A 103724-nucleotide genomic window follows, 5' to 3' on the forward strand; every position below is an offset into this window, starting at 1 on the left:
CGCCCGCCGCCCGCCGCCCGCCGCCCGCCGCCCGCAAGGATTGTTGAACGATCCGCGTGTCGGATTGTTCAACAATCCCACGATTCCCCGTAACATGTACCCATGCTTCTGCGGCGTTGCGGAACCGACGCGCTCCTGGTCGAGGTCGACTCCCTGAGCGAGGTCGCGGCCGTCCGCGCAGCCCTCGAACACCTGGACGGCATCGAGGAACTGGTTCCCGCGGCCAGAACAGTCCTGGTCAAGGGCGCACTGACCCACGTCAGACAGGCCCTCGAGACAGTCGACCTGACCAAGGCCCCCACCCAGCACTCCCGCCAGATCACCATCCCGGTCAGCTACGACGGCCCAGACCTGGACCTGGTCGCCGAAACAGCCGGCATCACCGCGAGCGAAGTCGTCGAGCTCCACACCAACGCCACCTACGAGGTCGCGTTCTGCGGCTTCGCCCCCGGCTTCGGCTACCTCACCGGCCTCCCCGAAGTCCTCCAGCAACCCAGGCTCGACTCGCCGCGCACGAAGGTCCCGCAGGGCTCCGTCGGCATCGCGGGCGAGTTCACCGCCGCCTACCCCAGGCCGACGCCGGGCGGCTGGCGGCTCATCGGGCGCACCGAGATCACGCTGTTCGACGCCAAGGCCGAGACCCCCGCGCTGCTGCAGCCGGGCGACCAGGTCAGGTTCGTGGTCGCATGAGCCGCAGGATCACGATCATCAGGACCGGCCCGCAGGCGCTGGTCCAGGACCTCGGCCGCCCCGGCAACGCCCACCTGGGCGTGCCGCCGTCGGGGGCGCTGGACCAGCACTCCCTCAGGCTCGCCAATCGGCTCGTGGGCAACGACGAGAGTGCGGCCGGGCTGGAACTGCTACTCGGCGGCCTCGTGATCAGCGCCGGCACGAGTTGCACGGTCGCCGTCACCGGGCCGGCCGTCGAGGTCCGCGTCAACGGCAGGCTCGCCGACTCGCACCACCCGATTCACCTCGAACAGGGCGCGAAGCTGGAGGTCGGCACCCCGAACACCGGGCTGCGCAACTACCTCGCGATCTCCGGCGGCGTCGACGTGCCACCGGAACTCGGCAGCCGCTCCACGGATCTGCTCTCCGGAATCGGTCCAGACCCGTTGCGGGACAACGACGTCCTGCACCTCGGGACGCCGGGGTTGCCCGAAGGTGCCGATGTCGTGCCGCCGCACGAGGCGCTGCAAACGTTGGTCATCCCGATCCGGCTCGGGCCGCGCGACGACTGGTTCGACGAGGCGGAAACCCAGTTGCGGCAAGGCAGGTGGACGGTGTCGGACCGGAGCAACCGGGTCGGCGCGAGGCTGCAGGGGACGAAGCTGAATCGTCGTGACGGGGAGATTCCCAGCGAAGGAATGATCACCGGCGCGGTCCAGGTGCCGCCGGACGGGCAGCCCGTGGTGTTCCTCAACGACCATCCGACCACCGGCGGTTACCCCGTGATCGGTGTGGTGGACAACGATTTCCTCGGTGCGATCGGGCAGGCGCGGCCTGGCACGGAGGTCAGGTTTCGGACGATCGACTGAAGAACAGCACCGTTGACGGAAGTGGTCCAGACCAAATACCGTAACTCGCAGCCGCCGCGGAATCTCTACCAAACTGGAGTTCCGCATGCGCCGGATCCCTGCCCTGTTAACAAGTCTGGTAGCACTCCTAGCTCTGGCGGTCCCTGCACAGGCCGCCACGGGCATCACTGCGACCTTCTCCCGCACCGGGACGACCGGCAAGTTCGTCGTCGCCAACGCGAGCACCGCCGCGCTCAACGGGTGGTCGGTCAAGTTCGACCTCCCGGCCGGCGTCACGGCGAGCAGTCCGCAGAACGCGACGATCACCCAGAACGGCACGCGGGTGACGCTCACCCCGGCCTTCTACATCAACAACCTTCCGCCGGGACGCAACACCGAGCCCTACAGCCCGACGTTCACGTTGAGCGCCGCGGCCGACCCCACCGGCTGCAAGATCAACGGCATGGAGTGCGACGGCAGCGGCACAGCACCACCGGCGCCGACCGGACTGACCGCCGACTACTCGGTCTCGAGCGGCACGGCGAAGTTCGTCGTGCGCAACCACGGGACCGCCGCCGTCAGCGACTGGTCGATCTCCTTCACGCTGCCCAGCGGCGTGACGGTCAGCAACGGCCAGAACGGCACGGTCAGCCAGAGCGGCAACCAGGTCACCGTCACCCCGATCCACTACAACAAGACCATCAACGCGGGCGCCAGCACCGAGCCCTACAGCCCGACCTTCTCCATCAGTTCGAACGTCGACCCGGTGACGTGTCGCGTCAACAACGCCAACTGCGACGGCAGCGCTGACACTCCACCAAGTGTCCCAACGGGTCTCACGAGTCCGAGCAAGACCACGCGCACGGTGAGCCTGCAGTGGAACGCGTCCACGCCGGGTTCACTGCCGGTCGCGAGCTACGACGTCTACAACGGCTCCAGCGTCGTCGGCACCTCCACCACGACGTCCACGATCATCACCGGCCTGAACCCGAACACCGCGTACTCGTTCACGGTGCGGGCAAAGGACACCAAGGGCGCACAAAGCGGACCCAGCGCCGCCCTCAACGTCACCACCAACAACCCCGCCAACGACACCACGCCGCCGACCGCGCCGGGCAACCTGCGTGCGACGGCCAAGGACGCGGGCAGCATCACGCTGGCGTGGAACGCCTCCACGGACAACAGCGGGATCGCGAACTACGACGTCTACGTGGGCTCGACCGTGAAGACGACGGTCGCGGGCACCACGGCCGTGGTCAGCGGCCTCTCGCCGTCCACCAACTACACGTTCACCGTCCGGGCGCGGGACATCTACGACAACCTCTCGACCCCGAGCAACGCGCTGAACGAGCGCACCGGTGACATCGTCGGCGGATACGCCCGTGTCGGGTACTTCGTGCAGTGGGGCATCTACGGACGCCAGTACTTCGTGAAGGACATGGACGCCGCGAAGATGACGCACGTCAACTACGCGTTCGGCAACATCGACCCCGTCAACCTGACGTGTCTGCATGGCGTCACGAAGGGCACGAGCCCGAACCCGCAGGACCCGAACCAGGGCGATGGCGCGGGCGACGCGGAAGCCGACTACAGCAGGCCGATGAGCGCGGCCCAGTCCGTCGACGGCGTCGCGGACAGCGGCTGGGAACCGTTGCGCGGCAACTACAACCAGCTCAAGAAGCTCAAGGCGAAGCACCCGAACCTCAAGGTGCTGATCTCGCTCGGCGGTTGGACGTACTCCAAGTACTTCTCCGACGTCGCGGCGACGGACGCGGCGCGCAAGAAGTTCGTGTCGTCCTGCATCGACGTCTACATCAAGGGCAACCTGCCCGTGTACAACGGAGCCGGCGGCCCGGGGTCAGCAGCGGGGATCTTCGACGGCATCGACCTCGACTGGGAGTGGCCGGGCGCCGAAGGCCACGCGGGCAACCACTTCGGACCGCAGGACAAGGTCAACAACACCCTGCTGATCGAGGAGTTCCGCCGGCAGTTCGACGCGCTGAGCACCACCACCGGCAAGCGCTACCAGCTCACGGCGTTCACCCCGGCCGACCCCGCCAAGATCGAGGCTGGCTGGGAACTCGGGCGGGTCGCGCAGTCGATGGACATCTTCAACGTCCAGGGCTACGACTTCCACGGCTCCGGCAGCGACAACTCGTGGGAGCCCAACCGCACCGGCCACCAGGGCAACCTCTACCCGGACCCGGACGACCCGTACACGACCAAGTTCAGCGTCGAGAGCACCGTGCAGGCCTACCTCGACGCGGGCGTGCCGTCACGCAAGATCACGCTCGGGCTCGCGTTCTACGGCCGCGGCTGGCAGAACGTGGTCAACGGCGGCAAGAACGGTGAGTGGCAGACCGCGGGAGGTGCGGCTCCGGGGCAGTTCCCGGAGGAGTCGGGCACGCGCGGATACGCCAACCTCATCGCTTCGGTGCCGAACTGCACCGTCCACCACGACGAGGTCGCCGTGGCGACGTCCTGCTACACCGGCAACCAGTGGTGGACCTTCGACGACGTGTGGTCGATCCAGAAGAAGACCGCGTGGTTGAAGTCGAAGAACCTGCTGGGCGCGATGTTCTGGGAGATGTCCGGTGACCGCGGCCCGTTGATGGCCGCGGTCGACGCGGGTCTCAAATAAAGATCAGTACTCGGACTCGTACAGGCCCTGCAGCTCGGTCAGCAGGGCCGCCGAGTCGGGCAGCTGCTTGCCGTCCAGCACGGTCACCCGCGTGATCTTGCGGACGCTCGAGCAGAGGAACACGCCCTCGGCGTCGTAGAGCTCGCCGGTCTGGATCGGCTCCACGAGCACGGTCCAGCCGGCGCGCTCGGCGGCGCGGAACAACGCGTACTGCGTGGTGCCGGGCAGGATGCCGAGCTTCGACGGCGGCGTCACCAGGGTCTTGCCGCGCACCAGGACCAGCGTCGAGGTCGGGCCTTCGAGCACGAAGCCGTCCGACGTCGTGAAGACGACCTCGTTGGCACCGCGGCGCTCGGCCTCGCGCAGCGCGGCCATGTTGATCGCGTACGACAGCGACTTGGCGCCCAGCAGCAGCCACGGCGCGCGGTCGGCGAGGTCCGCGTCGATGCCGCGGTCGAGCGTCACCGCGGACAGGCCCTCGGCACGCTGCTTGAGCACCTTCGCGCCGATCTCCATGCCCAGCGCGAAGCCGGTCGGCGTGCCGTCGCCGCCCTCGACACCGCGGGTGTAGATCAGCTTGAGGGCGAACTCCGAACCGCCGGTCCAGTTGCCGACGACGAGCTCGACCGCGCGCTCGAACTCCGCGCGGGGAGGGGGCTCCATGTCGAGCATGGCCGCGGACCGGTCGAGCCGGTCGAGGTGGGGCGTGAGTTCACGGGGCTTCCCGCCGACCACGAGGATCGTTTCGAACACGCCGTCACCGCGCATGAGTCCCAGGTCCTCGACGCGGATCTGCGGCGAGTCGGGGTCAGCGAGGGTTCCGTCGAGCAGTGCCAGCACGCGCATGGGACGAGCCTACTAACATCACTGGCGTGGAGACCGCAAGAGGCCTGCGCAAAACGCTGCACGACCGCGGCATGAGGATGACGCCGCAGCGTCAGCTCGTGCTGGACGCGGTCCGGTCGCTGGAACACGCGACACCCGAGCAGATCTGTCAGCGCGTCCAGGAGACGGCGCCGACGGTCAACATCACCACGATCTACCGGACGCTCGATCTCCTCGACCGGCTCGGACTGGTTCGGCACACGCACCTTGGCCACGGTGCGCCGAGCTACTCGGTCGACGATCACCAGCACGTGCACCTCGTGTGCCACGTGTGCGGCTCGATCCAGGAAATCCCGTGTGAGCTTCTCGACCCGTTGGTCGGAACATTGCGGGAGCGCGACGGGTTCGAACTTGATGCAAGCCATCTCGCGCTGTCCGGCACGTGCCGAGACTGTTTGAAGCAGGAGCAGGAGACCGAGTGAGCCTCCCCGGAGCCGTCCCGCCGCCCGACGATTCCACCGACGCAGGCGTGGCCTGGCACTACGGCGACCCGTTCGCCGAACAGCGCTCGGCCGTCCGTTCGGTGGTCGTGGTCGACCGCTCGAACCGGGGTGTCATCGCGATCCCGGGCGAGGACCGGCTCAAGTGGCTGCACCAGCTCACGAGCCAGCACTTCGAGCAGCTGGGCGAGGGCGCGTCCACCGAGGCGCTGATCCTCGACGCCCAGGGCCGCCTGGAGCACCACATGGTCGTCGCGAACGTCGGCGGCACGGTGTTCCTCGACGTCGAGAAGGTCGACGACCTGCTGGCGTACCTGAAGAAGATGGTCTTCTGGTCCAAGGTGGAGCCGCGCGACGCCTCGGCGGAGTTCGCGCTGCTGACGATCACCGGGCCGGACGCGCCCGCGTTGCTCGACAAGCTCGGCATCCCGCAGCCGTCGCACGTGGGCGCGCTCGGCGAGGGCTTCGTGCGCCGCACCTCGTGGCCCGGCCAGAACTCGTACGACCTGCTGGTCCCGCGCGCCGAGAAAGCGGCGTGGTGGGAGCGCATCACGGACGCCGGCGCACGCCCTGCGGGCAGCTACGCGTTCGAGGCGCTGCGGGTCGAGTCGCTGCGCGCACGGCAGGGCATCGACACCGACGAACGCACGATCCCGCACGAGGTCGGCCTGATCGACCCGGCCGTGCACCTGAACAAGGGCTGCTACCGCGGCCAGGAGACGGTCGCCAAGGTCCACAACGTGGGACGCCCGCCCAGGCGAATGCTCCTACTCCACCTGGATGGTTCTGCCGACGCCCAGCCGGAGACCGGCGACCCGGTCACGCTGGACGGCAGGGCCGTGGGCCGGGTGGGCAGCGTGGTGCTGCACCACGAGCTGGGCCCGATCGCGTTGGCGCTGGTCAAGCGGTCCGTGCCGATCGAGTCGGAACTCGTCGCGGGGGCTCCCGAACGGGAGGTCCAGGCACGGATCGACCCCGATTCGGTGCCGCCGGACACCCCCGGCCTGGGCCGGGAAGCGGTGCGCAACCTGAGGGCGTAGCAGCGCCGGACCGCTACAGTCCCGGTACATGTCCCTGGGCACGCTCATCACTGTCGCTCCTACCGGAGCGGAGCACGCGAAAGCCGACGTCCCGCAGCTTCCGGTGACCCTGGAAGAGCTCGTTTCCACGGCGCAGAGCTGCGAGCAGGTCGGCGCCGCGATGATCCACGTCCACATCCGCGGCGAGGACGCGAAGCCGTCGCTCGACCTCGGCCGGTTGAAGGCCACCGTCGAGGCGTTGCGCTCCGAGACGAACCTCGTCGTGCAGCTGTCGACCGGCGGGTCGGTGCACGACCCGGAGGAGCACCGGCTGCGCGTGCTCGACGCGATGCCGGACTCGGCGTCCTGCACGATGGGCACGGTCAACTTCGGTGACGACGTGTTCATGAACCGCTGGGAGTTCATCGTCTCCCTGCACAAGGGCATGCAGGAACGCTCGATCCTCCCGGAGTACGAGATCTTCGACATCGGGCAGCTCGCGTCGCTCAAGCGCCTGCTCGACCAGCACGGCCTGCCCGCGGGCGGCCACGTGCACGTCGACTTCGTGATGGGCGTGCCCGGCGGCATGCCCGGTGACGCCGCGACCCTGGTCGCCGCAGTGAACGCTCTGCCGGACGGGGCAACGTTCTCCGCCACCGGGATCGGCCGGACCACCCTCCCAGTGATGTTCACCGCTTTGGGTGCGGGTGGCCACCTCCGAGTGGGTATGGAAGACACGGTGAGCTACTCGCGGGGGGTGCCGGTGCGGGACAACGCACAGCTCGTGGCACGTGCCGCAGGTCTCTCCAAGATCGCCCAGCGACCCGCTCTGACCCCGGACGAGGCGCGAAAGCTGCTGGGCGTGCACATTTGAGACAAGTTTGGTGCATGGGATGTGTTGGCGGGTAGGGAGGAACTACCGCAGGATGGACACGTGATCGAGGTGCGTCCTGGCGGGCGCCGCCGAATCGACAGGGTGCTCGCCCCCGACTACACGGAGGGCGTCGAGCAGCGCCCGCTCGTCGAGGTGCGCGAACTCCGCGACGAAGCTGCGCAGGAAGAGACAGATCTGTCCTACCTGCGGCGGTTGTTGCACGCGCGCATCGACATCGTGCGTGCGGAACAAGAGCGTCGTAGCTCTGGTGGCTCGGCCGTGGTCGACCAACTGGCGACCATCCTCTCCACGAACGCCGTGGGTCCCGCGACCGGTCTAGGCCGGTACCAGACCCATGAGCCGTCACGTGCTGATGCTCATCAACGGCACGTCGAGGCGCTCATCTCCGACGTGGACCTCTCCGACGTGAGCTCCCTGGACGACTCGAAGCTCGTCGAGGTCCTGGAGACGTTCATCTCGGAAGAGGCGTCCGTGTCGGTGCGGCGACGCGAGGTGCAGGTGGTGGTCGACCGGCTCAACGCCGAGATCGCCGCCCGCTACCAGCGCGGGAGTGCGTCGGTGGACGAGCTGCTGGCCGCTGAGCGCGGCCACCATCGTCCCAAGAGGTAAGACGTCCTTTCCACTTTCTGAGCAGCCGACCTAGCGTGCCCTCATGGGGTATCGCTGGGTCGTGCTGTCCGTGGGTGCGGTGGCTCAGGGCACGAACGCGGCCGTCTTCCTCGGCCTGCCGGCCATCAGCCCGCAGCTCCAGCAGCACTTCTCACTGACGTTGCCCCAGGTCGGGCTCCTTCTCGGCGCGGTCAACCTCGGCACGATGATCGCTCTCGTGCCGTGGGGAGTCGTCGCGGACCGACGCGGCGAACGGCTCGTGATGACCATCGGCGGCGTGGGTGCCGCAGCTTGCTTGTTGTCCGTCGCCCTCGGCAACGCCTGGATCGCCGGGCTCGCGCTACTGGGCGCCGGGCTCTTCGGGGCCAGCGTCAACGCGGCCAGCGGCCGGGCGGTCATGTCGTGGTTCAGCAAGGAGTCGCGCGGGCTCGCGATGGGCGTCCGGCAGACCGCGACCCCGCTCGGCGCCGCCCTCACGGCGGCTGTCCTGCCCGGCATCGCCCTCTCCTCCGGGGTGCCCACGGCGTTCGTCGTGCTGGCGGGCGTGACGGCGTTCGTGGCGCTCGCGGTGGCGTTGTTGGTCAGGGAACCACCCGGTGCGATCCGGGCGAACTCGGAGCACGGCCTGGTGCTCAAGGACCCCCGGTTGCTGCGGTTGTCGCTGGCCAGCGGGCTGCTCGTGGTGCCGCAGTTCACCGCCACGGCGTTGATGGTGCCGCTTTTGCACGACCACCGCGGCATGAGCGTCACGGCGGCCGCGGCCGTCTTCGCCGTCGCGCAGGTGCTCGGTGGCGCCGGACGGCTGGCGGTCGGGGTCTGGTCGGACCGGGCACGCAGCCGGATCGGGCCCTTGAAGATCGTCTCCGTGCTCACGGCGGCCGGGTTCGTGCTGGTCGCGTCGCTGGACCAGGCACCCTTGCCGCTGCTGATCGCGGTGCTCGTGCCGACCTCGCTGTGCGCGCTGTGCTGGAACGGGCTGGCGGTCACCGAAGCCGGGGAGCTCGCGCCGGACGGACGCAGCGCCACGGCGATCGCGATGCAGAACTCGGCGAACTACCTGAGTGCGGCGGTGACCCCGTTCGTCGCGAGCTTCGTCGCGGTGTCGGTGGGGTGGCCCGCGGCGATGGTGCTGGCGGCGGTGGCCGCCGTGGTCGCGCGGGTGCTGCTTCAGCCGTGGCGTTCCCTGCGGGCCAGCTCGCCCCAGAACTCGCGCAGCGCCTCGTAGCGCAACGCGACCTCCTCGGCGTCGTCCGCCTCGAGGGCGTCGAGGATGGCGTTCACGTCGGCCGCCGACGTGTCCTCCAGGAGGTCCTTGTCCTCCAGCAGCTGCACCAGGCCGCCGTAGTCGAGCTCGACGGCGGAGTGCGGGTGGAAGTGCTCGAGCCAGTGGCCCGTGTCGGAGAGGACCTTGGCCGGCCCGTCCTCACCCAGTGAGCGCTTCACGGTCTTGAGCGCCCGCGCGACCCGTCGGCGTGCGTCGGCCATGGCCACCCGCCACGACACCTGCCGTTCGGGGTCGTCCTGGGCGCTGGCGAGCACCACGCGGCGCTGGGCGGGGTCGACGAGGGCGAACCAGGGCAGCGGGATCGTCCAGGTCGTGGAGATCACGTGAACCGCGCCCGCGGAGAGTTCGGTCATCACGGCGGACGCGCGCGCTCGGACCGTTTCCGGTGAAAGGTCGAGGGCGGCGTCCTGGAGGATCGCCGGCGCGGTGGCCAGGAAGCCCACCAGAGCGGCGGCGGAACGGGCCCTGAGGTCCAGCGGGCACACGAGCGGCCCCGGTCCGACGCGGGCGGCCTCGGAGGTCGGAACCTCGGCCGGACTGATCGTCATCACGTCGAAGGACTCGCCCGGGAGGAGCTTTTGTCCCAACTGTGATCGCAACCACAGCTCTCGTTCCCTCTCGCCCACCTCCGCGCGGGGGACAGGGCCCGCTTCCAGGGCTTTTTCGACCTTGGAAGCTAGCGTTGCGTCCAAGACCGATAACGGTTCGTACACCCGTAGGTAGGCGACGAACGGTCTGGGCACGTGTGCATCCTTCCACGCGAGGGGGGCCATGAGATTTGGCGGCACGTGTCACGCCTACCGCGTCGCGAGGAACCCCATCGGCACGGTACGGTAGTTACCAGGAATCAGTTGTCGAGACGAGTGGGGCCGCCGTTCCCCCGGCCGCCCCCGTCCCTGTGCGAGGGGGTCGAGCCATGGGGCGCGGCCGAGCTAAGGCCAAGCAGACGAAGGTCGCCAGGGAGCTCAAATACAGCTCTCATGAGACCGACTTCGCTGCGTTGCAGCGCGAGCTGTCGACTGATGAAAGGTCGGCGAACGGGAGTAGTGGTGGCGACGAGCCACACGACGACCCGTACGACGACTACGACGATTACCGTCGCTGAATTCAGCCTTCGGAGTTCAAGGGTTGGGCAACCGGTGACCCCGGTGCCCAGCCCTTGAACTCTGAGGGCTCTTTCAGAACGCCCTGGCGTACTGCTTCGGCGCCCTGACCTCCACACCCAGCCGGCCTGCCGCGTGCAACGGCCAGTACGGGTCGCGGAGCAGTTCGCGCGCGAGCAGGACCAGGTCGGCGGAACCGTCCGTCAAGATCTGTTCGGCCTGCTTCGCCTCGGTGATCAGGCCGACCGCACCCGTGGGCACGTCTGCCTTGCGTCGCACAGCTTCGGCGAGCGGCACCTGGTAGCCGGGCCCGATCGGGATGTCCGCCTGCGCGGTGTTGCCGCCGCTGGACACGTCGATCAGGTCCGCACCCGCGGCCTTGAGCGCCTGTGCCAGCACGACGCTGTCGTCGGCCGTCCAGCCGCCCTCGACCCAGTCGGTGCCCGAGATCCGCACGAACACGGGCACGTCCGGGCCGACCGCTGCCCGCACGGCCGCGGTGACCTCGACGGGCAGGGCGATGCGTTCCTCGATGCTGCCCTCGTTCGTGAGCGGCGAGTAGAACTCGTGCAGCAGGTAGCCGTGCGCGGCGTGGACCTCGAGGACCTCGAACCCGGCCTCGATCGCCCGCAGCGCGCCGTCGACGAACGCCTTCACGATCTGCGTGGTGTTCGTCAGCTTCTCCGGCTGGTTGCCGCCGGGGAACGGCTCGGTCGTGGGCGCCACCGGCACCCAGTCGCCGATCGCCTTGCGCCCGGCGTGCGCGAGCTGGATCGCGGGCACCGCGCCGTGCTCCTTGATGAACGCCGTGACGGGCTTCCAGGCCTCGACCTGCTCGTCGTTCCAGATGCCGGTGTCCTGCGGCGAGATGCGGCCACGCGCCTCGACGGCCGTCGCCTCGGCCATGACGAGGCCGGCGCCACCCACCGCGCGGGAGCCCAGGTGGACGAGGTGCCAGCTGGTGGGCACGCCGTCCTCCTTGTCGACCGAGTACTGGCACATCGGGCTGACCGCGATGCGGTTCGGCAGCGTGACCGAGCGCAGGGTCAGCGGGGAGAACAACAGGCTCACGGGAGCTCCCTCGAACGTTCGTAGACCTAACTAAATGTTCAAGGGGTGGGCTCAGCGAGTTGTTCCCCGCGATGGGGTCGTCTCAGTCACTGAACAGCGACGCGGAGACACGGGCCGGCGTGAAGCCAGGAGGCCAGATCGTCCTCCGGTCGACGCGGGCTCCGGTGAGGGCCGCTTTGTCCAGGTTGGCGGCTCGCATGTCGGCACCGCGCAGGTCCGCGTTCGTGAGGTCGGCGGCGCGGAGATCGGCACCTTCGAGGCAGGCGCCGCGCAGGGACGCCTCGCGCAGGGAGACTCCTCGCAGGTCAGCGCCGCGCAGGTCGACGTGGGACAGGTCCAGCGCCGCGCGGGGCTCTCGGGTGAGGATCGCCAAGGCCGTCTCGACGTCCAGTTCCGGGCTCCCGCCAGCGGGCAGCGCCGGGTGCTCCGCAGCCGTCCAGGGAGATCGTTCGCGCAGGAAGTCCCCGACGGTGACGTCCACGAGCAGGCGGCTCTTCGCGGACTCCTCCGCGATCTCTTCGAGCAGGTGCAGCCCGCTGACCCTGAGCTCGGCCTCGTCGCTCTCCAGCAGCTTGACGGCGCGGCGGTACCCGTCGACGAGCTGGCCGTCCCTGACCTGGAGCCAGGCCAGGGCACCGGCCGCGACGATCAGCAGCGCTCCGGAGAACGACGGCAGCACCGAGCGAGGAGCGGTCGGCGGCACCAACAGGGCGACACCCAGCGCGAGCAGGGCGACCGCCCCGAGCCTGACCATCCGCTTGCTCACGGAGAGTCATCTTCGCGACCCCAACCGCCCGGCGGTATCCGCTGTTGGAGTTCACAATCCGGCTGCAGAGAGTGGTCTGGGTGCACAGGCCGCGCAACGTGTGATCAAGAAGGTCGCGGACGCCTACACGGCGCTACACGCGAGCATTCGAGTCGGGAACCTCGGCAAGCCTCGTTCGAAGCGCCGGGTGAAGGCCGAGTCGAAACCGATCGCGTTCCGGCTGGATGCGGCGCAGCCGTTCGACGACCGGTGCCTGTCGTGGAACCAGGACGCGGGCAGCGTGTCGATCTGGACCACGGCGGGCCGGATGAAGGACGTGCGGTTCGCAGGTTCTCCTCACCGGCTCAAGACCTGCGCGAGTACCGCAAGGGCGAGAGTGATCTGCTGCACCGCGACGGCATGTGGTTCCTGATGGCGACCTGCGAGGTGCCCGAGGAGTCGCTGTTCGAGCCGGTCGACTGGCTCGGCGTGGACCGGGGCATCGTGAACCTCGCGACTACCAGCGACGCGGACAACTTCCAAGGCCGCGGGCTGAATCGCTACCGACGCTGGCACGCCCGCGTCCGCTCCGAGTTGCAAGCCAGAAGGACGAAGTCAGCGACCCGACGACTGAAGAGACGAGCGCGTCGTGAGCGACGGCACGCGGCACACGTCAACCACAAGATCGCCAAGCAGTTGGTGGCTGTTGCCGAACGCACCGGTCGCGGGATCGCGTTCGAGGACTCGAGCGGCATCCGCGACCGGGTCACGGTTCCCCGGCACCAGCGAGCCACCCACAGCTCTTGGCCGTTCCACCAGGGACACCTTCTGTTGTCGCTGGTGCGGTCTCGCTGGACCCGCCGACGTCGTCGCCGCCGTGAACGTCCGAAACCGGGCACGGTCGGCGTGGGTGCACGTCAACGCACCCGAACCCGCCGCCGCATCAGCGGCGGGTTGATGCGGCCCGCACGCCACACCCAGTGGCGCACGGAGAACGCGACCCGGCTTGAAGGTTCGAGCATCACGCTCGTCCTTCAGAACTGAGAAGTTGACCTGAGGTAGCGGACCTGCTTGGCCTTGCCTTCCTGCACCTCGTCACGGGCTCGGGAGATCTCCGACCGGTGCGACACCTCCGGCACGCCGACCTCCCACCACGCCCCGGCCTCCGTCCACGACGAAGGATGCGTGCGGATCACGACCACGGCCGGCCGCTTCTCGGCGACGGTCACCTCGCGGGCCTTGCGGTAGGCGCCTTCGAGGTCGCCCAACGAGTCCACGGTGAACACCGCGCAGCCCATCGCGGAGGCGTGGGCGGCGAAGTCGGTGCGCGGGGGTTCGGGGTGCGCCGAGGTGCAGTCGGCGTAGAGGTTGTTGAAGCCCGCGCCGCCTTGGCCCGTCTGCAGGCGGTGGATCACGGCGTAGCCGTCGTTGTCGCAGACGACCGCGACGAAGCCGTGGCCCGCGAAGGCGGCGGAGAAGAGTTCGGAGTTCAGCATCAGGTAGCTGCCGTCGCCGAGCAGGGTGGTGACGACGCCCTGGGTGTGGGCGATCGCGGCTCCCCAGGCGCCGGCCAGTTCGTAGCCCATGCAGGAGAAGCCGTACTCGACGTCCATCGTGGACTCGCCGGTGGCGCGCCAGCCGCCGATCAGTTCGCCGGGGAGGCCGCCGGACGCGGTCATGACGTAGTCGGTGGGCTCGCTGACATCGTTCACGACGCCGACCACCTGGGCGTAGGTCGGGAGACCCTCGCCCGGGGTGCGCAGCTTCGTGATGTGCGCGTCCCACCTCGTGCGTTCTGCCAGCGCCTTCGAGGCCCACTCCGGCGACGCCTGCCAGGAGCCGAGGACGTCGGTGAGTTCGCGCAGGCCCTCGTCGGCGTCGGCGACCAGGGCGAACGCGCCGTGCTTCACGGCGTCGAAGCGGGCGGCGTTCAGGGACACGAGGTGCGCGTCCGGGGAGAAGACGGTCCAGGAGGCGGTCGTGAAGTCCTGCAGGCGGGTGCCCACGGCGATGACCAGGTCCGCTTCGCCGGCGAGGACGTTGGCCGAGGTCGAGCCGGTGATGCCGAGCGGACCGGCGTGCAGCGGGTGCTCGTGCGGGATCAGGGTGCGGCCGGCGGTGGTCTCGACGACCGGGATGGTGTGCTGCTCGGCGAAGCGCAGGGCTCGACCTGCCGCGCCCGAGTAGCGGACGCCGCCGCCCAGGACCAGGAGCGGGCGGGAGGCGTTGCGGATCGCCGACGCGGCCTCGGCCAGTGCGACGAGGTCGGGGCGTTGGCGCAACGGGCGGTGGACGATCGGGGCGAACAACGCGTCGGGGAAGTCGTAGGACTCCGCCTGGACGTCCTGCGGCAGCGCCAGGGTGACCGGGCCGCAGTCGGCCGGGTCGGTGAGGACACGGGCCACCTGCGGCAACGTCGAGAGCAGCTGTTCGGGACGGGTGATGCGGTCGAAGTAGCGGCTGACCGCGCGGAACGCGTCGTTGACCGTGGCGGTCGGGTCGTGGAAGTGCTCGACCTGCTGGAGAACGGGGTCCGGGGCCCGGCCGGTGAAGGTGTCGCCCGGCAGGAGCAGCAACGGCAGGCGGTTGGCGTGCGCGACGCCCGCCGCGGTGACCATGTTCAGCGCGCCGGGGCCGATCGACGACGTGGCGACGCCGACCTGGCGGCGGTGGGTGGCCTTGCTGATGCCGACGGCGGCGAGGGCCATGCCCTGTTCGTTGTGCCCGCGCCACACCGGGATCCGGTCGCGGACCTCCTCCAGCGCGTTGCCGAGGCCGAGGACGTTGCCGTGGCCGAAGATCGCGAACACGCCGGGGAACAGCGGCGCCTGGGAGCCGTCGAGGAGTTCGGTGCGCTGGGCCAGCATCCAGCGGACCAGTGCCTGCGCGGTCGTCAGCTTCACTTCACTCGCCCCTCAGCGGTCGTGACCGGGCAACGGGGATCCAGTTCCTGGGTGGCCCAGCTGTCGCGGATCCAGGTGTGTGCCGGGTCGTCGCAGAACGCCATCGAACGTTCAGGGCCCGGACCTGCGAGAACATTCAGGTAGTACATGGGATATCCCGGCGCCGCGACGCACGGGCCGTGGTAGCCGCGCGGGATCAGGAAGACGTCGCCGTCCCGCACGGTCACGTCCTCGTCGATCGTGCCGTCGTCGGTGTACGTGCGGTGGAAGCCGAAACCGGTGCGGGACGGGGTGACGCCGTCGCGGTCGGCGATGCGGAAGTAGTAGATCTCCTCGTTGTTCACCTCGCACGGTTCGGACTCGTCGTGCTTGTGCGGCGGGTACGAGGACCAGTTGCCGTCCGGGGTGATGAGCTCGCACGCGTTGAGCTTGTCCGCGTGATCCCAGACGCCGGGGACGCCGAAATTCGTGACCTGGCGGGTGGCGTTGCCGGAGCCGCGCACCTCGACCGGGACGCCTTCGGCCGGACCGTACTTGGGGGTCAACCGGTTCTCGCAGCGCGCCATGGGAAGAGCGACCACGCATCCGTCCTCTGAGGACAGTCGGACGGAGGCGTCGCGCGGCACGTAGGCGAAGTCCGTGACGCGGGTGAAGACCGACTCACGGCCCTGCAGCTCGTACCGCTCGTCGTCGACCTCGACCACCAGCGAGCCGGCGAGCGGCAGCACGAACGCCTCGAACTCGCCGGTCTCGATCGTGCGCACCCACCCTGCCTCGATCTCCAGCACGCGCAGGCCCGTGTAGGTCCAGCCCGCGTCCTCGGGGGATAGCGAGATCACGTCGGTCGAGGTCGAGAGCGTCCCGTGTGGACGGTGCAGGGTCATTCCGTGATCCCCTTCGCGGTACGGAGGATTTCGGCGGCGGCGGCAACGGCGGCGGCGACATCGCCGTCCGGCGGGTAGAGCAACGCGCGTCCGACGACGAGGCCGCGCACGGTCGGGTGCTGCAGCGAACGGCCCCACGACGCGAGGTCGTCTGCGGGATTCGCGGACGGCACACCGCCGAGCACCAGCGCGGGCAACGCGGTGGTGTCCAGCACGATCTCCGGCTCCTCCGGCGCGGGCAGCTTCAGCCAGGTGTAGGCCGAGGTGGCACCAAGTCCCGCAGCGACAGCGGAAGCCCGCGAGAGAGCCGCGGCATCCTTCTGCAGCACCAGCTTGTCGTTGTGATCACGCTTGTACGGCAACGGTTCGACCATCGCCATCAGGCCGTGCTCGGCGAGTTCGGTGACGGCCCGCGCGCAGCCTTCGAGCGTCGGGATCGTGCCGGGGTCCGAGTCGACCAGGCGCAGCAGCATCTTGCCGCCGTCGAGCCCGAACGTGGCGATGGACGACGCGTCGTACGCGGTGAACCTGTCGTCGATCTCCCAGTCCGCACCGGCCAGGCCGCCGCGGTTCATCGAGCCGATGACCACGCGATCGTTCAGGCCGTCCAGCAGCAGCAGGTCCTCGATCACGTCGGGCGTGCCGAGCACCCCGTCGACGTCGGGGTTCGCCAGCGCCGTCAGCAGACGGGCCAGCAACGAGCGGCGGTCGGCCATCGCCATCGGGTCGCCGCCGACGCCGAGCGCACCGCGTGCCGGGTGGTCCGCCGCGACCAGGAACAGCGTGGACTTGCCGTTCAGCAACGAGTGGCGCCGCTTGCGCGACTGGTAAGCCCGCCGGATCGAGCCAGGGTCCTCCGCCCGCCGCCACAACAGTTCACGCCACTGGCCGTCGGTGATCACAGCAGTTCCTCGATCTCTTCCTGGTCGGGCATCGCGTCGGCACAGGCCAGCCGGGACGCCACGATCGCGCCCGCCGCGTTGGCGTAGCGGGCGATCTTCACCGGGTCCCAGCCGGACAGCAGGCCGTGCACGACCGAACCGCCGAACGCGTCGCCGGCGCCCAGGCCGCAGACGACCTCGACGGGGTTCGGCTCGACGGTCCACCGGCCCTCGGGCGTGGCGACGAGAACACCCTCGGCGCCCTTTTTGACCAGTGCCAACGAGATCCCGCGGTCCAGCAGCCGGGACGCGGCCTCGTCGGGGTCGGACGTGCCGACCGCGATCTCGCACTCGGTCCGGTTGCCGACGGCGACCGTCACGTGGTCGAGCATCCAGCTGATCTCGGCTCGCGCGGTCTCGACGTCCGGCCAGAACATCGGCCGGTAATCCAAGTCCAGCACCGTGTGGCCGCTGCGGGCCCGTGAAGCCAGCATCATCCGTTGCGAACCTCGGGACGGCTCGGCGGAAACGCCCGTGCCCGTCACCCACAACAGCGGGACGTCACGCACCAGCGACCACGGCACGTCGTCCTCGCCGATCGTGAGGTCCGGCGCGGTCGGCAGGCGGTAGAACAGCAACGGCGGGTCCGCGGGCGGGTTGAGCTCGCAGAACACCACCGGTGTCAGCAGGTCCGGCGAGGTGCCGACGTACTTCGACGACACGCCGAAGCCCTCCAGCGCCTCGCGGACGTAGGTGCCGAAGCCGTCCGGGCCGACCTTCGTCAGCACCCCGGCACGACGGCCGAGCCGCGCGGCGGCGACCGCGACGTTGGTCGCGGTCCCGCCGAGCGACTTGGCGAAGGTGCTGACCTGGGCCAGCGGCACCCCGGACTGCTCCGGGTACAGGTCCACCCCGACCCGGCCCACGGTCAGCACTTCCAGTGAGGTCACGCCTCGACACCTCGCAGCTCGTGCTCCAGCGCTTCGAGTTCGGCACCGCCGGCCATCTGCTTGGTCAGCTCGTTGATGTCGATCTCGGACTTCTCGTAGCTGCCCAGCGCGCGGCCTCGCTTGAGCAGCAGGAACCGGTTGCCGACCGGGTAGGCGTGGTGCGGGTTGTGGGTGATCAGCACGACGCCGAGGCCACGATCACGTGCCTGGGCCACGTACTTCAGCACCACTCCGGCCTGCTTCACGCCCAGCGCCGCCGTCGGTTCGTCGAGGATCAGCACCTTGGCGCCGAAGTGCACGGCGCGGGCGATGGCGACGCACTGCCGTTCACCACCGGACAGCGTGCCGACCGGCTGTTCGACGTCGCGGAGGTCGATGCCCATGTCGGACAACGCCTTCTTGGTGATCTCCTTGCCCTTCTTGCGGTCCAGGAAGCCGAGCTTCGTCGTCGGTTCCGAACCCAGGAAGAAGTTGCGCCACACCGACATCAGCGGCACCACCGCGAGGTCCTGGTACACGGTCGCGATGCCGCGGTCCAGGGCCTCGCGGGGGGACGAGAAGCGGATCTCCTCGCCCTCGACCCTGAACGAGCCCTGGTCGTGCTGATGGACACCGGCCAGGATCTTGATCAGGGTCGACTTCCCGGCGCCGTTGTCGCCGAGCACGCAGGTGACCTCACCCGCGTTGACCACGGTGGACACCTCGCTCAGCGCGATGACGCTGCCGTAGGTCTTGCCGATGTTCTCGGTCTCGATCAGTGACGTCATCGCCTGACCCTCTCCGCCCGGCGGCGCAGCATGTTGTTGACCAGCACGGCGGCCAGCAGCATCACGCCGAGGAACAGCTGGAACCAGTCGCTGTTCCAGCCGGCGTAGACGATGCCCTGCCGGGCCATGCCGAAGATCAGCGCGCCGATCGCCGCGCCCACCGCGGAACCGAAGCCGCCGGTGAGCAGGCATCCGCCGATCACGGCCGCGATGATGTACTGGAACTCGAGGCCGATGCCCTGGTTCGCCTGGACGCTCGCGTACCGCAGGATGTTGATCGAGCCGACGAGCCACGCGGCGAACGCCGTCGTCATGAACAGCAGGATCTTCGACCGCACGACCGGCACGCCGACCGCGCGCGAGCTCTGCGAGGCGCCGCCGATCGCGAAGATCCAGTTGCCGAACTTGGTGCGCATCAACACGGTCGAGGCCACCACGGTGAACAGGACCCACCAGATGATCGACACGTAGAAGCTCGTGCCGCCGATCTGGAACGTCGAGGCGAACAGGAACCCGGCCGATTCGTAGCCCGCCGCGTCCCGCATGCCCGACACCTGCACGCTGCCCGTGACCAGGCGCGTGATGCCGAGGTTGAGGCCCTGCAACGCGAGGAAGCTGCCCAGCGTCACGATGAAGCTCGGCAGGCCCGTGCGCATCACGAGCCAGCCGTTCAACGCGCCCACCGCCAGTGCGAAGGCGAGCGACACCAGCAACGACAGCCAGACGTTGAGTCCCAGCTGGGTGGCGAGGAGAGCCGTGACGAGCGCGGTGGACGCGGTCATGACGCCGGCGGACAGGTCGAACTCGCCGCCGATCATGAGCATCGCCACCGCGACCGCCATGATCCCGAGCATGGAGGCGTCGTCCAGCCAGGTGGCCGCGCCCCCGATGCTCAGGAACTGCTCGGTGACCACGGAGAAGAACAGGAACACCAGCAGTGCGCCGAGCATCGCGCCGATCTCAGGGCGCTTGATCAGTTGATCCATCGCCTTGGGCTTGCCCAGCCGTTCGTCGGCAGCCGGTGGAGCTGTGGCTGTCACGGTCATCTCCCCGCCTCCTCCTTACCTCTTGCCGTTCTTGGCGTACTCCGCGACCTTGTCCACGTTGGACTTGTCGACGAAGCCGGGTCCGGTGAGGACGGGCTTGCCGCCACCGAGCGTGTTCGCGTTGTCCTTGAAGAGCTTCAGCATCACGATCGGCAGGTAGCCCTGCTGGTACTGCTGCTGGTCGACGGCGAAGAGCACGTCGCCGGCCTTGATGGAGCTGACCACGTCGGCGTTCAGGTCGAACGTCGCGACCTGCGCCTTCGAGCTCGCGCCCTTGATGGCCGACGCCGCGTTCACGGCGACCTGCGGGTTGAGCGCCAGCACGCCGTCGACCGCGGTGTCGGACTGCAGCTTGGCCTTGATGCGGGCCTCGATGTCGGTCGGGTTGGAGATGTCGACCTGGAGGTTCTCCACCGCGCCGCCGAAGCCGGAGCGGGCGCCGTCGCAGCGCTGGTTGAGGCCCGAGTTGCCGGCCTCGTGGATCACGCAGAGCAGCTTGGTCTTGCCGGCGGCCTTGAGCTTCTTGCCGGCTTCCTCACCGGCGATCGACTCCTCCTGGCCGACGTGCGCCATGGCACCGAACTCCGCGCTCTTCGCGCTGCCGGAGTTGATCGTGATGACCGGGATGCCCGCCTTCACCGCGTTCTCGATGGACGTCTTCAGCGCGTCCGGGTTCGCCATCGACACCACGATGCCGCCGACCTTCTGCGACACGGCGTTGTCGATCAGCTTGGCCTGGGCGCCAGGATCGCCGTCGGAGTTGTAGGTGACGCCGGCGCCGAGCTGCTTGGCCGCGTCCTCGGCGCCGACCTTCACGACGCTCCAGAACGCGTCACCCGCGGTGCCGTGCGTGATGACGGAGACCTTCAGGTCACCCGACGCGGCCGGTGCACTGTTGTTGCCCGTGTTCTGCGACTGAGTACCGGTGGGACCGCTGCACGCGGCGAGTAGAGCAACACCCGCGAGCGCGATGCCCGCACGGATGACCAGACGAGACTTCATCGTCTCCAGTCCCTTCAGAGGATCTTGCTGAGGTGCGCAAGACTGCGCGCGGTGTCCTGAAGTGGCTTGTCCACCGGACTTCCGTCCTTGAGCTGGGTGTCCTGCTCAAGCACGAACCAACCGGTGTAGCCCGCCTCCTGGACGAGCTCCACCAGCGCTTCCACGTCCACGTCGCCGTCCCCGAGCGGCACGTAGATGCCCTGTTCCACGGCATCGGTGTAGCTGAGCTCGCCGCTGCGCACCTTCGCCGCGATCTCGCCACGCACGTCCTTGAGGTGCACGTGACCGATCCGGTCCGGGTAGCGGCGCGCCAGCTCGACCGGGTCCGTGCCACCGATGAGGAGGTGGCCGGTGTCCAGGCAGAGCTGGAGATCGGAGTCCGCGAGGAACCTGTCGACCTCCGCCTCCCGCTCGACGTGGGTGCCCACGTGCGGGTGCAGCACGGTTTTCAGGCCGTGCGCCGCAGCGATCTCACGGATCTTCGCGCAGGTGTCGACGAGCGTGTTCCACTCGTCGTCGGTGAGCTTCGGCGTCTCGTCGTAGCCGTCGATGCCGGTCGCGGCGGCGAGCACCAGGACCTCGGCGCCACCAGCCCTGAGGATCGCGGCGACGCGGTCAGCTTCGTCCAAAGTGGACTGGACGTCGGTGTGCAGCGTGACGGCGAGGAAGCCGCCGACGAGGCTCAGGTCGTGACCTCGCAGGAGCGTCCTGAGCTGTGCGGGGTCGGCCGGGAGGTAGTCCGGCGGGCCGAGTTCGGTGGCGGTGAGGCCCAGGGAGTGCATCTCGCTCAGCACGGTCTCTGACGGGAGCACGGTGCCCCAGCCCGGTACCTCGCACACGCCCCAGGAGATCGGTGCCCCAGCGATCTTCGCCATGCCTAGTTCCCCTCGATCCTCACCGGTGCGCCGCTGCGGCGCGACTGCTCACAAGCTTCTGCCAGGCGGAGGCTGATCAAACTCTCTCGCGCCGGGGACGGGTTCGCGACCTCGCCCTTGATGACCTGCGTGAACAGGTTCATCTCGTTCACGTACGCACGGTGGAAGCGCTCCGGGAAGCCGGGGTAGGCGTCCGCTCCGGCCACGTGACCGCCGGGCTCCAGCGAGTTCAGCGGGGTCTTCGGGTCGACGCCCGCGACCAGCGAGTCCTTGCTGCCCAGCACCTCGATGCGGTGGTCGTAGCCGACCGGATCGTGTCGTCCGCCGGCCAGCGTGGCGTGCGCGCCGCCCGCGAACTTCAGCACCACGACGGCGTTGTCGACGTCGTCGGCGTCCGCGAAAGCCTGGTGCACCAGCACGGAACCGCTCGCGTAGACCTCCACGACCGGCTCGCCGACGAGCCACGGCACGCAGTCGAGGTCGTGGATCAGCAGGTCGCGGAAGATGCCACCGGAGGCGGGCAGGTAGGAGAAGTCCGGCGGGTTCGCGTCGTTGCCGACGGCCCTGACCAGGTAGATGTCGCCGACCTCGCCTGCCCTGATGCGGCGGTTCAGCTCGTAGATCGCCGGGTCGAACCGGCGCTGGAAGCCCACGAGGACCTCGACACCCGACCTGTCGACGTCCGCGATCAGCGCGGCCATCTCGGCGACGTCGCTCGCGATCGGCTTCTCGCACAACGTGGGAACGCCCTTGCCGATCGCCGCGCGCAGCATCTCGGGGTGCGTGTTCGTCGGGGTGGCCAGCAGCACCCCGTCGACGTTGCCCAGCAACGTGTCGAGGTCGTCCACGGCCTTGGTCCCGGCGAGTTCCGCAGAAGCCTGCGCTGCCCTGCCGGGCACCGGGTCGAAGAGGAGCACCTCGTCGACCCGATCCAGTGCGGCGAGGTTGGTCGCATGCATGGTGCCGATCCTGCCGACACCCGCTACTCCGATCCGCATCGCAGGTTTCCCCTGTTCATCGCGTTGATCTGTTAGAGCGCTCTATTGGTTGGAGCGCTCCAATGCTGTAACTTCGGCCACAGGGTGTCAAGAGGGGAGGTGGTTGCGAAGTGGTCAGGCCGACGATGGAGGACGTCGCTCTGCGGGCCGGCGTGTCCCGCGCACTGGTGTCGCTGGTGATGCGCGGTTCACCCAAGGTGAGCGAGCTGCGACGCAGCGCTGTGCTGAAGGCCGCGGAGGAGCTGGGGTACTCCCCGCACGCCATGGCGCGATCACTGGCCTCGCGCACGTCGACCGTTCTCGGCGTGATGGTGTCCGACCTGCACAACGCGTTCTTCGCGGAGGTCGTGGACGGCATCGACGAGGTCGCGCGCGAGCAGGGCTTCGACATCATCATCAACACCGGCGGCCGTTCTCCCGCCCGTGAACGCCGGGCCCTGGAATCGCTGCTCTCCTTCCGTCCCGCCGGACTCGTCCTGCTGTCGCCGGTCGTTCCCGCTACCGCGATCGGCAAGGCAGCCGAACAACTTCCCGTGGTTCTGGTCGCGCGCTCGTCCCGTGTCTCCACAGTGGACACCGTGAACGACGACGGCGAGGTCGGCGCGCGGCTGGCCGTCGACCACCTTGTTTCGCTGGGACACAAGCGCATCGCCCATTTGGACGGCGGTGAGGGCACTCAAGCCGGGCCTCGTCGGCGTGGCTATGTTGCCGCCATGGAAGCGCACGGGCTTGCGCCGCAGGTCGTGTCGTCCGAGTACACCGATGCGGCCGGGGCACGGGCGATTCGCTCGTTGATCGCCGACGACGCTCTGCCCACGGCCATCCTGTCCTGCAACGACTTCAACGCCGTCGGCGCGATCTCCGCCTTGGAGGACGCCGGGCTGTGCGTGCCTCAGGACGTGTCGGTCGTGGGGTACGACAACACCTCGCTGGCCGCGTTGCGCCACGTCTCGCTGACCACGATCGACCAGCCCCGTGCCGAGTTCGGCCGGTTGGCCGCGGACGCGCTTCTGCAGCGCGTTCGTGAAGAGCGCACCGAACCCGTGCGCCATCTCCTCAATCCCTCTCTCGTAGTCCGCACCACGACAGCTCCCCCAGGAGGACCGCGTTGAGCACCATCCCCCACTGGATCGACGGCGCCCGCACCACCGGGGTGTCGTCCCGGACCTCGGACGTCTTCAACCCGGCCACCGGTTCGGTGGCCGCACAGGTCGTGCTGGCCGAGCAGGCCGACGTCGACCTCGCGGTCTCCTCGTCGCTGAAGGCCGCGCAGTCTTGGTCGGAGTCCTCGCTGTCGACGCGGTCGCGGATCCTGTTCGCCTACCGCCACCTGCTGCACACCCACCGCGACGAGCTGGCCGCGATCATCACGTCCGAGCACGGCAAGGTGCTCTCGGACGCCGCCGGCGAGGTGCAGCGAGGCCTGGAGGTCGTCGAGTTCGCGTGCGGCATCCCGCAGCTGCTGAAGGGCGAGCACTCCGAGCAGGTCTCGCGCGGCGTCGACGCGTACTCGTTCCGGCAGCCGTTGGGTGTCGTCGCGGGCATCACGCCGTTCAACTTCCCCGTGATGGTCCCGATGTGGATGTTCCCCATCGCGATCGCCTGCGGGAACACGTTCGTTCTCAAGCCTTCCGAGCGCGATCCGTCGGCTTCCCTGCGGCTGGCCGAGCTGTTCCAGGAAGCCGGACTGCCCGACGGCGTGCTGAACGTCCTGCAGGGCGACGCCTTCGCGGTCAACGCACTGCTCGATCACGCGGATGTGGCTGCGGCGTCGTTCGTCGGCTCCACCCCGATCGCCCGGCACGTGTACTCGCGCGGCACGGCGGCAGGCAAGCGCGTGCAGGCTCTGGGCGGCGCGAAGAACCACATGGTGGTGCTGCCCGACGCCGACCTCGACGTGGCCGCCGACGCCGCGGTCTCCGCCGGCTACGGCTCCGCGGGCGAGCGGTGCATGGCGATCTCGGTGGTCGTGGCTGTCGGAGAGACCGGCGACGAACTGGTCTCGAAGATCGCGTCGCGCACCCGTGAGCTGCACCCGTCCGTGTTGCCCGGCACCGACCCCGCCGCGCAGATGGGGCCGTTGGTGACCGGCGTGCACCGGGATCGCGTCCGGTCCTATGTGGATGCCGGAGAGGCAGCGGGCGCGTCACTGGTGGTGGACGGCCGTGACTACGCACCTGAAGGACACCCGGACGGCTTCTGGCTCGCGCCGACGTTGTTCGACCACGTCACCCGCGACATGTCCATCTACACCGACGAGATCTTCGGGCCGGTGCTCGCGGTCGTGCGCGCCGAGACGTTCGAAGACGCGCTGGAGCTGGTGAACGCCAACCAGTACGGCAACGGCACGGCGATCTACACGGGTGACGGGCTTGCTGCTCGTGAGTACCAGCGGCGGGTGCACGTCGGGATGGTCGGCATCAACGTGCCGATTCCCGTGCCGATGGCCTACTACTCGTTCGGCGGGTGGAAGGACTCGCTGTTCGGGGACACGCACGTGCACGGGGCTGAGGGCGTGAAGTTCTACACGCGCGCCAAGGCTGTGACGTCTCGGTGGCCGCAGCAGCACGGCGTGAACCTGGGCTTCCCCACGCACGGCTGACCCGTTCAGAGCAACGGCCGCCCTGTCCGCATCAAGCGAACAGGGCGGCCGTTTCCATTTGGTACGAACCACTTTCAGCCGGAACAGCTCGCTGATCTGGACAGATGAACTAAGCGAACGATTGTCCTGCTGAAATCGTGGCCAATTTCGCTGATCTTGGAATATCCGCGCGCGATGGATCGACTCGACAAAGGTGCTGGACACGGAGGTAAGATCCGCGTTCACACCGCCGAACATCCCTTCCTTTCTCGCGGACGCCGCAACGTTCGTTACACCCTGAAAGGAAGAAGAACGCCCTCAGCAGGAGGACCGAACACGATGTCGCCCACTGAGGACGACAGTCCTTTCGCGACGGCCTGCCGCGCCGGCACCCGTGAGGAGCTCATCTGCGCATTGGACCGACTGCGCCAGTCGCGAGGCCTTTCGTACCGGGAGGTCTCGATCAACGCGGGTGAGTTCGCGCTGGCCAAGAGCAGCGCGCACGCCATGTGCACCGACCGGCCGCCCAAACAGGAGGACAAGCTCAGAGCGTTCCTGACCGGCTGCGGAGAGCCGGAGGAGGCGCTCGACGGCTGGGTGGAGCAGTGGAGGCGCGTGACGGCCTCCCGCGCCAACAGGAGGCCGCACCCCGCTGCTCAGCTGGTCCAAAGCTCGGCCAGGGGTTCATCACCACCGGAATGACGCTCCGGCGCGTGCGCGAGCCTAACGTTCCGGCAGAACGCCGACCACGGTTGGACACAATTAGACGCGGTCAATACGACCAATTGGCGACAGCGTGGTCAGCGACTTCGGCGGAGTGGTCAGCAACTGGACACTTGGACCCCACCAGACGGGCTTGGACCACGTTGTACCGAGGACATGAAAAACCTGGACGGCGATTCAGTTGGCAATCACCCGTGTGAGTGACATCCTCGTGGTCAAGCCGTTATGCCGCCGAGTTCCGCAGCAACGCCAATTGCCTGCGGACGCATTCCGCGCATCCGGTTCGTAGCTGTTCCCGCACCAGCTGGTCCCCCGGCGCACGGTGACGCGCCGAGCCCTTTCCAGGAGTTCTGATGACCACCCCTACGCCCTACAACGGGGTTCCGCACCCCCGCAGGCGCTGTGCCACCTCCGGCACCAGCACGGTCCTGCTGGCGGCGGCCTCCTTCGTCTTCACCGCGTGGATGCTCGCGCACGACCACTCGCCGGTCGTCTCCGTGTCGACGACCGCCGCCGTGCTCGCGGTGACCATCACGCTGAGCCGCAGCCGGCCGTTCACCGCGAGGTTCGGACCGCTGCCGCCGGCGGGCTCGATGGTGGTCTGGGAGGACGACCAGCGATGACGGGCACCGAGGGCGACACGCTGGACCGGTTGAACCGCCTCTGGCCGCAGCTGCTGCTCGGTCTGTCGAGACCGGGCGGGCGTGCGGAGGCGATCGCCGCGTACCGCGAGGTCCACGCGATCCTCGAGGCGGAGCTCGGCACCGGTGCCGAACAGGTCCGGCCACTGATCCCGACGTCGACCACCGAGCTGCGGGCCGCGACCGAGGCCGAGTTCGTGGCGCTGTTGCGGAAGATCCACGCGCGGTCCGGGCTGACGCTGCCGGAACTTTCACGACGGGCGGGTGCGGTGACGTTGCCGCGCAGCCAGGCCTACTCGTTGCTCAAGCGCGACAAGCTGCCGACGAAGCCCGACCAGGTGCGGGCGTTCGTGGGCACGTGCGGGCTGTCCGAACCGCAGGTGGCCCGCGTGATGGAGCTGTGGGCGACGTTGCGCGAGCAGACCGAGCTCGCGGTGCGCGGGCCGGAGGACGACAAGCCGTTCGCCATTCTGATCGTGCGCAGCGCATGAGAAAGCCCCCGCCGGGAGAGCGGGGGCTTTCGCGTGCGATCAGGCGTCGACCTTCTCGCGTTCCTCGGCAGGAGCCACGGGAGGCTTCGGCAGGAACCTCTTGAGCAGCGGGAAGAACAGGATCACCACGATGACCACGTAGACGACGATCGCCATCGGGCTGTTGACCAGCCCGGTGAGCGAGCCGTCCGAGAGCTGCAGCGAGCGGCGCATCTGCTGTTCCGCGGCTGGGCCGAGGATCACGCCGATGATCGCGGGCAGCACCGGCAGGCCGTAGCGGCGCATGCCGAAGCCCAGCAGGCCGATCACGAACATCAGCAGCAGGTCGAAGATGTCCGCGTTCACCGCGTAGGCGCCGACCGAGGCGAAGAACAGGATGCCCGCGTACAGGTACGGGCGTGGGATGCGCAGCAGCTTCGCCCACAGCGGGGCCAGTGGCAGGTTCAGCACCAGCAGCAGGGTCAGGCCGATGAACAGCGACGCGATCAGCGCCCACACCAGGCCGGACTCGCGCTGGAAGAGCAACGGGCCCGGCTGGATGCCGTACTGCTGGAACGCGGCGAGCATGACGGCCGCGACCGCCGTGGTGGGCAGGCCCAGCGTCAGCATCGTGACGAGGGTGCCCGCTGCGGAGGCGGAGGCGGTGGACTCCGGGCCCGCCACGCCTTCGATGGCGCCCTTGCCGAACTCGTCCTTGTGCTTGGAGAGGCGCTTCTCCGTCACGTAGGACAGGAAGGTCGGGATCTCCGCGCCGCCGGCCGGGATCGCGCCGAACGGGAACCCGATCACCGGGCCGCGCAGCCACGGCTTCCAGGTGCGCTTGAGGTCCGCGCGGGACAGCCACGGGCGGCCTACCGGGATCGGTTCGAACGGCTTGCGGCGCAGGTGGGCCGCGACCCACAGGGCCTCGCCGACCGCGAACAGGGCGACCGCGACCACGACGATGTCGATGCCGTCGGCCAGGTGCAGCGATCCGAACGTGAGGCGTTGCTGGCCGGTCATCTCGTCGAGGCCGACCAGGCCGAGGGCCAGGCCGATGAGCAGCGACGCGAAGCCGCGGATCCGGGAGGCGCCGAGCACCGAGGTGACGGCGATGAACGCCAGCACCATCACCGCGAACAGGTCGGGGGCGCCGATGTCGACGGCGTGCTTGGCGACGAACGGGGCCAGCAGGACGATCAGGATCGTGCCGATGATGCCGCCGGTGAAGTGGCCGATGGCGGCGGCGGCAAGCGCTTGCGCTCCCCGTCCCTTGCGGGCCATGGGATTGCCTTCGAACGCGGCCACGACCGCGGCGCTCTCGCCTGGTGTGTTCAGCAGGATCGACGTGGTCGAGCCGCCGAACATGCCGCCGTAGTAGATGCCCGCGAACATGATGAACGCGCCGGTCGGCTCCATGCCGTAGGTGACGGGCAGCAGCAGGGCCACCGCCATGGCCGGGCCGATGCCCGGCAGGACACCGATCGCGGTGCCCAGCAGCACGCCGATCGCGGCGAGCAGCAGGTGTGTCGGCGTCAGCGCCGTGGCGAAGCCGTCGAGCAGTTGTTCCACCTAGAACACCTCCATCAACGGGCCACCGGGCAGGGGGACGCCGAGCAGGTTGTTGAACACCACGAAGGTGAAGATCGACAGGCCGGCCGCGAGCAACGGGTCGCGCACCAGGTTGCGGCTGCCCAGGGCGTAGGCCGCTCCCCAGAACAGGATCGCGCCGGAGATCGGGAACCCGACCACGCCGATCAGCACGGCGTTCGCGAGGAAAGCACCGCACAGCAGCAGAACCGTGCGCCAGTCGGCGGGGGCGGACAGGTCGACGTCCTCGCCGGCCTCCGCCTCGCCCTTGCCGCCGCGCAGCACGTCGCGGGCCAGCAGGGCGGCGACGACGAGCAGCAGCGAGCCGACCAGGACCGGCACCGCCTTCGGGCCGACCGGGCCGCGCTGGGCGAAGTCGGTGGGGATGCGCAGCGCGTCGGTGAGCACCAGCACGCCGAGCACGACCAGCAGAGCGCAGATGCCCAGCTCGGAGTGGTCGCGGAGCCAGCTCCTGCGCTCCGGTTTCGTCACGGTCGTCATGCCAGCCCCAAGTCCTTGAGCACCGTTGCCACCCGCTTGTTCTCGCTTTCCAGGAAGGTCCCGAACTCGTCTCCCGGCGCGAAGGCGTTCGTCCATCCGTTGCGCTGCAGGGCTTCCCTCCACTGCGGCGTCTTCTGGAGGTTCTGGAACACCTCGACCAGCTTCGCCTTGTCGGTCGGGGAGATGCCGGGAGGAGCGACGATGCCGCGCCAGTTCGTGAACTCGACGTCCACACCGGACTGCTGCAACGTCGGCGCGTCGATGCCGTTGATGCGGTCCTTGCTCGTCACCGCGAGCACCCGCAGCGTGCCGGCCTGGATCTGGTCGCGGTACTCGCCGACGCCCGAGACGCCGAACGCGACCTTGCCGCCCAGCACCGACGCCAGCAGCTCGCCGCCGCCGTCGAACGGGATGTAGTTGACCGTCTTGGGCGGCAGGCCCACGGCCTTGGCGATCAGCATCGGCGCCAGGTGGTCGGGGCCGCCGGGAGCAGAGCCGCCGCCGACCGTCACGGTGCCGGGGTTCGCCTTCCACGCGTCGACGAGTTGTTGCATCGACGTGTACGGCGAGTCCTTCGCGACCACGACGATGTCCGGCTCCTCGATCAGCTTCGCGATCGGGGTGGTGTCGAGCAGCGAGTTCGGCGACTTGTTCGTGTACACCGCGCCCACGACGCCCAGGCCCATCGACATGATCAGCTTGCCGTTGCCGCGCTCACCCACCGTGCGGCCCAGTCCGACCGTGCCGCCGGCGCCGGGGAGGTTGAACACCTCGGCGTTGCGCAGCAGGTCAGCGTCTTCCATGGCCTTCGCCGCCGTGCGCGCCGTGATGTCGTAACCGCCGCCAGGCGAGTTCGGCACCAGCACTCGCAACGCCCGCACCTGGTTGCTCTCGCCGCTGTCCGCACCCGGCGTCAGCAGCGGTGGCACGAGCAGGACGGCGAGCAACGCCGCCGCCACCGCCACCCACACCTTCACCGACACTGTGATCCCCGCCTCTCGTCCGCGTGGTTGGACATGTTGCTCTGGTGTAAACCTTGATGTCGCTCTTGCGCTTCTAAGGTTTCTTTCGGTCTTTCTGGTCACGGGAGGTCAGATGCGTCGCCGCCGTTCCCTGGCCAGTCAACTTCTCGCATGGCAACTCGTAGTCGTCACGCTGCTACTGGGTGCGGTGGGCGCGCTGACTGTCGTCCAGACGGGCAGCAACTTTCGCTCCAACGAGGAACGCCGGATGCTGTCGGTCGCCGAGACCGTCGCCGCGAACTCGCTGGTCCAGGAGCGGATGGGCAACTGGCGCGAGCTGTCGGCGCCCGCAGAGACGGCCCGCAGCCTGTCCGGTGCCTCCTACGTGTTGATCCTGAACGACCGGCGGCTCGTGATCGCCTCGCCGGACCCGTCGCAGATCGGGTCCACTCTGGACACCCGCACCACCGCGCTGGAGGGCCGCTCCTGGACGGGCACGGTCCGCGACTCGATCGAGGCGCACGTGCCGGTGTTCGACCCGCTGAGCCGCCGGGTCAACGGCATGGTGGTCGCGGGCGCGGAGGATCCCGGGGTCTTCGCCGGCGCGCTGGAGCAGCCCGTGGACGTGCTGCGCTACCTGGCGATCGCGCTGATCATCGGCGTGACCGGGTCGTTGCTGCTGGCCCGCCGGGTGAAGAACCAGACGCTCGGGCTGGAGCCGCACGAGATCACCGCGCTGGTCGAGAACCGCGAGGCGTTGCTGCACGGCATCCGCGAGGGCGTCGTCGGGCTCGACGGGCAGAACCGGATCACGCTGGTCAACGACCACGCGAGCGCCCTGCTGGCGTTGCCGGAGGACGCGGTCGGCCGCTCGGTCGAGGAGCTGGAGCTCAACGACCGGCTGCGGGACGTGCTGACCGGCCGCGCGACCGGTGTCGACCAGCTGGTGCTGCGCCAGGGCGTCGTGCTGACGTTGAACCGCATGCCGATCGACGGCGGCGAGGGCGCGGTCGTGACGTTGCGAGACCGCACGGAACTCCTTGCGCTGCAACACGAACTCGACGCCTCCCAGCACGCGACCGACACGCTGCGGGCGCAGGCGCACGAGTTCGCGAACCGGCTGCACACCATCGCCGGACTGATCTCGTTGAAGGAGTACGACGAGGTCACCCACTACATTCACCAGATCAGTTCAGCGCAGGACCAGTGGCGGACCGAGGTCGGTTCGTCGATCGGCGATCCCGCCGTGGCCGCGCTGCTGATCGCCAAGGCGTCGCTCGCGGCCGAACGCGGCACGGCGCTGCGGCTGGGCCCGGACAGCGTGCTGGGCAGGGTCGACGAGGCCCTGTCCGCGGATCTGGTGATGGTGCTGGGAAATCTCGTCGACAACGCGTTGGACGCGCTGAGTTCGCCGAGCGGCAACGGAGCTGGGAAGTGGATCGAGGTGGGTGTGGTGCAGTTGGACGACGAGGTCCAGGTCGTGGTGCGCGACTCCGGTCCCGGGGTGGCGCCGGAACTCGCGGAAGAGGTGTTCCGGCACGGGTTCACGACCAAGGCGGCATCGCACGGTGAACGCGGCATCGGCCTCGCGCTGATCAGGCGGGCCTGCCTGCGGCGCGGTGGTTCGGTGACCGTGTCCGGCTCGGTCTTCACGGCAAGGCTGCCCTGGTGATCCGGGTGCTGGTCGTCGACGACGACTTCATGGTGGCCAAGGTGCACAGCGGGTACGTCGCGCGCACCGGCGGGTTCGAGGTCGTCGGGGTCGCGCACACCGGCGGGGACGCGTTGCGGCTGGTGCGGGAGTTGAAGCCCGACCTCGTGCTGCTCGACGTCTACCTACCGGACGTCAACGGGCTCGAAGTGCTGAAGTCGTTGCGCGCCAACGAGGACGTCGACGTCATCGTGATCACGGCGGCGACCGACGTCGACACCGTGCGCAGTGCGATGCGCGGAGGCGTGCTGCACTACCTGATCAAGCCGTTCGACTACCCGGCTCTGCGCGACCAGCTCGCGCACTTCGCGTCGTTGCGCGAGAAGCTGCACCGGCTCGACTCGGCCGGACAGGCGGACGTGGACCAGGTGTTCGGTGCCCGGCCGACCTCGAAACCGTTGCTGCCCAAGGGGTTGACGCCGGAGACCGCGCGGCTCGTGGAGAACGCCCTGAGGGCACACCCGGAAGGGCAGTCGGCGTCGGAGTGCGCTTCGTCGACCGGGGTGGCCCGGGTGAGCGCGCGCCGGTACCTGGAGCACTTCGTGTCGGTGGGACGGGCCGAGGTTCGCCTGCGGTACGGCGGAACCGGCCGGCCCGAACGGATCTACGCGCTAGTCCCAGGAGCCTGAACGACCGCGGCCGCGCTTGGTGTCCGCACGGCGCTTCTTCGAGGCGATGCGGCGTTCCTGCGAACCCCTGGTGGGCTTGGTCGCCCTGCGCACCGGAGGCGGCGGCGCGGCGGCCTCGCGCAGGATCACGGCGAGGCGTTCCCGAGCCGCGGCGCGGTTCTGCAGCTGGGCCCGGTGCTCGGAGGCGGCGATCGTGATCACGCCGTCGACGAGCCGCCCGGCCAGCCGGTCGAGCATCCGCGCCTTGAGGTGCTCGGGGACCGACGGCGAGGCAGCCAGGTCGAACGAGAGCTCGACGCGGCTGTCCGCCGTGTTCACTCCCTGCCCGCCCGGCCCACCTGACCTGGAAAAACGTTCGCGCAACTCGGACGCCGGCAGCACCAGCGTCCTCGTCACGGTCACGTCGTTCATGCCTTCAGGTTAGAACGTCAGGCCCGGCAGTGTCGCGATCTTTATCAGCTCCTCGGCGTCGAGCACAGGCGCGGACCGCTGGACCGTCCCACCGGGGTTCGGCTCGCCCCGGACGTCGTCGCTGAAGCTGCCCAGGTTGTCGCCGGTGACCGTGACGGTCGAGCCGTCCAGGCGGAAGGCGGTGACGTAGACGAGCTGAGCGGCCGGATTGCCGGGGATCGGGAACTGGGTGATGCGCAGCTTGATGCCGTCGCGTTCCTCTGTGCGGCAGACGGGCGCTTCGCAGAGACCGAAGTTCTGGGACGTGCGGTCGATCTTGATCGTCACACCACCGACGCCCTGGGCGTCACGCAGCCTCGCGACCGCGCGGAGGAAACCGTCCGGGGTGTTGGTGGTCGCGTCGCGGGTGAAGAACACGAACGCCTGCGCGTTGATCTCGGGGACGTCCTCGGCGGTGACACCGGCAGGCAGTGCGTACTGCCTGCGCAGCATCTTGGTCAGCTCGGCGCTGCGGTCGACCACACCCCCGGCGTCCTGGGACGTCGCCGGTGCCGACGCCTTGTGCGGTGTCGCCGCCAGGTATCCGGTCACGCCGACCCCGGCGAGCAGCGTGAACACCATCGCCCCCGCGATCGCCGTGCGCCGGCGGACGAGCTTGGTCTTGCCCCTGCGGATCACCTCTGAGGTGTAGATCCGCGACACCGGCTCGTTCTCCAGCAGGTCGCGCAACGCGGCGAGTCCCTTGGCGGCCTGGCTCTTCACCGTGCCCTCCGTCCTGCCGAGGATGCGGGCGGTCTCGGTGATGCTCAGGTCCTCCCAGTACCGCAGCACGACGACAGCGCGTTGCCCCGGCGGCAACGCGTCGAGGGCCCTGCGGAGGTCCACGTCGGAGGCGGCGTCCGTGACCGCGCTCTCGGGCACGGCGTCGACGATGCGTTCGCGCTGGAAGAACCCGCGCCGGGTCTCGTCGATCGCGGTGCGCACCAGCACTTTGCGGGCGTAGGCGTCGACGCTGTCCTTGCGCACGCGCGCCCAGGCCACGTACATCTTGATCAGCGACTGCTGGACTATGTCCTCCGCGCGGTGCCAGTCGCCGCACAGCAAGTAGGCCGTGCGGCGCATGACGAGAGCGCGTGCGTCGACGAACTCCCCGAACTCGCGGTCGCGGTCCAAGTGCCCCTCCTCGGTCGCCGCTTAGTACGCGACGACCGGTTCAGGAGGTTGCCTCAGAAACGCGGGTGATCGCCAACGAGCTTGGCGCCGCCCTCTTCGGACTTGGTGATCTCGCCGAGCACCCACGCCGGCACGTGGCGGGCGGTGAGGACGGCCAGCGCGCGGTCGACGTCCTCGGGCGCGACGACGGCGACCATGCCGACGCCCATGTTGAACGCCTTCTCCATCTCCTCGCGCTCCACGCGGCCGCGCTGGGCGATGAGCTGGAACACCGGCGCGGGCGTCCAGGTGCCGCGGTCGAGCGTCGCGTGCAGGCCCTGGGGCAGCACGCGGGCCAGGTTCGCGGCCAGGCCACCACCGGTGACGTGGGAGAAGCAGCGGACCTCTGTCTCGGCGATCAGCGCCAGGCAGTCCTTGGCGTAGATCTTGGTCGGCTCCAGCATCTCCTCGCCGAGGGTGCGGCCGAACTCCTCGACGTGGCCCTCCAGCGGCATCCGCGCGATCTCCAGCAGCACGTGCCTCGCGAGCGAGTACCCGTTGGAGTGCAGGCCGGACGAGCCCATCGCGATCACGACGTCGCCGTCGCGGACGCGCTCGGGACCGAGCAGCTTGGAGTGCTCGACCACGCCGACGCCGGTGCCGGAGATGTCGTAGTCGTCGTCGCCCATCAGGCCGGGGTGCTCGGCGGTCTCGCCGCCGAGCAGCGCGCAACCGGCCTGGACACAGCCTTCGGCGATGCCCTTGACCAGCGACGCGATCCGGTCGGGGACGACCTTGCCGACCGCGATGTAGTCCTGCACGAACAACGGCTCGGCACCGCAGACGACCAGGTCGTCCACGATCATGGCGACGAGGTCGATGCCGACGGTGTCGTGCTTGTCGAGCGCCTGCGCGATCGCGATCTTGGTGCCGACGCCGTCCGTGGACGAGGCGAGGATCGGCTCCTTCCAGCGGTCGAGCTTGAGCTGGAACAGGCCGGCGAAGCCACCGATCCCACCGAGCACCTCGGGCCGGTGCGCCTTGGCCGCCCACGGCTTGAGCTTCTCCACCGCCTCGTCACCTGCGGCGATACTGACTCCGGCGGCGGCGTAGGTGGCCTTGGCGCTGTCGGTCACGTCAACTTCTTCCACTTGGATCTGAGATGCCTAAGGACGACGCAGGGCGTCTTCGGCACCATAGCCGCTCGCCAGAACGGGAGCGGCTGAGCCCGACACGCCCTTGAGGCCCTCGAGCAGGTGCTTGCCGATGAGCGCGTCCTGCGGCAGTTCGATCGGGTACTCGCCGTCGAAGCAGGCCGAGCACAGCCGCGTCTTGGGCTGCTCCGTGGCCGCGATGAGCTGGTCCAGCGACACGTACCCGAGCGAGTCGGCGCCGACCGAGCGACGGATGCCGTCGTCGTCCAGGCCGTTCGCGATGAGCTCCGCGCGCGAGGCGAAGTCGATGCCGTAGAAGCAGGGCCACTTGACGGGCGGCGACGCGATCCGCACGTGCACCTCGAGCGCACCGGCCTCGCGCAGCATGCGCACGAGCGCGCGCTGGGTGTTGCCGCGCACGATCGAGTCGTCCACGACGACCAGGCGCTTGCCCCGGATGACGTCGCGCAGCGGGTTCAGCTTCAGCCGGATGCCGAGCTGGCGGATGGTCTGCGACGGCTGGATGAACGTCCGGCCGACGTAGGCGTTCTTGACCAGGCCCGACCCGTACGGGATGCCGCTGGCCTGCGCGTAGCCGATGGCCGCCGGCGTGCCGGACTCCGGCACCGGGATCACCAGGTCGGCCTCGACCGGGTGCTCCTTGGCGAGGCGGCGGCCGATCTCGACGCGGGTGGCGTGCACGCCACGTCCGGAGATCGTCGTGTCCGGCCGCGCCAGGTAGACGTACTCGAAGATGCAGCCCTTGGGTTCGGGCGTCGCGAACCGGGTCGACCGCAGGCCGTCCTCGTCGATCGCGATCAGCTCGCCGGGCTCGACCTCGCGCACGAAGCTCGCGCCGACGATGTCGAGCGCCGCCGTCTCGCTCGCCACGACCCAGCCGCGCTCCAACCGGCCGAGCACCAGCGGGCGCACGCCGTGCGGGTCACGCGCCGCGTAGAGGGTGGACTCGTCGGAGAAGGTCAGGCAGTACGCGCCCTTGACCGTGGGCAGCAGCTCCAGCGCGGCCTGCTCGATGCCCTTGTCGGCCGCCGCGTGGGCGAGCAGGCCGCAGAGGATGTCCGAGTCGGTGGTGGCGCCGTTGCGCTCGATGATGCCGAGACCCTTGGCCTTCTCCAGCAGCTCGGCGGTGTTCACCAGGTTGCCGTTGTGGCCGAGGCTCAGCGCACTGCCGGTGGCCGTCGTCCGGAACGTCGGCTGGGCGTTCTCCCAGGTCGTGGACCCGGTGGTGGAGTAACGGCAGTGCCCGACGGCCACGTGGCCCTTGAGGCTCTGCAGGACCTGCTCGTCGAACACCTGGCTGACGAGACCGAGATCCTTGAAGACGACGACCTGAGTCCCGTCGCCGACCGAGATGCCGGCCGCCTCCTGCCCGCGGTGCTGCAGGGCGTAGAGGCCGTAGTAGGTCATCTTGGAGACGTCTTCACCCGGAGCCCAGACGCCGAAGACGCCACACTCCTCACGGGGTTCCTGTTCGGACTGGGAATGGTCGTCGACCACCGAATTGGCTCCCTCACGAATGGGGCTGGCTGCACCCCGAGTGTATGTGGAGCACCACGTGGTAGACCCCCCTCGAACCCCTGGTGAGGTGATGAAACTCATGCCTTCCGGCACTGTTCGAGGGTCAGCGGTAGGCCGTTCAGGTACTCGAAGCCGTCGGACACTTCCCGCGCCGCACAGATGATCTCGTCGCCCGTGGTCGCGGTCACACCGTCGCTCGCGAAGTCGTCCGGCTCGACGAAGGCGTCCTTGAAGGCGTCGGGCTCGGGGGCGCCGGACGGCAGCTCGCCGACCGGTGCCAGGTACAGGCGGGTGGTGCAGAGGGTGTCGCTGTAGCCGTCGTAGCAGGGGTTGATGCGGGTGACCTCGAAGCGGATCTCGTTCTCCCAGCGGCCGCAGGCGGTGAGGGCGAGGCAGGCGGCGAGTGCCGCGATGATCTTGCGCATCAAGCCTTCCTGCACCGGAGCAGATCGGTCTGAACGGTGTTGGTTTGCAGCGCACCGATCGTGCGCTGCTTCGCGATGCAGACGACCTCGTCGCCGACTTCGACATCACCGTCGACCTCTTCGGCTTCGACGATCCTGCCGGTGAAGTTCTCCCGGTCGAACGCATCGTCGGGCAGTTCGCCGACCAGGTCGAGCCACACCTCCGTGCGGCCGGCGTAGGTCGGCTGGGCCGGCTGTTCCTCGACCTTGGACACCTTCAGCCTGACCTCGGACTGCCAGTCGCCCGCGCACCCGGTGAGCACGAGACACGTCACGAGAACTGCCGCGATCCTGCGCATCAGGCCTTCTCACACGAGGACACGTCGGTCCTGATCGTCGACGTTCGGGTGTAGCCCCCGGACTTCTGCTCGGCCCAGCAGAGGAACTGGTCGCCCACCTCGAAGTCACCGCGAAACGTCCGATAGCTGACGACCGCGGGCGTCAGCGTCAGAGGCTCGAAGACGTCGTCCGGTGGTTCGCCGACCAGTTCGAGCCGCACCTCGGCGTTCTGCGGGTTTTCCGGAAAGGGCCGATCGAAGATCTTGGTGACCTCGTAGCGGACCTGCTGCCGCCACTCCGAGGCGCCGCAACCCGCCAGGACGAGACCAGCCGCGAGCACGGCGGCGATCTTGCGCATCACGCCTTCTTGCAGCTGTTCAGGTGCGTGACGACGTTCGAGTTCCCGAACGCGTTCCCCTTCTCCTGCTCGACCTGGCAGACCACCTCGTCGCCGACTCGGGCACCATCGATCCGGGACGTCTGCATGGGCCACTTCTTCAAGTTCTCGGGTTCCAACGCCCCCTTGGGCGCATCCCCCACCAGTTCGAGGTCGAAGAATTCAGTCGGGCCGGTGGCGTGCGTTGAGACGATCTTGTACTGGAGCTCCTGTTGCCAGGACGCCGAACACCCGGTCAGCAACAGGCAACCGAGCAACACCGCGGAGAACTTTCGCATCAGTGCCCCCGTCCGACCTGGAGGACGTCCAGGACGCGCCGGTCGCCGGTCATCTCCTTGAAGTTCATGCGGTTCCAGAGCCAGAAGTAGACGACCTCGGCCTCGCCGGTCACCTGCGCGTCGCCCTCCTCCCCGGGAGCGGCGGCGCGGATCTCCGGCACCTCCTCCGGTGCCAGGGAGATCAACCACGACTCTGGGACGTCGGTCGGTCGGACAGTGGCGGTGGCGGCCACCATGTTCGGCACGTCACCGTCGAGCTTGGCCGCGACGATCGTCGTCAGCACCTCGTCGATGCCGTCCACGCAAAGATCGGCATCCGTGGCCACGACCTCGCGGACGACCGTCTGCGCGTCGAACCTGCGAAGCACGGTCTCGTGCGCGATCCGGCGGTGCCACACCCACGCGAGGTCGGGCGCGGCCGGCGAGAAGGTCCACACGGGGCGATTTCCCGGCACGGCCGTCAGGATCTCCGCAGCCGTGGTCAGCTGCAGGTCGAGGTATTCGAGCGGAGACAGCCCGGCCTGCGGAGGCGCCGGCCGCATCGCCGTGCGGCTGCCGGTGCGCAGGTACGCGGTGGAGGTCTCCAGGAAGCGGCCGAGGTGGATCACCAGGTCCTGCACGGTCCATCCCGGCCGCGTCGGCACCGGGGTGGCCGGATCCACGTCTGCCACTGCCTTGCGGAACATCTCCGCCTGCTCGATGAACACAGCGGTCCACCGCTGGGCCGTCCACCCTGTCTGCACCATGAACGACATCGTGCCCGAAACGGTCTACGGGTGAGTGTGGAACCGGCCATGATGTATTTGCGTCGCAGTGATCGACGACCAACAGGGGGTGGCGATGTTCGGCGTTGAGCCAGAGCTGCTGCGCAACGCGTCCAAGGAGTTCGGCAACGGCTCCGACGCGGTGCGCGAGGCAGCGGAGATGATCTCGATGCTCAGGCTCGACACGGGCGCGCTCGGCGAGGTCGACGCCGCCGCGGAGTTCGCGGACGCGTTGTCGAAGTTCGCCGGAACCCACTCCCAGGACCTGCAGCGCGGTTCTGCCTGGATCACCGATGCGGCAGAGGGTCTGGTGTCGAACGCCGAGGCCTACCAGCGCACGGACGACGACCACGCCACCGCGTTGAAGAAGATCCTCCAGGGTTTCGGGGGCGGCAAGTGAGCTACACCGATCCCGAAAGCCTTTACGGCAGGCTCGCGTCCGGCGATGTCGGCCGCATCGCTGCCGCCGCAGACCCGATCACCGGCGCGATCAGCGCGGTCGGTCGCGCGGGCGAGTCCGTCGCCAACGGCGGCAAGACCGCTGTCAGCAACTGGACAGGTGACGCCGCCTCCAAGTTCACCGCTCGTGCTCAGCTGTCCGCCACGGCCGCCAAGGCCGCAGCCGAACGACTCGGCGCGGGTGTCGACATCGTTCAGGCCGCTTCACGTGCCTACGGCCAGATGCGAGGCGCCGCGGATCAGGCGATCGGCGTGTGGCGCGGGCGCCCACCGGGCATGGACGAGGAACAGACCCGGCAGCTCGCGAACCAGGTCAACGACTCCCTGAACAAGGTGAAGTCCGGCTACGACAACGTCCTGCGTTCATACGCGGGAGCGCTCACCAAGATTCCGCCGGGCTTCGAGGAGTCCGCGCGCACGGACGGCGGCTGGGGCCGAGCCGCCCAGCGCGGCGGTGCGGGCGGCGCGCTGCCGCCGGTTCCCCCTCCCGGTTCCGACCCGAAGGCCGTCGCCGACTGGTGGAAGTCGCTCAGCAAGGACCAGCAGGAAGCGCTCAAGAACACCAAGTACCAGGAGCTCGGCCAGCTCCGCGGTCTGCCCGCCGACGTGCTCGACCACGCGAACCGCAAGCGGATCCCCGAGGACGTGGCGCGGTTCAACGCGGAGAAGGACCAGCTCAAACAGCAGTTGGCCGATCGTGCACGCGAACTCGGCGTCGACCCGAACTCGTCCGAGGGCCAGCGCGCGCTGCGCAACGACGCCCAGGGTTCGCAGCTGATGTCGCAGTACGACGAAGCGGCACGTCGCGCGAAGAACGCGGAAGACGCGGGCCAGGCGTTGGTCACAGCGGAGAAGTTGAGCCTGGAGACCGGCAAGCAGGCGTACGTGCTGGCGTGGAGTCCTGACGGGGCCGGTGCCAAGGAAGGTGCGATCGCCGTCGCGTTCGGCAACCCGGACACGGCGAAGAACGTGGCGGTGTGCGTGCCGGGCACCACGTCGACGCTCAGCAGCTTCGGCCTGGACCAGGCCTCGAACCTCAGCGCGAAGATGGGCCCGGACGGCGCCGCCGTCCAGTGGCTCGGCTACGACGCGCCGGAGTTCCTGCCCGGCCAGGTGAACGACCCCGCGCAGGCGATCGAGGGCGGCCAGGTCCTGGCGAAGGACGTCGAGGGCTACCGCACCACCAACCCCAACGCGCACGTCACGGTGATCGGCCACAGCTACGGCAGCACGGTCGTCGGCTACTCCGCGATGGACAACGGGCTGAAGGCGGACGACATCGTGTTCGTCGGCTCGCCGGGTGTCGGGGCGTCCAACGTCGACCAGCTGTCGGCGGGCGGCGGGCACGTCTACGTCGGAGGCACCGAGCACGACCCGGTCATCCAGGCGACGAGTGGCGACTGGTTCACGAAGGACGGGTCGTCGACCGGCCCCTACGACTCCTCGTTCGGCGCGAAGACGTTCGGCACGTCCGGCGAGTCGTGGATCGGGCACGCCCACTCGTCGTACTACGACAAGGACTCCGAGTCGCTCGACAACCTCGCCAAGATCGCCAACGGGGACGGCGGCAGCGTCACCGAGCAGCGCTGGCAGGACGCTCCCACCCCGCGTGAGGTGCCCGGTTCGGACATCCCCGGGGTCGGGCCGGTCATCGACTGGGGGGTCAACACCGGCAAGGAGGTCGTCGACATGGGCGAGGACGTCTGGCGCGGTGGTGGTCAGGTCGTCGACGACATCTCGAACGGGCGCTGGGGTGACGCGGCCGGGCACGCGGTGGACACCGTCGGCGAGGTCGCGAGTGACGCCGGTGACGTCGTGGTCGACACCGTGGGCAACGTGGTGGAGCTCGGGCGCGACGCCGTCGAGGGTGTCGGTGGCGCGATCAAGACGATCGGGTCGTGGTTCTAGCGCCGCGACTGGCGGAGGTGCCGGTCGCGGCGCTAGAACTTCACGACCGGCAGCAGTGGTGAGAGGTCGGCTCGGGTCCCGGAGGCGGTGACCCGGGCACCGTCGAGGGCTTCGGTCCAGGCGAGGGTGCCGGTGGCCAGTTCGAGCCACGTGCGCGGGTCGGTCTCGACCACGTTCGGGGGCGTGCCGCGGGTGTGCCGGGGCCCTTCGACGCACTGCACTGCCGCGAACGGGGGAACGCGCACCTCGACGCTGCGACCGGGCGCGATCTGTTCGAGGGTGCGCAGGCTCAGCCGGACGGCGGCGGCGAGCGCGGGACGTTCTGGCTGGTCAGCCTCGCCTCGCAGCCACGGGAGCACGGCTGCCACGGCGGCTCGCATCTCGGCTGGGTCGACGGCTTTGGCTGGCACGTCCCCCACATTAGCGAAGGGGCAGCGGCGCTCCCGGCGCTGTTGGTATACCTCTGGGCTGTGATCAGGAACTTCGCCGTCGTCGGTCCCGGGCAGGCGACCAGGGAACGGCTGACGGCGGCTCTGGCGGCGGCACCGGACATCTCGGTGTACCGGATCGGGCGCGGCGCGGACCCGTTGCCCGTGTCCGCGACCTTCGACCCGGCGGACGAGCCGGGGTGCCGCAGCCTGCTGGACTGGTTCGAACGCGGTGCGCCGTCGGGCGCGGTGCTGCTGATGGACGACTGGGAGCTGTGCTCCGGCCTCGACCCTGCGCTGGACCGGACCGTCGAGTGGATCGCCGCGTTCGGGCCGGCGCGCGGCGTGCAGGTCGTCGTCACGGCGCGGAGGTGGTCGGAGGTGCCCGACCGGCTGCGCAGGCACCTGCACGGCGAGGCCACGGACTTCCTGGCGCTGCACGAGATCGAACCCGACCTGAGCAACAAGTACCAGCGCCACGACCTCCGGGCGGCCATCGGCGCCGACACCCGCGGCTGGCCGGTGTACGTGGACGTCAACGGGACCCTAGCCGCCTGCCTGGCCCCGCCCGCGGAACGCGAGCAGAAGCTGTTGAGCGCGTTGCTGGGCCTCATGGTCACGCACTCGTCGACGGACCTGAACTTCGCTCTCTTCGACATGAAGAGCGTCGGGTTGTTCGACGGTCTGGAGGCGGCGCCGCACGTGGCGTGCGCGTTCACGGGCGAGGACGACGACGAGGTGCTCCAGCAGTTCCACACCGGCCTGTCCGGCGAGCTCGACCGCCGACGCCGGCTCAAGCAGACCGGTGAGCCCTTCCCCGCCCTCATGGTCTGCGTGGACAGCCCCGAGGCGCTGGTGGAACGGCACCCCGGTTACCGCGGCCTCCTGCAGTCCCTCAGCGGGGCGGGTCAGGAGCTCGGCGTCCACCTGCTCTACTCCGGTGACCGGCTGGCGGCGGCCCCGCCGGCGCAGATCCCCGCCTGGCCGGCCGCGGTCGCGCCGTACGACCTCGAGGAGTGGGCCGAGGTCCTGCCACCGGCGCTGGCCGGCACCTGTCCGCCCGCGCACGTGCTCGCCCTGCCTCCGCCCGGCGCCTTCCAGTCCACCCAGAAGCTCACCCTGCCGCCACGACCGTCCACTTCGGACCTGAGGCTGGCCGCGCTGCCGCCGGGCGCCATCGGCCTGGTGGGCCTGCCCTTCGAACAACACCGCGACGTCCTGGTGCCCGACTTCACCCGGGAACTGCGCCACGGCGCCATCGTCGGCAAGCCGGGCACGGGCAAGAGCACGACGCTGCGCACACTCAGGGCGGTGCTCCGCGATCCGGAGCGCTACCAGCTCCTCGACGGCCCCGGCGAGCCGCTCGACCCGCAGCGCCACATCGTCGTGACCGCTCGCACGTGGGACCAGGTGCCGCCGTTCATCCGCAACAGCCTGGCGTTCGCCGTCGAGTTCCGCCTGGACGACCCGGCCACGTCGCTGGTCGACCCCGACCAGGCCGCCCGCGTGCCGGACCGGCCCGGCTTCGGCCTCTCCCTGCCCGGCCGCCTCCCCGCGCAGATCGCGCTGCCGTGAACCACCTCGCGCTCATCGGACCGCCCGGCCTCGTCGCCCGGCGAATCGCCGCGCTGCAAGGGGTCTACCGCATCGGCAGGGGAGACGCGGCCGGTGTCGCGGTGAGCTTCGAGCCCGGTGACGAGCGGCGGCGGCAGAACCTGCTGGCGTGGTTCGAACGTGGGGCCGAGCCCGGTGCGACACTGCTGATCGACGACTGGAAGTACTGCGCCGCAGAGGATCCCGGGCTGACCGACGTGGTCCGGTGGATCGCGGCGGCCTCGTGGAACGTGCGGGTGATCGTCACCGCGCGGGCGGTGGACGAGCTGCCGGAGCGGGTGCCGCTGCGGGTCGAGGTGCTGGACTTCCTTGCGCTGCAAGGGTTGCGGCGGTTCACCAAGGCCCTCGCGTGGAAGGGGCGGTGGTGGAAGGTCCCGGCCGGTGTCGACTCGAACGGCGTGCCGGTGGTCGTGGAGCTGACGCACTTCGCGGACGGGAAGTGGCGCACGGGAACGCACCTGAGCGTCACGTCGCCGGACGCGTTCCGCAGTGTGGTGCTGGGCCTGATGACCACGCACTCGCCCAAGTTGTTCCAGGCGGTCTTCATCGACGCGCACGACTCGGACGTGTTCGACGGACTCGACCAGGCACCGCACGTGCTGGCCCGCCATCGGCACGCGGCACGTGATCCGCAGCAGATCGCGGACCTGCTGGTCGCGGAGTCGGAGCGGCGGCTCGAAGTCGTCGGCAACACGTGGACCGTCTTCGACCACCGCGGCTTCGACCAGGTGTTGCCGCAGCTCCTGGTGTGCGTCAGCGGGTTCTCCGAAATCGGGGAGGCGGCGTTCGCCACCATCGCGGCGGACGTCGGGAAGTCCGGGATGCAGCTCCTGCTCGACGGCCCGAGCGGCTTGGCGGACCTGGTGGTCGACGACTGTGCGGCGCCCGCGAACCTCGACGAGATGGCGAGCTCGTTGCCGCTGCTGATGCACGCAGAGGAACCCGCACCGGACTTCTTCGCCCTGCACGAGATGCCGAACAGGCATGTGTGGAAGCCACGCCCGGTCAGGTTGCAGTACCGGGTTCCGGTGGGTGTGGACGAGTTCGGGCAGCCGGTCGAGATCGACCTGAAGTCCAAGCACCTGCAAGACGGGATGGGGCCGCACGGCGAGGTCGTAGCGCCGGACGACCGACGGGCGGAAGGCATCCGCGCGCTGGTTCTCGGGCAGCTGGCACGGCATTCACCGGACGAGCTGGAAGTGGTTCTCATCGACTTCCACGGCAACGGGGTGTTCGCGGGCATCGACGGCGCACCGCACGTGCGGCACGGCATCGTGGACCTCCTGGAGGACCACGAACAGCGCACAAGAACGTTGGCGCACAACAACTTCCGGAACATCTGGGAGTACCGCGCCGCCGGACTCGTCCTGCCCGAACTGCTGATCTGCGTCGACGGCGTGCACGGACTCCTGGAAGCACGCCCGGAGTTCAAGGAGGTCCTGCAGACGTTGGCCACGGCGGGACGGACCTACGGGCAGCACCTCCTGCTGTCCGACGTGACGCCGGGCGAGCACGGGTCGTATCGGCTGGAGCTCACCGAACAGGGCTGGGCGCGCAGGATCGGCAGGTCGGTGGAGAGGGTCGTGCTCCCCACCGACCTCAACGACGTGGCGTGGTCGTTGCCCGTGGCGATGGCGATGACTAGCTCATGAGCGACGTAGCTTCCGTTGTGCGTCATAGAGGTTGCGTGGCGTGACGCTGGTGGTGCCGTAGAGCTCCAGGCGGGAGTTCAGCTCGCCGGCGAAGTCCGGCTTGTCGATCTGGCCGAAGTCGCGGACCTCGGAGATCGCGACGGTCGCGCTGCACGGCGCCACCTGGTCGATGCGGACGTTGCCGGCGCGCTGGTTGGTGACGGTGACGTTCCAGTGCGCGAAACGGGCGCCGTACAACGGTCCCGCGTTCGCGCTGCCGCCGTGCGCGCCGACGTTGTTGATGGTGATCTCGGTGCGGACGTTGGCGAACGGCAAGCCGCGGTGGGTGTCGAAGACGTCGTGGTCCATACGGCCGCGGGTCCAGACGTTGCCGCACGACAGGCCTTCGACGTTGAGGCCGTGGTTGCCGGCGCCCGCCTGCGAGGGTTCGGACGGCGCCTCGATCACGAAGCCGTCGGTCAGGTTGTCGTGGGACTGCTCCCGCACGGCGTACGCGTGGTGGTGGCCGCGGCCGGACACCCGCGTGTTCAGCAGCGAGACTCCCTTGGAGGACACGAGGAGGAAGCCGTTGTCGACGTCCTGGACGTGGACGTCGTCGGCCCAGCAGTCCCACGCGCACTGGAACGCGACACCGTTGTACCCCTTGTCCAGCAGGTGCTTCGGCGTCGGCACCTTGAACATCTCGATCTTGACGCCCTCGACGCCGGCTCCCGTGATCACCGGGGCCATCGTGGTCAGGCGGGCCTTCCACTCCGGGCGGATTTCCAGCGGCAACGGCTGCGCGAGCTTGACCCTGTTGCCGCGCACCCACTCCACGCGCACCGGCCACAGGAACGGGAAGTACGACAGGAGCTTGTCCTTGTCGTCCCACCTGTAGGTGGCGGTCCCCGGGACGTCGCCGCACATGTGCTTGGGCAGCGAGTAGTTCGCGTCGTCGAGTCGCAGCAGCACGCGCTGGCCCGGTCGCAGCGACCGTCCGTTCTCGACGGTCACGACGAACGAGCCCCGTGCGGCAGAGCCCGTCACGTTCGTCAGCGTCGAGCCCTGCTCCAGCTCGTTGCCCGTCCAGCCCTCGAACGGCCACTTCTTCGCCTTGATCGCGTCCACCAGCGGCTGGTAGCGGTCGCGGTGGCAGACCCAGACCAGGCCGCCCGACCAGCTCCACGCCGAGTTCTCCGAGCCGTACCGGCTGCGGTTGATGCCGACGATCTCCTCCAGCGACCGGGACGCGTAGAAGGTCGTCTTCGAGCTGCCCGCGCCACGCAGCACCACGTTGTCGTAGCCGATGCGGACGATGTCGTCGATGCGGTACCGGCCCGGTGGCACGTAGACGGTGCCGCCGCCCAGCCTGCCGACGAACTCGACCGCCTTGTTGATCGCGGCGGAGGCGTCGGCCGAGCCGTCACGCCGGGCGCCGAAGAAGAGGACGTTCGCGAGGACCGGGCGGCGGGCGGGCTTCTCACCCGTGCGGTAGCCGGCGTAGGCGATGTTGGGGATCTGCGGGTGGTTGTACGGGTTGGCAACGAACTCCTGCCACAACGAAGCCGAGGACTGCGCGGAGGCAGTCCCCGTCATCATTGACGTCCCGACCACCGCAACCCCTGTAGCCAGCAGGAATTGCCTGCGCCCGAAAGCGTTGGTGTCGATGCTCATTTCGCCGTCTCCAAGGGGTCTTGGCCACGGCGGCGGTGGTCAGATCAAACCAGACGTCAGGCTCCTGCGGAACGCATTGCCTCGGAGATCAGCTCGTCGACCTGGTGCATCATCCGGCGCGCGTCGGTCGGCGTGAACGTGCTCCACGGCGGCTGACCGTTCGACGACTTGCGTTGCTGCAGGTAGCGGCCCTCTTCGGTGTCGAAGAACGCGACCACGCGCTCGGGACGCCAGCGCTTGCCGTACTTGTCCCGGGCCGCGGCGCCGAAGTTCCCGGTGTGCACGACGTCGGTGAACATCTTCACCAGCGCCTTCGCATCGTCCTCGCGCAGCCCGATGCTCCGGAACGCGGCGTCCATCGACTTCGGCGAACCGTCCGTCCGCGCGATCGCCTTCTCGATGTCCGCGCTCGGCAACGTCACCGACAGACCCGTGCCGGCGGGGTGGGCGGGCAGCACCGACAGCACCGCCGAGGCGAGCCCGGAGCCCGCCCACGGCTGGAGTGTCAGCTGGTCGTCCCGCAACGTCGCCAGCGCGCCCCAGTCGCCGTTCGCGACGGCGAGGACGCGCAGGCTGTGGCCGAGCCAGAGGCGGCCGTCCGCCTCCCGCTCGGGCTTCACGAACATGCGCAGGAGCCCGTCCAGCTCGGACGAGAGCCCGCGCGAGTTGCCCAGGCGCCGGTGGTCCAACTGCTGGTAGACGCGGTTCTCGAGCTGGATGCGCTCGTCCCGCGTCTTGCCGGGGGTGGGAACCTTCAGGAGCAGCGGCATGGGGCCGACGGCCATCCGTTCCCACAGCACGTCGAACTCCTCGGCGGAGAGGGTGATCGGCTCCCTCTCCGCCGGTGCGCCGAACAGGCTCACTCCGGCAAGCCGCCGATGACCGGCGGCGCGACCATGCGCTCGTCGCCGAACACGTCGTCGGTCTCGACCAGGTAGTCGGCCGCCTTGTGCTCGATGTCGTCCTCGCCGTCGCCCTTCTGGCCGGCCGCGCCGCCACCGGCACCCATGCCGGCCGCGCCGCCCTTGCCGCCACCAGCGGCTCCGGCACCACCACCAGCGGCACCACCACCAGCGGCACCGCCGCGCAACGCGTCAGGACCGGAACCCAGGCCGGACATGCCGCCGGGCATGGCACCGGGCTTCATCGCGCCCTGCTGGCCGGACGAGCCGAGCGAGCCGGACATCGGCCCGAACGTCTTGCCACCGCCGCCACCGAGCTGACCGCCACGAACGCTGTTGGAGCCGCCGGGGCCACCGGGACCACCGCCGGGACCGCCCGTGCCGGGACGCGTGAACACCGGACCGCCGGGAAGCGGCGTCGAGGTGGGAGGCGGCGTCGGCGTGGGCAGGTTGGTGGGCGGCGGGGTGTGCGTGGGAGGCGGCGTCGTCGTCGGAGGCTGCGTCCACGAGGTGTGCGTGTTGTCGGTCGGCGGAGGCGTCCAGCCGGTCGAGACCTGCTGTTGCGGCGTCGGGGTCGGCGTGCCGGTCGACCACGACGGGGTCGTCGAGCCGGTGCCGGTCGGTGCGCCGGAGCCGATCTGCGAGTAACCGGCCCGCGTGCTGCCCGTGCCCGTGTCGGCCGGAGGCGGCGTGTCGATCACGACCTGCGGCGGCGTCGGGAAGTCGCCGAGCGTCGAGGAGTTCCAGCGGCTGTCCGACTGGTAGTTCTCCATGACCTTGACGGCCTGGGCGGCGGCGTTGTCCGCGGCGGCTTCCTGCCGCTCGTGGTCCTGCTGCTGGCCGATGACGTGCGCCATGCCGGCCGGACCGGTCAGCGCGCCACCGGCGTAGTCGAGGAAGCCGGGCTTCTCGGTCGTGACGGGGACGACCTCGGGCATCTTCTTGCGCGCCTCGGCGATGTACTCGCCCTGCAGTCGCGCGGAGGACTCCATGGTCGTCGCGCCGGACTCGGCGAAACCGGCCCACTCGGCCAGCGGCGACAACGCGCCCTTGGCGGCGTCGGCGGCGTCGGACTCCCAGTCCGCGCCCATCTTGGTCAGACCGGTGTGCAGGTCGGCGTCGATCTGGGCGAGCGTCGCGGCGATCTGCTTCCAGCCGGCCTCGACCGGGATGGAGGCGGAGACGCCGGGACCAGAGTTGATCATCTTGTACAGCTCGGGGTGCGCGTACCCCTGGAAGCGGTGGTCAGTCATCGGTCAGTCCCCCTCTCAGCCCTGGTCTCGCAGGTGCTTGCCCCAGATGGCCGAGTTGTCGCCCTCGGTCAGGATGTACTGCTGCTCGATGGCCTTGAGCTGGGCGATGACGCCGACGAGCTGCTCGCGGTAGACGTTCAGCGCGGTCATCGCCTTGTCGGCCGTCTGGTCGTTGAAGGCCTTGGACGTCTCGCTGCTGATCGGGTCTTCCGCCCAGGGCCGCGTGGGCAGCTGGTTCACCTGAGGCCTGACCTTGAGATCGAACTCGTCCAGGGCCTTCTCGAACGCCGCACGCGCCTGTCGAATGGCTGACGGGTCCACCTTCAGCTTGCGCTGACCGAACTCGGGCGGCGTCGAAACGCCTCCACCTCCACTGTCCGCGAGGTACACGGCACACCCTCCTCAGTACGACCCTCAGGAAATGGATCGCGTGTGCATTTGGGACGACTCTAGCTCTGATGCATGACGCGGGTGACCGGTTCCAGGTATAAGCCGCGTAGTTCTACTCAACTGTCACTTGGTGGCCAGAACAGGCCCGACGGCGTTGGCGAGCTTCGTGGCCCGCTCGCACGCTCCGTCCACGGTGGCCTTGGGATCGCCGAAGGTGAAGGCGCTGACGAAGAGCATCTGACCGTCGTTCGCATCGATGTAGATGTCACAACCGAGGATGGTCTTCTGCGGGTCGCGCTTGTTCAGGTAGGCGGGATAGCCGGCCACCTGGAGCTTGGTGACGTTCGCCTCGCCGACCGTCTTCATGAGCCGGTCCACGCCGCCGTTGACGAGGGTGTCGACGCCTGTGGTGTAAGCGCGGTCCTCGTAGATGCTGGTGCAGTTCTTGCTGCCCTCGCCGAAGTCGGCATCCGGGTCACCAGGCTGCGCAAGACGCATGCCGAGGGTCGCCTTCACCTCGGGAGTGATCAGCGAACACGGGTCGAGCTTCAGCATGTCGACGTTCTTCGGCCTGTTCACGGGGGCGGTCCCGGCAGAAGTTCCGGTCGTCGGCGCACTGGTCTTCGCCCCCTCGGCGGAAGGCTTGCCCGGCTCTGTCGACGAACACCCGGCCAGGACCGCTGCCAGCAGAAACGGGACGGCAAGTCGGCTCATGCGAGCAAACTATCGGATCGCCAGGCACACAGGGTGGCGAACGAGGTGTCCCGCGTCACCCGTCCGACTCATTGCCGGTGACCCCACCAAAAGGAAACCTTCTTTACGATACCCCGAAGCGCCGCCGCCCCGATGCGTCGAGGAGCGACATGCTGCGCAACCGACCACTACCGACCCTGGTCGTGGCGGCGGTGGGACTGGCCCTGCTCGTGCCAGGCACCTCAGCCAACGCGGGCCCCGTGCCCGGCACGGGAGCGGCGCTGAAGGTGGCCGCCGCCCCCGGACAGACCTCCACCATCCCGGACTGGCGCATGCAGACCAGCGCCACCGCCACGCAGGCCGGCTCCGTGATCTCCGGCCCGTCCTACTCGGACTCCGGCTGGCTCACCGTGCCGGCGCGCTCGACGGTGATGGCCGGTCTGATCGCCAACAACAAGTACGGCGACGTCAACTACTCGGAGAACCTGAAGAGGGCCAACGCCAACGACTTCAAGGTGCCGTGGTGGTACCGCAAGGTCTTCCAGGCCGACCCGCAGCCGGGCGTGAACACGTTCCTCAAGCTCAACGGCGGTGTGATCGCCCGCGGTGAGGTGTGGCTCAACGGCACGAAGGTCGCCGGCACCGACACGGTCATCGGCGCCTACCCGACGTTCGAGTTCAACGTCACCGGCCTGCTGCGCAAGGGTGACAACGCGCTCGCGATCAAGGCCTCGCCGTCCGACCCGGCCAGGGACCTGGTGATCCACTTCATCGACTGGGCCCAGCTCCCGCCCGACCGCAACCAAGGCCTGTTCCGCGACGTCGACCTCGCGCAGAGCGGGGCGGTCTCGGTGCGCGGCCTGCACGTGCTCTCCGACCTGCCGCTGCCGAACCTGGACAGCGCCACGGTCACCGTGAAGGTCGACGCGCGCAACAACACCGGCAGCGCGGTCACCACGACCGTCGCCGGCAGCGCCGCGGGCCAGAACTACAGCCAGAACGTGAGCCTGGCCGCGAACGAGACCAGGACCGTCACGTTCCCGCTCACCGTCACCAACCCGCAGGTCTGGTGGCCGTACCAGATGGGCGCGCAGCCGCTGTACGACGCGACGGCGACCGCCACGGTGGCCGGCGCGAAGTCGGACGAGCAGCGCACGACGTTCGGCATCCGCGAGGTCACCTCGAAGATGATCAGCGGCAACGTCCAGTACCAGATCAACGGCAAGCCGATCCTGATCCGCGGCGGCGGCTGGGCGTCGGACCTCTTCCTGCGCACCGACGCGCGGAAGATCGCCGACGAGATGATGCTGACGAAGTCCATGGGCCTCAACACGATCCGACTCGAGGGCAAGCCGGAGAACGACGAGATCTACGACATGGCCGACCGCATGGGCATCCTGCTCATGACCGGCTGGGAATGTTGCTCGAAGTGGCAGAACACCGGTGGGTTCACCGCGGAGGACAAGAGGGTCGCGGGCGCGTCCGCCGAGGGCGAGGCCAAGCGGATCCGCAACCACCCCAGCGTGTTCACGTTCCTCATCGGCTCGGACGAGGCCCCGGTGGCCGACGTCGAGAAGATCTACCTGGACGCCCTGAAGCGCGCGGACTGGCAGACGCCGATCATCAACGCCGCCGCACGCCGCAGCTCCCCTCAGCTCGGTGACTCGGGCATGAAGATGGAAGGCCCGTACTGGTGGGAGCCGCCGGTCTACTGGTACGACAACCGGAAGGGCGGCAGCGCGGGCTTCGCCTCCGAGATCGGCCCCGGCCTCGCGATCCCGGAGATGGACGAACTCAAGAAGTTCCTGAGCCAGGCCGAGATCAACAAGCTGACGGACTACAACGCGCAGCAGTACCACCTGTCGCCGTCCGGCAACTTCAGCAAGATCGGCTTCTGGGGCACGGCGCTCGACAACCGGTACGGCCAGCCGTCCACTGAGGACGACTTCGTCAACAAGGCCCAGCTGCAGCAGTACGAGACGAACCGCGCGCAGTTCGAGGCGTTCGGCCGCGACTTCTCCGACACCGGCGCGAACCAGGCGCAGGGCCTCATCTACTGGATGCAGAACGACCCGTGGCCCAAGCTCTTCTGGCACCTCTACAACTACAACCTGGCCACCGCGGGGTCGTACTTCGGTGCCAAGACGGCGAACAAGGCCCTGCACGCCCAGTACTCCTACGACGACAAGTCGCTCGCCGTGGTGAACATGGGCCTGGAGGCCAAGCAGGGCCTGCAGCTGCAGGTGACGGTCTTCAACTCCGACGGCACGCAGAAGGCGAACGAGACGCGTTCCGTACCGGCAAAGGCGAACGGGTCCGTGCGGGTCGGCACCCTGCCGCAGCCGTCCGGGCTGTCACCGGCGTACTTCGTCCGGCTGCTGCTCAAGGACTCCGCGGGCAAGGAGGTCGACCGCAACGTCTACTGGCTGTCCACCAAGGCGGACACGCTGAACTACAACGCCGGCGACTGGTGGTACACACCGCAGGCCCAGTACACGGACCTGAAGTCGTTGAGCTCTCTGCGGGCGGGCCAGGTGTCGGTGACCTCCACGACGACGCCGGGCGCGGACGGCAGGCAGGCCACCAGCGTGACCGTCAGGAACACCGGTACCTCCGTGGCGTTCTTCATGCGGGCGTCGCTGCGCAAGGGCCAGGACGGCGCCGAGGTGCTGCCGGTCGACTGGAGCGACAACTACATCACGCTGTTCCCCGGTGAGTCCCAGACGATCAGGGGCGAGTACCGGACGTCCGACCTGGGCGGGGCGGCGCCGGTCGTCCAGCTCTCCGGGCACAACGTGAGCAAGCGCTAGCTGCCGTAGCGGTTCGCGACGACGTCGGGTCGTTCCACGGGACGGCCCGCGTCCAGCGACCACGCCAGCCGCACGTACTGCGCGTGCGTCCAGGCGAGCGGGGTGGCCGAGCCGGTTCCCCGGCCGTTCCACACCTGTTCGGGCAGCATGAGCCCGCTGTTCGCCGCTGCCGCGATCTCCTTCAACCGCTTGGCGGCACTGGCCCTGTCACCGGCGAGCAGCTCGTACTCGCCGCGTTCGCCGCTGAGCAACGGCCAGAGCCTGCCGTACGTGCGGGTCGGCGTCGGCCAGTTGATGCCCCACGGCCTGCCGTCGGCCGTCTCGCCGTAGCCGTCCTGCGTGAACCGGTGCCAGTAGCCCTGCTCCTTCAGCTGCTGGTCCACGACTCGGACGGTGTTGCGGATGACGGGGTCGCCGGCTCGCTTCACGCCGAGCCGGACCAGTTCCAGGAAGCTCGGGTCCACGACGGCGCGCTGGTCGATGTCGGTGGGGTTGTTGTCACCGAGGTTGTACTTCGTCGCCGCGTCGGGCTGCCCGTCCTTGGTGAGACGCAGGTAGTAGGGCTTCGGCGAGTACGGTCCGGTCTTCGTCGCCGTCCAGCCCTCCACCTTCCGCTGCCAGTCGTCGGCGGCCTGGAGGTACTTGTCAGCGTTCTCGCCGTTGCGCTGTAGCAGATCCGCGAAGCAGACCAGCCCGGCAACCGCCGAGGCGATCGTGGCGGGCGAGTAACCGTTCTGGTTCTCCCAGCGCTCCTGTTCGCTGAACGGCGAGTTCGGGTAGGCCAGCAGGTAGTCGGCGGAGCGGCGCAGAGCGTCCAGAGTGGACTGATCTTGTCGGTCGAGGTGCCAGGCGAGCAGAAGTGGTGCCGCGACCTGGTCGAGCTGGACCTTGAGCCACACCGGGGTGCCGTCGACCCGCGTGTTCTGCGGCAGGTGGCCGTCCGGCTGCTGCTGCTTCTGAAGCATGAAGTCCAGCGAACGTTCGGCGAACCCGCGGTCTCCGGCGGCGATCATGGCCGTCGACACGTGGTACAGGTCGCGCGGCCACACCAGCGCGTACGGGCCGAGCTCCGGTGCCAGTTCCCGGTCGAACCCGAAGGCCCACGGGAAGCTCGGCGACGCGATCGACGCACCGGGGTGGGTCTTGTCCTCGGTCGCCGCCAGCACCATCACGGACATGTCGTAGAGCCGCCGGTCCGCCGACTTCGGCCTGGCCAGCCCGTTCAGGTACGTGTGCCAGCCCTGCGCGTACTCCCTCGCGGCGCCGCGGAACCCCCGGTCGAGCGCGGTCTGTGCGACCCCCTCACCAAAGCCGACCGCGAACGTGCCGTGCGCGCGTCGCACCGGTTCGGTGGGCAGGGTGGTCCTGACTTCGCTCGAGCCCTTCATCGGCACGTGCTCGATCGACAACCGGGCCGGACGCTGCGACCTGAACTCCACGTCCGCGAGCACCGCGGCGCGTTGCGGGTCGGTGACGTAGGTGATCTCGGCCTGCCAGCCGTCGCCGCGCAACCGCTGCCGGAACGTCAGCGACCTGTCGTCCGCCGGTTCGGTGTACGCCCGACCGGGCTTTCCGTTGACGAGCAACCGCGTCTCGCGAGTCGCGGGCGTGCTGAGGTCGGGGAAGAAGATCTCGGAGAGTCCCTGGTGGCCGAGGGTGAACCACACCGGGCTGGCCGCGGACCTGGCTGTGCCGAACGCCTGCTTGTCCGCGGGTAGGGGAACGACCTCGGCCGCACGAGCGACCGGTGCCGACATGAGGAGCAGGAGCACGACCAGGGCCAATGCCTTCATGCCCTGGGGAGTTCCCCGACCTAGAGATCACCACGCAACAGGCTGTCGATGTTCTCCGGCGGACCGGGCCGGGCGAAGAACCAGCCCTGGCCCGTGTCGCACCCCAGCCGCAGCAAGCGGGCGGCCTGAGCCGGCGTCTCCACGCCCTCGGCCGTGACGCCCAACGACAACGCGTGCGCCAACTGCACCAGCGTCGCGACGATCTGCGCGTCGACCGGATCTTCCTCGTTCTCGGCCCGCAGCCCCTCCATGAACGAGCCGGCGATCTTCAGCTCGTGCACGGGCAGGTGCTTGAGGTACGCGAGGTTGGAGTAGCCGGTGCCGAAGTCGTCGATCGCGATGCGCACACCCATGTCGCACAACGCCCGCAGCGCTTCCAGCGGCTCGTCGGCGGTGCCCATGATCGCCGACTCCGTCAGCTCCAGCTGCAGGTGGTGCGGCGGCAGCGCGCACTCGTCCAGGATCCGCTTGACGTCGCGCACCAGCTCGGGGTCGCGGGACTGCCGCACCGCCAGGTTCACCGACACGAACGGCGCCGCGTCACCGAACTCCTCCAGCCAGCGCCGGGCCTCCTCGCAGGCCTTGCGCAGCACCCACCGTCCCAAGGGGACGATCAGGCCGGTCTCCTCCGCCAGTTCGATGAACCGGTCCGGCGCGAGCCGACCGAACTCCGGGTGCTGCCAGCGCACCAGGGCCTCGACACCGGTGACGGTGGAGTCCTCCAGGCGCACCAGCGGCTGGTACTCGACGTAGAACTCGCCACGTTCCAACGCGCGTGGCATGGTGGCCGACAGCGTGAACCTGGCCACCTCACGCGCGTTGCGTTCCGGGTCGTACAGCGCCCAGCGCGCCTTGCCGTCGGCCTTCGCCCAGTACAGCGTGATGTCCGCGTCCCGCATCATGTCCGCGGACGTCGTGCCGGACAGCTGCCGTTCGACGATGCCGATCGACGCCGACACCGACAGCTCGTGGCCCGCGATGCGGATCGGCGCCTCCAGCTCGGTCAGCACCCGGTCCGCGACGTCCACGATGTCCTGCTCGCCGGACGAGCCCTCGACCAGGATCACGAACTCGTCGCCGCCCATGCGCGCGACCAGCTTGCCCTCGCCGGACACCGAGTGGTCGAGCCGGCGGCCGACCTCGACCAGCAGCTGGTCTCCGGTGTCGTGGCCCAGCGAGTCGTTGATGACCTTGAAGCCGTCGAGGTCGAGGTAGCAGAGGCCGGCCCGCACGTGCTTCGCCCGGTTGTTGAAGACGCGCCCGAGGCGTTCGAGGAACAACGCCCTGTTCGGCAGGCCGGTGAGCGGGTCGTGCAACGCCTGGTAGCGCAGCCGGTTCTGGAGCAGGTGCCGGTCGGTGACGTCCTCGATCATCGCGACCTGGTACTGCGGCTCGCCGTGGTCGTCGCGGACCAGCGACAGCGTCAGGTGCGTCCACACCTGCTCGCCGTCGGCGCGATGGAAGCGCTTCTCGGCGCGGTAGTGGTCGCACTCGCCCGCGATGAGCTGGTCGTACAACCGCCACACGCTGCCCGCGTCCTCGGGGTGCATGAGGTCGCGCACGTTGTACTGGCGCATCTCCTCGACGCTGAACCCGAGCATGTCCTGCAGGGCCTGGTTGACGTCCAGGATCCGGCCGTCGATCGCCGCGATGCCGATGCCGATCGCGGCCTCGGTGAACATGGCGCGGAACCGGGCCTCGGAGGCCCGCAGCATCGACTCGGCCTGGTCGCGGGCGTCCAGCACGGCCGCCCTGATCGCCTCCTGCTCGGCCAGCGTGCGTTCCCGCAGCGCGCGGGCGTACCCGGCGGCCAGCGCGCCCTGCAGGGCGGCCAGGCGGGACGTCAGCCTGGCGTCGCCGGGGAAGCCCAGCTCGACGAGCAGGTCGTCGCCGAGCAGCTGGACCGTGCGGCCGAGGGTGTCGGTGCCGGTGAAGTGCGCGTCGACCAGCCGTGAGCCGATCTCGTGACCGGGGGCGGTGCGGAACGGCGTCGCGAACAGCGCCTCGACCAGCCGCTCGGTGAGGTCCTGCAGGTGCTGTGCGACCTCGGCCCTGGTCATCGGCACGTAGCTCGACCCGATCACGGCCGTGGCCCAGCTGCGCGCGAACACCTCGGCACCGGCCAAAACGGCCGGGCTCAAGGGAGAGCGGTCCTCACGCACCCGGTGGTCAACCCGATCGGTCATCTTCTCGGCCCTAACGCCACGAACGCGCAGCATACGGCCGGTCGCCGTCCGGAGTCATCTCTGAGCCTTCCGGCCCAGTGCCGCGAACCCCGGGAAGCGCTCACCGGACTCCTCCACGTCGGCCGGTGACTCGGGATGCCAGGCGGGCACGCGGACCACACCGGGTTCCACCAGCGTGAACCCGTCGAACAGGCGGGTGAACTCGGCACGGTTGCGGAACGTCATCCGCGTGACGCTCCGGTCGTAGATCCTGCGGGCCCGCACCGAGGCGTCCGTCTCGACGTCGGTCTCGTCGTAGCCCGCGTGGGACACCGCCAGGAAGCTGCCGGGCGCCAGCCTGTCGCGATACCCGCCGACGACGGCCCACGGGTCTTCCTCGTCCGGCACGAAGTGCAGCAGGGCGATCATCAGCACGGCGACCGGCTCGTCGAAGTCGAGCTGCTTGTCGACCTCGTCCGAGGCCAGCACGCCCGCCGGATCGCGCACGTCGGCGTGCAGCACGCTGACGTGGTCGTTGCCGCCCAGCAGCGACAGGCTGTGCGCGACGGCGACCGGGTCGAGGTCGACGTAGACGATCCGGGCCTCCGGGTCGGCGGCCTGGGCGATCTCGTGCACGTTGCCAACGGTCGGGATGCCGGACCCGAGGTCGAGGAACTGGCGGACACCCCGGCCGAGCAGGTGGCGGACAGCCCTGCGCAGGAACGCGCGGTGGTTCAGGACCACGCCGCGCAGTTCGGGCATGATCTCCAGGGTCTTCTGGCCGACGGCCCGGTCCGCGGCGAAGTTGTGCGCGCCGCCGAGCCAGTAGTCGTACACCCGCGCGACGCTCGGACGCTCCAGGTCGATGTCCCCCGGCGCCCAGTTCGGCCGCTCCACTCGCTCACCCCACCCGCGTTCGGACCGTTCCAGCCCATCATGCACCCGCCTCTTGGCAGAATGCCGACCTCGTGAGGAAAAGTTTGCTGCTGTCGACCATTCTCGCGTCGATCGGCGCGTTTGTGCTGGTCGGGGGCGTGTTGCTGCTCCTGGACCCCGGCGCGCCCAAGCACGAGGCGATCAAGACCGGTGGTCTGGCGGGTGGCGCGATCGTCGCCCTGTACGCGCTGTGGCTGAACGACCGGCGCCGCAAGGTCGAGGAGGCCCGCCAGGAGCTCGAGGCCCAGCGCATCGACCACGACCGGTCCCGCGTGGCCGACGAACGGTTCGCGCGCGCCGTCGAACTGCTCGGCCACGAGACCGCGCAGGTGCGGGTGGGCGCGATGCACGCGCTGGCCGGCCTCGCGAAGTCCAGGGTCGAGTACACGCAGACCGTGCTCGACATCCTCTGCGCGTACCTGCGGCAGCCGTACAAGCGGTCGCCCGACGACGAGGACGCGGGCGAGATCGAGCTGGAGGTCCGGCTCACCTCGCAGCGGCTGGTCGAGGACCTGCTGCCGCGCCTGGAGGACAAGAACCCGGTCCACTACGACCTCAACCTCACCAAGGCGCACCTCGAATACATGGACCTGTCGTACCGGCAGGTCGGCGACCTGATCATGCGGGTCGCGCACCTGAACGAGTCCAACGCCTTCCACCACATGGTGGTCCACGGCGACGTCTACCTCACCGACGCGGAGGTGACCGGCCGGTTGTACATGCACCACAACGACTTCCGCCGCAAGGCGTGGTTCAGCAGGGTCAAGTCGCGCGGACTGGCTGTCTTCACGGAGACGAAGTTCGGCGGCGAGACCAAGTTCTCGAACTCCGAGTGGGCCGACGTGAAGGCGGACGGCTGTGCGTTCGCGGTGGCGGCCGATCTTCCCGAAGCGTGGAGGAACTGACGTGAGGTGGCTTTTCGCAGTTCTCGCCGCAGCCGTGGTGACCGGGGCGACGGCGGTGCTCCTGTTCCTGGTGAAGGCGCCGGCCGTGGAGATCGTGAAGACCGCCGGTGTCGCGGGCGGTGCGGTCGTCGCGCTGTACGCGTTGTGGCTCAACGACCGCAAGCACCACCTGGAGAGCGAGAAGGTCGCCGACGAACGGTTCGCGCGGTCGGTCGAGCTGCTGGGCAACGAGGCCGACCAGGTGCGGGTGGGCGCGATGCACGCGCTGGCGTGGCTGGCCAGGTCGACGCCGCGCTACCAGCAGACCGTGCTCGACGTGCTGTGCGCCTACCTGCGCCGTCCCTTCGAGCATCCCGCTCACAAGGCCAAGCCGGAGGACCCCGACCAGGACTTCGGCGCGGTGACGCCGGAGATCCAGCTGGAGCACCAGGTCCGGCTGACCGCGCAACGACTGATCAAGGACACCCTGTCGTGGGGGAAGAAGCGCAAGCACGAGTCCTACGACCTGGACCTGACCGGCGCCGTCCTGGAGTACTTCTCGCTGGACGGCCGCTACGTCAACCGGCTGGTCGCCCGGCGCGCTCAGTTCTACGGCATCACGAACCTGCGCAACGTCCACGTCAAGAGCGTCACGCTGTTCTCCGCCGCCGAGTTCCACGGCAGGCTGCAGCTGGAGAACGGCAGCTTCACCGGCGGGATCTCGTTCCAGGAGACGAAGTTCGCCGGCCGAGTGAACCTGGGTAACCAGGACATGGGGCACGCCGTGGTCGGCAGGTTCTTCCACCCGTCCCCGAAGCCGCCGGATATTCAGGCGGGTGAGATGAAGGTGTTGGAGGGAACCGAGTTCCGTGAGCCCGCGACCGGCTGGCACCTAACCGGCAGCACGGAGGCGGCCGGACCTGGCCTCCAGAACCATGTCGAGGAGAACGCTCGCGGCGGCACCGACGGTGTTCGCGGTGACGACGACGGTCTCGGCAACGGGCACGTCGCCACGAAGGCCGACGAAGTGCGCGCGGTCGGTCTTGAGGGCGAAGGACTGCGGGACTAGCGCGACACCCAGCCCGAACGTCACGAAGTCGAGGAGTGAGTGCACGTCGTTGACCTCGACGGCGACGTGCCGCTCGACCCCGGCGGCGGCCAGCGTGCGGTCAACCTCGTCGCGCGTGCCCCAGTCGGCGTTGAAGTCGACGAACGGCTGACCGGCCAGCTCGTGGAGGTCGACGGATTCCCTTGTGGCGAAGGGACTTCCCGGTGCGCACGCGAGCACGAGCGGCTCACTGGCCAAAGTGGACACCCGCAGGTCGTCCGCGATCTTCTGCTGACGTGTGACGAACGCGAGGTCGAGGCGGCCGGCCCTGACCTCCTCGACCAGTTCGGCGTTGCCGGACTGGCGCATCCTGATCTCCACGCCGGGGTGCAGCTCGTGGAACCGCGACAGCACCGCAGGCAGGTGCACGACGTGCAGGCACTGCAGGCTGCCGACGGACAGCGTGCCCCGCAGCAGCCCCTGGACGGCGGCCACCGCGTCCTTTGCCGAAGAGACGGCGTTCAACGCGCGTCGGGCCTCGGGCAGCAGCGCGCGTCCGGCCTGGGTCAGCTCGACCTGGCGGGTCGTGCGCAGGAACAGCGGCGCGCCCAGCTCGACCTCCAGCGCGCGGATCGACGCCGACAGACCCGACTGGGCGACGTGCAGTCGGCGCGCTGCCCTGGTGAAATGGGACTCCTCGGCGACCGCGAGGAAGTGCTCCAGCTGTCTGAGTTCCACGATTCATCACCTGCGGTGCTCAATGAGATCAGTTCTCTGCGTTGGACAGCTTAATCGTCAGGGTCCAGAGTGGAGTGCATGCAGAAGCGTCGTATCGGAGAAGTGGAAGTCAGCGCCATCGGCCTGGGCGGCATGCCCATCTCCGTGCAGGGGAGGCCGGATCGGGAGCAGGCGGTCGAAACCATCCACGCCGCGCTGGACGCGGGCGTGACGTTCATCGACACCGCCGACGCCTACTCGCTCGACGACACCGACTTCGGCCACAACGAGCTGCTCATCGCCGAAGGGCTGCGCGGCCGTTCCGAAGAGGTGTTCGTGGCGACCAAGGGCGGGCACACGCGCGTGCCGGGCGGTGGCTGGGACCTCGACGGACGGCCGGAGTACCTGCTCAAGGCCGTCGACGGGTCGTTGCAGCGGCTCGGGGTCGACCAGATCTTCCTGTACCAGTTCCACCGGCCGGACCCGAAGACGCCGATCGCGGAGTCCGTCGGCGCCCTGAAGGAGCTGCTGGACAACGGCAAGATCCGCTACGCGGGCGTCTCGAACTTCAACCCGGACGAGATCGTGCAGGCCAACGAGATCCTCGGCGGGCGGCTCGCGGCGGTGCAGAACCAGTTCTCGCCGGTGTTCCGATCGAGCGAACCCGAGCTGGAGCTGTGCGCGAAGCTCGGCATCGCGTTCCTGCCGTGGAGCCCGTTCGGCGGCATCGGCAAGGCGGGCGCGCTGAGCGGTCCGTTCAAGGAGGTCGGCGACGCCCACGGCGTGAGCGCCCACCAGGTCTGCCTCGCGTGGATGCTCGCGAAGTCCGAAGTGGTAGTCCCCATTCCGGGTGCTTCCCGACCGGCGAGCATCCAGGATTCAGCCTCCGCCACCCACCTGGAGTTGACCGCGGAGGAGCTGTCCCGCCTGGACGGGTGACCTCGGTAGCAAATTGCGACAAATGGTCGCACGATCTACTCCATGCGGACCTTGATCAGCATCGTGGCGATCGTCGCCGGCATGACGCCGGCACCCGCGTCCGCGGCGCCCTTGCCCGAGGGCTCCGCGGACCACACCGCGGGATCCCAGATCCTCAAACACGAAGGCTCGGGCGACCTTCGTTCGGAGTCACCGCCCACCGAGGGCAAGGTGCCCGGCATGGACGTGAGCAGCCACCAGGGCGACGTCGACTGGAAGTCCTCTTGGGACAAAGGCGCCCGGTTCAGCTACGTCAAGGCGACCGAGGGCGTCCACTACCGGAACCCGAAGTTCACCCAGCAGTACAACGGTTCCCTGAACGTCGGCATGATCCGGGGTGCCTATCACTTCGCGCTGCCCGACCGTGCCAATGGCGTGCAGCAGGCGAACTTCTTCGTGGAGAACGGTGGTGGGTGGTCGGCTGACGGGAAGACGCTGCCGCCTGCGTTGGACATGGAGTACAACCCTTATGGCGATGTTTGCTACGGGTTGAACCAGACCGCCATGACGGCTTGGGTCAAGGAGTTCAGCGATACGGTGTTCGCGCGGACTCGGCGTTATCCGGCGATCTACACGTCCACGAACTGGTGGAACAAGTGTGTTGGCGGGTCGGTGAAGTTCGGGGTGAACAATCCTTTGTGGATTGCGCACTACAGCTCGAAGCTCGGGGCGTTGCCGGTTGGGTTTGACTTTCACACGATTTGGCAGTGGCAGGCGGCTGGGTTGTTCCCCGGGGATCAGAACCTGTTCAACGGACGGATTGAGCAGTTGCGGCGGTTCGCGGCCAGCTGAGTCCTGTTGGCACCGTGCGGGTGCTGTTGCGCGCGGTCGTTCCGGTTCCAGCGGGGTGGTCGCCTTGCTGTGGTGGCGAGTTCTGTTGCGTGCGTGGGCGCGCGGGTCATGACGGATCAAGGGGCCGCGATTGGGGCTTGACCTTGAGCCTCTGGCGGGATGCGTGACGGCCGGAAAAGGCCGGGCTGAGAAGCGCCCGGCCGTGCCCGTGAGGGTGGCATCCCGCCCCCTCAAGGTAAAGCCCCAATCGCCATGTGAGGTGCCTACCGGTACCCATCGAGGACAGGTTCACACGGCTCGCTTCGCATCGCGCCTGTTGGCGCTTCGCCTTCGGCATCACTGTGGGCATGCGAAGGCCTCGCCTGGACGGCGAGGCCCTCGTGCGCCGCGTCTGCTACTCGAACAGTGCTGGGAGGGTGCCCTCCCAGGCCTCGCGCAGCTCGTCCAGCGGGAGTTCTCCGAGGCCCTGGATCTCCAGGGCGTTCGACTCCGGGTCGACGACGCCGACCTTGCGCCACGGCAGCCTGCGCGCCGTGCACATGTCCGTGAAGCGCTGTTCCTCGGTGCGCGGCACGGCTACCAGCACGCGGCCGGCCGACTCGCTGAACAGTGCGGTGAACAGGTCGCCTTCGAGGAAGACCCGTGCACCGACCTCGCCGATCAGGCACGTTTCGACCAGGGTCTGGGCCAGGCCGCCTTCGGAGAGGTCGTGTGCGGCGGAGACCATGCCGTCGCGTGAGCCCGCTACGAGGATTTCGCTGAGCAGCTTCTCGCGCTTGAGGTCGGCCTTCGGAGGGCGGCCGCCCAGGTGGTTGTGGACGTGGTGCGCCCACTCCGAGCCGCCGAACTCGTCGTGCGTCTCGCCCAGCAGGAGCAGGGTTTCGCCTGCTTCCGCGCCGATTCCTGTGGGGATGCGGCGGCGCACGTCGTCGATCACGCCCAGCACGCCCACTACCGGTGTCGGCAGGATCGCCGTGGAGCCGGTCTGGTTGTAGAAGCTGACGTTGCCGCCAGTGACCGGGATGCCGAGTTCGGCGCAGCCGTCTGCGAGGCCCTTCACGGCCTGTTCGAACTGCCACATGACTGCCGGGTCCTCCGGTGAGCCGAAGTTGAGGCAGTTCGTGACGGCGATTGGAGTGGCGCCGGTTGCCGAGACGTTGCGGTAGGCCTCGGCGAGTGCCAGCTTTGCGCCCTCGTACGGGTCGAGCTTGGTGTAGCGGCCGTTGCAGTCCGTGGAGAGGGCTACGCCTCGGCCGGTTTCCTCGTCGATGCGGATCATGCCGCCGTCGCTGGGCTGGGCCAGGACCGTGCCGCCTCGGACGTAGCGGTCGTACTGCTGCGTGACCCACTTCTTGGAGGCCAGGTTGGGGCTGGCGGCCATGGTCTTGATCAACGCGAGCAGGTCGTCCGGCCTGGGGAGGCTGTCCGGCGTGTTCGCCTGGAGCTCGTCCTGGTCGGCCGGGCGCTGGATGGGCCTGTTGTAGACCGGGCCCTCGTGCGCGACGGTGCGCGGAGGTACGTCTACGACGACCTCGTCGTGGTAGGTGATGACCAGGCGGTCGCCTTCCGTCACCTCACCGATCTCGGTGGCGATGACGTCCCACTTCGCGCAGACCTCCATGAACGCCTCGACGTTGGCCGGCTCGACCACCGCGCACATGCGTTCCTGGGACTCGCTGGAGAGGATCTCCGCCGGGGTCATGCCGGTGGCGCGCAGCGGTACGCGGTCGAGCCACACGTGCATGCCGCCGTCACCCGCGGACGCCAGTTCGGACGTCGCGCAGGACAGGCCCGCGCCGCCGAGGTCCTGGATGCCGACGACGACGCCCTTCTCGAAGAGCTCGAGCGAGCACTCGATCAGCACCTTCTCGGTGAACGGGTCGCCCACCTGGACGGACGGCAGCTTCTTGCGCTTGCCCGCCGTGTCGTCGAACGTCTCGCTGGCGAGGACGCTGACGCCGCCGATGCCGTCGAGGCCGGTGCGGGCGCCGTAGAGGATGACCTTGTTGCCGGTGCCGCTCGCGTGCGCGAGGTGCAGGTCCTCGGTGCGCATCGCGCCCACGCACAGGGCGTTGACCAGCGGGTTGCCCTGGTAGGACTCGTCGAACACGACCTCGCCGCCGATGTTCGGCAGACCGAGGCAGTTCCCGTAGCCGCCGACGCCCGCGACGATGCCGGGCAGCACGCGCTTCGTGTCGTCCGCGTCCGGCCTGCCGAACCGCAGCGGGTCCATGACGGCGAGCGGCCGCGCGCCCATCGCGAGGATGTCCCGGACGATGCCGCCCACGCCCGTCGCGGCGCCCTGGTAGGGCTCGACGTACGACGGGTGGTTGTGGCTCTCGACCTTGAACGTGACGGCCCAGCCGTCGCCGATGTCGACGACGCCGGCGTTCTCGCCGATGCCCGCGAGCATCTTGCTGCGCATCTCGTCGGTCGTGGTGTCACCGAAGTACTTCAGGTGCACCTTGGACGACTTGTAGGAGCAGTGCTCGCTCCACATCACCGAGTACATCGCCAGTTCGGCGTCGGTGGGGCGTCTGCGGAGGATTTCCTTGATGCGCGCGTACTCGTCGTCCTTGAGGCCCAGCTCCTTGTAGGGCTGCTCCTGGTCGGGCGTCGCTTCGGCGTTCTTGACGGTGTCGATCACGCGTTCACCACCGTGTCGAGCAGGGACAGGAACATGCCCAGTCCGTCGTCCGTGGGGCCGGTGAGCGCGTCGATGGCGTGCTCGGGGTGCGGCATGAGGCCGACGACGTTGCCCCTGGCGTTGGTGATGCCCGCGATGTTGTTGCGGCTGCCGTTGGGGTTCTCGCCGACGTACCGGAAGACGACCCTCTGCTCGTCTTCCAGCTCCTTGAGGGTGTCCTCGTCGGCCTGGTAGCCGCCCTCGCCCGACTTCAGCGGCACGAGGATCTCGGCGCCCAGGTCGTACCGGGTCGTCCAGGCGGTGTTCGTGTTCTCGACCTTCAGCCACTGGTCGCGGCACACGAAGTGCAGCTTGTGGTTGCGCGTGAGCGCACCGGGCAGCAGGTGGGCCTCGGCGAGGATCTGGAAGCCGTTGCAGATGCCGAGAACCGGCATCCCCTTGTTCGCGGCCTCGATCACTTCCTGCATGACGGGCGCGAACCGCGCGATGGCACCGCACCGCAGATAGTCGCCGTACGAGAACCCACCGGGCACGATGACCGCGTCAACGCCCTTGAGGTCGTGATCGCCGTGCCAGAGCGGCACGGCTTCCCCGTCGGCGTACTTCACCGCTCGCTGGGCGTCGACGTCGTCGAGAGTGCCGGGGAAGGTGACGACACCGACCCTCATGCCTCGACCCTGCGCACGGTCCAGTCCTCGATCACGGGGTTCGCGAGGAAGGTCTCGGCGATCTTGGCGAGCGTGGCGTCGTCGACGTCGTCGGCGACCTCCAGCTCGAAGTGCTTGCCCTGACGGACGGCGGTGATGCCCTCGAAGCCGAGACGAGGCAGCGCGTTCGCCACCGCCTGGCCTTGGGGGTCGAGGATTTCGGGCTTCGGCATGACGTCGACGACGACTCGGGCCACGACAGACTGCTCCCGGGTTTGGAGGGGCTGGCGGTACCTCGGGAGCCTACCTGAGCTGCGAGTTCATCCCCGTGACACGTGTTCGGGGGCACATCGTCGGTGGTCCACCTTCGGGTGAACGGGCTTGCCTCGGCGGGGCGGCTTGGTAGAGTGGTGTCAGCTTCGGCCCGTAAGCCGGAGAAGTGAGCACGGTGCCCGTCCGGACGGTCGGCCGCCGTGCTTCGCGCTTTCTAGGGCTTCCTCGTGTCGATGACATCGCCCATCAACGGCCTGACGCGGCGCAACCAATCGCCGCCGGCGCCGTAGCACCACGCGACGATGTCCGGAATCCACAGCAACGGGTCGTTCTCGCTGGGCAAGTGCTCGTAGAACAAGCCGGTGCCCCACGCGGACCTGCCGAGCGTCGTTCGGATGGTCAGCAGGTCGTGGTCGTCGCGAACCTCTCGGCTGTCGAAGACCAGCCGCGTGACGCCGACCTTCAGGACGTCTTCGGTCAGCCGGGCGACACAGGCCTGCCTTGCCCGCTCCTCGCCCTTGCGGCAGCACGCGAGATAGATGTCGACGTGAACCACCGCTGATGCCAGAGCTGACAGGATCTGTTTGCGTCGAGCCGGCGTCTCCTTCTTGAAGTGCAGCTCGCGTTGATTCGGCATGCGCAGCCCCATCAACAACTTGCGCAGCTTGGTCAACTGGCCGGGCGACACCAGGGCCACCGCCAGCAGGTACGTGTTGTTGCGCCGAGACTCGTCGGCGAAGGCGTGCACACTCACGGAACGTTCATCGGCCAGTTCGGACCCGGAGTTCACCAACTCCAACCAATCGGGACCGAACGACTTCACATTGGACCTGTTCCAACAAGCTGTTTCGCCCAAAGCGAGACCGGTGGCAGCCGAGCCCGATCGGACGGATGCTGGAGATCATGAAGATCCTCGTGCTCGGCGGAACCGTGTTCCTCAGCAAGGCCGTCACGGCGGAGGCCGTCCGCCGCGGCCACGAAGTGTTCTGCGCTGCCCGCGGTGCCTCCGGCGGGGTGCCGGAGGGCGCGCGGCTGGTCCAGGTCGACCGGGACAAGCCCGGTGCGTTCGACGCGCTGGCCGGCGAGCGGTTCGACGCTGTGATCGACGTGTCGAAGTACTCGGTGAACTGGGTGCGGGACGCGTTGGAGGCGTTCGGGGGGACTACGCCGCACTGGACGTTCGTGTCCAGCATCTCCGTCTACGCGGACCACGCGACAGGCAGTGACGAGCTGTTGCCGCCGCTGGAGGACGACCCGGCCGAGGAGTTCACCGCCGAGCGGTACGGCAGCGTCAAGGTAGCCAGTGAGAACGCGGTCCGCGAGGCGGTGGCGAGCCGCGAGTTCATCGTCAGGGCCGGGCTCATCACCGGGCCGGACGATCCGAGCGACCGGTTCGGGTACTGGCCCGCGCGCCTGTCGCAGGGTGGGCGCGTGGTCGTGCCGGACAGTCCTGACCTGGGGTTCCAGCACATCGACGCACGGGACCTGGCGCAGTGGATCGTGTTCGCGGCCGAGGAGCGGGTCACCGGGACGTACGACTCGACCGGGCCCGTCATGCCGTTCCAGATGGCCATCGGTGAGATCGCCGGCGCGACCGCTCCGCCCGGGACGCAGTTGGTGCCGGTCAAGGAGAGCGTGTTGAAGGAGCTGAACATCAACCCGTGGTCCGGGCCTCGGTCGCTGCCCCTGTGGCTGCCTCGGGAGTGGGCCAAGATGGTCGGCCGCGACGTCAGCAACGCGCTGGCGAACGGGCTTCGTGTCAGGCCGCTGGCCGAGACCGCGCTCGACTCGCTGGAGTACGAACGCGGCCTCGGGGTGGACCGGGCCCGGAAGGCCGGGCTCACGGCGGAGGAAGAGCAGGAAATCCTTAAAGCAGTGAGTTGATCTGCGCGGCGACGAGGTCGATGCGCACGCCCTGGTTCGGGCAGCCGCCGAAGTGGTGGAGCCCGATCACCTTGTGCGTGCGCCTCGACAGCACGGGTGAGCCGGACGAGCCGCCTTCGGTGTCGCACATGTAGCTGATGTCGGACTGCGAGGAGCTGCCGTTCACGCGTACGGCACGCACGACGCAATAGCCACCGCCGTTGTTGTTGTCGCGCAACGACAACTTCTTCAGCTTCCCGGCCGGGTGGCCGACGATGTACATCTCCTCACCCACGGCCGGAACGCGCGCGTCCAGCTCGAGGTAGCCGAACGAGCTGATGGCCGCGAAGTTGTTCACGGTGAAGAGGGTGTAGTCGAGTGCTGCGCTGTACTTCAGCACCGATGCCGCCAGCACCTTCGTGACGGTGGCCGAGGCCGTGCCGCCGCAGGTCGGGCACTGGTAGTTGAACCACACCTCGATGCCACTGGTGCTGGTGAAGCAGTGTTCGTTGGTCAGCATGCGGTTGTTGGGGCCGACGCGCCACGCCGTGCACAGCGAGCTGCCGTTGCGCAGCAGCTTCGCGACGGACTTGGTCTTGCCCCACTCGGTCGGGTTGCTGGACTGGTAGCAGACCGCGTCCTTGTAGTCGTTCGTGCCGCAGATGCTCTGCACGGACGGCTGCGACGACATCTCCGCCTCGGTGTAGCCCCGCGTGAGCTTGTCGATCCGCACGCGCGACAACGGGTTCGTCACCGAGACCAGAGCGCGGTCTCCCGTGATCGACATGGCCCAGAAGCCGGACGCGTCGAGCGTCGCGGTCAGCGAGGACTTCAGGTCTCTGGTGTACGTGTACTTCTCGGTGCCGTCAGGGTTCGACACCGTGAGCACGTCTCCCGGCAGGATCCGCAGGTCCGTGAAATGCAGCTTCACGTAACCGGACCCCGGTCGTTCGATCAGCGTCGAACGATTCGTGCCACCCACGCGGACTGAGACGGATTCCTCAGTTCCGATTTCCTGCGTCTGCGGCGACGAGGCCTCGGCAGGTGTAGAGGTGGTGGTAGCAGGGACGATGGTCGTCATCGGCAGGGCAAGCGCCAGTGCCGTGAGGAGTTGCAGGGTTTTCCTCATGCCTTTTGATACTTCCGACGTCACCTGACCGTGTCAGCCCGCCGAACGTCGGTATTGGAGGATTTCGTGAAAGTTGTCCATTTCGGTCATGCCTGCGTGCTCCTGGACTCGGGTTCGACGCGAATCCTGATCGATCCCGGCACGTTCTCCACAGGGTTCGAGGACCTGGAAGACCTGGACGCGGTGCTGGTAACGCACCAGCACTTCGACCACATCGACGCCGAGAAGCTGCCCGCGCTGCTCAAGGCCAACCCGAAGGCGCAGCTCGTCGTCGACGAGGGCACGGCGCCCACCGTCGAGAACGCGACCGTCGCCCGGCCCGGTGACACCTTCAAGATCGGCGACACGGCCGTCCGGGTCGTCGGCGGGCAGCACGCGATGATCCACGAGGACATCCCGATCGTGCCGAACGCCGCCTACGTGATCGGCGACGGCGCGTTCTACCACCCCGGCGACTCGCTGTTCGTGCCGGACGAGGACGTCGACGTGCTCGGACTGCCCGCGGGCGCGCCGTGGATGCGCACCGGCGAGGCGGTCGACTTCCTGCGCGCCGTGAAGCCGCGTGTCGCCGTGCCGATCCACGAGAAGACGCTGGCGAGCCCGCAGATGGCCCACCGGCTCTTCGAGATGCTCAAGCCGGAGGGCACCGAGGTCAGGCCGCTGACGCCAGGCGAGGAGACGGCAGTCTGACGTAGGTGGTCGGCGCGGCGTCGTGGGCGAGTGCGATGTCCACGGCGTCGAGCACGGCCTGCCGTGCGCCGGGCCGGTGCAGGTCACGGGCGTCGACGGTGATCCGGGTCAGCCCACCCCGGCGCGCGGACCTGGCCGCCGCGTACACCAGCGCCAGCGACCGCAGCTCACCGAAGCTGCTGCGTTCGGTCAGCGCGTGCAGGCGGCCCAGGGTCGCGAGCCCGCTGCCGACCTCGCGGACGGCGTGCGCGTCGGCGCACCGCTGGAACCGGTGCTTGGCCAGCGCGATCAACGTCCCGGGTGACGCCACGCACCGCCTGGGTGCGAACGTGTCGACGTTGAGGCCGAGGGCGTCCATCTGCATACGGGCGCCCATCAACAACAACCCGGCTTCATAGGCCGGCAGCCGCCGCTGGCCGAGACCGTGCAGCACGACGGCATCGCCGAGCGAGGCGCGCTGCCGCACCCATTCCTGCGCCCTGCCGAGCTCGCGAGGTACTACGAGCAGCGACAACGGCACCTGCCGCGGGGTGAGGGCCGCGGCGAGATCAGCGCATCGGTCGAGGTTCTGCGGACCGATGCCGGACAGAGAGACCACGAGCTGTGAGTGCACGGTATGAGTGCGCCATGCCGTGGTGACATCCGAGTGAAAGCGGAGCTAACTCAGGCGAGCCAGTCAGCGAAGGACCGGCCCGTGAGCCGCTCGTACGCCTCGATGTACCGCGCACGCGTGGCCTCGATGACGTCGGCGGGCAGCGGAGGCGGCGGCACGTCCGACTTCCGGTCCCAGCCCGACTCGGCGGAGGTCAGCCAGTCGCGCACGAACTGCTTGTCGAACGACGGCTGCACGCGGCCCGGCTCGTAGCCCTCGGCCGCCCAGTAGCGCGACGAGTCCGGCGTGAAGACCTCGTCCGCGAGGATCAGCTCGCCCGAGGCGTCCAGCCCGAACTCGAACTTCGTGTCCACCAGGATCAGGCCGCGCGTCAACGCGTACGCGCGCGCCTCGCTGTACAGCTCGATCGTGCGCTCACGAAGCTTCGACGCCAGCTCGACACCGTGCTTCTCGGCGATGACGTCGAACGACACGTTCTCGTCGTGCGCACCGATCTCGGCCTTCGACGCGGGCGTGAAGATCGGCGGGTCCAGTTCGGACGCCTCGACGAGGCCGGCCGGCAGCTCGATCCCGCACACCGCACCGGTCGCGGTGTAGTCGGCCATGCCGGAGCCCGTCAGGTAGCCGCGCGCCACGCACTCGACGTCGACCATCTGCAGCTTGCGCACCAGCAGCGCGCGGCCGCGGACCTCGGCGGGGATGCGCGGGTCGTCGAACGCGACCAGGTGGTTCGGGGCGAGCCGCTCGAACCAGAAGACGCTCATCGCGGTGAGCACGCGCCCCTTGTCGGGGATCTCCGAGCTCAGGATGTGGTCGTACGCCGAGATGCGGTCCGATGCGACGAACAGCAGCAGCTCGTCGTCCACGTCGTACAGGTCGCGAACCTTGCCGCGGGCGACGTGCTGGTAGTCAGCAAGCGTAGGCACGCTGGTCAGCCTACGTGCCCCTGTTTCGGCGACCGATGTACACCCCGCGCCTCTACAGATCAAGCGAAAAGAAGCTTAAGGTGCACCCGTGTTCACCAGAAAGGCCCTGTGGATCCCGGCTTTGGCCAGTGCGGCCCTGCTGATCGTCCTGGGCATCGCCGGCTGGAGCTTCGACTCCAGCCCGATCTCGTCCCCGTCCGGCGGTTCGCAGATCACGAGCACGACCCAGTCGGTGAGCATCGTGCCGACCCCGGACGTCGCGGACATCTCGGTCAAGACAACGTCGTCATCCACGACCACCACCGCGACGACGAAGACCACGCAGCCGAAGCCGCCGCCCGTGCAGCAGCCGCCGGCCGCAACGCAGCCGACGACCTCCGAGACCCCGCCGCAGCAGGGACTCCTGGTCAACGAGGGCGCGCGGTGCGATCCCGAGAGCGCGACCGGCATCGGCCTGCTCGGCGAGAAGCTGGTGTGCCGCAAGGATCCCCAGCGCGGCGACCGCCTGCGTTGGCAGAAGGCCTGAGCCCTGTCCAGGGCTAAGCCCGCCACTCCAGCACGTCGATCTTGTCGCCGACCGCGATGGTGCCCGTGGTCACGACCTGCGCCTTCATCCCGAACGTCACCCCGCCGTCGGGATCACGACGGTAGGTCGCCAGTGAACGAATCGGCTCGGGACCGTCCTTCAACCCCGTCCCCTGGTCGACCATCGGCACGGCGCAACGCACGCAGTCCTTGGCGTAGGCCAACTCCACGTCACCGATGGCCGCGCGCCGCACCCGGTCCTCCGTGTGCGGTTCCGGCCAGCCGGACACGACCACGTTGGGGCGGAAGCGGTTCATCGGCACCGGGTCGCCGCCGCGTTCCAGGATGCGTTCGTTCAGGCCGTCCAATGAGGACAGCGAGAGCACCAGCAACGCGTTGCCGTCCGCGTACCCGACGACTCCGGTGGTCTCACCGGTCGTCTCCCGGTGGATGTCCGGCGGCGTGCGCACGAGCCGCACGGACCTCTTCAGAGTCGAGGAGAAGGCTTCCGCCGCCTCGTCGCCCTGGTCCACTCCGGACCCGTGCCACGTGTGCACGACGACCGGCACCCGAGGCCCGTCGGCGACGATTGGGAACTCCGCTCCGCCGAGGCACAACGCGGAGTCCGTCAGGTGCGGGCGGATCGCCGCCATCTCCGGGACCTTGCGCTGCGACAGGAACACCCCGTCGTCGTCGACCAGCATCATCATCCGGTCGCCGCGCAGGCCGGTCGGTTCGACGGCGCAGGACGCGACGGAGTACCCGCCGCATCCCTTGACCGGGTAGACGACCAGGTCGGAGACGATCACAGAATCGGCTCCGGCTCGTAGGCCGGGTACTTGTCGACGACCGCGGCGACCTGCTCGACGATGGCCGCGACCTGCGCCGACGCCACGCCGGTGAACGACAGGCGGTCGGCCAGGAGCGCGTCCAGGGCGGCCTTGTCGAGCGGCAGCCTGGAGTCGGCGGCGAGCCGGTCCAGCAGGTCGTTGTGCGCCAGGCCCTGCTCGCGCATCGCCAGCGCGACGGCCACCGCGTTCTCCTTGATGGCCTCGTGCGCGGTCTCCCGGCCGACACCCGCGCGCACGGCCGCCATCAGCACCTTCGTCGTGCCGAGGAACGGCAGGTAGCGGTCCAGCTCACGGGCGACGACGGCCGGGTACGCGCCGAACTCGTCGAGCACCGTCAGGAACGTCTCCAGCAGCCCGTCGAACGCGAAGAACGCGTCCGGCAGCGCGATCCGGCGGACGACCGAGCACGACACGTCGCCCTCGTTCCACTGGTCGCCCGCGAGCTCGCCGACCATCGACAGGTAGCCGCGCAGGATCACCGCGAAGCCGTTCACGCGCTCGCACGAGCGGGTGTTCATCTTGTGCGGCATCGCGCTGGACCCCACCTGGCCGGGCTTGAAGCCCTCGGTGACGAGCTCGTGGCCCGCCATCAGCCGGATGGTCTTCGCGACCGACGACGGCGCCGCGGCGAGCTGCACGAGCGTCGAGACGACGTCGAAGTCGAGCGAGCGCGGGTAGACCTGGCCGACGGACGTGAGCACGCGCTCGAAGCCGAGGTGGCCCGCGACCGTCCGCTCCAGCTCCTGCAGCTTCTCGGGCGTGCCGAGCAGGTCGAGCATGTCCTGGGCCGTGCCGACCGGGCCCTTGATGCCGCGCAACGGGTAGCGCGCGATCAGCTCGTCGAGGCGGGAGAACGCCACCAGCAGCTCGTCGGCGCCCGTCGCGAAGCGCTTGCCCAGCGTCGTGGCCTGCGCGGCCACGTTGTGCGAACGACCGGCCATGACGAGGTCCGAGTGCTCGGCCGCGAGGCGCGCGAGCCGGCCGAGGACCGCGGCGACCTTGGAGCGGATCAGCTCCAGCGACCGCAGCACCTGCAGCTGCTCGACGTTCTCCGTCAGGTCGCGCGAGGTCATCCCCTTGTGGACCTGCTCGTGGCCCGCGAGCGCGTTGAACTCCTCGATGCGCGCCTTCACGTCGTGCCGCGTGACCCGCTCCCGCGCCGCGATCGACTCCAGGTCGACCTGCTCCAGCACGCGCTCGTAGTCCGCGATCGCCGTCGCCGGGACCTCGATGCCCGCAGCCGCCTGGGCGCGCAGGACCGCGAGCCACAGCTGGCGCTCCAGCACGATCTTGTGCTCGGCCGACCAGAGCGTCGCGAGCGACGTGGAGGCGTACCGACCTGCGAGGACGTTGGCGATGCGGGGCTTCGTCACGCCCTCAATCTAGTGCACCCCGAGCTCACTCCCAGCGGATGCCGGGGTCCGTGACCAGCTCTGTGAGCACCCCCACGCGCACCGGGACGGTCTGGCGCTGCCCGTTGCCGTTCGAGGGGTTGTAGGCGAACGCGGCGATCTGCACGACGAGCCCGCTCTCGAACCTGCGGGCCACCTGGGCGAGCTGGACCTCCGGCGATCCCTGCAGGTACTCGGCAGTCGAGACGACCGTCCCGTCCTGCTGCCGCACGTCCTTGCACTCGACCGCGCCCTCGCAGAAGGACTTGGTGTTGAGACCGCCCTTGGAGACGGTCACGCGCAGCGCGGTCGGCCCGATGTCGTCGGTGAGGTACAGGTAACCCGAGAAGTCCGAGTCGCGAGTGCTCCAGTCCGGGGCCTTCGTCTGGTACGGCGGGTAGACGGGAACCCGGCCGGGGTTGAACGACGAGTAGAGGTCCTTGAGGTTCGTCATCCGGCCGCCGAGACTCGACACCAGCCTGTCGCCGACGAGCTGGGCCTTCCTCTCCATCGACTCGGCCGGCGCCGGGGACGAGGTCGTCTGCGTCTCGGAACCCAGCTGGGTGTTCCTGTCGCGGGGCAGCAGGCCGGGCAGCGAGAACGACGCCACGACGATCATCGCCGTAGCCACGCCCACAGTGACCAGCGCTCGTCGGCGACTTTTTTTCTGCTCGACCCGCCTGATCAGGGTGTCGGGGTCGAAGTCGAGCGGCGGCTCGTCCCAGACGGCCAGCAGCATTCCCTCGCGGATCTCCTGCTCACTCACGACGCGACCCTCCCCGAACTGCTGTCGAGCTTCTCCACGATGGTGCGCAGCGTCGCGAGACCACGCGCCGTCTGGCTCTTGACCGTTCCCTCGGTGCATCCCATGGCGACCGCCACCTCGGCGACCGGCAGGTCTTCGAAGTAACGCAGCACGAGCACCGCCCGTTGACGTGGCGGCACCTGCAGCAGCGCGGTGTGCACCAGCTCACGCGCCCACAGCTTGGCGCTCGTCGTGTCCGGGTCCACGGTGGCGTCGGCGGCGTCGGGCAGCTCTCCGTCGCGCTGCTCGGCTCTGCGCCACGGCCTGCGCTTCTCGTCCAGCCAGGTGCGCAGCAGCACCTTGCGGGCGTAGGCGATCAGGTTGTCCAGGTCCTTGATCCGCTTCCACGCCAGGTACATCTTCATGAGGCTCGACTGCATCAGGTCTTCCGCTGTGTGCCAGTCGCCGCAGAAGAGGTACGCGGTACGTCGCAAGGACGCGGCATTGGCTGCCGCGAACTCGCGAAAGCCCTGTTCGTCGGCCTTGCGCATGCGTTCCCCTCTCGCGTCCTCAACCAGGGGAACGCATCGGAGGAACGCGGGGTTGCATCACGCGTGACGCGAAAGAGCCGAACGGAGCATCCTGCCCGCGACGCCACGCGGATCGGACCTGAGCTCGATGAACGAGTTGACCACCGAACCGTCCACGATGGCCATCATCTCCTCGACCCCGTCGCTGTCGATGTCACGACCGGTCCGGGCGACGACGTCGGCGATCAGCTCGCGCAGCTCGGTCGACAGCACGCGCATCACCGGCCGCAGGTACGGGCGGCGGCCGGTGGCGACGAGGCGTTCGTAGCGCAGCAACACCGTTTCGAGGTCGGTCATGCTCTCGCCGATCAGCAGGTCGAGCATGAACTCGACGAGCTCGTCGTCGGTCATCTGCTCCCGGATCTCCGAGAGCCTCTGCCGGAACAGCGCCAGCTCGCTGCGGCCGTGGAACTCGACGGCCGCCGTGATCAGCTCGTCCAGCGAGTCGAAGTAGTACGTGGTCGACGCGAGCGGCAGACCTGCGCGTTCGGCGACCGCGCGGTGCCTGACCGCGTCGAAGCCGCCCTCCGCGAACAGGCCGGACGCGGCCTCCACGAGCGCCTGCCGCCGGCGCTCACCCTTGGGAGTTGCTGCTGTCATGGTCGAGCCAGGGTACTGGGCGGGCGGTCAGAACTTCGGGGCCAGTGCGTCCGCGAACCGCTTGGCCTGGCCTTTCAGCTCTCCGTCGCCCTGCGTGAACACGTAGAGGTCCTGGCCCTTCGCGGTCTTCCGCTTCTCCGTGCCGGACGGGGCTTCGAACGACTGCGGCGTGACGATCGCGGTGATCGTCAGCCCGTCGATCACGAACGCGGCCGAGCGGGAGTCGGTGGAGCACGTCAGCGTGGGCGCTTCGGCGGAGGTCGGTGAGACCGAAAGCTCGTCGGCGAGGGCGTCAGCGAGCTCTCGGTCCACACCTGCACAGCCCTGCACTGTGCCTTCACTGGTACCAAGACCAGTGCTTCCCGGCGTCGGCGCGTCCCCCTGCGTGGACTTGCCTTCACCGGAGAAGTTCGTGGGAGGCGGTTGTGCCTCCAGCACGGTCATCGGGGATTGTGCCGCGTTGTCCTGCGTCTGCCCAGAACCCGCGGCGTTCCCACCGCCCGTGTCGTGGCTTACCCAGCTGTTCGCGGCGAAAACCCCGCCGAAGCCGAGCACCACGACGAAGGCGGTGCCGGCGGCGATCGAGTTGCGCCGGCGCACCGCGGCCCGGCGGGAGGCCTTGCGGACGTCGCCCGCGTCGAAGGACGCCGGTGGTGCGTCGTGTGCGGCGTCGCGGAACAGGTCCGCGAGCTTCTGCTCGTCCATCTACGTCCTCCTCTCGCTGGTCACAACGCCGGTCATGAGGCCGGTCGCAGGTCGTCGATGGTGTCGCCCAGAGCTTCCCGCAGCGCCGCCAGCCCGCGCGCGGTCTGACTCTTCACAGTTCCTTCCGAGCACTTCAGCGCCTCGGCCGTGGCCGTGACGTCGAGGCCCTCGAGGAACCTCAGCACGAGCACGGCCCGTTGCCTGGGCGGGACCCTGCGCAGACCCTTCATCAACGCCTCGCGCGTCGCGACCGTCTCGCCGATCTCGTTGTCCGTCGCCGGTGACTCGGGCATCTCGTCGGTGAACTTCTCGCGCCGCCACGGACGGCGTGACTCGTCGATCACCGCACGCACGACACTGCGCCGGACGTAGGCGTCGAGAGCCTGCTTGTCCCGGATCTTCCGCCACCTCCTGTGCAGTGCCACGAACGCCGTCTGCGCGAAGTCGTCAGCGCGGTGCCAGTCGCCGCACAGCAGGTATGCCGTTCGGCGCACGGCCTCACGGCGAGCCACGAAGTACTCCGCGAACTCCTGCTCGTCGCGCTGATCCACGCGGACTGCTCTCCGCTCGTTCCTCGAGTTGCACTGACAGGACGGAAACCGATGCGCCAACGGTTGCACGAACCATCGGAGAGAGCTACATCACCCCCTCGGTCGTTCACCTGATGTGATGTGATCGAGGCTGTGACCCCCATTGACCTGCGCTCGGACACCGTCACCAAGCCCGATGAGGCCATGCGCCGGGCGATGGCCGCGGCCGAGGTCGGCGACGACGTGCTGGACCACGACCCGACCATGGCCGCCCTGGAGGAGCGGGTGGCGTCGTTGCTCGGCGTCGAAGCCGCGCTCTGGGTCCCCTCCGGTTCGATGGGCAACCTCATCGCCCTGTACCTGCACCTGTCGCGCGGGGACCGGTTCCTCGCTCCTCTCGGCGCGCACGTGCTGGACGCCGAGCTCGGGACCGCCGCGTGGCTGGCCGGCGGGATGCCGCACGCGCTGCACGACGTTTCGCCTTCGTCGGTGCTCGCTGCCGCTGGTGGCGAGTCCCCTTACTACGGGCTGCGCACGACGTTGCTGTGCCTGGAGAACACGCACAACGCGTCCGGTGGCACGGTGACCTCCGTCGACGACCACGCCGCCCTGGTCGCCGCCGCCCGGTCCGCGGGGCTCGCGGTGCACCTCGACGGGGCCCGGCTGTGGAACGCGTCGGTCGCCCTCGGGGTGCCGCTGACGTCGCTGACCCTGGGGGTCGACACGGTGCAGGTGTGCCTGTCGAAGGGGCTCGGCGCGCCGGTCGGATCGGTGGTGGCCGGCTCCGCGTCGTTCGTGGTGGAGGCCCGTCGTGTCCGGAAGATGCTGGGCGGCGGGGTCCGGCAGGGCGGTGTGCTGGCGGCCGCGGGTCTAGTCGCGCTCGACCGGATCGACCGCCTGGCAGCCGATCATTCCAATGCCAATGGATTGGCTTCCGGGTTGAGGGCGCTGGGCTGGGAGGTGGACGAGCCCGCCACGAACATCGTGCTGGCGTCGGTGCCCGACCTGGACAAGACGCTGCTGTCGCTGCGCGACGTCGGCGTTCTGGCCAGTCCCATGTCAGGCAAGGTTCGGTTCGTGACGCACGGCGACGTGGACTCGTCCGACGTCGCCGAGGTGCTTCGTCGCCTGCGAGAGGACGTCTAGATGCGCTGGATCGTGTTCGACTTCGGCGAGGTCATCAGCCAGAGGAACCCGGCACGGCCCGCGATGGCCGCGCGGCTCGGGGTGTCGTTCGACGACTTCGAGGCCGTGTACTGGGACCGTGACGCGTACGACCGGGGCGGGTCCGACGCCGAGTACTGGGGGCGGATCGGTTCCGCGCTGGGGGTGTCGCTCGACGACGAGCTCGTGCGCGAGCTGACCGCCATGGACAACGCGGGCTGGCTCGACGACCCGGTGCTGCAGACCGTCGCGCTGGTCGAGGACCTGTCCGCGCTGGGGGTTCCGCTCGCGTTGCTGTCGAACGCGCCGTCGACGTTCGGGCGGCTGGCCGAGAAGACGCCGTGGGCCAAGCACTTCCGGCACCTGATCTTCTCGGGTGACCTCGGGTGCGCGAAGCCGGACGCGGTGATCTGGGCGCGTGCGGAGGCCGTGATCGGTTCGTCGGACCTGATCTTCTTCGACGACCGGCAGTCCAACGTGGAGGGTGCGTTGACCGCCGGCTGGGACGCGCGCCTGTGGACGTCAGCCGCTGCTGCGCGTGCCGAGCTCCTTGCGGAGTTCGGCGATCTCGGTCCTTAGGTTCCGGAGTTCCTGCGCGGTCTCGAGCTCTGCTTCCTCGACGCCGCGCAGCTTCTCCACGAGCCAGCTGGCGATCGTGCCGGTGATGACACCGAGCAGGGCGATGCCGCCGACCATGAGCAGCCCGGCGACGAGCCGCCCCTCACCCGTGACGGGGTAGCGGTCGCCGTAGCCGACCGTCGACATGGTGGTCAGCGTCCACCACAGCGCGTCGCCGAACGTGGTGATGCTGGCGTTTTCCGCGTGCCTTTCCGCGTCGAGCACCGCGAGGCTCGCGCAGAACGCGACGATTGTCGTCACGCCCGCGACGTAAACGCTGACGCGTTGTCTGATCTTGTGCTGGAACTTCTTGTTCAGCAGCGTGACGACCGTGATCAACCTGAGCACCCTGAGCTGCCGCACCATCGGCAGAACGACCGCGGCAAGATCGAAAAGGTGGGTGCGCAGGAATTTCAGCTTGTTCTGGGCCAACGTGATCCTGGTGACGAACTCCGCCGCGAACAGCGCCCAGATCAGCCACAACGCGATCTCCAGAGGCACGTGCATCGCCCCGTGATCGTCGAAGACCTGCCACGCGTAGGCGGCGAGAAAAACTCCGGCGAGTGCCGTCAACGGCCACTCGACCTTTCGTTCCCACCGCTCGAGGCGGGCCTCGTTGGCTAACAACACCGCCTCATGGTGAGTGGTGCGTTCGCATTAATCCAGACTCATCTCCTGGATTTGATCGCACCGTAAGCCGCAGTGCCTGCGAGGAGTAGTCCTCCAATCACAGCGAGCCAGAAAAGGCCTTTCACGACGGCTCCGACGACGGCCAGCACGATCCAGATCGCCACCAGCCACCCGATGATCGCCCACATAGGACCTCCCCTTCCTCGCACTGTGAACGTCCGCCGGCGCTGTTTTGTTGCTCCTGGGTTCAGAGCCAGGCCTTCAGCCGTCGCAGGGCCTCCTCGACGTCCTGCGTGGAGCCCGCGAACGACATCCGGACGAAGTGGTGCCCGTCCACGGGGTCGAAGTCGATGCCCGGCACGATCGCGACGCCGGTGTCGGCCAGCAGCCGCTTGCAGAAGTCCATCGAGTCGTCCGTCAGGTGCCGCACGTCCGCGTACACGTAGAACGCGCCGTCGGCGGGTGCGAGCTTGTCGATGCCGAGGTTCGTGAGGCCTTCGAGCAGCAGGTCGCGGTTCGCCCGGTAGCGCTCGAGGTGCTCGGCCGTCTCCGCGTACGAGTCCTCGTGGAACGCCTCGACCGCCGCGTACTGCGCCAGTGCGGGCGGGCACAGCGTGAAGTTGCCCGTCAGGCAGTCCACTGCCCTGCGCAGCCGTTCCGGCAGCAGCATCCACCCGAGCCGCCAGCCGGTCATCGCGAACGCCTTGGAGAACGAGTTGACGACGATGGCGTCCCGGCTGGTCTCCCAGGCACACCGGAGGGGCTCGCCGTAGCTGATGCCGTGGTAGATCTCGTCGCTGATCAGCTGCACGCCGTTGGCGCCGCACCAGGAGGCGATCGGGTCGACGTCGGCGACGGTGCCGGTCGGGTTGGCCGGGCTCGCCACGATCACGCCCTTGAGGCCGGGATCGAGCATCTCGACCGTGGGCTGGAAACGCGTCTCCGGGCCGCACGGCAGCTCGACGACCTCGCAGCCCAGCGCCTTGAGGATGTTGCGGTAGGCCGGATATCCCGGCCGTGCCAGCGCCACCCGGTCGCCCGCGTCGAAGGCCGACAGGAACGCGAGCGTGAAAGCGCCCGACGAGCCCGTGGTCACCACCACGTCGTCCGCCGACACGTCGAGGTCGTACTGCCGCTTGTAGTGCCCGGCGATGGCCTGGCGCAGTTCGGGAATCCCGAGCTGCTCGGTGTAGCCCAGCGCGTGCTCGTCGAGGGCCCGTGCGGCGGCCTCCCGCACCGGGCGCGGCGCGGGGCTCGACGGCTGGCCGGCGGCCAGGGAGATCACGTCGCCGTGCGTCCGCTGCCGGAGCGCGGCAGCGGACAGCACGTCCATGACGTGGAAGGGCGGGACGTCGGCGCGGGCGGCCACGGTCAGCATGCCGTCAGGCTAACCGCAGGTCAGTACCCCTGGTAGCCGCCGCCCTGGGACATCGCCTTCAGGCCTGGGTGGCCTTCGAAGCCGCCGTAGCGCGAGAAGGTGTAGCGGACGCCGGCGATGATGTTGTCGATCGGGTTCCAGATGTCGTCGTGGCCGGGCAGCTTGTGCGCGTTGAACGTCGAGTCGATGCACTGCATGAGGCCCTTGGAGGGCGTGCCGGCCTGGGCGTTGGAGTCCCAGAGGTTGATGGCGTGCGGGTTGCCGCTCGACTCCTTCTCGATGATCTTCCAGATCTCGTCGATGTTCTCCTCGGTGACCGGGATCCCGTTGGCCTGGAGGATCTTGATGGCCTCGCGGATCCACTCCTCGACGTTGCCGGGCGGCGGGCTGCCCGAGGGCGGGCCGCCGCTGGAGCCGAGGCCGCCCGCTCCGCCGCCCTCACCTCCACCTCCGCCTCCGCCGCCACCGGAAGCGCCGCCGCCACCGCCTCCGCCTTGGTTGGTCGGGGCGGGTGCGGGTGCGGGCTGGGAGTCCGATGTGGACGAGGTCTTGGTCGAGTCGTCGGGCGGCGGGGTCGGGGCCCACTGGACGGGCCTGCCGGGGGCCGGGGTGAAGGACTGGGTGCTGGGGTCCTCGAGCGCCGAGAACTTCGGGGTCAGCGCGCCGGGGCGGCCCTTCAACGTTCCTGCGGCGGCGTTCACCGCGCTTTCCGCCTGGGAGACAACGGGTCGGGCGTCACTCGTGGCCTCGGCGCAGTAGCTGCGGATGAGGCTGTCGACGTCCTCCTGTGGCTGGTTGCGGAGTTGCTGGCGGGCTTGACGGGCCCGGCTCAGCAGGTCTTCGCAGATGCGGCTCATCGAGGTCTTCGCGGTCTCCAACGCGTTCGCGGCCGCCTCCAGGTCGGTCGCGGCGTTGGTGAGCGCTTCGGCCATCGAGGTGCCGCACTTCGTGACGTTGGCCATGTAGGCGACGAAACCGTCGGCGGACTCGCCCTCCCAGGCGCCGTCGAGCTGTGCGACGGACCGCTGCACGACGTTCGTCTGGTCGCCGCACTTGCCCGCTGCCTGCTTCCAGCGGTTCGCGATGTCGCGCACGGCCTGCGGTTGTGCGGTCTCGATCTTGTCCGCGAGAGCTGCCAGGTCCGCACCACCTGGCAACGCCGCGACCTCGTCCATCGCGCTCACTTCAGACCGCCTTCAGGGAGTTCTTGTTGGCTTCCTCGACGTCCGCGACGTTGGTCTGGATCGCGTCGAGCGCGCTTTCCACCTTGCGCAGCACCTTTTCCGCCGCCTCGAACTCCTGCACGCCGGTTCGGTCCATTGCGGACACTGCGCCGGAAATCGCACCGGAAGAGCCTAGTTTCCCAAAAATGTCCGGATTGCCGTACTGACCGGAAAAGCCGTCACCGATCGCGCCGAACTGCCCGGCCTGACTGCTCACGGTCGATCGGCACTGTTCCATGGCTTCAGTGTTCAACTTCGTCGCAGCCATGCGCGCCCACCCCCTCAACGTCTATTCACTGACCCTAGAACGAAGTGCGGCGGGCAGTGCGCCGATTCGCTCTTTCGAGACGACGATGCCCGCCCGTCGAGTTCGACGGGCGGGCACGTGCGGGGGTTCCGTGATCAGACTTCTTGCAAGAGCTCCCAGATCACCCCGGCGAGCCGATGGTTGTCGACCGGCGTGATCGTGCACCACTGCCGCCCGTCACTGCTCGGCTTGAGCTGACGGAGATAACGCCCGTTGTGCGTGTCGTGAAAGGACACAACGCGACCGGCACGCCGCCCGTTGCGCTGCACCCCGAACTGCCCGCGCGTCGACATGCCGTCGAGCATCCCGGCGAGCTCCTGCGCGTCACCGAGCCGCATTCCCTGCCGCTCCAGCATGGTGATCATCCGCTGCGCGTCGAGCCCGACGTTCTTGGCAGCACTCACCAACTCGTCGTAGGGAATGCTGATCGACCGCCCGAACCCGGCGGGCATCTCGCCGGCGACCGACACCGCGGCCTCGGCGAGCGCCGTGCCCCGAGCCTCGATCAACCACATCTCGTCACGGTCCTGCACCGCCAGGATTGCCTCGTCCCCGATGGCCGCGGCGAGCCCGCTGATCTGCCGGTCGGCCCAGATCCACAGGTCGATCGACACCTGGTGGTTCGCCAGCAGCGCGAACCCGTCGGCGAGCTCGGGCACGACCCGCCCGCTGCTCGCCAGCCCGCGCGCCTCGAGCGACTCCCAGGCCCGTTTCACCACCTCGGACTTCTCCGTGTGGGTGACGGAGGGAATCCGCGTGTCCAGCGCGACGTGCGCGGCCGGGAGGCGTTGCGCCTCCCAGACCACGGCGAACTCCACTGTGGACAGAACCACAGAACCTGGTGAGCTCAAGGGATCTACTTGTCCTTCGGGTCTTCGCCGATGACGGACTGAACCACCATGCGGTCATCACCGAACATCTCGTCGGAGTCGACGCCGTACTTGCGCACGTGCTCGCCGTCCTCCTCGCCTTCGCCCCTGGCACCCGTGGCAGCGGGCGACATGAGCGAACCACCACCCTTGCCGGCCACACCACCCTTGCCCGCAGCCGCCTGTCCGCCGCGCGCCGCGTCGGGCCCGACACCACTGGCACCGCCGGGCGTCATCGCGCCACCGGGTCCCTTGCCGGCCGCGCCGGTACCTCCGGCACCACCTGCACCTGCGCCTCCGGCCCCTGCACCGCCTGCGCCGGTCTTGCCGCCTGCTCCGATCGTGCTGGGAGCACCCTTCGGGCCGGTCGGGGCGATGGGAGTCTTGGGCGCCTGGCTAGGTCCGCGTCCACCGCCGACCACCTGTGCTCCACGAGCACCAGTCGCGCCGCCGGCGAGACCAGCCGCGCCGAGTGCCGCGGCTGCCGTGCCGAACGACGGGACACCGGAGGGCTTCGGCAGGCCGAGGCCGGCCGCGACCGGAGTGCCCGGACCGGAGCCGGGGAGGACGCCGGTGGAGTTGCCCGGGGCGCCCGGGGTCAGGCCTGGCGTGCCGGTGAAGCCGGGGGAGCCCGGGCTGCCGGGGCCACCGGTGTAGCCGGGGCCGCCGGTGACGCCGGGAGGGCCGCCTGCGGGGGTTCCTACCTGGGGGCCGACCGGGGTGGCGACCGCGCCGCTGGCTACGACGATGTCCGGTGCCTGAGCCGGGGCGCGGAAGCCGTCCAGCGAGCCCTGGCTGCCCGCGATGTAGCCGGTGAGGCTGTCGATGGCCTGCTGTCGAGCCTTGTTGGTCGCCTCGACTTCCTTGGCGTGGTCGGTCTCGATGCCGAAGAAGCCGCCGACCTTGTCCCCGAAGTTCTGCTCGGTGTCACCCCGGAGCTGCTCCGGAGGAGGTGTGCTGTGGCGGGCCTGGCTGGTGCTCTCGCCCTGTTGGGTCATGGCCTGAGAACTCTGGTTGGACGCCTGAGAACTCTCATCGAGACCTGCGGCGACAACCTCGGTCTTGCTCTGGCTCTTCTCGGCGGTGGCACCGCCCCACTCGATCTTGAGCGTCCTGAGCTGGTCCCGGATCGTCTGATCGACCGTTTCCAGGGTGTTCGCGAGCGAGCGCAGCGCCGCCGAGGCCTCGCCGAACTTCGCGGCGGTCTGGGTTCCCGCGAGCTGCCTGACCTCGTTCGCGAGTTGCTCGTTGGACCAACCGTCGAAGTTCCAGTCAGTGAGCTGCCGATATCCCGACATGCCTCCCCCTCACTTCAGTGTCTTCAGTGTGGCGAGCGCGAGACCAGCAGCTTTCGCGGCCTTCCCGCAGAGCACGGTCTGGTCCTTCTCACCCGTCGTCATCGGGATGTAGCTGACCATCAACTGTTGTCCATCGGCCACGTCGACCGTCACCGTGCAGTCGAAGCCGCTGCCGCCAGAGAGCTCGACCTGCAGTGCGCCGTAGTCCGCAACCTTGATGACCTTGGCGGTGAAGTTTCCGCCGTGAAGCCAGTAATCAACGCCCTTGTGCGTGACTCCACCGATTGTGTACGTGTAACGACCTGCATTCTCGTAGTGGCAGCTCGGTGTTTCTGCGCCGTCCACGAGTTCAAGGGATTGCGGCCGGGAGGAAGACGTCTCGATCTGCGGCATCTGCTCTGCGGTCAGCAGCTTGCACGCGTCCACCGAATCAAGTTTCAGGCTCGCAGGACGCTCCGGCAGCTTTTTCGACGCGTCGTTGCCGGAGGAGGTCCCAGTCTGGGGCGCGGGAGTGGGAGTTCCTTCCTCGCCGCCTCCCGCGGTGCAAGCCGAGAGGGCCGCTGCGCAGGCCACAGCTACGACTAGCTTAGAGGTACGCATCTTCACTCTTTCGGCTTGAAAGAAGCCTTGATCGCTTCTTCAGAAAGTCCGTACTGCTCGGCCGAGGTCTTCAGCTGATCCGAAAGGCTCTCCAGGACCTTCAGGTAAGCCAAAATCCGGTTCGCATACGATTCTTCGTTGAACAGAAGTCGATCGTTCCACGCATTGACGATGTCGGAGGTGACCTCACCGTCCGTCGTCGCGATTCGCAGCTTGGGCGCGAGCGAGGCGTATTCCTTCCTGAGAAGCATCCACTGGTCGTGAACGACCTTGCCCGCCTGCAGCACGGTGTCCTTCTCGACGTGGAACTTCTGAGTTCCTCCACCCAAGCCCGCCGAGATCCGGTCCACGACCGAGCCCGCGACCGCCATCGCGCTGGCCGCACCGCCCAGCACGCCAGTCAGCGCAGCAGCACTGAGAGCGGCATCCGCCACCCCCGCGTTCTCCTGTGTCACGACGTCCTACCCCCGTACGGTTGGTAACGGTTCGGTCCCGCTTCGCAGGCTACCAACGCCCGCGTAAGAGATACCTGTAGTTCGACGAACACCACCCCTCGTTGGTTCCAGATCACTCTGCGTGCCGTTCCCGTTGGCGGCGTGCCCCGATTCCGGCAGCTTCCGCAGTTTGGGGGAGCAAAGCACACGATCGCCTGGGGGCACGTGAACGGGCCGCCGCAGCCATACCGATGCAGCATCCGCACCAGCAACCCCATCCGCTCCACCATTACCCGCCACAACCGCCCTACCAGCTCGGTCGTCTTTGTGCTGTGGTTCTGACCAAGAACGACGACGAACTCCGGGCAGACATAGCCGCCTGAGGCTGCCGACGACAGCATCATCGCGCAGAAGGCCAAACCTGAGGTGGTCGAGTACGGAGAGCTGGCCGTGCTTGGCGCCTGCACCCTGATGCCGGTGGCGGTGATCGAGGGACTCGGGTTCGAGGTGGCCGCTCACGGATGGCGCAGCCAGACCTACGTGCCGCGGTCGGTGCCGATGTCGGTCAGTTCACCGACGTCCTGCCGAACGAGTCGCTGACGAGGAACCACCGGTTCACGTTGTCGGTGCGACAGCCTTCGTTCAGCAGCCTTCACACCCGCGTGAGTGGCGGAAGGCGATCGAACAGGGCACAACAAGTCGGGTGAGAACGCGCCAACCCCCATAGCGTTGTCCACGTGCTAGAGCGACTCAACGAGGCGATGGCCCGCATCGAGACCGACCTCGAACAAGAGGTCGACGTCAAGGTGCTGGCGCGCATCGCAGGCACCAGCGAGTACCACCTGCGCCGGATGTTCAGCGCGCTGGCGGGGATCCCGCTGAGCGAGTACATCAGGCGCAGGCGGCTGACCAAGGCGGCGAACGAGGTCCTCAGTGGACGGAGTTCGTTGCTCGACATCGCCGTCAAGTGGGGCTACGGGTCCAACGAGGCCTTTGCACGGGCCTTCAAGGCCATGCACAAAGTCGGGCCCCAGGAGGCTCGTGCGAGCAAGAAAGCGTTGCAGTCGCAGCAGATTCTCACGTTCAGACTCGTTGTGGAGGGGAGTACGAGCATGGAGTACCGGGTTGTCGAGAAGGACGCGTTCCGGGTTGTCGGGAGGGGGACGCGGGTGCCGTTGGTGCACCTGGGGATGAACCCCGCGATCGTCGAGTTCGTCAAGGGCATCGGGATGCCGGCGCTCGACCGGATGAAGGCGCTCAGCGACGGGGAGCCGGGCGGGATGTTGGCGCTCACCTTCAACCAGGAAGGGAACCAGGAGGGCGACATGCTCGACTACTTCCAAGGGGTGGTCACCACCGAACAAGCACCGGAGGACATGGAGACCCTCGAAATCCCCAAGAACACGTGGGCCGTGTTCACGGCTACTGGGCCGTATCCCGAGACCATCCAGTACATGTGGCGGGACGTGTACACGCAGTGGTTCCCGTCCAACAGCTACGAGAGTGTCGAGGGGCCGTCGATGTTGCGCACGCAGATCGACGGGGACCAGGCCACGGCCGAGTTGTGGATTCCTGTCACCAGCTGAGGGCCAGGCGTTCCATCACGTCTCGTAGTTCCAGCACGGAAAGCCAGTTCGACGGGATCGCGGTGACGCCGTCGCGGGCGCCGAGGATGTTGCCGCAGATGGAACCCGTCGAGTCGCTGTCACCGGAGTGGTTGACGGCCACACGAAGAGCGTCTGAGAAGTCCGTGCCGACCAGTGCGGCGTGCAGGCCGATGGCTAAGGCCTCCTCACCCACCCAGCCGCCGCCCAGTTCGGACGCGATCTCCTCCGGGGTCAGCGGGCCCAGGCCCATCACCTTGTCCAGCAACGAGGTCTGCTCCTCGTGGCCGTCCCAGCGGACCAGTTCGGTGCGGGCCACCGCGACGGACGAACGGAGATCCGCGCCGGCCAGCAGGGTCTGCACGATCACTGCCAGGGCGCCTGCGGACAGGTAGCCGCTCGGGTGGTGGTGGGTCATGCGAGCGGTGCCCACGGCCAATGAGAAGACCTCGCGGACGTCGGGCGACCAGACGGCCACGGGGGCGGCGCGCATCACGCCGCCGCAGCCCTTCGAGTCGTTCTTCTCGTTGTGCTTCAACGAGGTGATGCACGTGTGGCCTGGCGCGCGGCGGGAGTGCAGGCGGTGGTCCGCCATAAGCCAGCCGTCCGAAGCGACCAGTGGGCCGCCCTGCGTGTGCAGCCAGCGCCCGTAGGCGGCCCGCACGGTCAGCAAAGGATCGACGCCGTGCTGGCGGGCCAGCAGGAGGCCTTCCAGGGTGAACAGCACCATCTGGGTGTCGTCGGTGATCTCCAGAACAGGCAGGTCGACGACGCCCGAGGGGCCGTGCTGGTGGCGGATCGTGTCGATCGACGAGAACTCGATCGGCGCGCCCAGGCCGTCACCGACGGCCCCGCCCAGCACGCACCCCAGCAGGCTCACGGCAGGGTGATCTTCCCGTCGATGGCCTTCGCCGCGATGTCGGAACGGTGGTGCGAGCCGGTGAGGTGGATGTCCGCGATGCGCTTGTAGGCGCGGTCGCGGGCCTTAGACAACGACTTGCCGGTGCCCACGACGGACAGGACGCGGCCTCCGGTGGAGACCACGGCGCCGTCGTCACGGCGGCGCGTGCCCGCGTGCAGGACGCCCTCGGCCTCGGCGCCGGTGATCACGTCGCCGGTGCGCGGGCGGTTCGGGTAGCCCTCGGCCGCGACCACGACCGTCACGGCGTAGCCGTTCTCCCACTCCAGAGCCGGAAGCTCCGAAAGCGTCCCGTTGGCCGCGGCCAGGAACAAAGAAGCGATCGGCGACTTCAGCAGCGCCAGGACCGACTGGGTCTCCGGGTCGCCGAAGCGGCAGTTGAACTCGATCACCTGCACGCCGTCGGACGTCAGCGCCAGGCCCGCGTAGAGCAGGCCGACGAACGGCGTCTCACGGGCGCGGAGTTCGTCGACCACGGGCTGGACGCACCGCGTCACGATCTCGGACACCAGGCCCTCCGGCGCCCACGGCAGCGGCGCGTAGGCACCCATGCCGCCGGTGTTGGGGCCCGCGTCGCCGTCGCCCACGCGCTTGAAGTCCTGCGCCGGGATCAGCGGCACGACGGACACGCCGTCGGTGACGCAGAACAGCGACACCTCCGGACCGTCCAGGAACGACTCCAGCAGCACCGGGTGGCCGCCGTCTAGCAACGTCATCGCGTGCGCACGGGCCGCGGCCAGGTCCGCGGTGACGACCACGCCCTTGCCCGCGGCCAGGCCGTCGTCCTTCACGACCCACGTCGGGCCGAAACGGGCCAGCGCGGCGTCCAGGCGGGCCGGGTTGTCCACGACCTCGCTGTGCGCGGTCGGCACCCCCGCCGCGTTCATGACGTCCTTGGCGAACGCCTTGGACCCCTCGATGCAGGCGGCCTCGCGGGACGGGCCGAAGCACGGGATGCCGAGGGCCCGGACCGCGTCAGCGGCCCCGGCCACCAGGGGTTGCTCGGGGCCGATGACGACGAGATCGGCCTTCCACTCCTTCGCGAGGCCGGCGACGGCCTGAGCGTCGGACACGTCCACACCGCAGATCTCGGCGTGCCCGGCTATGCCTGCGTTGCCCGGCGCGCACGCCAGGGCAGACAGCTGCGGGTCGCGCGACAACGCGAGGACAAGGGCATGCTCACGGGCTCCAGACCCGATGACCAGGACGCGCACGAGGCCTGAGAGTAGTTCAGCCCAGGGCCTGCTTCGCTCCAGGGTGCAGCGGAACGGGGTCGGTGGCCGATGCCTTGTCCTTCGCGATGTCCTTCACGGCCGGGTGGACCTTCTCCAGGTCAGCCTTCTTGTCGAAGATCAGCTTGGTCACGGCGCAGGCGTTGCCGGCCGCGAAGTCCTCGCGGACGAGCAGCAGGTTCGGCACCACGATCGTGGACACTTCGGCCACCCCGTAGGTCGCCGCCGGGATCGGCGCCGTGTCGTACACCGGGCTGATCTTCTTCATCTCGGGCAGCAGCGGGGTGATGTCGACGAACTTGACCTTGTCCTTGAGCGACGTGGTGATGTCCGTGATCTGCGGCGTCGGCAACCCGCCCGACCAGATCAGGCCGTCGATGCTGCCGTCCTTCATCCCGTCCGCGGTCTTGGTCAGGTCGAGGCGCTGGGCCTGCACGTCCGAGTCGATGTTGAGACCGGCCGACTTCAGCAGGCGGCCCGCGATCACCTCGGTGCCGGACTTGGGCGAGCCGGTCGAGATCCGCTTGCCCTTCATGTCCGCGATCGAGCCGATCCCGGAGTCGGCCCGGACGAGCACCTGCGTGTAGTTCGGGTAGATCCGCGTCAGCGCCGCGATCTTCTCCTTCTTGCCGTTGAACGCCCCGGTGCCGTTGACGGCGTCCGCGGCGGTGTCGGCCAGCGAGAACGCGATGTCGTAGGTGCCGGCGACGAGCTGCTGGATGTTCTGCACCGACGCACCGGTCTCGGCGGACGACGCCTTGAGCTTCGAGTTGTCGGAGATCAGCTTCGCCAGGCCGCCGCCGACCACGAAGTACACGCCACCGGAGTTGCCGGTCGCGATCGTGATCCGGCCGTCGGACGCCTCGCACGACGCCTGCGAACCGCCCGCGTCCGGCGTGGTGGGTGTGCGCTTGCCGCCACACCCGGAGACCACGAGCGCCAATGCGATCGCGCCGATCGCGTACTTATGCAGCTTCACGAACCCTCCTACGGGTCACCAGGTGTACCGCCACGGCCACCACGAGGAACCCTGCCCCGATGGCGATCGTCAACGGCTGCAGGTAGAGCAGGAACAACGCGGCCGGCACGCACAGGACCCGTTCCGGCCAGCGCGCGGGACCGAACAACCAGCCGCCCGTCAGCACGGCCAGGGCGGCCACCCCCAGCGCGGACGCTCCGAACGCCCACACCGAGTCGAGCAGCGGCCCGCGCAGCAGCAGTGCGGAACCGGCGTCGGTCAGCACGAACGCCAGCGGCACGAGGAACGCGGGCAGCGTGTACTTCCACGTCTGCCACATGGTCTTCATCACGTCGCCGCCGGTCAGCGCCGCCGCCGCGACGGCAGCGAGTGCCGTCGGCGGGGTCACCTCGGACAGCACCGCGTAGTAGAAGATGAACATCGCGGTCTCGGCCGGCTCGACGCCCAGGGTGATCAACGCCGGGCCGATCACGACCCACGAGATGATGAACGACGCCGTCACCGGCACCGCTAGCCCGAGCACCGACACCGCCACGGCCGCGAGCACCGCCGTCAGCATCAGCACCACGGCGGGTTCGGACGTCAGCAGCGACGCGAGGTCCACCAGAGAACCCGCAAGCGCTTGCCCCAGCCCGGTCTTGGTGATCGTCGACGTCACCACACCCGCCGCCGCACACACCGCGATCACCGGGAACGCCGACCGCACGCCGACCGACAGCGCGTCGGCGATCAACCGCAGCCACTCACGCCGGTGGTTGATCAACGCGAACAGCGCGGCCACGCCCGTCGCGTACACGACGGCCTTGTAGACCGGGATGTCCAGCGCGAGGAACACGATGATGATCCCGAGCGACAGGAAGTGGTACCAGCCGAGCTTCAGCACGTCCCAGAACCGCGGCGCGTCCACGTCGACCGGCTTGGCGCCGAACCGCCGTGCGTCGGCCTCGACGGCCAGCGCGATGCCCAGGTAGTAGAGCAGCGTCGGGATGATCGCCCAGATCAGCACCTCGAGGTACGAGACCTCCAGGTACTCGGCGATGATGAACGCCGCCGCACCCAGCGTGGGCGGGGACAGGATCGCCCCGATGCCGGACGCCGCGAGCAGCCCGCCCGCGTTCTCCTTGGGATAACCGGCCTTCTGCAGCATCGGCCACGTCACGGCGCCCAGCGACACGGTGGTCGCGGTACCGGACCCGGAGACCGTGCCGAGCAGGAAGCCCGCGGTGGCAGCGGTGCGACCGGGGGCCGTCCGCGACTTGCGGAACGCCGCGAAGCTGATGTCCACGAAGAACTTGCCGGCACCGGACGCGTTCAGCACCGCGCCGTAGATCGTGAACAGCACGATGTAGGTCGCCGCCACGTCGAGCGGCGTGCCGTAGAACCCGCTGCCGTCGTTGAAGAACCCGTTGATGATCTGCGGGAAGTCGACGCCGGAGTGCGAGATCGACCACGCCGGCGGCAGGAACCCGCCGTAGTAGGCGTAGGCGATGAACGCCAGGCACACCACCGGAAGAACCCAGCCGGTCGTGCGGCGGCAGGCCTCCAGGATCAGCACCAGCAGGACCGAGCCCGCGATCACGTCGAGCGTCGAGAGCTGGCCCTGGCGGTTCAGGAACTCGTCGTAGCCGCCGAACAGCGGGTACGCGCCGACCACGAACGCCAGCGCGGCCAGGACCCAGTCCCACCACGGCGGCGCGTGCCCGCGGCCGTACGCGAGGAACACCAGCGGCAGCGTCACCGCCAGGAAGATGATCAGGTAGTACTGGCTTCCCTTGGCGAACGGGAAGAACACCTGCTTGAGCACCAGGAGGGCGATCAGCAGGCCGGCGATCCACAGCGCCCGCTCCCACCTGGGTGAGAGCGAACGCGACGGCATCTCCTCGTCGTGCTCCGCGACGATGCGGGCGAGGTCCGGGTTGGCCACGGACCGACCGTACTGTGGGGGCGATCACAGCCCCAGGGGATCAATCCAAAGGAACTGCAAAGACTTCAGACGATCGCGGTGTCCACATAGCACCAGCGCCAGTCCTCGCCCGGCTCGAACGAGCGCATGACCGGATGCTGGGACGAACCGAAGTGCGCGGTCGCGTGCTTGTGGGGGCTCGAGTCGCAGCACGCCACGTGCCCGCAGGACAGGCACATCCGCAGGTGAGCCCAGTTGCGCTCACCCAGAGCGAGGCAGTCGACGCAGTCCTGCACCGACTCCGGTTGCACCGATCGAGGCAAGGCAGCCACGTGCGAACAGGTCATGGCTTCCATCATTACGCAGAATGAGCGCATGGTCGGGCCTGAACTCCTGCTGCTGCTCCTCGGTGCGTTGGTCGTCACGGCGATCGCCCGCCGGTTCAACTGGTCGGCGCCGCTGGTGCTGGTCGCCGTCGGGCTCGTGGTCTCGTTCATACCGGGCGTGCCGGAGTTCGAACTCGACCCGCACCTGATTCTGCTCGTGGTGCTGCCGCCGCTGCTCTACAGCGCGGCCCTGGACAGCTCGTACCTCAACATCCGCGCGAACCTGCGGCCGATCGGACTGCTCGCGGTCGGGCTGGTCCTGTTCACGACGCTGGTGGTCGGGGTCGTGGCGAAGCTGGTGTTCCCGGACCTGCCGTTCGCCGCGGCGCTGGTGCTGGGCGCGGTCGTGGCGCCGCCGGACGCCGTCGCCGCCGTCGCGATCGGGCGCAAGCTCGGCCTGCAACGGCGCGCGATGACGTTGCTGGTCGGGGAGAGCCTGATCAACGACGCCACCGCGCTCACGGCGTTCAAGGTCGCGGTGGCGGCCGCGGCGGGCGCCGCGATGCACCCCGTCGAGGGCGTCGGGTTGTTCCTGCTGGTCACGGCCGGCGGTATCGCGGTCGGGCTGGTCGTCGGCGTGGTGGTCCGGTTCCTGCGCAGGCGGCTCTGCGAGGGCGTGCTGGAGACCGCGCTGGGACTGCTGGTGCCGTTCGGTGCCTACCTGATCGCCGAGGAGGTCGCGCACGTCTCCGGTGTCCTCGCGGTCGTCGTCGCGGGGCTCTACATCGGCCACCACTCGCCGCGTGGCGGGTACTCGACCCGGTTGCAGGACGCCGCGGTCTGGAAGGCGCTGGACGCGTTGCTGGAGGCGTTCGTCTTCGCGCTCATCGGGCTGCAGGTGTCGGCGATCATCCGGGACGTCGACCTGGACGCCGCGCTGCTGCTCGGCGCCGGTGCCGTGCTGCTCGCCGCGATCCTCGCCCGGTTCGTCTGGATGTACCCGGCCACCTACATCCCCAGGTACATGTCGAAACGCGTGCGCGAGCGCGAACGTCCGCCGCACCTCGGCCAGGTGACGGTGATCGCGTGGGCCGGCATGCGCGGCGTGGTGACGCTGGCCGCGGCAGCCGCCGTCCCGACGAACGTCCCCGGTCGCGACATCATCCTGTTCTGCGCGTTCGTGGTCACGGTCGCGACCCTGCTGCTGCAGGGCCTGACGTTGCCGTGGGTCATCAACAAGATCGGCTTCGAGGGCGACGACGCCCGCGAGGACGCGCTGGCCGAGGCGCAGGTGCAGCACCGGGCGGCGCAGGCCGCGGTCACGAGGCTCGACGAGGAGATCGCCGACGTCCCCGACCACGTCCGCGACCAGCTGCGGTCGCTCGCCGAGCACCGGGGCAACGCCGCGTGGGAACGGCTCGGGCGGCAGGAGGAGGAGAGCCCGGCGGCCGCGTACCGCAGGCTGCGGCGGGTGATGCTGAGCGCCGAACGTGACGAGTTCGTCAAGGCCAGGGACAAGGGCGAGATCGACGACGAGGTGCTGTTCCGGGTGCTGCGCGAGCTGGACCTGGAAGAAGCCGCACTGTCCCGTGAGTAACCGTTCACCTGCATTTCGTGTTGCGATGCTTGGGTGCGCTCTCAACACCAAACGGGAGGTCGAACGATGTATCGGAGAGGTCTAGCCGCCGTAGTCCTCGTGTTCGCGGGTGCGGTGGTGGCGTCCCTGCCCTCCGCGTCCGCACACGACGACAAGGGTCCGATCGTCATCGGGCACCGGGGCGCTTCGGCGTACCGGCCCGAGCACACGCTCGCGGCGTACGAACTGGCCGCGCGCATGGGTGCCGACTTCATCGAACCGGACCTGGTGCCCACCAAGGACGGCAAGCTGGTCGCCCGGCACGAGAACGAGATCGGCGGCACCACGAACGTCGCCGACAAGCCGCAGTTCGCCGACCGCAAGAAGACCAAGACGATCGACGGCGTCGCGGTCACCGGCTGGTTCACCGAGGACTTCACGCTCGCCGAGCTGAAGACGTTGCGCGCCAAGGAACGCATCCCGGCGATCCGCCCGCGCAACACCCTCTACGACGGCCGGTTCGAGGTGCCGACGCTGCAGGAGGTCATCGACCTCTCGAAGCGCCTGTCCCGCGAGCTGCGCCGCGAGATCGGCATCTACCCCGAGACCAAGCACCCGACGTACTTCAAGTCGATCGGTCTCGCGCTGGAGCCGAAGCTCGTCGACGTCCTCAACCGCAACGGTCTGAACCGCGGCAGCGCCAAGGTCTACGTGCAGTCGTTCGAGGTCTCGAACCTCAAGGAGCTCAACCGGTCGCTGCGCGTGCCGATCGTGCAGCTGGTCAACGGTTCCGGAGCGCCGTACGACTTCGTCGTGGCCAGGGACAAGCGCACCTACGCCGACCTGGTCACCCCGGCCGGGTTGCGCGAGGTCCGCTCGTACGCGGACGGCGTCGGCCTCACCAAGGACATCATCATCCCGCGTGACGCCAACGGCTTCCTCAAGGCACCGACGACCGTCGTGAAGGACGCCCACCGGGCCGGCCTGGTCGTGCACTCCTGGACGTTCCGCAACGAGAACTCGTTCCTGCCCGCGGACTTCCGGTCCTCGACCGACCCGGCCGCGTACGGCCGGGCCTTCGAGGAGTACGACCTGTTCTTCAAGCAGGGCGTCGACGGCGTGTTCGCGGACAACCCCGACACGGCCGTCGAGGCCAAGGTCAAGCGCTAGCGAGTGCGAGCGTGCGGTCCCCGTCGAGCAACCCTCGTTGCTTCAGCAGGGGCCGCACGCCCTCACCGAACCAGTACGCCTCTTCGAGGTGCGGGTAGCCGGACAGCACGAACTCCTCGATCCCGATGGAGTGGTACTCCTCGATGAGGTCGGCGACCTCCTCATGAGACCCGACCAGTGCCGTTCCCGCGCCACCACGCACGAGTCCGACGCCGGCCCACAGGTTCGGGTAGATCTCCAGGCCACGGACACCACGGGTCAGGTCGCCGCCGTGCAGCGCCAGCATCCGTTGCTGCCCAACGGACTCCGACGCACCCAACTGCGCCTGCGCCTGCGCCACCGCCGCCGGGTCCAGCGCGTCGAGGAGCTTCGCGGCCGACGCCCACGCCTCCGCCGAGGTGTCCCGGCTGATCGTGTGCAGCCGGATGCCGAACCGGATCGGCCGGTCCGTCAGCGCCCGCACCCGCGCGATCTTCTCGGCCACGTCGGCAGGCGGCTCGCCCCAGGTCAGGTAGACGTCCGCGCGAGCAGCGGCCACCGGGAGAGCGGCGTCGGACGAGCCACCGAAGTAGATCGGCGGCACCGGGTCCGGCGCGGCCAGCACGGTCGCGTCCTGCACCTGGTAGTGGTCGCCGTGGAACGAGAACGGCTTGCCCGTCCAGATCCCGCGCACGACCTGGAGGAACTCGTCGGTGCGCGCGTACCGCTGGTCCTTGTCGAGCCAGTCGCCGAACCGTTGCTGTTCAACGGAGTCGCCGCCGGTCACGACGTTGAGCAGCAGCCGTCCGCGCGAGATCCGCTGGTACGTCGAGGCCATCTGCGCGGCGAGCGTCGGCGACAGCACGCCGGGCCGGAACGCCACCAGGAACTTCAGCGTCTTGGTCTGCGCGATCAACGCGGACGTGGTCAGCCACGCGTCCTCGCACCACGTTCCAGTCGGCGTGAGGACGCCGGTGAACCCGACCTGCTCGGCCGTGCGCGCGATCTGCGCCAGGTAGTCGATGTCCGGCTCACGACGGGTCCCGGCAGCGGGCGCGCGGTTGGCGTGGAAGTGCTCCACGACCGTGCGGCCGTCGCCGGACGTCGGCAGGAACCAGTGCAGCGTGATGCTCATGCCAGATCTCCCTGGAACCTCGTGTCGACGAACTTCCCGAAGTCGACCTTGCCCGGCAACGTCTTCTCCTCGGTGAACGCGTCCGCGAGCTCCTGCTCCGACCTGATCAGGGTGTCGTCGATCTTCACCGGCAGGTCGCCGTTGCGGTTCACCGCGGCCAGCGCGACCTCGTACTTCAGGCCCGTCTCCGCGGCCCACGCCTTCGCCCACTCCTCGCGGTGCGTGTCGGCCCACTTCTGGGCCTTGTAGTAGCGGATCAGGTACTCCTTGAGCGCTGGGTTCTTCCCCTTGTCGTCCAACGCCTTGCGGCCGGCGACCTGGAAGCCGTACCCGTTCGACTTGCCCTCGCCCGTGGTCAGCACGCGCGCCTTGGCCTCCTGCTGCGCCTGCGCGGTGTAGGGGTCCCAGACCGCCCACGCGTCGACCTTGCCCTGCGTGAACGCGCCGTACGCGTCGGAGGGCTGCAGGAAGTTCAGCGTGACGTCCTTGGTGCTCAACCCGTTGGCGCGCAACGTGAGCAGCACCTGACCGTGCGCCGAGCTGCCCTTGGCGACCGCGATGTTCTTGCCCTTGAGGTCCGTGACCTTCCGCAGCGGCGAGTTCTCCGGGACGAGGATCGCGTCGGCCTCGACCTGGCCCTTGGACGCGCCGATCGCGGCGATCTTGGCGTTCGCGGCCGCTGCGAAGATCGGGGGTGTGTTGCCCACACCCCCGATGTCGATGGCTCCGGCGGACGCGGCTTCGAGCAGCGGCGGGCCGGAGGTGAAGGTCGACCATTCGAGCTTGTGGGGGAAGTCGTCGAGCAGCCCGGCGGCCGTGAGCAACGCCTTCGCGCCGCCCTTCTGGTCGCCGACCTTGAGCACGACGTCGCCGGCGGCGGTGTCGGTCGAGGCGGCCGTCGAGCACCCGGTGGTGAGGAGGATCGCGGCGAGCAGGCCGAGCAGGCCTCTGTTAGGCGGCTTCTTCAACGTCCACTCCCAGATCAGCGAGTACGCGGGTGCGTTGCTCCACAACGGATGCCCGGCGGCGCGGGCGGGGCAGGTCGACGTGGTGCGTGGCGACGATCCGGCCCTCGTCGAGCACGAGGATGCGGTCGGCCAGCAGCAACGCCTCGTCGACGTCGTGCGTCACGAGCAGCACGGCGGGCTTGTGCCTGATCCACAGGTCTTCCACCAGGTGGTGCATGGCGAGCCTGGTCAGCGCGTCGAGCGCGCCGAACGGTTCGTCGAGCAGCAGCACGTCCGGCTCGCGCACCAATGCCCGTGCGAGCGAGACCCGTTGCGCCTCACCGCCGGACAACGTCAGCGGCCACGCGTCGGCGTGATCGGTCAGCCGCACTTCCTCCAGCGCCTTCAACGCGATCGCGCGGCCGTCCGGCCTGTGCAGCCCCAGCGAGATGTTGCGCCAGACCTTGCGCCACGGCAGCAGACGCGGCTGCTGGAACGCGATCGACACCGTGCCGGGAACCTCGGCCTCACCCTCGACGTCCCGGTCCAGGCCCGCGAGGATCCGCAGCAACGTCGACTTGCCGCAGCCACTGCGTCCGAGCAACGCCACGAACTCGCCGGGCTCGACTTCGAGGTCGATGCCGTCGAGCACCGTCCGTGCGCCGAAAGCCTTGGTCAGGCCGCGCACGCTCACCGCTTTTGCCACCGCAGGATCCTCCTTTCCAGCAACCGCACCAGGGCGTCCGTCGTCAGGCCGAGCAGCGCGTAGACCACGAGGCCGACGACCACGACGTCGGTGCGGAGGAACTCACGGGCGTTGTTGATCAGGAAGCCGAGGCCGGCGTCGGCGTTGATCTGCTCGGCGACGATCAGCGACAGCCAGGCGGTGCCGAACGCGATCCGCAGTCCCACCAGGGTTTGCGGCACGGCGGACGGCAGCACCACGTGCACGACCCGTTCGATCCGGCTGTAGCCGAGCACCCGTGCGGCCTCGACCAGGCCGGGATCGGTCTGCCGGATGCCCGCGTGCAGGTTGAGGTAGAGCGGGAACGCCACCCCGGCCGCGACCAGCGCGAGTTTGGGTTCCTCGCCGATGCCGAACCAGAGGATGAACAACGGGATCAGGCCGAGGTGCGGCAGCGTCCGCAACATCTGCACGGGCGGGTCCAGCAATGTCTCGCCCCACCGGGAAAGGCCGGAGACAAGGCCCAGGACAACTCCGGCAAAGCCGCCGATCAGGAATCCGAAGAACACGCGGGTGATGGACACCGCGAACGCCTCGACCAATTGGCCGTCGGCGATCAGCTCACCGGCGGACTGCGCCACGGTGAGCGGAGAAGCGAGTTTGTCGGGCGACAGCACACCCGTTGAGCTGGCCAGTTGCCACAGCAGGACCAGCGCGACAGGGCTGATCCACCGCAGCGGCAGCGTGAACTTCCGCGTCTGCACGGGTGTCGCGGTTTTCGGCCGCGTGGCCACTCCTGCTATGGACAAGGTCATGGGCGGAAGTACAGGCGAGCCCACGGGACGAGTCAACGACGCCCAAATCGTGAAAACGCGTCGTACATCGAGATGTTCCCCGCACGGACACATTTCCTGCCAACGGCTGAGTGACAGCCGGAGCCTCAGCGATCACGATTCACGCCATGGATCCGGAGGGGGACAGACGGAGGGTGCCCTGGGGCACCGCACTGCGTTTCACGGCACTGGCTCTGCTCACGTCCGCGGTCACGGCGGCGATCTTCGGTGAGTACGCGTCGATGTGGAACTCGGCCACTCCGCTCGACGACGCGCGTTGCCAGGTGAGGTCGGGCTATTACCTCGCCCCCGGCGCCGAGAAGTCCACATGGGACGGTTATCGGGCGTGCCTGGAGCCGTTCGTCCACGGCCGGGAGTGGTGGATCGCGGGCGGGCTGGCGCTGCTCCTCGGGGTGACGTCGCTGATCTACGCGCTGCACCCGGTCTGGTTGCGGTACCGGCGAAACCTGGCCCCGATCCCGGAGGAACTGGTCGAGCCGCTCGACTCACTGGTGGCGGAGGTCCCGCTAGCGAAGGCACCGGTGTTCCTGATCGATCGCGCGAAGACCCGTGCCGGCGCCGTCACGTTCGGCACGCACGGCCGCAAGTACGTGGCGCTCACCGTCGGCGTGATGGCGTTGCGGCGCATCGAACCCGAGTCGTTCCGCACGATCGTCCTCGACGAGCTCGCGCACGTCCGCCGGGGCCTCGCGCTCACCTCCGCCACGCGGGCGTTGTGGCGGGCGTTCGCCGTCGCGGTGCTCGTGCCGTTCGCGGTCATCGCCCTGGGAGCGGCCGCAGGACGGCCTGAGAGCCACGAGGACGTGGCGGTGGGGACCTGGATGGACGGTGGGCCGGGAGCGGGTGAAGGCCGTCGTGGAGGCCAGCGAGAGGGTGTTCGCCGGCGTGCGGGCCGCGGACCCGGCGGCGATCGCGGCCGGGTGCGAGGCGCTCGGGCCGGTGCTGCGCGAGCCGTTCCCCGCGCCCCCTGCCCCGAGGATCGCCGCGATGTGGGCGGACGGGGTGCGGGCGCTGGAGAACGGCACGCGGTCGTGCCTCGCCGTGTTCCGGGACTCCGGCCCCGACGACGGGTCGATGACGAGCGAGTTCCTGAAGGGCCTCGACCAGCTGGAGGTCACGCGGACCGCGCTGGCCGAGGCCCAGCGGCGGGCTGTCAGCTGAGCACGTCGTGGCGCACGATCGTCTGGTCGCGGCCGGGACCGACGCCGATCGCCGAGACGCGGGCGCCGATGATGCTCTCCAGGTACTCGACGTACGCCTTGGCGTTCGCCGGGAGCTCGTCGAACGAGCGGCAGTGCGAGATGTCCTCGAACCAGCCCGGCAGCTCCTCGTAGACCGGGACGGCGTGGTGCACGTCGGTCTGCGTCATCGGCATCTCGTCGACGCGGCGACCGTCCACTTCGTACGCGACGCAGACCGGGACCCGCTCCAGGCCCGACAGCACGTCGAGCTTGGTGAGGAAGTAGTCGGTGATGCCGTTGACGCGCGAGGCGTACCGCGCGATCACGGCGTCGAACCAGCCGGTGCGGCGCGAGCGGCCGGTGGTGACACCGAACTCGCCGCCCTGCTTGCGCAGGTACTCGCCCTGGTCGTCGTTGAGCTCGGTCGGGAACGGACCGGAGCCGACGCGGGTCGTGTACGCCTTCAGGATGCCGATGACGGTGCTGATGCGGGTCGGGCCCACACCGGAACCGACCGTCGCGCCACCCGACGTCGGGTTCGACGACGTGACGAACGGGTAGGTGCCGTGGTCGACGTCGAGCAGGGTGCCCTGCGAGCCCTCGAGCACGACGATCTCGTCGCGGTCGAGCGCCTGGTTGAGCAGCAGGCGGGTGTCGGCGATGCGGTGCACGAAGTGCTGACCGTGCTCGAGCACCTGGTCGACGACCTGGTCGGCGTCGAGCGCCTTGCGGTTGTAGACCTTGACCAGCACCTGGTTCTTGAAGTCCAGGGCGGCCTCGACCTTCTGCCGGAGGATCTTCTCGTCCAGCAGGTCCTGCACGCGGACGCCGACGCGGGCCAGCTTGTCCTGGTAGGCCGGGCCGATGCCGCGCCCGGTCGTCCCGATCTTGGCCTTGCCCAGGTAGCGCTCGGTCACCTTGTCGATGGCCACGTGGTACGGCATGATCAAGTGCGCGTCCGACGAGATCAGCAGACCGCTGGTGTCGACGCCCTTCTCCTCCAGGCCCGCGAGCTCCTTGAGCAGCACGCCGGGGTCGACCACGACACCGTTGCCGATCACGTTCTTCACGCCGGGCGTGAGGATGCCGGAGGGGATGAGGTGGAGGGCGAACTTCTGACCGTCCGGGAGGACGACGGTGTGACCCGCGTTGTTGCCGCCCTGGTAGCGAACGATCCATTGGACACGCTCACCGAGGATGTCGGTGGCCTTGCCCTTGCCCTCATCGCCCCACTGGGCACCGATCAGCACGACGGCCGGCATGTGAAACTCCAAGCACTTGGACTGGTTCAAGCGAATGCCGGTACGTGAGGGTAGACCAGGAGATGACCGTGCGCGGAATCGTGTTGGCCTGCGGAAACACGCAGTTGCCAATGATCGCTCAACGTGACGACGTGGTGGGGGTCCCAGCACGCCCCGGCAAGGACGACGTAGATCCCCTTCTGGACGCCGATCGGCTGGTCGTCGCAGGCACCGACGCCGACCTCGCCGCAGTGGCGTTGCGCTTGCTGCGCAAGGAGAAGCTGGGTTCGGTGGCACTGGGTTACGTACCCGTCGCCGATTCGTCCGTTGCCGCACTTTGGGGGCTTTCGACCGACCCTGCGCGTGCCCTCGACATCGCCCTGAACGGTGACGTAGATCCCGTTCCGCTCGTCCGCGACGACGTCGGAGGTGTGCTGGTGGGTCTCGGCGTGTTGGCCCCCGTCCGGGGTGTCGGCTACAGCGACGCGGACAACGTGCTGCGCGGCCAGGCGTCGCGGATCGAGTGCACGCCGGACCCGGACGGAGGCCTCGGCCTGCAGATCCGGATCGTGAACAAGCGCCTGATCGGGTCCAAGGTCCAGATCAGCCGCCCGCGCGCGTTCCAGCTCGGCTGCCTCCCCACGACGGCGGTCCTGGACGGTCACAAGCACCCGCGTCCGGTCGACAAGTGGACCTGGTACCGCCACACCGAGGACTTGAGGCTCGTCCGAGGCGTCTAGCCGTCCGCTTGTCATTCACTTGGGTGTCACTCGAAGGCATTGCCTAATTTCATAATGTGACTGAGGGTAGGTCCCGATCACTTCCCAACAAGGAAGGTCGGGCCGATGTCAAAAGTTAACCGAACCATTGGTGTCCTGGTTGCCACGGCAGCTCTCACCTTTGGTTTTGTTTCCCCTGCACTCGCGACACCGCCGAACATCCCCTCCGCCACCACGGCTCGCGCCGAATTGTCCGGACTCACCGTTCGGGCCGACGGTTCGATGACGGGCTATTCGCGCGACAAGTTCCCTCACTGGGTGACCCAGTCGGGTACCTGCAACACTCGTGAGGCCGTGCTGAAGCGGGACGGCACCAACGTGGTGACCGACTCCAGTTGCGCCGCCACGTCGGGCAGGTGGTTCTCGCCCTACGACGGCGCGACGTGGTCCGCGGCCTCGGACGTGGACATCGACCACATCGTGCCTCTGGCGGCGGCCTGGAGGTCAGGAGCGTCGTCGTGGACGACCGCACAACGCCAGTCGTTCGCCAACGACATGTCGGGCCCGCAACTGATAGCGGTGACGGACAACGTGAACCAGTCCAAGGGCGACCAGACCCCGGCGACGTGGAAGCCGCCACTGACGACGTACTGGTGCACCTACGCGAAAATGTGGGTACACACCAAGTACCGCTGGAGCCTCAGCGTGACCTCGGCGGAGAAGACGGAACTGACGGGCATGCTCGGAAGGTGCTGATGACGCCACTCTCCTCGCTTTTCGCAGCGGGCCCCGGCGGCGTGATGACCGACGAGGTCGGCGTCGTGACGGGAGACCTGGAACTGTCCACAGAGCTAGCCGAGGACGGCAAGCTCAGTGCGAAGGTTCGCTACGAGGGCGCGGACGAGTGGTACGCGATCACGGGCGGTTCGTGCGTCCTGACCGATCCTCGCGATCACGAACAGGTGCATTCTCTTCTGCACGGACTTCTGCACCGGCCGGAGGGCTGAGCGGCGGCAACGCCTCCATCGCCTCACCACGGTTGAGCCCTGTCGCCTGCAACAGGTCCACCGCGACACTCCGGATCTGCGCCAGCACGACCTTGGACGAGAACCCGTCCCCGCCAAGACGCCGCGCGGTGAGCACCCGCGCGGCGTCCCGCACGGCCTCACGAGTCGCCTTGGGCTCCCGCCCCTTCTCCAACTCACCTTTGAGACAGTCCACAGCGTCCGCATAATCCTTGAGCACGCCCGGCACCCCGTCCGGAATCCGCTCACCGGCCTTCAACGCCGCCATGGACCGCCGAGCCAGCACCCGCGTGTTCCGAATCGCGTAGTCCACGGGCCCAGCCGCAGTCTGATACCGCTTCAACTCATCCTTGGACCGCCACCGAATAGGCGCGATCTTCGCGATCTCACTACCGGTCTGCAACGCCGACTTGTAGTCGTCAATGGTCGTCTGACTGGTCCGAAGCTCAGCCAACACCCCAGCAGCCTTGACCGAATCCTTCTGCTCAAGCGCCAAAGCAAGCTCTCGGAGCGCCCCGCTGAGCGTGTTCGTCAACGCCTTCAACTGCCGCTGAGCCACCGTCACAGGATTGGCCGGAATGAGCGCGGCCACAGCAAGCCCCATGAGCCCACCGGTCAACGCGTCGATCATCCGATCGAACCCACCACCAGCACTGGGCGGCAACAAGGTCGCCACCAACACCGCACTACTCCCAGCCTGTAAGGCAATGACAGACCCGCCATCCAGCAACACAGCAGCAGACATCGCCAACGCCACAACGAGCGCAATCTGCCAGGGCCCACTACCGATCCAACTGATCAGCGCATCCCCAACCCCAACACCAACAGAAACCCCGACAACGAGCTCCCCAACCCGCCGAAGCCGCTGCCCCAACGAAACCCCAAGGCACACCACAGCAGCAATGGGCGCGAAGAACGGATGCGCATGCCCGATGAGCACCGTGGCCACAACCCAGGCAAGCCCAGCGGACAGAGCGCATTGGACGATCGGCAACGCGGCCCCGCGCCACCGCAGAAGCCCACGCCCAACTGCTTCCCTGACCGCGCCCACACACACCCCGTCCGCTGCTCCACGACTTCTCGCCGCCAGTCTCGAACCAACGGCCACCAGCCACAACCCGCGACCAGGCATTTCCTTGCCCAAGGGCAAGCAACCTCACACCGAG

General features: G+C 68.7%; 105 protein-coding genes. 35 read left to right on the forward strand and 70 right to left on the reverse strand.

Going from position 1 to position 103724, the window contains the following annotated elements; all coding sequences use genetic code 11:
• The first annotated feature begins 102 nt into the window (after positions 1-102).
• The 3 genes from pxpB (at position 103) to IEY88_RS24805 (ending at position 4158) form a co-directional block, all read left to right on the forward strand.
• On the forward strand, positions 103-690 hold the full coding sequence (gene pxpB / locus IEY88_RS24795) for a 5-oxoprolinase subunit PxpB (RefSeq protein ID WP_189157247.1): 588 nt from the start codon (positions 103-105) through the stop codon (positions 688-690).
• Positions 687-1538 carry a 5-oxoprolinase subunit C family protein gene (locus IEY88_RS24800; RefSeq protein WP_189157248.1) on the forward strand — a complete coding sequence of 284 codons (852 nt, stop codon included), beginning with the start codon at positions 687-689 and terminating at the stop codon, positions 1536-1538. Before pxpB ends, IEY88_RS24800 begins: the two co-directional genes overlap by 4 nt.
• 85 nt (positions 1539-1623) lie before the next feature.
• The gene (locus tag IEY88_RS24805) at positions 1624-4158 is read left to right on the forward strand and encodes a glycosyl hydrolase family 18 protein (protein WP_189157249.1); all 2535 of its coding nucleotides are present in this window, start codon (positions 1624-1626) and stop codon (positions 4156-4158) included.
• Between the two features lie 3 nt (positions 4159-4161).
• Here the strand turns inward: IEY88_RS24805 and IEY88_RS24810 are convergent, their stop codons facing one another.
• Complete coding sequence (locus tag IEY88_RS24810) at positions 4162-5004, reverse strand: aminodeoxychorismate lyase (protein ID WP_189157250.1); 843 nt, start codon at positions 5002-5004, stop codon at positions 4162-4164.
• A gap of 71 nt (positions 5005-5075) precedes the next feature.
• Here IEY88_RS24810 and IEY88_RS24815 point away from each other — a divergent pair, with 71 nt between their 5' ends.
• The 5 genes from IEY88_RS24815 to IEY88_RS24835 are packed head-to-tail and all read left to right on the forward strand — an operon-like array spanning position 5076 to position 9231.
• Complete coding sequence (locus tag IEY88_RS24815; protein ID WP_189157542.1) at positions 5076-5465, forward strand: Fur family transcriptional regulator; 390 nt, start codon at positions 5076-5078, stop codon at positions 5463-5465.
• Positions 5462-6523, forward strand: coding sequence for a CAF17-like 4Fe-4S cluster assembly/insertion protein YgfZ (gene ygfZ / locus IEY88_RS24820; protein WP_189157251.1), 1062 nt, complete (start codon positions 5462-5464; stop codon positions 6521-6523). Before IEY88_RS24815 ends, ygfZ begins: the two co-directional genes overlap by 4 nt.
• A 28-nt stretch (positions 6524-6551) precedes the next feature.
• On the forward strand, positions 6552-7376 hold the full coding sequence (locus tag IEY88_RS24825; protein ID WP_189157252.1) for a beta-keto acid cleavage family enzyme: 825 nt from the start codon (positions 6552-6554) through the stop codon (positions 7374-7376).
• Between the two features lie 60 nt (positions 7377-7436).
• Entirely contained in the window at positions 7437-8006 is a 570-nt protein-coding gene (locus IEY88_RS24830) for an RsiG family protein (protein ID WP_189157253.1), read from the forward strand.
• Positions 8007-8049: 43 nt separating this feature from the next.
• Positions 8050-9231 carry an MFS transporter gene (locus IEY88_RS24835; protein WP_189157254.1) on the forward strand — a complete coding sequence of 394 codons (1182 nt, stop codon included), beginning with the start codon at positions 8050-8052 and terminating at the stop codon, positions 9229-9231.
• Here the strand turns inward: IEY88_RS24835 and IEY88_RS24840 are convergent.
• Positions 9174-10034, reverse strand: coding sequence for a DUF8083 family protein (locus IEY88_RS24840; RefSeq protein WP_189157255.1), 861 nt, complete (start codon positions 10032-10034; stop codon positions 9174-9176). The two genes, IEY88_RS24835 and IEY88_RS24840, sit on opposite strands and share 58 nt — an antisense overlap.
• A gap of 173 nt (positions 10035-10207) precedes the next feature.
• On the opposite strand from IEY88_RS24840, the gene IEY88_RS24845 reads away from it, so the two are divergent.
• Entirely contained in the window at positions 10208-10396 is a 189-nt protein-coding gene (locus IEY88_RS24845) for a DUF3073 domain-containing protein (RefSeq protein ID WP_189157256.1), read from the forward strand.
• A gap of 73 nt (positions 10397-10469) precedes the next feature.
• Here the strand turns inward: IEY88_RS24845 and IEY88_RS24850 are convergent, their stop codons facing one another.
• Both IEY88_RS24850 and IEY88_RS24855 read right to left on the reverse strand, forming a co-directional pair.
• Positions 10470-11465: an NADH:flavin oxidoreductase/NADH oxidase gene (locus IEY88_RS24850; RefSeq protein WP_189157257.1), complete on the reverse strand. Its 996-nt coding sequence runs from the start codon at positions 11463-11465 to the stop codon at positions 10470-10472.
• Between the two features lie 82 nt (positions 11466-11547).
• Positions 11548-12231, reverse strand: a complete 684-nt coding sequence (locus IEY88_RS24855; protein WP_229693729.1) for a pentapeptide repeat-containing protein — start codon at positions 12229-12231, stop codon at positions 11548-11550.
• Positions 12232-12489: 258 nt separating this feature from the next.
• On the opposite strand from IEY88_RS24855, the gene IEY88_RS24860 reads away from it, so the two are divergent.
• A complete protein-coding gene (locus tag IEY88_RS24860; RefSeq protein WP_229693730.1) occupies positions 12490-13254 on the forward strand; it encodes a transposase in 765 nt (254 codons plus the stop codon).
• Here IEY88_RS24860 and iolD read toward each other — a convergent pair.
• From iolD to IEY88_RS24905, 9 genes are read right to left on the reverse strand one after another with little or no spacing between them, the layout of a single operon-like run.
• The gene (iolD, locus tag IEY88_RS24865; protein ID WP_189157258.1) at positions 13245-15113 is read right to left on the reverse strand and encodes a 3D-(3,5/4)-trihydroxycyclohexane-1,2-dione acylhydrolase (decyclizing); all 1869 of its coding nucleotides are present in this window, start codon (positions 15111-15113) and stop codon (positions 13245-13247) included. The genes IEY88_RS24860 and iolD overlap by 10 nt on opposite strands.
• A complete protein-coding gene (gene iolB, locus IEY88_RS24870; protein ID WP_189157259.1) occupies positions 15110-15997 on the reverse strand; it encodes a 5-deoxy-glucuronate isomerase in 888 nt (295 codons plus the stop codon). Before iolB ends, iolD begins: the two co-directional genes overlap by 4 nt.
• Positions 15994-16899, reverse strand: a complete 906-nt coding sequence (locus IEY88_RS24875) for a Cgl0159 family (beta/alpha)8-fold protein (protein ID WP_189157260.1) — start codon at positions 16897-16899, stop codon at positions 15994-15996. The genes iolB and IEY88_RS24875 overlap by 4 nt, the downstream gene beginning before the upstream one ends.
• A complete protein-coding gene (gene iolC, locus IEY88_RS24880) occupies positions 16896-17828 on the reverse strand; it encodes a 5-dehydro-2-deoxygluconokinase (protein WP_189157261.1) in 933 nt (310 codons plus the stop codon). Before iolC ends, IEY88_RS24875 begins: the two co-directional genes overlap by 4 nt.
• Positions 17825-18595 carry an ATP-binding cassette domain-containing protein gene (locus IEY88_RS24885; protein WP_189157262.1) on the reverse strand — a complete coding sequence of 257 codons (771 nt, stop codon included), beginning with the start codon at positions 18593-18595 and terminating at the stop codon, positions 17825-17827. Before IEY88_RS24885 ends, iolC begins: the two co-directional genes overlap by 4 nt.
• Positions 18592-19641, reverse strand: coding sequence for an ABC transporter permease (locus IEY88_RS24890; protein WP_189157263.1), 1050 nt, complete (start codon positions 19639-19641; stop codon positions 18592-18594). Before IEY88_RS24890 ends, IEY88_RS24885 begins: the two co-directional genes overlap by 4 nt.
• A 15-nt stretch (positions 19642-19656) precedes the next feature.
• Positions 19657-20643, reverse strand: a complete 987-nt coding sequence (locus tag IEY88_RS24895) for a sugar ABC transporter substrate-binding protein (RefSeq protein ID WP_189157264.1) — start codon at positions 20641-20643, stop codon at positions 19657-19659.
• A gap of 14 nt (positions 20644-20657) precedes the next feature.
• On the reverse strand, positions 20658-21518 hold the full coding sequence (locus IEY88_RS24900; RefSeq protein ID WP_189157265.1) for a TIM barrel protein: 861 nt from the start codon (positions 21516-21518) through the stop codon (positions 20658-20660).
• Positions 21519-21520: 2 nt separating this feature from the next.
• Positions 21521-22516 (reverse strand): Gfo/Idh/MocA family protein, encoded by a 996-nt coding sequence (locus IEY88_RS24905; RefSeq protein ID WP_189157266.1) that lies wholly within the window; start codon positions 22514-22516, stop codon positions 21521-21523.
• Positions 22517-22626: 110 nt separating this feature from the next.
• On the opposite strand from IEY88_RS24905, the gene IEY88_RS24910 reads away from it, so the two are divergent.
• The 5 genes from IEY88_RS24910 (at position 22627) to IEY88_RS24930 (ending at position 26952) form a co-directional block, all read left to right on the forward strand.
• Positions 22627-23628 carry a LacI family DNA-binding transcriptional regulator gene (locus tag IEY88_RS24910; RefSeq protein WP_189157267.1) on the forward strand — a complete coding sequence of 334 codons (1002 nt, stop codon included), beginning with the start codon at positions 22627-22629 and terminating at the stop codon, positions 23626-23628.
• Entirely contained in the window at positions 23625-25118 is a 1494-nt protein-coding gene (locus IEY88_RS24915) for a CoA-acylating methylmalonate-semialdehyde dehydrogenase (RefSeq protein WP_189157268.1), read from the forward strand. Before IEY88_RS24910 ends, IEY88_RS24915 begins: the two co-directional genes overlap by 4 nt.
• Before the next feature lie 318 nt (positions 25119-25436).
• On the forward strand, positions 25437-25799 hold the full coding sequence (locus IEY88_RS24920; RefSeq protein ID WP_189157269.1) for a hypothetical protein: 363 nt from the start codon (positions 25437-25439) through the stop codon (positions 25797-25799).
• Positions 25800-26173: 374 nt separating this feature from the next.
• Positions 26174-26443, forward strand: coding sequence for a hypothetical protein (locus tag IEY88_RS24925; protein WP_189157270.1), 270 nt, complete (start codon positions 26174-26176; stop codon positions 26441-26443).
• A complete protein-coding gene (locus tag IEY88_RS24930) occupies positions 26440-26952 on the forward strand; it encodes a BTAD domain-containing putative transcriptional regulator (RefSeq protein WP_189157271.1) in 513 nt (170 codons plus the stop codon). Before IEY88_RS24925 ends, IEY88_RS24930 begins: the two co-directional genes overlap by 4 nt.
• A 39-nt stretch (positions 26953-26991) precedes the next feature.
• On the opposite strand, the gene IEY88_RS24935 is transcribed toward IEY88_RS24930, so the two are convergent.
• From IEY88_RS24935 to IEY88_RS24945, 3 genes are read right to left on the reverse strand one after another with little or no spacing between them, the layout of a single operon-like run.
• Positions 26992-28503 (reverse strand): tripartite tricarboxylate transporter permease, encoded by a 1512-nt coding sequence (locus IEY88_RS24935; protein WP_189157272.1) that lies wholly within the window; start codon positions 28501-28503, stop codon positions 26992-26994.
• A complete protein-coding gene (locus tag IEY88_RS24940; protein WP_189157273.1) occupies positions 28504-29022 on the reverse strand; it encodes a tripartite tricarboxylate transporter TctB family protein in 519 nt (172 codons plus the stop codon).
• Complete coding sequence (locus tag IEY88_RS24945; protein WP_189157544.1) at positions 29019-29987, reverse strand: Bug family tripartite tricarboxylate transporter substrate binding protein; 969 nt, start codon at positions 29985-29987, stop codon at positions 29019-29021. The genes IEY88_RS24940 and IEY88_RS24945 overlap by 4 nt, the downstream gene beginning before the upstream one ends.
• A 130-nt stretch (positions 29988-30117) precedes the next feature.
• Between IEY88_RS24945 and IEY88_RS24950 the strand changes: the two genes are divergently transcribed.
• Complete coding sequence (locus IEY88_RS24950) at positions 30118-31656, forward strand: sensor histidine kinase (RefSeq protein WP_189157274.1); 1539 nt, start codon at positions 30118-30120, stop codon at positions 31654-31656.
• On the forward strand, positions 31653-32324 hold the full coding sequence (locus IEY88_RS24955) for a response regulator (protein ID WP_189157275.1): 672 nt from the start codon (positions 31653-31655) through the stop codon (positions 32322-32324). Before IEY88_RS24950 ends, IEY88_RS24955 begins: the two co-directional genes overlap by 4 nt.
• Here the strand turns inward: IEY88_RS24955 and arfB are convergent.
• The 9 genes from arfB to IEY88_RS25000 all read right to left on the reverse strand — a co-directional run bounded on the left by arfB (position 32307) and on the right by IEY88_RS25000 (position 38744).
• Positions 32307-32735: an alternative ribosome rescue aminoacyl-tRNA hydrolase ArfB gene (gene arfB / locus IEY88_RS24960; RefSeq protein WP_189157276.1), complete on the reverse strand. Its 429-nt coding sequence runs from the start codon at positions 32733-32735 to the stop codon at positions 32307-32309. The genes IEY88_RS24955 and arfB overlap by 18 nt on opposite strands.
• Positions 32736-32744: 9 nt before the next feature.
• On the reverse strand, positions 32745-33908 hold the full coding sequence (locus tag IEY88_RS45740) for a SigE family RNA polymerase sigma factor (protein WP_229693732.1): 1164 nt from the start codon (positions 33906-33908) through the stop codon (positions 32745-32747).
• 53 nt (positions 33909-33961) lie between these two features.
• Positions 33962-35023 carry a phosphoribosylformylglycinamidine cyclo-ligase gene (purM, locus tag IEY88_RS24970; RefSeq protein ID WP_189157277.1) on the reverse strand — a complete coding sequence of 354 codons (1062 nt, stop codon included), beginning with the start codon at positions 35021-35023 and terminating at the stop codon, positions 33962-33964.
• 30 nt (positions 35024-35053) lie between these two features.
• Positions 35054-36559, reverse strand: a complete 1506-nt coding sequence (gene purF / locus IEY88_RS24975) for an amidophosphoribosyltransferase (protein WP_189157278.1) — start codon at positions 36557-36559, stop codon at positions 35054-35056.
• Between the two features lie 98 nt (positions 36560-36657).
• Positions 36658-37005: a hypothetical protein gene (locus tag IEY88_RS24980; RefSeq protein WP_189157279.1), complete on the reverse strand. Its 348-nt coding sequence runs from the start codon at positions 37003-37005 to the stop codon at positions 36658-36660.
• A complete protein-coding gene (locus IEY88_RS24985) occupies positions 37005-37343 on the reverse strand; it encodes a hypothetical protein (protein ID WP_189157280.1) in 339 nt (112 codons plus the stop codon). The genes IEY88_RS24980 and IEY88_RS24985 overlap by 1 nt, the downstream gene beginning before the upstream one ends.
• Positions 37343-37681 (reverse strand): hypothetical protein, encoded by a 339-nt coding sequence (locus IEY88_RS24990; protein WP_189157281.1) that lies wholly within the window; start codon positions 37679-37681, stop codon positions 37343-37345. The genes IEY88_RS24985 and IEY88_RS24990 overlap by 1 nt, the downstream gene beginning before the upstream one ends.
• The gene (locus IEY88_RS24995) at positions 37681-37998 is read right to left on the reverse strand and encodes a hypothetical protein (RefSeq protein ID WP_189157282.1); all 318 of its coding nucleotides are present in this window, start codon (positions 37996-37998) and stop codon (positions 37681-37683) included. The genes IEY88_RS24990 and IEY88_RS24995 overlap by 1 nt, the downstream gene beginning before the upstream one ends.
• Positions 37998-38744, reverse strand: a complete 747-nt coding sequence (locus IEY88_RS25000; protein ID WP_229693733.1) for a maleylpyruvate isomerase N-terminal domain-containing protein — start codon at positions 38742-38744, stop codon at positions 37998-38000. The genes IEY88_RS24995 and IEY88_RS25000 overlap by 1 nt, the downstream gene beginning before the upstream one ends.
• Before the next feature lie 94 nt (positions 38745-38838).
• Here IEY88_RS25000 and IEY88_RS25005 point away from each other — a divergent pair, with 94 nt between their 5' ends.
• On the forward strand, positions 38839-39162 hold the full coding sequence (locus IEY88_RS25005) for a DUF2563 family protein (protein ID WP_189157283.1): 324 nt from the start codon (positions 38839-38841) through the stop codon (positions 39160-39162).
• Positions 39159-41129 (forward strand): alpha/beta hydrolase, encoded by a 1971-nt coding sequence (locus IEY88_RS25010; RefSeq protein WP_189157284.1) that lies wholly within the window; start codon positions 39159-39161, stop codon positions 41127-41129. The genes IEY88_RS25005 and IEY88_RS25010 overlap by 4 nt, the downstream gene beginning before the upstream one ends.
• Before the next feature lie 32 nt (positions 41130-41161).
• Here the strand turns inward: IEY88_RS25010 and IEY88_RS25015 are convergent, their stop codons facing one another.
• Positions 41162-41509: a sterol carrier family protein gene (locus IEY88_RS25015; protein WP_373294188.1), complete on the reverse strand. Its 348-nt coding sequence runs from the start codon at positions 41507-41509 to the stop codon at positions 41162-41164.
• Positions 41510-41599: 90 nt separating this feature from the next.
• Between IEY88_RS25015 and IEY88_RS25020 the strand changes: the two genes are divergently transcribed.
• Together IEY88_RS25020 and IEY88_RS25025 are read left to right on the forward strand one after the other, a co-directional pair.
• Positions 41600-43132, forward strand: a complete 1533-nt coding sequence (locus tag IEY88_RS25020) for a type VII secretion protein EccC (RefSeq protein ID WP_189157286.1) — start codon at positions 41600-41602, stop codon at positions 43130-43132.
• Positions 43129-44823 (forward strand): hypothetical protein, encoded by a 1695-nt coding sequence (locus tag IEY88_RS25025; protein ID WP_189157287.1) that lies wholly within the window; start codon positions 43129-43131, stop codon positions 44821-44823. Before IEY88_RS25020 ends, IEY88_RS25025 begins: the two co-directional genes overlap by 4 nt.
• On the opposite strand, the gene IEY88_RS25030 is transcribed toward IEY88_RS25025, so the two are convergent.
• The 5 genes from IEY88_RS25030 to IEY88_RS25050 form a co-directional block, all read right to left on the reverse strand.
• Complete coding sequence (locus IEY88_RS25030; RefSeq protein ID WP_229693734.1) at positions 44818-46398, reverse strand: glycosyl hydrolase family 28-related protein; 1581 nt, start codon at positions 46396-46398, stop codon at positions 44818-44820. The genes IEY88_RS25025 and IEY88_RS25030 overlap by 6 nt on opposite strands.
• A gap of 134 nt (positions 46399-46532) precedes the next feature.
• Positions 46533-47339 (reverse strand): ESX secretion-associated protein EspG, encoded by an 807-nt coding sequence (locus IEY88_RS25035; RefSeq protein ID WP_189157289.1) that lies wholly within the window; start codon positions 47337-47339, stop codon positions 46533-46535.
• On the reverse strand, positions 47336-48631 hold the full coding sequence (locus IEY88_RS25040) for a hypothetical protein (protein ID WP_189157290.1): 1296 nt from the start codon (positions 48629-48631) through the stop codon (positions 47336-47338). Before IEY88_RS25040 ends, IEY88_RS25035 begins: the two co-directional genes overlap by 4 nt.
• Before the next feature lie 15 nt (positions 48632-48646).
• The gene (locus tag IEY88_RS25045) at positions 48647-49021 is read right to left on the reverse strand and encodes a hypothetical protein (RefSeq protein ID WP_189157291.1); all 375 of its coding nucleotides are present in this window, start codon (positions 49019-49021) and stop codon (positions 48647-48649) included.
• Positions 49022-49144: 123 nt separating this feature from the next.
• Positions 49145-49735 (reverse strand): DUF3558 domain-containing protein, encoded by a 591-nt coding sequence (locus IEY88_RS25050; protein WP_189157292.1) that lies wholly within the window; start codon positions 49733-49735, stop codon positions 49145-49147.
• Positions 49736-49884: 149 nt separating this feature from the next.
• On the opposite strand from IEY88_RS25050, the gene IEY88_RS25055 reads away from it, so the two are divergent.
• A complete protein-coding gene (locus IEY88_RS25055) occupies positions 49885-52524 on the forward strand; it encodes a glycosyl hydrolase 2 galactose-binding domain-containing protein (protein ID WP_189157293.1) in 2640 nt (879 codons plus the stop codon).
• On the opposite strand, the gene IEY88_RS25060 is transcribed toward IEY88_RS25055, so the two are convergent.
• From IEY88_RS25060 to IEY88_RS25070, 3 genes are read right to left on the reverse strand one after another with little or no spacing between them, the layout of a single operon-like run.
• Positions 52521-54317, reverse strand: a complete 1797-nt coding sequence (locus IEY88_RS25060) for a glycoside hydrolase family 15 protein (RefSeq protein ID WP_229693735.1) — start codon at positions 54315-54317, stop codon at positions 52521-52523. The genes IEY88_RS25055 and IEY88_RS25060 overlap by 4 nt on opposite strands.
• A gap of 20 nt (positions 54318-54337) precedes the next feature.
• On the reverse strand, positions 54338-56503 hold the full coding sequence (locus tag IEY88_RS25065; RefSeq protein ID WP_189157294.1) for a putative bifunctional diguanylate cyclase/phosphodiesterase: 2166 nt from the start codon (positions 56501-56503) through the stop codon (positions 54338-54340).
• Between the two features lie 54 nt (positions 56504-56557).
• Complete coding sequence (locus IEY88_RS25070; protein ID WP_189157295.1) at positions 56558-57379, reverse strand: SAM-dependent methyltransferase; 822 nt, start codon at positions 57377-57379, stop codon at positions 56558-56560.
• 71 nt (positions 57380-57450) lie between these two features.
• Here IEY88_RS25070 and IEY88_RS25075 point away from each other — a divergent pair, with 71 nt between their 5' ends.
• The gene (locus IEY88_RS25075) at positions 57451-58323 is read left to right on the forward strand and encodes a pentapeptide repeat-containing protein (RefSeq protein WP_189157296.1); all 873 of its coding nucleotides are present in this window, start codon (positions 57451-57453) and stop codon (positions 58321-58323) included.
• An 871-nt stretch (positions 58324-59194) separates the two neighbouring features.
• On the opposite strand, the gene IEY88_RS45295 is transcribed toward IEY88_RS25075, so the two are convergent.
• On the reverse strand, positions 59195-60088 hold the full coding sequence (locus IEY88_RS45295; RefSeq protein ID WP_189157297.1) for a LysR family transcriptional regulator: 894 nt from the start codon (positions 60086-60088) through the stop codon (positions 59195-59197).
• A gap of 78 nt (positions 60089-60166) precedes the next feature.
• On the opposite strand from IEY88_RS45295, the gene IEY88_RS25090 reads away from it, so the two are divergent.
• Complete coding sequence (locus tag IEY88_RS25090) at positions 60167-61006, forward strand: aldo/keto reductase (RefSeq protein ID WP_189157298.1); 840 nt, start codon at positions 60167-60169, stop codon at positions 61004-61006.
• A gap of 35 nt (positions 61007-61041) precedes the next feature.
• Here the strand turns inward: IEY88_RS25090 and IEY88_RS45555 are convergent, their stop codons facing one another.
• Positions 61042-61164: a hypothetical protein gene (locus IEY88_RS45555; RefSeq protein ID WP_373294175.1), complete on the reverse strand. Its 123-nt coding sequence runs from the start codon at positions 61162-61164 to the stop codon at positions 61042-61044.
• 61 nt (positions 61165-61225) lie between these two features.
• Between IEY88_RS45555 and IEY88_RS25095 the strand changes: the two genes are divergently transcribed.
• Positions 61226-61837 (forward strand): lysozyme, encoded by a 612-nt coding sequence (locus tag IEY88_RS25095; RefSeq protein WP_373294176.1) that lies wholly within the window; start codon positions 61226-61228, stop codon positions 61835-61837.
• Between the two features lie 394 nt (positions 61838-62231).
• Here IEY88_RS25095 and purL read toward each other — a convergent pair whose 3' ends face one another.
• From purL to IEY88_RS25115, 4 genes are all read right to left on the reverse strand, one after another.
• A complete protein-coding gene (purL, locus tag IEY88_RS25100; RefSeq protein ID WP_189157300.1) occupies positions 62232-64484 on the reverse strand; it encodes a phosphoribosylformylglycinamidine synthase subunit PurL in 2253 nt (750 codons plus the stop codon).
• Positions 64481-65152 (reverse strand): phosphoribosylformylglycinamidine synthase subunit PurQ, encoded by a 672-nt coding sequence (gene purQ / locus IEY88_RS25105; protein WP_189157301.1) that lies wholly within the window; start codon positions 65150-65152, stop codon positions 64481-64483. The genes purL and purQ overlap by 4 nt, the downstream gene beginning before the upstream one ends.
• A complete protein-coding gene (purS, locus tag IEY88_RS25110) occupies positions 65149-65388 on the reverse strand; it encodes a phosphoribosylformylglycinamidine synthase subunit PurS (protein WP_189157302.1) in 240 nt (79 codons plus the stop codon). Before purS ends, purQ begins: the two co-directional genes overlap by 4 nt.
• A 230-nt stretch (positions 65389-65618) precedes the next feature.
• Positions 65619-66158, reverse strand: coding sequence for a hypothetical protein (locus IEY88_RS25115; protein WP_189157303.1), 540 nt, complete (start codon positions 66156-66158; stop codon positions 65619-65621).
• Positions 66159-66307: 149 nt separating this feature from the next.
• On the opposite strand from IEY88_RS25115, the gene IEY88_RS25120 reads away from it, so the two are divergent.
• Positions 66308-67288: an NAD-dependent epimerase/dehydratase family protein gene (locus tag IEY88_RS25120; RefSeq protein WP_189157304.1), complete on the forward strand. Its 981-nt coding sequence runs from the start codon at positions 66308-66310 to the stop codon at positions 67286-67288.
• On the opposite strand, the gene IEY88_RS25125 is transcribed toward IEY88_RS25120, so the two are convergent.
• Positions 67272-68198: a trypsin-like serine peptidase gene (locus IEY88_RS25125; RefSeq protein WP_189157305.1), complete on the reverse strand. Its 927-nt coding sequence runs from the start codon at positions 68196-68198 to the stop codon at positions 67272-67274. The genes IEY88_RS25120 and IEY88_RS25125 overlap by 17 nt on opposite strands.
• A gap of 264 nt (positions 68199-68462) precedes the next feature.
• On the opposite strand from IEY88_RS25125, the gene IEY88_RS25130 reads away from it, so the two are divergent.
• Positions 68463-69086 (forward strand): MBL fold metallo-hydrolase, encoded by a 624-nt coding sequence (locus IEY88_RS25130; protein ID WP_189157306.1) that lies wholly within the window; start codon positions 68463-68465, stop codon positions 69084-69086.
• Here IEY88_RS25130 and IEY88_RS25135 read toward each other — a convergent pair.
• Both IEY88_RS25135 and IEY88_RS25140 read right to left on the reverse strand, forming a co-directional pair.
• On the reverse strand, positions 69049-69699 hold the full coding sequence (locus IEY88_RS25135; protein ID WP_189157307.1) for a polysaccharide deacetylase family protein: 651 nt from the start codon (positions 69697-69699) through the stop codon (positions 69049-69051). The genes IEY88_RS25130 and IEY88_RS25135 overlap by 38 nt on opposite strands.
• A gap of 50 nt (positions 69700-69749) precedes the next feature.
• Positions 69750-70625: a phosphoribosylaminoimidazolesuccinocarboxamide synthase gene (locus IEY88_RS25140; protein WP_189157308.1), complete on the reverse strand. Its 876-nt coding sequence runs from the start codon at positions 70623-70625 to the stop codon at positions 69750-69752.
• 88 nt (positions 70626-70713) lie between these two features.
• Here IEY88_RS25140 and IEY88_RS25145 point away from each other — a divergent pair, with 88 nt between their 5' ends.
• A complete protein-coding gene (locus IEY88_RS25145; protein ID WP_189157309.1) occupies positions 70714-71151 on the forward strand; it encodes a hypothetical protein in 438 nt (145 codons plus the stop codon).
• Positions 71152-71164: 13 nt separating this feature from the next.
• On the opposite strand, the gene IEY88_RS25150 is transcribed toward IEY88_RS25145, so the two are convergent.
• The 7 genes from IEY88_RS25150 to IEY88_RS25180 are packed head-to-tail and all read right to left on the reverse strand — an operon-like array spanning position 71165 to position 76583.
• Positions 71165-71959: an MOSC domain-containing protein gene (locus IEY88_RS25150; protein WP_189157310.1), complete on the reverse strand. Its 795-nt coding sequence runs from the start codon at positions 71957-71959 to the stop codon at positions 71165-71167.
• On the reverse strand, positions 71956-73374 hold the full coding sequence (gene purB / locus IEY88_RS25155) for an adenylosuccinate lyase (protein ID WP_189157311.1): 1419 nt from the start codon (positions 73372-73374) through the stop codon (positions 71956-71958). Before purB ends, IEY88_RS25150 begins: the two co-directional genes overlap by 4 nt.
• A 25-nt stretch (positions 73375-73399) precedes the next feature.
• Positions 73400-74158: a hypothetical protein gene (locus IEY88_RS25160; protein ID WP_189157312.1), complete on the reverse strand. Its 759-nt coding sequence runs from the start codon at positions 74156-74158 to the stop codon at positions 73400-73402.
• Positions 74155-74688, reverse strand: coding sequence for a SigE family RNA polymerase sigma factor (locus tag IEY88_RS25165; RefSeq protein WP_030477787.1), 534 nt, complete (start codon positions 74686-74688; stop codon positions 74155-74157). The genes IEY88_RS25160 and IEY88_RS25165 overlap by 4 nt, the downstream gene beginning before the upstream one ends.
• Positions 74689-74745: 57 nt before the next feature.
• Positions 74746-75327: a TetR/AcrR family transcriptional regulator gene (locus IEY88_RS25170; RefSeq protein WP_189157313.1), complete on the reverse strand. Its 582-nt coding sequence runs from the start codon at positions 75325-75327 to the stop codon at positions 74746-74748.
• A 27-nt stretch (positions 75328-75354) separates the two neighbouring features.
• Positions 75355-76032 carry a hypothetical protein gene (locus tag IEY88_RS25175; protein WP_189157314.1) on the reverse strand — a complete coding sequence of 226 codons (678 nt, stop codon included), beginning with the start codon at positions 76030-76032 and terminating at the stop codon, positions 75355-75357.
• Positions 76033-76064: 32 nt separating this feature from the next.
• Complete coding sequence (locus IEY88_RS25180) at positions 76065-76583, reverse strand: SigE family RNA polymerase sigma factor (RefSeq protein ID WP_189157315.1); 519 nt, start codon at positions 76581-76583, stop codon at positions 76065-76067.
• 183 nt (positions 76584-76766) lie between these two features.
• Between IEY88_RS25180 and IEY88_RS25185 the strand changes: the two genes are divergently transcribed.
• Positions 76767-77708, forward strand: a complete 942-nt coding sequence (locus IEY88_RS25185) for a threonine aldolase family protein (protein WP_373294189.1) — start codon at positions 76767-76769, stop codon at positions 77706-77708.
• Positions 77709-78305, forward strand: a complete 597-nt coding sequence (locus IEY88_RS25190; protein ID WP_189157316.1) for an HAD-IA family hydrolase — start codon at positions 77709-77711, stop codon at positions 78303-78305.
• Here the strand turns inward: IEY88_RS25190 and IEY88_RS25195 are convergent.
• The 9 genes from IEY88_RS25195 to IEY88_RS25235 form a co-directional block, all read right to left on the reverse strand.
• Entirely contained in the window at positions 78249-78974 is a 726-nt protein-coding gene (locus IEY88_RS25195; RefSeq protein ID WP_189157317.1) for a potassium channel family protein, read from the reverse strand. The genes IEY88_RS25190 and IEY88_RS25195 overlap by 57 nt on opposite strands.
• Positions 78975-79012: 38 nt before the next feature.
• Positions 79013-79162: a hypothetical protein gene (locus tag IEY88_RS25200; protein WP_030465871.1), complete on the reverse strand. Its 150-nt coding sequence runs from the start codon at positions 79160-79162 to the stop codon at positions 79013-79015.
• A gap of 59 nt (positions 79163-79221) precedes the next feature.
• On the reverse strand, positions 79222-80352 hold the full coding sequence (locus IEY88_RS25205) for a pyridoxal phosphate-dependent aminotransferase (RefSeq protein WP_189157318.1): 1131 nt from the start codon (positions 80350-80352) through the stop codon (positions 79222-79224).
• Between the two features lie 20 nt (positions 80353-80372).
• Positions 80373-81527 carry a transglycosylase SLT domain-containing protein gene (locus tag IEY88_RS25210; RefSeq protein ID WP_189157319.1) on the reverse strand — a complete coding sequence of 385 codons (1155 nt, stop codon included), beginning with the start codon at positions 81525-81527 and terminating at the stop codon, positions 80373-80375.
• A 10-nt stretch (positions 81528-81537) separates the two neighbouring features.
• Entirely contained in the window at positions 81538-81843 is a 306-nt protein-coding gene (locus IEY88_RS25215) for a hypothetical protein (RefSeq protein WP_189157320.1), read from the reverse strand.
• Positions 81844-81977: 134 nt separating this feature from the next.
• Positions 81978-82733: an ESX secretion-associated protein EspG gene (locus tag IEY88_RS25220; RefSeq protein ID WP_189157321.1), complete on the reverse strand. Its 756-nt coding sequence runs from the start codon at positions 82731-82733 to the stop codon at positions 81978-81980.
• Positions 82734-82738: 5 nt separating this feature from the next.
• Complete coding sequence (locus IEY88_RS25225; protein WP_189157322.1) at positions 82739-84049, reverse strand: PPE domain-containing protein; 1311 nt, start codon at positions 84047-84049, stop codon at positions 82739-82741.
• A 9-nt stretch (positions 84050-84058) separates the two neighbouring features.
• Positions 84059-84649: a DUF3558 domain-containing protein gene (locus IEY88_RS25230; protein WP_189157323.1), complete on the reverse strand. Its 591-nt coding sequence runs from the start codon at positions 84647-84649 to the stop codon at positions 84059-84061.
• Positions 84650-84651: 2 nt separating this feature from the next.
• Positions 84652-85104 carry a hypothetical protein gene (locus tag IEY88_RS25235; protein WP_189157324.1) on the reverse strand — a complete coding sequence of 151 codons (453 nt, stop codon included), beginning with the start codon at positions 85102-85104 and terminating at the stop codon, positions 84652-84654.
• 716 nt (positions 85105-85820) lie between these two features.
• Between IEY88_RS25235 and IEY88_RS25240 the strand changes: the two genes are divergently transcribed.
• Complete coding sequence (locus IEY88_RS25240; RefSeq protein ID WP_189157325.1) at positions 85821-86669, forward strand: AraC family transcriptional regulator; 849 nt, start codon at positions 85821-85823, stop codon at positions 86667-86669.
• Here IEY88_RS25240 and IEY88_RS25245 read toward each other — a convergent pair.
• The 5 genes from IEY88_RS25245 to IEY88_RS25265 form a co-directional block, all read right to left on the reverse strand.
• Entirely contained in the window at positions 86659-87567 is a 909-nt protein-coding gene (locus tag IEY88_RS25245; protein WP_189157326.1) for an ADP-ribosylglycohydrolase family protein, read from the reverse strand. The two genes, IEY88_RS25240 and IEY88_RS25245, sit on opposite strands and share 11 nt — an antisense overlap.
• Positions 87564-88820 (reverse strand): phosphoribosylamine--glycine ligase, encoded by a 1257-nt coding sequence (gene purD, locus IEY88_RS25250; protein WP_189157327.1) that lies wholly within the window; start codon positions 88818-88820, stop codon positions 87564-87566. Before purD ends, IEY88_RS25245 begins: the two co-directional genes overlap by 4 nt.
• Positions 88821-88836: 16 nt before the next feature.
• Positions 88837-89817 (reverse strand): TAXI family TRAP transporter solute-binding subunit, encoded by a 981-nt coding sequence (locus IEY88_RS25255; protein ID WP_229693736.1) that lies wholly within the window; start codon positions 89815-89817, stop codon positions 88837-88839.
• Positions 89804-91693 (reverse strand): TRAP transporter permease, encoded by a 1890-nt coding sequence (locus tag IEY88_RS25260; RefSeq protein ID WP_189157549.1) that lies wholly within the window; start codon positions 91691-91693, stop codon positions 89804-89806. The genes IEY88_RS25255 and IEY88_RS25260 overlap by 14 nt, the downstream gene beginning before the upstream one ends.
• A 113-nt stretch (positions 91694-91806) precedes the next feature.
• The gene (locus IEY88_RS25265) at positions 91807-92031 is read right to left on the reverse strand and encodes a UBP-type zinc finger domain-containing protein (protein WP_373294177.1); all 225 of its coding nucleotides are present in this window, start codon (positions 92029-92031) and stop codon (positions 91807-91809) included.
• A 64-nt stretch (positions 92032-92095) separates the two neighbouring features.
• On the opposite strand from IEY88_RS25265, the gene IEY88_RS25270 reads away from it, so the two are divergent.
• Both IEY88_RS25270 and IEY88_RS25275 read left to right on the forward strand, forming a co-directional pair.
• On the forward strand, positions 92096-93643 hold the full coding sequence (locus IEY88_RS25270) for a Na+/H+ antiporter (protein WP_189157329.1): 1548 nt from the start codon (positions 92096-92098) through the stop codon (positions 93641-93643).
• Between the two features lie 66 nt (positions 93644-93709).
• Positions 93710-94792 carry a glycerophosphodiester phosphodiesterase gene (locus IEY88_RS25275; RefSeq protein WP_189157330.1) on the forward strand — a complete coding sequence of 361 codons (1083 nt, stop codon included), beginning with the start codon at positions 93710-93712 and terminating at the stop codon, positions 94790-94792.
• Here IEY88_RS25275 and IEY88_RS25280 read toward each other — a convergent pair.
• From IEY88_RS25280 to IEY88_RS25300, 5 genes are all read right to left on the reverse strand, one after another.
• Complete coding sequence (locus tag IEY88_RS25280) at positions 94782-95906, reverse strand: LLM class flavin-dependent oxidoreductase (protein ID WP_189157331.1); 1125 nt, start codon at positions 95904-95906, stop codon at positions 94782-94784. The genes IEY88_RS25275 and IEY88_RS25280 overlap by 11 nt on opposite strands.
• Positions 95903-96874, reverse strand: a complete 972-nt coding sequence (locus IEY88_RS25285; RefSeq protein WP_189157332.1) for an ABC transporter substrate-binding protein — start codon at positions 96872-96874, stop codon at positions 95903-95905. Before IEY88_RS25285 ends, IEY88_RS25280 begins: the two co-directional genes overlap by 4 nt.
• The gene (locus IEY88_RS25290; RefSeq protein ID WP_189157333.1) at positions 96858-97559 is read right to left on the reverse strand and encodes an ABC transporter ATP-binding protein; all 702 of its coding nucleotides are present in this window, start codon (positions 97557-97559) and stop codon (positions 96858-96860) included. Before IEY88_RS25290 ends, IEY88_RS25285 begins: the two co-directional genes overlap by 17 nt.
• Positions 97544-98353, reverse strand: coding sequence for an ABC transporter permease (locus IEY88_RS25295; RefSeq protein ID WP_189157334.1), 810 nt, complete (start codon positions 98351-98353; stop codon positions 97544-97546). Before IEY88_RS25295 ends, IEY88_RS25290 begins: the two co-directional genes overlap by 16 nt.
• A gap of 1192 nt (positions 98354-99545) precedes the next feature.
• Positions 99546-100835, reverse strand: a complete 1290-nt coding sequence (locus IEY88_RS25300) for an adenylosuccinate synthase (RefSeq protein ID WP_189157335.1) — start codon at positions 100833-100835, stop codon at positions 99546-99548.
• A 110-nt stretch (positions 100836-100945) separates the two neighbouring features.
• On the opposite strand from IEY88_RS25300, the gene IEY88_RS25305 reads away from it, so the two are divergent.
• Positions 100946-101554 carry a hypothetical protein gene (locus IEY88_RS25305; RefSeq protein WP_189157336.1) on the forward strand — a complete coding sequence of 203 codons (609 nt, stop codon included), beginning with the start codon at positions 100946-100948 and terminating at the stop codon, positions 101552-101554.
• 105 nt (positions 101555-101659) lie between these two features.
• A complete protein-coding gene (locus IEY88_RS25310; RefSeq protein WP_189157337.1) occupies positions 101660-102289 on the forward strand; it encodes an HNH endonuclease family protein in 630 nt (209 codons plus the stop codon).
• A gap of 159 nt (positions 102290-102448) precedes the next feature.
• Here IEY88_RS25310 and IEY88_RS25315 read toward each other — a convergent pair whose 3' ends face one another.
• A complete protein-coding gene (locus IEY88_RS25315; protein ID WP_308426013.1) occupies positions 102449-103666 on the reverse strand; it encodes an FUSC family protein in 1218 nt (405 codons plus the stop codon).
• Between the last annotated feature and the right edge of the window lie 58 nt (positions 103667-103724).

Source organism: Lentzea pudingi (assembly GCF_014646255.1).
Taxonomy (GTDB): Bacteria; Actinomycetota; Actinomycetes; order Mycobacteriales; family Pseudonocardiaceae; genus Lentzea; species Lentzea pudingi.

Bases quoted from the DNA above. Each gene is read 5' to 3' on its own strand.
- IEY88_RS25280 (WP_189157331.1), bottom strand. From the start codon at position 95,906: ATGAGCATCACGCTGCACTGGTTCCTGCCGACGTCCGGCGACGGCCGC.
- IEY88_RS24800 (WP_189157248.1), top strand. From the start codon at position 687: ATGAGCCGCAGGATCACGATCATCAGGACCGGCCCGCAGGCGCTGGTC.
- purQ (WP_189157301.1), bottom strand. From the start codon at position 65,152: ATGAGGGTCGGTGTCGTCACCTTCCCCGGCACTCTCGACGACGTCGAC.
- IEY88_RS25305 (WP_189157336.1), top strand. From the start codon at position 100,946: ATGATCGCTCAACGTGACGACGTGGTGGGGGTCCCAGCACGCCCCGGC.
- IEY88_RS24990 (WP_189157281.1), bottom strand. From the start codon at position 37,681: ATGCGCAAGATCGCCGCCGTGCTCGCGGCTGGTCTCGTCCTGGCGGGT.
- pxpB (WP_189157247.1), top strand. From the start codon at position 103: ATGCTTCTGCGGCGTTGCGGAACCGACGCGCTCCTGGTCGAGGTCGAC.
- IEY88_RS24885 (WP_189157262.1), bottom strand. From the start codon at position 18,595: ATGACGTCACTGATCGAGACCGAGAACATCGGCAAGACCTACGGCAGC.
- IEY88_RS24980 (WP_189157279.1), bottom strand. From the start codon at position 37,005: ATGCGCAAGATCATCGCGGCACTCGCCGCCTGCCTCGCCCTCACCGCC.
- iolB (WP_189157259.1), bottom strand. From the start codon at position 15,997: ATGACCCTGCACCGTCCACACGGGACGCTCTCGACCTCGACCGACGTG.
- IEY88_RS25225 (WP_189157322.1), bottom strand. From the start codon at position 84,049: ATGTCGGGATATCGGCAGCTCACTGACTGGAACTTCGACGGTTGGTCC.
- IEY88_RS25120 (WP_189157304.1), top strand. From the start codon at position 66,308: ATGAAGATCCTCGTGCTCGGCGGAACCGTGTTCCTCAGCAAGGCCGTC.
- IEY88_RS25270 (WP_189157329.1), top strand. From the start codon at position 92,096: ATGGTCGGGCCTGAACTCCTGCTGCTGCTCCTCGGTGCGTTGGTCGTC.
- IEY88_RS24805 (WP_189157249.1), top strand. From the start codon at position 1,624: ATGCGCCGGATCCCTGCCCTGTTAACAAGTCTGGTAGCACTCCTAGCT.
- IEY88_RS25175 (WP_189157314.1), bottom strand. From the start codon at position 76,032: ATGGACGAGCAGAAGCTCGCGGACCTGTTCCGCGACGCCGCACACGAC.
- IEY88_RS24920 (WP_189157269.1), top strand. From the start codon at position 25,437: ATGTCGCCCACTGAGGACGACAGTCCTTTCGCGACGGCCTGCCGCGCC.
- IEY88_RS25040 (WP_189157290.1), bottom strand. From the start codon at position 48,631: ATGACTGACCACCGCTTCCAGGGGTACGCGCACCCCGAGCTGTACAAG.
- IEY88_RS25295 (WP_189157334.1), bottom strand. From the start codon at position 98,353: ATGACCTTGTCCATAGCAGGAGTGGCCACGCGGCCGAAAACCGCGACA.
- IEY88_RS24890 (WP_189157263.1), bottom strand. From the start codon at position 19,641: ATGACCGTGACAGCCACAGCTCCACCGGCTGCCGACGAACGGCTGGGC.
- IEY88_RS24905 (WP_189157266.1), bottom strand. From the start codon at position 22,516: ATGCGGATCGGAGTAGCGGGTGTCGGCAGGATCGGCACCATGCATGCG.
- IEY88_RS25275 (WP_189157330.1), top strand. From the start codon at position 93,710: ATGTATCGGAGAGGTCTAGCCGCCGTAGTCCTCGTGTTCGCGGGTGCG.
- IEY88_RS25065 (WP_189157294.1), bottom strand. From the start codon at position 56,503: ATGACCGATCGGGTTGACCACCGGGTGCGTGAGGACCGCTCTCCCTTG.
- IEY88_RS24825 (WP_189157252.1), top strand. From the start codon at position 6,552: ATGTCCCTGGGCACGCTCATCACTGTCGCTCCTACCGGAGCGGAGCAC.
- IEY88_RS24900 (WP_189157265.1), bottom strand. From the start codon at position 21,518: ATGGCGAAGATCGCTGGGGCACCGATCTCCTGGGGCGTGTGCGAGGTA.
- IEY88_RS25050 (WP_189157292.1), bottom strand. From the start codon at position 49,735: ATGAGCCGACTTGCCGTCCCGTTTCTGCTGGCAGCGGTCCTGGCCGGG.
- IEY88_RS25200 (WP_030465871.1), bottom strand. From the start codon at position 79,162: ATGTGGGCGATCATCGGGTGGCTGGTGGCGATCTGGATCGTGCTGGCC.
- IEY88_RS24985 (WP_189157280.1), bottom strand. From the start codon at position 37,343: ATGCGCAGGATCGCGGCAGTTCTCGTGACGTGTCTCGTGCTCACCGGG.
- IEY88_RS25000 (WP_229693733.1), bottom strand. From the start codon at position 38,744: ATGGTGCAGACAGGGTGGACGGCCCAGCGGTGGACCGCTGTGTTCATC.
- IEY88_RS25060 (WP_229693735.1), bottom strand. From the start codon at position 54,317: ATGAAGGCATTGGCCCTGGTCGTGCTCCTGCTCCTCATGTCGGCACCG.
- IEY88_RS24925 (WP_189157270.1), top strand. From the start codon at position 26,174: ATGACCACCCCTACGCCCTACAACGGGGTTCCGCACCCCCGCAGGCGC.
- IEY88_RS25260 (WP_189157549.1), bottom strand. From the start codon at position 91,693: ATGCCGTCGCGTTCGCTCTCACCCAGGTGGGAGCGGGCGCTGTGGATC.
- IEY88_RS24835 (WP_189157254.1), top strand. From the start codon at position 8,050: ATGGGGTATCGCTGGGTCGTGCTGTCCGTGGGTGCGGTGGCTCAGGGC.
- IEY88_RS25090 (WP_189157298.1), top strand. From the start codon at position 60,167: ATGCAGAAGCGTCGTATCGGAGAAGTGGAAGTCAGCGCCATCGGCCTG.
- IEY88_RS25185 (WP_373294189.1), top strand. From the start codon at position 76,767: ATGCGCCGGGCGATGGCCGCGGCCGAGGTCGGCGACGACGTGCTGGAC.
- arfB (WP_189157276.1), bottom strand. From the start codon at position 32,735: ATGAACGACGTGACCGTGACGAGGACGCTGGTGCTGCCGGCGTCCGAG.
- IEY88_RS25205 (WP_189157318.1), bottom strand. From the start codon at position 80,352: ATGCTGACCGTGGCCGCCCGCGCCGACGTCCCGCCCTTCCACGTCATG.
- IEY88_RS24940 (WP_189157273.1), bottom strand. From the start codon at position 29,022: ATGACGACCGTGACGAAACCGGAGCGCAGGAGCTGGCTCCGCGACCAC.
- IEY88_RS25300 (WP_189157335.1), bottom strand. From the start codon at position 100,835: ATGCCGGCCGTCGTGCTGATCGGTGCCCAGTGGGGCGATGAGGGCAAG.
- IEY88_RS25170 (WP_189157313.1), bottom strand. From the start codon at position 75,327: ATGACAGCAGCAACTCCCAAGGGTGAGCGCCGGCGGCAGGCGCTCGTG.
- IEY88_RS25190 (WP_189157316.1), top strand. From the start codon at position 77,709: ATGCGCTGGATCGTGTTCGACTTCGGCGAGGTCATCAGCCAGAGGAAC.
- IEY88_RS25015 (WP_373294188.1), bottom strand. From the start codon at position 41,509: ATGCGAGCCGCCGTGGCAGCCGTGCTCCCGTGGCTGCGAGGCGAGGCT.
- IEY88_RS25005 (WP_189157283.1), top strand. From the start codon at position 38,839: ATGTTCGGCGTTGAGCCAGAGCTGCTGCGCAACGCGTCCAAGGAGTTC.
- IEY88_RS24895 (WP_189157264.1), bottom strand. From the start codon at position 20,643: ATGAAGTCTCGTCTGGTCATCCGTGCGGGCATCGCGCTCGCGGGTGTT.
- IEY88_RS24810 (WP_189157250.1), bottom strand. From the start codon at position 5,004: ATGCGCGTGCTGGCACTGCTCGACGGAACCCTCGCTGACCCCGACTCG.
- IEY88_RS25210 (WP_189157319.1), bottom strand. From the start codon at position 81,527: ATGGACGAGGTCGCGGCGTTGCCAGGTGGTGCGGACCTGGCAGCTCTC.
- IEY88_RS25030 (WP_229693734.1), bottom strand. From the start codon at position 46,398: ATGACGGGGACTGCCTCCGCGCAGTCCTCGGCTTCGTTGTGGCAGGAG.
- IEY88_RS25055 (WP_189157293.1), top strand. From the start codon at position 49,885: ATGCTGCGCAACCGACCACTACCGACCCTGGTCGTGGCGGCGGTGGGA.
- IEY88_RS25165 (WP_030477787.1), bottom strand. From the start codon at position 74,688: ATGCGCAAGGCCGACGAACAGGGCTTTCGCGAGTTCGCGGCAGCCAAT.
- IEY88_RS24930 (WP_189157271.1), top strand. From the start codon at position 26,440: ATGACGGGCACCGAGGGCGACACGCTGGACCGGTTGAACCGCCTCTGG.
- IEY88_RS25095 (WP_373294176.1), top strand. From the start codon at position 61,226: ATGGACGTGAGCAGCCACCAGGGCGACGTCGACTGGAAGTCCTCTTGG.
- IEY88_RS25215 (WP_189157320.1), bottom strand. From the start codon at position 81,843: ATGGCTGCGACGAAGTTGAACACTGAAGCCATGGAACAGTGCCGATCG.
- IEY88_RS24995 (WP_189157282.1), bottom strand. From the start codon at position 37,998: ATGCGAAAGTTCTCCGCGGTGTTGCTCGGTTGCCTGTTGCTGACCGGG.
- IEY88_RS25310 (WP_189157337.1), top strand. From the start codon at position 101,660: ATGTCAAAAGTTAACCGAACCATTGGTGTCCTGGTTGCCACGGCAGCT.
- IEY88_RS24815 (WP_189157542.1), top strand. From the start codon at position 5,076: ATGAGGATGACGCCGCAGCGTCAGCTCGTGCTGGACGCGGTCCGGTCG.
- IEY88_RS24950 (WP_189157274.1), top strand. From the start codon at position 30,118: ATGCGTCGCCGCCGTTCCCTGGCCAGTCAACTTCTCGCATGGCAACTC.
- IEY88_RS24845 (WP_189157256.1), top strand. From the start codon at position 10,208: ATGGGGCGCGGCCGAGCTAAGGCCAAGCAGACGAAGGTCGCCAGGGAG.
- IEY88_RS25230 (WP_189157323.1), bottom strand. From the start codon at position 84,649: ATGCGTACCTCTAAGCTAGTCGTAGCTGTGGCCTGCGCAGCGGCCCTC.